This is a genomic window from Streptococcus sp. SN3 (assembly GCF_030439905.1).
Genome location: NZ_JAQFJF010000001.1, coordinates 1 through 115343, shown reverse-complemented (window position 1 = coordinate 115343; position 115343 = coordinate 1). Strand labels below are relative to the sequence as shown.

Below are 115343 nucleotides of genomic sequence, written 5' to 3'. Positions count from 1 at the left end.
TGAATACAGGTTTCTACTTAAACTGCTGAGAAAAACGAATATCTCCTTGGTAGAAGCCACGGATATCGTTGATACCGTAGCGGAGCATAGCTACCCGCTCTTGACCGAGACCAAAGGCAAATCCAGAATATTTCTCTGCATCAATGCCGCTCATTTCCAGTACTCGCGGATGCACCATGCCAGCTCCCATAATCTCAATCCAGCCAGTCTTCTTGCAGACATTACAGCCGGCACCACCACACTTGAAGCAGGAAACATCCACTTCAACAGACGGCTCTGTGAATGGGAAATAAGACGGACGCAGACGGATACTGCGGTCTTGGCCGAACATCTTCTGGACAATTAGCTGCAGTGTTCCTTGCAGGTTGGCCATGGAAATATTTTCTCCAACCACCAAGCCTTCAATCTGATGGAACTGGTGGGAGTGAGTCGCATCATCAGTATCCCGACGGAAGACGCGCCCTGGTGAGATCATCTTGAGTGGCCCTTTAGAAAAGTCATGAGCATCCATAGCTCGCGCCTGTACCGGACTAGTGTGGGTTCTGAGCAGGATCTCCTCTGTAATGTAGAAAGTGTCCTGCATATCCCGTGCTGGGTGATCCTTAGGCAGATTCATCCGCTCAAAGTTGTAATAATCCTTCTCCACTTCAAAGCCGTCCACGACCTGATAGCCCATCCCGATGAAAATATCTTCGATTTCCTCACTAGTCTGACTAAGAATATGACGGTTTCCTACCGGAATTTGACGGCCTGGTAAGGTCACATCCAAGGATTCCTCAGCCAGTTTCAGAGCGACTAATTGCTCTTCCATCTCTTGTGCAGTCTTTTCAAAGGCTGCTGTCAGAATGTCTCGCGCTTCATTGACGTGCTTCCCGATAATCGGCCGCATTTCAGCTGAAATATCCTTCATCCCTTTCAGGACTTCAGTCAGCGAACCCTTTTTACCCAAGACAGCTACACGCAAATCCTGCAGTTCCTTTTGATTCTCAGCCTTGAGCTGCTTGAGAGAAGCTAGAGTCTCTTCGCGCAGGCTTTTCAGTTGTTCTTCAATCGTTTTCGTCATTTTCCCTCCAAAATAAAAAGCGCGCCAATCTCCATAAGCGGAGCGTTGACACGCGGTACCATCCGTTTTTTATCTGGCAAGCCAGACCTTACTTATCAATCCTAGAGCAAGTGAATTCGCCTAGCTTTCATCTAGAGAGCTTTCAGTCGCTGGCTCCCCTCCCTGTTAAACTTCCCCTAGGTTACTGGTCTTGCAGATTGCTATTCAGTTATATTTCATTCTAACAGATTTCTAAACATTTCGCAAGCTAATCCAGCTGAATTCTACATTGAACTAAACATCTACCCTTTCATCCTCTTTTTGAAGATCCAGACAGAAGGGATAAAGAATAGGAAAGCATAGAGCAGAACCCAAAACAGATGAAGCAAAAGTGAATTCAAATCTTGAGCCAATGCCAACTGAACAGCCTTTGCTGCATGGGCAAATGGCAAGGCATTGCAGAATGCTTCAAAACCACCTCCTATCATCTCAATCGGAAGCACTGCTCCACTGAGAAAAACCGTGGCATTGATAAGAATAGTTCCAAAACCACTGACTGCATTACTGCTAGAGAAAGCTGAGCCTAAAAGTAAGCCAAACGAAATAAAGAGCAGAGCTACTGGAATCAAAACCAAGAGGGCGTAAAAAGTTCCCAGATTTAAGGATAAACCAAAAATCATTGCAGTTGCAAAACTAGCTATGCCCTGTAAAAGAGCCAGAGGCAGAACTGGAATCGAATACCCTAAGATATAATCCACGCTTCTAAGCGGTGTAGATAGCAGCCGCATGAGAAAAGAGCTATTGCGGTCTGTGGCCATTAAACTGCCAACAAAAATAGTTAGCCAGGAAGCACCAAACACCATCATACTTGGGGCAAAATTTTCAATGGAAAATATAGCTGGCATCCCTTTGAGGCTCTGTTTCATAAGGGACAGGGCGATAATCAGAAAGACAGGAAAACCAATTCCCATCAGACTGCTGACATAATCACGCATGATTTCTTTGAAATTGCGCTTTGCAAAAATGAAGGCTCTCATGCTAATTCCCCTCCTTCCGTATAGGACAAAAAGGCCTCTTCAAAATCCTTCTTACCGGAAGCTTGGATAATTTCCTCGGCTGTCCCCAAGATCTGCACCACTCCCTTATCCATAATGCAAAGTCGGTCGGCCAAAGCCTCGGCTTCTTCTAGATAATGTGTGGTCAGAATCACTGTAACTTTTCCCTTTAGTTGCTCAATATTCTTCCATAACTCCCTTCTAGCACGTACATCCAGCCCCAAGGTTGGTTCGTCCAGAAACAAAATCTTGGGCTGACTGATTAGAGCCATTGCAATACTGAGCTTGCGCTGCCAGCCACCTGACAGGGACTTGGCCAGATCATGCTGCCTATCCGTCAGGTCAAATGTCTTCATCAGATGCTCTGTCTTTTGCACCGCTTCTTCCTTAGAAAATCCATATAAACGAGCTATCATCTCCAGATTTTCCTTGACTGTCAGCTTGGGAGCAACAGCTGTTTCCTGAGGCGAAACATTAATCATTTCCTTGACAGCATCTTCCTCCTTGCGAATGCTATAGCCTAGCATTAGGGCATCTCCTGCTGTCGGCTCAACTAGACAGGACAGCATCTTAATCGTTGTTGTCTTCCCAGCACCATTAGAGCCCAGCATGGCAAAAAATTCCCCCTCTTCAATTTTTAGATTCAAACCATCAACAACCGTCTTTGAGCCGTATTGCTTGGTCAAATCCTGCATCTCAACTGCATACATAAGGACATCTCCTTTCATCAGATATGAGGAAATAAAAAACGAAATGTTATTTAAAGATATGACTTTGACATCTAAAGCTAGTCAAAACTCTCTCATTTAGCTAAAAAATGAGCTATTTTAACTCAATCTCGAAAGAGATAGGTATAAGTTGTATAACCTCTTATACTTATTATACACCCATTCATTAGTAGTAGCAAATAAAAGCAAAAGAAAAAATCTGCTTAAGCAGATTCCGATTTTATAAATCACTTTTTGAATTCTTATCTCCATTGAAGGTCTGATTAAATAGATCTTCATAGAGCTCGTAACGCTGGATGGCAATGCCTTGCTGGGCATCTGCAAAGAGAACCAGAGCATCCCCAGGTTGAATTCCAAACATATCTCTCACTTCTTTTGGAATGACAATCTGCCCCTTGGGGCCAACCTTGACCGATCCCATATAGCGGTTTTTTTGAATATCTTCTTCCATTCTTTCTTGACTAACTCCCTTTCCGCTTCTATCTCTTCGTAAAATCTATTGGAGCAAACTGCACTTCATTTGCTCTTCTCATTCACTTAACCTAATTCTATTATACAACTGCGAGAAAGGTTTTACAAGAAGAGACGATCGAAAAAAAGAAACCTGTCAAGCAACAGGCTTCCTTCTTTCTATTTAATAACCTGGCCGGCTTCTTTGAGGACATCTTCTGGTACAGTAATGCCCAGTTCTTTGGCATTTTTTGTATTAATGACAGATTTACCTGTATCGAAAATATCTACTGCAGTGTCAGCAGGTTTGGCACCTTTAAGGATTTTAGCTGCCATTTTACCAGTCGCAACACCTAGGTCATACTGGTCTACAACGACAGAGGCAAGACCTCCTTCTTCTACCATGGCTGTTGCACTTGGATAAATCGGTTTCTTAGCTTCTTTATTGCTGGATACAACTGTCGCAAAAGCTGAAGCAATGGTATTGTCAATTGGAATCCAGATAGCATCAACCTTGCCAGTCATGACATTCATGGTTGAAGCAATTTCATTGGTTGAAGGAACAGAGTATTCCTCTACCTTGTAGCCTGCCTCTTCAGCCAATTTTTTGAACTCTTCCACTTGAGTTTTAGAGTTGTCTTCACTGCTAGAGTAGAGAGCACCGATAGTTTTGACATCTGGAGTTAATTTTTTAATCAGCTCTAGCTGTTGCTTAGCTGGATTGCGGTCAGAGACACCAGTGATATTGCCACCTGGCTTGTCCAGATTTTTCACTAGGTTTGCTCCGACTGGATCTGTGATAGCTCCCATGACAATAGGCTTGTCCTTAGTAGCTGCAGCTAGTCCTTGTGCAGACGGAGTCGCAATCCCAATCAGCACATCATTGTCATTGGAGACTAGCTGCTTGCTCATAGTAGAGACCTTACTCTGATCGCCCTCAGCATTCATAAAGTCAATCTTAATCTTGTCGCCTTTATAGCCTTCCTCAGCCAAACCATCCTGAATCCCCTTGTAAATCAAATCCAGCGAAGGGTGGCTGACATACTGCAACACGCCGACCTTGACTGTTTGACTGTCGCTACTAGTCTTAGTGGCGTTACCTTTGCTGTTCAAGCTGGAATAGACAATCCCACCGATTGCCAAAACGGCCAAAAGGCCTAAGATAGTTACTAATCGTTTGTTTTTCATGTTCTTTCTCCATTTCTTTGTTTTATATTTTTTATCAATCCCTAGGGACGCCATCGTTTAAACATAGGCAATTCTCCTTGTTTTTTATAATAAGCAACAAAAAATCCTCACACAGGTACTCTGTGTGAGGGCGAAAATCGCGGTGCCACCTCAATTATGGAAAATAGCTAATATTCCCCATATCTCTATCTTGTCATCAAACAAGCTGCACTGTAAGGTGTGCCCACCGAATTCTTATTGTTTCAAATCCATTTTATCAATTAGCCCAATTTCGTAAAGATTTGCTGCTCATTTCCACCAACCACAAGCTCGCTAAAAACAAATGCATCTACTACTTTTCTAATTTCCTATATTTTAAGTTTTTCCTGAAAGGATGTCAAGACCTTTTTGAAAATTTTTATAAAATATTCGAATTTGGTTTATAGAGGCTGTTATAGGCAAAAATTAAATTGCTTTTTGGCAAGACTTTAGAAGCTTTTAGCTTGGTTTTTTGTTATAATTTTCTGTAGCAACTTTCAAGGAGAAAAACATGTCTTTCGACGGATTTTTTTTACACCACATGACAGAGGAGCTCCGCCGCGAATTGCTGGGCGGCCGTATTCAGAAGATTAATCAGCCCTTTGAACAGGAGCTAGTTTTACAGATTCGCAGCAACCGCCAAAGCCACAAGCTGCTCCTGTCAGCCCACTCGGTCTTTGGGCGCGTCCAGCTGACAGATACCACGTTTGAAAATCCAGCTGTTCCCAATACCTTTATCATGGTGATGCGCAAATACTTGCAGGGCGCTGTCATTGAAGCAATCCAGCAAGTGGAGAATGACCGGATTTTGGAAATCAGTGTTTCCAATAAGAACGAAATCGGCGACAGCGTGGCTGTGACTCTGGTCATCGAAATCATGGGCAAGCACAGCAATATCATTCTCTTGGACAAGGCTAGCAACAAGATTATTGAGGCCATCAAACATGTCGGATTTTCACAAAATAGCTATCGAACGATCCTGCCTGGCTCAACCTATGTCGCACCACCTCAGACTGACAGTCTCAATCCTTTCACTGTGGGTGATGAAAAGCTCTTTGAAATCTTACATACTGAAGACTTAGAGCCCAAACGCCTGCAGCAAATTTTTCAGGGTTTGGGCCGGGATACAGCTACCGAGCTCAGAGGCCGTTTGACAGCTGACAAGCTCAAAACTTTCCGTGCATTTTTTGCCAGTCCAACTCAGCCAAGCCTGACCGAAAAATCCTTCTCTGCTCTGCTATTTTCCGACAGCAAGACCCAAATGTCCACGCTATCCGAGCTTTTGGACACTTTCTATAAGGACAAGGCTGAGCGAGATCGAGTCAACCAGCAGGCCAGCGAGCTCATCCGCCGAGTAGAAAATGAGTTGGAAAAGAACCGGAAAAAGCTGGGCAAGCAAGAGGAAGAGCTCCTAGCAACGGAGAATGCAGAAGAATTCCGCCAAAAAGGGGAGCTCTTAACTACCTTTCTCCATCAGGTACCTAACGATCAGGACCAGGTTGAGTTGGATAATTACTATACAGGTGAGAAGATTATTATCTCGCTTGACAAGGCCCTGACTCCCAACCAAAATGCCCAGCGCTATTTCAAACGTTACCAGAAGCTCAAGGAAGCCGTCAAACACCTGACCAGCTTGATTGAGGAGACACGGACTACGATTCTCTACCTAGAGAGCGTGGAAATAGCTCTTGCTCAGGCCAGCCTGACTGAAATTGCAGAAATACGAGAGGAACTAATCCAGACTGGATTTATCCGCCGACGCCAGAGAGAGAAAATCCAGAAAAGACAGAAACCGGAGAAATATTTGGCAACAGATGGCCAAACTATTATCCTAGTTGGACGCAATAATCTACAAAATGACGAGCTGACGTTTAAGATGGCCAAGAAGGACGAGCTTTGGTTTCACGCCAAGGATATTCCAGGTAGTCATGTGGTGATCACAGGCAATCTTCAGCCCAGCGATGAAGTCAAGACTGACGCTGCCGAGCTAGCGGCCTACTTCTCCAAGGCCAGACTCTCTAATCTGGTCCAAGTAGATATGATTGAGACTAGAAAACTCAACAAACCAACCGGTGGTAAGCCAGGGTTTGTCACCTATACGGGCCAGAAAACCCTGCGCGTCACACCAGACGAAGAGAAAATTAAAAGCATGAAAATGTAGAATTACCCTTTTTAACTATGAAACAGACTTAGGAGCAGGACAGTCATTAGCTAGCTGAAACTTTCTATTATCTCCATCAATCCCAACAATTTTTTGATAAAAAAACAGGTAGAACATAAGTTCTACCTGTTTTTGCGCTCTCCCGAAATTCTTCTAGTTTATTAACGGAATTTCTTCAAGCCTATGTTAGTCTTCAGACTTCTTCTTTCTCTTCTCTAAGCCAAGAAGTCCCAAACCAGACACTCCCGCAAGTAAGCTTGCAGCTAAGTATGAAGTTTCTTCTGTACCGGTCTTAGGAAGAGATTTTGCACCCTCGCTCTTAGAAAGTGATGGAGGGGCAGGTGTAATCGTCCGCTCTGGCTGAACAGGATTTTCTGTCACAGTCGGAACATAAACTGCTGAAATAGTTTGACCATTACGGTCTTTGCGAATCACTGTCACACCATCAGCTTGGCCGACAAAGCCAGTTTCCGGTACAAAGGTCACTGTGCCATCTGGAGCAATCGTGTAAGTACCTTGGCCTGGAATCTTTTTCTCCTTACTTCCATCTTCGAAAGTTGGGTCTACTGAGTCATCAATTGGAACCAGTGGGTCGCCGCCTTGGAAAGTTGGTGTGCCAGTTTGCGCAACACCTTGAGGACCAGTGCTAGTCGCATTGGTACCCGTTGGAGTTATCTTGGTAACAGTCGGCGTATAGCTAGCAGTCACTTCCGTGCCATTTTTATCAACACGTTTCACAGTCACTGGTGTTGGTGTACCTATATACTGTTTCTCTGGAGTAAAGGTGACAGAACCATCTGAGTTGATAGTGTATTCCCCTACTCCCTGAACAGTCTTCTTAGACTGACCGTCTTCGAAGGTCATAGGACTATCCATATCAATTGGAACAGCAGAGTCGCCAGAAGTAAAAGTAGGTGTTCCATTTTGTGGCTGACCTTGAATGCCAGTCGATTCAGCATTGGTGCCAGTAGGAGTTACCTTGGTAACGGTCGGTGTATAAGTCGCAGTTATTTCTGTACCGTTAGCATCGACTCGTTTAACCGTAACAGGAGTCGCCTTGCCAGTAAATTTCTTCTCTGGCTTAAAGGTGATGGAACCATCTGAATTAATGGTATAAGTTCCTTGATTAGCCACTACCAAAGTGTCAGTCCCATTTTCAAAGGTCATTGGCTTGGTCATATCGATTGGAACAGCTTGGTCACCTGGACTGAAAGTTGGCTTGCCACTTTGCGGTTGACCTTGGATACCAGTTGATTCAGCATTGGTACTAGTAGGCGTTACCCGTGTTACCGTTGGCGTATAGGTGGCAGTAACTTCCGTGCCGTTCTTATCTACACGTTTAACAGTAACTGAAGCTGGGGTTCCCACATACTGTTTGTCTGGGGTAAAGGTGATAGTACCATCTGAGTTGATGGTATATTCTCCTACTCCTTGAACTGTCTTCTTAGGTTGACCATCTTCAAAGGTCATTGGAGAATCCATATCAATCGGAACAAGTGGATCACCACCTTGGAAGCTTGGACTACCTGTTTGCGGAACCCCCTGAGGACCTGTGCTAGTCGCGTCAGTTCCTCTTGGAACCACTTCTTTCACTACTGCTTGGTATTTGACTGTAACAGGGGTGCCATTGGCATCAGTGCGAGTCAATTCAAGTTCTGGTGTTTCCCCCTTAAACTGCTTGACTGGAGTGAAGGTAACCTTACCATCAGAGTCCACTTCAAACTTACCGACATTCTGTACTTCTTTCACTGTTGAATGGTTATCAAACAATGGAGTCGAACCAGCTGGGAATGGAACAGAGTCGTGCCCTGGTGTGAAGGTCACTTTACCTTCTTGAACTTGACCTTGCAGACCTTCTGTCTTATTTCCAACACCAGTTGGCTTTACTGCTGTCACCGTTGCTTGATATTTTGCCTTAGCGATGGTACCGTTGACATCTGCACGACTGACTTCAATTTCAGGTGTTTTACCTACAAATGTCTTGACCGGGGTAAAGGTAATATTACCATCAATATCCACTTCAAACTTACCAACATTTTCAATTTCTTTCACATTGGTACCAGTGTCAAAAACTGGGGTACTGTCTGCTGAAAAGCCTACTTCTGGTCTTCCAGCTTCAAAAGTAATCTTACCATTCTGAACCAATCCTTGTGGACCTTCAGTCTGATCGCCAGTTGCGTTTGGAATAACTTCTTCAACAGTAGGTGTGTAAGTGGCCGTTACTTCTGTTCCATTTGTGTCAACTCGTTTAACCTTGACTGGGGTCGCCTTGCCAGTAAATTTCTTCTCTGGCTTAAAGGTGATGGAACCATCTGAATTGATGGTATAAGTTCCTTGATCAGCCACTACTAATGTATCAGTTCCATTTTCAAAGGTCATGGGCTGGGTCATATCTATTGGGACTGCTTGGTCACCTGGACTGAAAGTTGGCTTGCCGCTTTGCGGTTGACCTTGGAGACCGGTTGATTCAGCATTGGTGCTGGTTGGTGTGACACGCGTCACGGTTGGTGTGTAAGTGGCCGTCACTTCGGTACCATTTGTGTCTACGCGTTTGACCGTCACTGGAGCTGGCGTGCCCACATATTGCTTTTCTGGAGTGAAAGTAATCGTACCATCTGACTCAATGACATAAGTCCCGACCTTGTCTACCTTCTTAGTTGTTTGATTATCTTCAAAGGTCATTGGTTGAGCCATATCAATAGGCACAGCTTTGTCACCTGGTGTGAATGTCGGCTTACCACTTTGTGGTTGTCCTTGCAGGCCACTTGAAACGGCATTGGTACTGCTTGGTGTAACCTCCGTCACGGTTGGCGTATAGGTTGCTCTTATTTCGGTGCCATTTTCGTCAACTCGTTTGACCGTCACTGCGGCTGGGGTCCCTACATATTTCTTATCTGGTGTAAAGGTAATGGAACCATCTGAATTAATGGTATATTCCCCTACGCCCGCAACCGTCTTCTTAGGTTGATCATCATCAAAGGTCATTTGCTTGTTATAGTCGATTGGGACCGCTGGATCGCCTTCCTTGAAGACTGGCGTTCCTGTTTGTGGAACCCCTTGAGGACCTGATGAAGTAGCAGGTGTGCTGGTTGGTGTAACCTTGGTCACGTTAGGTGTATAGGTTGCAGTCACTTCGGTGCCATTGGTATCAACACGTTTGACTGTCACTGGAGTCGCCTTGCCAGTGAATTGCTTAAGTGGCTTGAAGGTAATGGTATCATCTGAATTGATAGTATAAGTTCCTTCATTAGCTACTTCCATGGTGTTCGTCCCAGTTTCAAAAGTCATGGCTTTGCTCATGTCAATTGGGATTTGTTGGTCACCTGGGGTGAAGGTCGGCTTACCACTTTGTGCTTGACCTTGGAGGCCAGTTGATTCAACATTGGTGCTTCTTGGTGTTACTTGGGTCACATTAGGTTGGTAGCGTACTCGGTGTGCTTTACCATCGGCATCACTGACTTGAACTACCACTGGGTCTGGCGTACCATAAAAAGTTTTGATAGGTTTGAAGGTCACTTGGCCGGTATTTGGATCTAATTCATAGGTCCCGACTTGCTGGCCATTGGACATGGCTGGCACCGTGTTGCCTGCTACTGTCTGACCGTTAGCATCCACAAAGCTGGCAGGATGAGTAGCGTCTGGCATGACAGGGGTCGTATTCGCATCATCATCGTTAAAGACTAGCGTTTTGTTTTGTTCCAGTCCCTGAAGACCACTTGATTCGTAGTTTGGAATCTTACGAACTGTCGGTACATAACGGCCATCCATTGTAGTCAATTGATCATTTTTATTAGGGTCAGAAGCATCCGTTGAAGTCCATCCAGTTGATGTACCATTGCTGTCAGTCCAACGGATGTTAATTCCATCAGCAATTCCAGAAAATTCCGCATTTGGTGTGAAGACTACTTGAACATCATTGCCATTGACGGTCAAGCGATAGGTCCCTTCTGGACGAATATAGTTGCCATCAACAGGCGTCAGAGCATTGCCTTGTTTATCCAGAACCTGAGGCGCTTGGGTACTCATAACTGCATTGACACTGTCGTCTGAACGATCCGTTCCTTTAGGTGTGAAGTGAAGGACAGCAGTTTGAGTCTCACCTGTAAAGCCGTCCGTAGTCTGCTTTTCACCTTTAGGAGGATAAATGCGGTGTAAGAGCATATCTTCTACTTCACCACTAAAGGCAATACCGGTTGGTTGTTCAATATCACCTTTATTAGTCGCAATTCGGAAACGCATACCCAATTTGTCTACTTGACCGCCAGTAATATTTGGGTTGGCATTGAAGGTCAAGGTATAGTCACCAGCAGCTGTAATCTCTTGTAGGTTGCTACCTTCGCTTTCATTGAAGACTCCATCATTGTTGAAGTCTATCCATGCCTTGACATAGGATTTAGCATTACCATTTGGGTTAGCTTTGATTTTAATCGTATAAGTTCCATTTTTTGCTTTGTCTAAATCAAGCAAATCATTAGAAGCGCTTAATTGATCGTCCGCTAGTAATTGGCTGGCCCCCTCGTCCTTGTGTTCCTTTTTATCATCCAGAACCCAATTATTAGCTGTATCAACATCAATATCAGCTGGCGTTGTTCCCAAATAAGGTTGCTTAATAGGAGCATCAGTCACCGAATCACGACCTGAAATGGTATGGAAGGCTTCGCCATAAGTCGCTGGTGCATCACTGCCATCTACCACTAAGAATCCCATCATCATAGCCTGTTGCCCAGATGATGCTACATAGAAACCTACTTCAGATGCCCCACGCGTCATCACCACAGGAACCGTCCGTTCGTTAGAGCGGTTTGGCCCAAAGACCTGAGTCCCCAAGCCACCTGTCACTGTATCCGGACTGAGGTACTTATACCAGTCTACGCTTGTATCTCTTAAAATTAAGAGACCTCTTCTCTTTACATTTTCATCATCCAACATTTGCTTGGTAATAACGGTGTAGGCTTCTTTGGCAGTACTCTTATTCTTCCATTCACCGAGATATTCCCATCCTTCTCCGTTAGTAGTGAAGATAGCAAATTCACCTGGGTTGGCATCTTCACCATCGGCCATAACCACCGTAGGGGCCACGCGCTTACCGAGATAGGTTGCCTCAATATTGAATTTCACTCCCCAGTTGGTAGAGTTCTCTGGATAGACAAGCTGCGTCTTTCGTCCTTGCGTATTAAAACCTTGATCACGGATAGAAGTCCATTGGTTCTGAATAGCTCCTGTCACCGAAGGAGGGGTTTGACCATACTTTGCTGCAGACTTTAAGTATCCATTCTGAGCATTTGGGTCATAAGTATTTGCTGTCGGTGTTCCTTCAACCCGTTTTCTATAAGTTTCAGTCGAGTTAAAAGGTTTAAGCTCAGTGACCGTCAGGGTTACTTCATAGCCAGGTGAAATTTCCTTCTTGAAGGTCGTTCCTACTTGGAGTCCGCCTCGTGAATCCAATCCTTTCCAACTTGCAGTATCCGAAAAATCAAGCCAAGTAATTTGTTTGGCTAATTGGGTACTATCTTTCTTGACAGATTCCTCCAAGCTTGGTTTAGGTACTCGTGGCGTAGAGGTAGCATCATCTGCCCCAGCTGGTCCAGTACCTATCGGAACTCCTGTTGTTACGCTGTTCTGTTGTCCAGTAGGTGTAGCATCCCGTCTCACACGACGAGAGCGATTAGGCTGAGCTAGATCTGCGGTTGCTTCTGACTTTTCAGCCACGACAGCCGCGTTAGATGTTTCTGGGTGAACAGTGATTGGTTGAGTATTCTCAACTGATTTAGTTGCTGTAGATTCAGTAGATCCTTCAACTTTCTCAGGCTCTGAGCTTCTGGGACTAGGATTATCATCTGATTGAGGAATCTCAGTAGCAAAAGCGAGTGCTGAACTTTCTTTTGCTTGTAAATGTTCAGAAGCCACAGTTTCAGCAGAATTCACTGATGATTCGGCTATTCCTGTTTGCGAAACTTCGTTTTGGGCACCAGAATCACTAGCTTCGTCAGCACTAACTTGTGCCGCTGCTCCCAAAAGAAGCAGGGTTGACAAGAGCACAGAACAAACACCGACGTTTAGTTTTCGAATCGAAAACTTACGCAGGTGAGGATTAAATAAATCTTTTCCCATAATAATCTCCTAAATAATCATCTAGTTACAATAGTTTTATTATACAACATTCCATTTTAGTTAGCTATATATATAACTATAATTATATAAAAAATTTTTAAAAAAATTGACACAAAGCATTTTATAGTCTATTTTTGAAAACAAAAGAAAAAATAGACCATAGAAAAATCCTTATAAATTAAATAAATCTGAGAGTATCTCAGATTCTACTTTAATGTTTAACATTTTAGAAATGCTATCATGAAGTTTTTAAGATCTATTTCTTTGAATATAAAGAAAAAAGATTCACTAATGAATCTTTCCTCTTTTAATTCAGGTGTTAGAACCTAAGTTCTCACCTCTTAGTCTTCAGACTTTTTCTTCCGCTTCTCTAAGCCAATCAGTCCCAAACCTGATACTCCAGCAAGTAAGCTTGCAGCTAAGTATGAAGTTTCTTCTGTACCGGTCTTAGGAAGGGATTTTGCACCCGCACTCTTAGAAAGTGATGGAGGTGCAGGCGTAATCGTCCGCTCTGGCTGAACAGGATTTTCTGTCACAGTCGGAACGTAGACTGCTGAAATAGTTTGACCATTGCGGTCTTTGCGAATCACTGTCACGCCGTCAGCTTGGCCGACAAAGCCAGCTTCCGGTACAAAGGTCACAGTGCCATCTGGAGCAATCGTGTAAGTACCTTGGCCTGGAACAACCTTTTCAGTACTGCCATCCTCGAAAGTTGGAGGAACGGTTGGATCCACGTCTCCTTCAAAGATTGGTTTACCAGTCTGCGGCTGGCCTTTGAGACCGGTGCTGCCGGTATCTTCTGTGGCAGTACTTCCCAAAACAGTTGGGGTATAGGTTGCCGTCACGGCATTGCCATAAATATCTGAACGCTTCACGACAACTCCGCGAGCAGTTCCGACAAAGTCGGCTTCCGGTACAAAGGTTACTGCTCCCAGAACGGTAAAGCTATATGTTCCCTCACCTGGGACAACCATTTCGGTGCTACCATCCGCAAAGGTCGGTGCTACGGCTTGGTCAATCGCCCCTTCAAAGGTTGGCGTGCCCGTTTGAGCTTGACCTTTGCGACCGCTAGATACACTGTCCTGACTGGTTGATGGTTCAACCACGGTCGGAACATAGCGAGCCGTCACTGAGGTGCCATTCTTATCACGACGGACAAGAGTCACACCAGTACCCTGACCAAGGAAATCAGCTTCTGGAGTGAATGTGACTGTTCCATCTGGTGCGATAGTATAAGTTCCCTGACCCGGAATGGTCTTTTCCTTACTTCCATCTTCAAAGGCTGGCTCGACTGACTCATCAATTGGAACCAATGGATCACCTGCTTCGAAGACAGGTGTGCCTGTTTGAACATGGCCCTTGATATTTGTAGATGTGGTATCTTTACCAGTCGGAGTTACCTTAGTATACTCTGGACTGTATGTAGCAGTGACTGGAGTGCCGTTCTTATCGACACGTTTTACAGTAATTGGATCTGGTTTACCTACAAACTGCTTGTCTGGGGTGAAGGTCACTGAGCCATCTAGGGCAATCGTGTAAGTTCCTTGACTTGGAATTACTTTTTCCTTGCTGCCATCGTCGAAGGTTGGCTCGACCGTTTCGTCAATTGAAACCAGTGAATCGCCACCTTGGAAGGTTGGGGTACCTGTTTGAGGGACACCTTGAGGACCTGTGCTAGTTGCACCAGTTCCTGCAGGAGTTACCTTAGTGAATTCTGGGCTGTAAGTTGCCGTTACTGGTGTGCCATTCTTATCCACACGTTTCACAGTGATAGGATCTGGCTTGCCTACAAATTGCTTGTCTGGAGTGAAGGTCACTGCGCCATCTGGAGCAATGGTGTAAGTACCTTGACCTGGAATGTTCTTTTCCTTGCTGCCATCTTCGAAAGTTGGCTCCACGGTTTCGTCAATTGGAACCAGTGGATCGCCACCTTGGAAAGTTGGAGTACCCGTTTGAGGAACACCCTGAGGGCCAGTGCTGGTCGCATTGGCACCTGTAGGAATCGCTTTCGTGAACTCTAGACTGTAGGTCGCAGTCACTGGTGTGCCATTCTTATCAACACGTTTCACAGTGATTGGATCTGGTTTGCCTACAAATTGCTTGTCTGGGGTGAAAGTCACTGCACCATCTGGAGCAATCGTGTAAGTTCCTTGACCTGGAATAGTCTTCTTCTTGCTTCCATCTTCGAAGGTTGGCTCCACTGTGTCATCGATTGGAACAAGTGGATCACCACCTTGGAAAGTTGGAGTGCCTGTTTGCGGAACACCCTGAGGACCTGTGCTAATCGCATTGGTGCTAGTTGGCGTAACCTTAGTAAACTCTAGGCTGTAAGTTGCCATTACTGGAGTGCCATTCTTATCAACACGTTTCACAGTGATTGGATCTGGTTTACCTACAAATTGCTTGTTTGGGGTGAAGGTCACTGCGCCATCTGGGGCAATGGTGTAAGTTCCTTGACCTGGAATAGTCTTCTTCTTGCTGCCATCTTCAAAGGTCGGCTCAACGGTTTCATCAATTGGAACTAGTGGATCACCACCCGCAAAGATCGGGGTGCCAGTTTGAGGGACACCTTGAGGTCCTGTGCTAGTCGCATTAGTACCTACCGGTGTAACCTTAGTAACAGTTGGTGTGTAAGTTGCGGTTACTTCAGTTCCATTCTTATCTACACGTTTTACTGTAACTGGTGTTGGTGTACCAACATACTGTTTCTCAGGTGTAAAGGTGATAGAACCATCTGAGTTGATGGTGTATACCCCTACTCCCTGAACAGTCTTCTTAGGCTGGCCATCTTCGAAGGTCATTGGAGAATCCATATCAATTGGAACAGCTTGGTCACCGCCTGCAAAGGTTGGGGTACCGGTTTGAGGCACACCCTGAGGACCTGTACTAGTCGCATTGGTGCTGGTTGGAATTACTTGAGTCACTGTAGGTTGGTAAACTGCTTCTGCTGTAGATCCGTTCTTATCACTTACACGAAGACGCGCAGGAGTTGGCGTCCCATGGAAATCAGGTGCAGGTTGGAAGCTAATATCTCCATTAGCTTGAACAGTGTAAGTTCCTTGTAGCTTGCCACTTGCATCATGGACAGGCAGACTATTAGCTTGTTGAATTTGCCCATTAACTACAAATTGTGGTCCCTCTGGCGCTAAAGGCACCGTCGCATTCTGTCCATTAATACTTGCTTGACCTGGAGTAAAGTTTAGGTGACTCGTTTGAAGTTTCCCTTGTAAACCAGTAGACTGTGTATCTTGACCTGTTGGGGTTGCGGCCTTAACTTCGGCTTGATAAGCAGCGGTTACTTCTGTCCCGTTCATATCAACACGTTTAACAGATTCAGCACTTGGACGGCCAGTGTAGTTAGGAACCGGTTGGAAGGTTACACGACCTGAGTTATCAACCATATAAGTTCCGACATTCGGAACAACCTTAGTTGTTTGACCGTTATCAAAAGTTGGAGCAACTGCCTCATTAATTGGCACACGATTATCACCTGGCGTAAAAATCAAATTACCAGATTGTTCAGCACCTTGAATACCTTCAGAGTTTGCGCCTTGTGCTGTTGGAACAACACGAGTTACTGTTGGTTGATAGGTTGCACGGTGCTCTGTCCCATCGGTATCATGCAATTGTAGGTTAACAGGGTCAACTGTCCCCACAAATGACTTATTCGGAGTGAAAGTCACACGCCCAGTAGCTGGATCTAACTCAAAGGTTCCCACTTCTTGGCCTTGCGAGGTTGCCTTAGCGCTTGTTCCAACAATACGATTGCCATCAGCATCCAAGAAAAAGACAGGATTCGTTGCAGATGGTTGAACAGGTGTCTTAGCAGGATTGCCATCATTAAAGACAATATTCTGCACTTGAGGCAAACCTTGTGCATCCGTCGAACGATGTTCCGTGAAATTCAAAACAGTCGGAATATAGCGAGCATCCATATTATTCAACTTATCATTGATAACAGGTTCTCCATTATTCTTCGCAATCCAATCTGTACTTGCACTATTAGTATCGACACGGCGGATATTAATTCCTTGAGTAGTACCGATAAAGCCAGTGCTAGGTTCAAATATCACATCCACATTTGCACCCTTGGCTGTTACTTTATATCGTCCCTCAGCAGTACTGTACCAACCGTCTCCATCTGCTGTTAATGTATGGCCAGCATTATCCAAAACGACAGGTGCTACAGTTGTATCAATAGCCGCTTTCTTGCTTTCATCATTTTGATCAATACCTTGAGGTGTAAACTGAAGAGTCGCGGTCTGTCGCTGGCCGATTATTCCCGTACTTTCCTTCTTTTCTCCCTTTGGCGGATAGGTCAAGATGACTTCTAAATCCTCTACTTCACCACTAAAGGCTGTTCCCGTAGGTTTTTCAATATCTCCCTTATTCAGGGCGATGCGGACCCGCATTCCCAGCTTGCTAACTGCAGGATTGGTCATCGCTGGATTATTCTTAAAATTAACAGTATAGTCACCAGCTATTGTTACTTCAGTAAATTCGCTGGCCTCATTTTCATCAAAAACACCGTTTTGATTGAAATCAATCCAAGCACGGACATAGGCCTTGCTATTGCCATTGGCAGAGGCTTGCAGGCGAACTGAGTAGTCACCATTTTGAAGACGATTGACTCGGAAAAGGTTATTCGTCTTACCGGTCAAATCAGAAGGCAAGAGCTGATCAACCCCTTCGTCTGCGTGATCAGTATTGTCATCATGCTTCCAGTCATTACCCGAAGTAGTATCAATATCAGCTTCAACTCGACCCAAGAATGGCTGAGGAGTTCTTGCACCTGTATTGGCATCATAACCAGAAATAGCATGAACAGCATTTCCATAAGAAGCCGGTGCATCTCCCTCATCAACTACCATAAAACCAATCATAGCAGCTTGCTGACCAGAAGAAGCAATATAAATTCCAACTTCTGAAGCACCACGTGTCATCACAATCGGAACAGTGCGATCTTTAGAAGTATTAGGACCAAAGACCTGAGAGCCCAAGCCTCCTGTTTTTTGATCTGGATTAGTAAAAGCAGTCCAGTCGATTACAGGTATAGTCGCATTATCCCCTATATATTGTCCATATCTGTTAGGGTTCATCGGTGCATAAGTGTCGGTAATTACAGACCCATCTGGCCGAACACGTTTCCATTCTGCCAAGTGTTCCCATCCTTGGCCATTAGTCGTGAAGATAGCATACTCCCCTGGGTTGGCCTCTTCTCCATCTGCCATGATAACCGTCGCTTTTACAGGTTTCCCAAGGTAAGTCGCTTCTACCTTGAATTTTATACCGTAGCTAGCACCATTTTTAGGAACTTGTAATTGAGTCTTTCGACCATTGGTGTTAATCCCTTGGTCTCGGACGGCTGTCCATTGATTCTGTTCCGAACCTATAATTTTGGGTCTAGCCGAATCTCCCTCGGCTTCTTGCTTTCTATAGTCTTCGTTTACATATCTGAACCAAGTGTTTTTCGCATTCGGATCATAGCTGTTTTCATACTCAGTACCCTTAACGCGGTCACGATAAACCTCTGTTGAGTGGAAAGGTTTTAATTCCGTCACTGTCAGTTTGATACGATAACCTGGAGAAATTTCTTTCTCATAGACAGTACCAACTTTAAAGGAATCATCCGTATCTAAGTTACTGATGGCGCTTCTATCACCAAGATCCAGCCAGTTGATCTGCTTCATCAACTCCGTTGGGTTCTTTTTTTCAGAGTCAGCCAAAGTAGGCTTCTCAATTGTGTTGTTAGGATCACCATCTCGCAGACCAGTAGGTGCAGCATCCCGTCTTACCCGACGAGAGCGACTAGACTGAGCTGTCTCTGCGACTGCTGCTGGTTGAGCAGGAGCTGGTTGGGTATTCTCCTCAGACTTAACTTCTGTGGGAACACCTGCTTGTGAAGAGGCAGTTTCTGCAGCCGGCTGCTCACTTGTTGACTTGCCATCTGAATCAGGCCTTGTAGTCGTTACAGCAGATGTATCTTCTGCCTGAGCTGAAATAGTGGCAGGATTACTTTCCTCAGCTGGTGAATTTAGCGGCTCTGCAGTACTTACTGAGGAATCAGCTATACCTGTTTGAGAAACGTCGTTTTGAGTCCCAGAAGAAACAGTCTCATCAGCACTAACCTGCGCAGCTGCTCCCAAAAGAAGCAAGGTCGATAAGAGCACAGAACAAACACCGACGTTTAGTTTTCGAATCGAAAACTTACGCAGGTGTGGATTAAACAAATCTTTTCCCATAATAATCTCCTAAATAATCATTTAAATTGCAGATTTTATTATACACTATTCTATTTTAGTTATCCATATATATAACTATAATTGTAAGAAACCAACATTATAATTAGACACTTTATTGAAAACAGTCTATTTTTAACAAAGAAAGAGGAAAGATCCATAAACGAATCTTTCCTCTTTTAATTTAGTATCTGAAACCTAAATTCTTAATTTTTAGTCTTCAGACTTTTTCTTTCTCTTCTCTAAGCCAATCAGACCCAAACCTGATACTCCCGCAAGTAAGCTTGCAGCTAAGTATGAGGTTTCTTCTGTACCTGTCTTAGGAAGGGATTTTGCACCCTCACTCTTAGAAAGAGACGGTGGTGCAGGCGTAATCGTCCGCTCTGGCTGAACAGGATTTTCTGTCACAGTTGGAACGTAAACCGCTGAAATCGTCTGACCATTACGATCTTTGCGAATCACTGTCACACCGTCAGCTTGACCGACAAAGCCCGTTTCCGGTACAAAAGTCACAGTGCCATCTGGCGCAATCGTGTAAGTACCTTGGCCTGGAACAACCTTTTCAGTACTGCCATCCTCGAAAGTTGGAGGAACAGTTGGATCCACGTCGCCTTCAAAGATTGGTTTACCAGTCTGCGGCTGGCCTTTGAGACCCGTGCTGCCGGTATCTTCTGTGGCAGTACTTCCCAAAACAGTTGGGGTATAGGTAGCCGTCACGGCATTGCCATAAATATCTGAACGCTTCACGACGACTCCGCGAGTAGTTCCGACAAAGTCTGCTTCCGGTACGAAAGTCACTGCCCCCAGCATAGTGAAACGATAAGTTCCTTCTCCCGGGACAACCATTTCGGTGCTGCCATCCGCAAAGGTAGGTGCTACTGCCTGGTCAATCGCCCCTTCAAAGGTTGGCGTGCCCGTTTGAGCTTGGCCCTTGCGGCCGCTAGATACACTGTCCTTGCTAGTTGATGGTGCAACTACGGTAGGAACATAACGAGCTGTAACTGTGGTGCCATTCTTATCGCGACGGACAAGGGTCACACCGCTTCCCTGACCAAGGAAATCAGCATCTGGAGTAAAGGTGACTGTGCCATCTGGTGCGATAGTATAAGTTCCCTGACCCGGAATAGTTTTTTCCTTGCTTCCGTCTTCGAAACTTGGTGCAATCGTCTCATCAATTGGAACCAATGGATCACCTGCTTCGAAGATAGGTTTGCCGGTTTGAACATGACCTTTGATATTTGTAGATGTGGTATCTTTACCAGTTGGGACTACTGCTTTCACTATCGCTTGATATTTGACAATAACAGGAGTTCCGTTAGCGTCTAAACGAATCAATCCCAATTCTGATGTTTCACCCTTGAATTGTTTTATTGGAGTGAAAGTCACCTTGTTATCGGCATCCACTTCGAACTTACCAACATTTGGTACTTCTTTAATATTCTTTCCGTTACCAAAAAGTGGAGTCGAACCAGCGGGGAATGGAACTAATTTATGTCCTGGCGTGAAAGTCACTTGACCTTTTTGAACCTGACCTTGCAAACCTTCTGTCTTAGTACCGGTGCCTGTTGGAGTTACCTTGGTAAACTCTGGACTGTAGGTCGCTGTCACTGGTGTGCCGTTCTTATCCACTCGTTTCACAGTGATTGGATCTGGTTTGCCTACAAATTGCTTGTTTGGCGTGAAGGTCACTGCGCCATCCGGAGTGATGGTATACGTTCCTTGACCTGGAATGGTCTTCTTCTTGCTTCCATCTTCAAAGGTTGGCTCAACAGTCTCATCAATCGGAACTAGTGGGTCCGCACCTTTGAAAGTTGGAGTGCCTGTTTGCGGAAGACCTTGTGGGCCAGTGCTCGTCACGGTGGTACTTGTTGGAGTTACCTCTTTCACTACTGCTTGGTACTTAACTGTAACAGGGGTACCATTGACATCAGTGCGAGTCAATTCAAGTTCTGGTGTTTCACCCTTGAATTGTTTGTCTGGAGTGAAAGTAACCTTGCCGTCTGCATCCACTTCGAACTTACCAACATTCGGCACTTCTTTGACAGAAGAACCATTATCAAACAGTGGAGTCGAATCCGTTGGGAATGGAACAGAATCATGGCCCGGAGTGAAGGTGACTTTGCCTTCTTGAACTTGGCCTTGCAAGCCTTCTGTTTTAGTGCCGGTACCTGTTGGAGTCACCTTGGTAAACTCTGGAATGTAAGTCGCAGTTACTGGAGTACCATTCTTATCCACACGTTTCACAGTGATTGGATCAGTTTTGCCTACGAATTGCTTCTCTGGAGTAAAGGTCACTGAGCCATCTGGAGTAATGGTGTAAGTTCCCTGACCTGGAATAGTCTTTTCCTTGCTGCCATCGTCGAAGCTTGGCTCAATTGTTTCATCAATCGGAACTAGTGGGTCACCACCTGTGAAGGTTGGAGTACCCGTTTGAGGAACACCCTGAGGACCAGTGCTGGTTGCGGTAGTTCCTATCGGGGTCACTTTCTCAACTGTAGGTGTGTACTTAGCGGTCACTGGCGTACCATTTTTGTCCACTCGCTTAACAACAACTGGGTCTGGTGTGCCAACAAATTGCTTGTCTGGTGTGAAAGTAACAGAACCATCTGGTGCCACTTCAAAAGTACCGACATTTGGAACTTCCTTGCGTTTGCTTCCATCATCAAAAGTCGCTGGAGCATCATTATCCATTGGTACATCTGGATTGCCACTGACAAAGTTTGGCTTACCTGTCTGTGGACGTCCTTGTTTACCAGTGCTGGTTGAGGTAGTACCTGTCGGAGTGACTTCTTTCACTACTGCTTGGTACTTGACAGTTGCTGGTGTTCCATTAGCATCAGTCCGAGTCAATTCGAATTCAGGTGTTTCACCCTTGAATTGTTTGTCTGGAGTGAAGGTGACCTTGCCATCTGCATCCACTTCGAACTTACCGACATTCGGTACTTCTTTGACAGAAGAACCATTGTCAAATAACGGAGTCGAACCAGCAGGAAATGGAACTGAATCATGGCCAGGTATGAAGGTCACTTTACCTTCTTGGACCTGACCTTGCAAGCCTTCTGTCTTAGTACCGGTTCCTGTCGGAGTTACAGCAGTCACAGTCGCTTGATAGTTAGCCTTAGCTACTGTACCATTGGCATCGGCACGGCTGAGTTCGATTTCTGGTGTCTTACCGACAAAGGTTTTGACTGGAGTAAAGGTAACATTACCCTCCATATCAACCTCGAACTTACCGACTTTGGCAATTTCTTTGACATTCGTGCCAGTATCAAAGACTGGTGTGCTGTCGGTTGGGAAGCCGACTTGCGGACTTCCGGCTTCAAAAGTAACCTTTCCTTTTTGAACTTGGCCTTGAAGCCCCTCTGTCTGAGCACCTGTCGCTCTTGGTGTGACTTTTTCAACAGTAGGCGTGTACTTTGCTGTCACAGGAGTGCCATTCTTGTCCACTCGCTTAACAGTTACCGGATCTGGTGTACCAACATATTGCTTGTCCGGTGTGAAAGTGACAGATCCATCTGGTGCTACTTCAAAGGTACCGACATTTGGTACTTCCTTGCGTTTGCTTCCATCATCGAAAGTCGCTGGTGTATCATTATCCAGTGGTACATTCGGGTCGCCACCAACAAAGTTTGGTTTACCCGTTTGTGGTCGGCCTTGTGGACCAGTGCTAGTTGAGGTAGTACCTGTCGGAGTGACTTCTCTCACTACCGCTTGGTACTTAACTGTAACAGGGGTACCATTGACATCAGTCCGAGTCAATTCAAGTTCCGGTGTTTCCCCCTTGAATTGTTTGTCTGGAGTGAAAGTCACCTTGCCATCCGCATCCACTTCGAACTTACCAACATTCGGTACTTTCTTCACTGTTGAATTGTTATCAAAAAGCGGAGTCGAACCAGCCGGGAATGGAACTGAATCATGACCAGGCGTGAAGGTCACTTTGCCTTCTTGGACTTGGCCTTGAAGACCTTCTGTTTTAGTGCCGGTACCTGTTGGAGTCACCTTGGTAAACTCTGGACTGTAAGTCGCAGTTACTGGAGTACCATTCTTATCCACTCGTTTCACAGTGATTGGATCTGGTCTGCCTACAAACTGCTTCCCTGGCGTGAAGGTCACTGATCCATCTGGAGTAATGGTGTAAGTTCCCTGACCTGGAATCTTCTTCTCCTTACTTCCATCTGCAAAGGTTGGCTCAACTGTTTCATCGATTGGAACCAGTGGATCTCCACCCTCAAAGGTTGGGGTACCAGTTTGTGGACGGCCTTGTGGACCGGTGCTAGTCGCGTCGGTGCCTGTTGGAGTTACTTTAGTGAACTCTGGACTGTAGGTCGCAGTCACTGGTGTGCCGTTCTTGTCCACTCGCTTCACTGTGATTGGGTCCGGTGTGCCTACAAACTGCTTCTCTGGCGTGAAAGTCACTACGCCATCTGGAGTGATGGTGTAAGTTCCCTGACCTGGAATCTTCTTCTCCTTACTTCCATCTGCAAAGGTTGGCTCAACTGTTTCATCAATTGGAACTAGTGGGTCCGCAGCTTTGAAGATTGGAGTTCCTGTTTGCGGGATACCTTGTGGACCGGTGCTCGTAACGGTGGTAGCTGTTGGAGTTACTTCTTTCACTACCGCTTGGTACTTAACTGTTACTGGTGTTCCGTTGGCATCCACACGAATAATTCCTAATTCTGGTGTTTCACCCTTGAACTGTTTGTCTGGAGTAAAAGTTACAGTGCCATCAGCATCCACTTCGAACTTACCGATATTTGGTACTTCTTTAATATTTTTTCCGTTACCAAATAGCGGAGTTGAACCTGATGGGAACGGAACTAATTCATGGCCTGGCGTGAAGGTGACATGACCTTTTTGAACCTGACCTTGCAAGCCCTCTGTCCTGTCACCAGTACCTGTCGGAGTAACAGCTGTCACAGTTGCTTGGTAATTGGCCTTGGCTACTGTACCATTAACATCGGCACGGCTGAGTTCAACTCCTGGTGTCTTACCGACAAACGATTTGACTGGTGTGAAGGTAACATTACCATCCGCATCAACCTCGAACTTACCGACTTTGGCAATTTCTTTGACGTTCGTGCCAGTATCAAATACCGGTGTGCTGTCGGTTGGGAAGCCGACTTGCGGACTTCCTGCTTCAAAAGTAACCTTGCCTTTTTGAACTTGGCCTTGAAGCCCCTCTGTCTGAGCACCTGTCGCTCTTGGAGTCACTTTTTCAACTGTTGGCGTATACTTAGCTGTCACAGGAGTGCCATTTTTGTCCACTCGCTTAACAACAACTGGATCTGGCGTCCCAACATATTGCTTATCTGGGGTAAAAGTAACAGAACCGTCTGGTGCCACTTCAAAGATACCGACATTTGGAACAACCTTGCGCTTGCTTCCGTCATCGAAAGTAGCCGGAGTATCATTATCCAGTGGTACTCCCGGAGTGCCGCTCACGAAGTTTGGCTTGCCTGTTTGTGGACGGCCTTGCTCACCAGTGCTGGTGATATTTGTTCCCGTTGGAACCACTTCTTTCACCACTGCTTGGTATTTGACGGTAACAGGAGTGCCATTCACATCTGCTCGAACTAATGTCAGCTCAGGAGTGGTTCCCTTAAACTGCTTGTCTGGCGTGAAAGTCACCTTGCCATTGGCATCCACTTCAAATTTACCAACGGTTGGAATCTCTTTAACAGTCAAACCATTGTCAAAGAGCGGAGTTGTTTCAGCTGGGAATGGAACTGAGGCATGACCAGGTGTGAAGCTAACATGGCCTTCTTGAACCTGACCTTGCAAGCCCTCTGTCTTGTCACCAGTACCTGTTGGAGTTACCTTGGTAAACTCTGGACTGTAAGTCGCAGTGACTGGTGTACCATTCTTATCGACACGTTTTACAGTGATTGAATCTGGCTTTCCTACAAACTGCTTCTCTGGTGTGAAGGTCACTGTGCCATCTGGTGCAATGGTGTAAGTTCCCTGACCTGGAATAACCTTTTCCTTGCTGCTATCGTCAAAGCTTGGCTCAACTGCTTCATCAATCGGAACCAGTGGATCGCCACCTTGGAAAGTTGGGGTACCCGTTTGCAGAAGACCTTGAGGACCAGTGCTAGTCACATTAGTTCCTGTTGGAGTTACAGATGTAACCGTCGCGATATAAGTGACTTTCGCGGCAATACCATTTGCATCTTTGCGAGAAATGCTAATTTCTGGTGTTTCACCCTTAAACTGTTTGTCTGGCGTGAAGGTGACATTGCCCTCCGAATCTACTTCGAACTTACCAACTTTGGCAATTTCTTTCACATTTGTACCTGTATCAAAGACTGGCGTGCTGCTGGCTGGGAATCCTACTTTAGGATCGCCAGCTTTAAAAGTTACACGTCCCTTTTGAACTTGGCCTTGCGGACCTTCTGTCTGATCTCCAGTTCCCGTCGGAGTCACAGCGGTCACAGTCGCTCGATATTTGGCCTTAGCTACTGTACCGTTGACATCTGTACGGCTGAGTTCAACTTCAGGAGTTTTACCTACAAAGGTTTTGACTGGAGTAAAGGTGACATTACCCTCTCCATCCACTTCGAACTTACCGACTTTGGCAATTTCTTTCATATTCGTGCCGGTGTCAAAGACTGGCGTGCTGTTTTCTGGGAAACCAACTTGAGGACTTCCTGGTTCAAAAGTAACCTTGCCTTTTTGAACTTGACCTTGTGGGCCTTTTGTCTGAGCACCTGTTGCTCTTGGAGTCACTTTCTCAACAGTAGGCGTGTACTCAGCTGTCACAGGAGTGCCATTCTTATCTACACGCTTAACAACAACTGGGTCTGGTGTACCAACATATTGCTTGTCCGGTGTGAAAGTGACAGATCCATCTGGTGCCACTTCAAAGATACCGACATTTGGAACAACCTTGCGCTTGCTTCCATCGTCGAAAGTCGCAGGAGTGTCATTATCCAGTGGTACATCTGGGTTGCCACTGACAAAGTTTGGCTTACCAGTCTGTGGACGGCCTTGTTTACCAGTGCTGGTGATGTTTGTCCCAGTTGGAGTTACAGCAGTGACTGTCGCCTTGTAGATAGCTGTAGCTGTGCTGCCATTCCTATCTGTACGAGTAATCCTAATATCTGGCGTAAGGCCTTTAAATTGTTTCTCTGGAGTAAAGGTTACATTTCCATTCACAGCCACTTCAAACTTACCAACAGTAGGCACTTCTTTAACAGTCGAACCATTGTCGAAGAGTGGAGTGGAGTCAGCTGGAAAGGCCACCGTTTGTTTTTGACCGTTGACTTGCGCAGAACCTTCTGTGAAGCTGACTTTTCCTCGCTGAACTTGACCTTGTATGCCACTGGTTTCAGCATTCGTCGCACTTGGTGCTGCTGCTTTGACATCAGCCTGATAGGTTGCTATTACTTCTGTTCCATTGACATCTACTCGCTTGATAGTCTCTGCCGCTGGACGTCCAGTATAAGTCGGTAGTGGAGTGAAGGTAACTAGGCCTTGATTATCCACCTGATAGGTACCAACACCATCAACTATTTTAGTTTGGCTGTTATTATCAAAGGTTGGCAACTTCTTGCTATCAATAGGCACACGATTATTGCCTGGATTGAAGGTCAATTGCCCTGTCTGAACTGCACCTTGAATGCCCTCGCTGCTGGCACCTTGAGCAGATGGTCTAACAGGAGTCACCTTTGGCTGATAAACAGCTTGGTGCGGAATACCTTTGCCATCAATCATTTGAACAGACACAGGATCTACTGTACCAACAAAGTTTTTGTTTGGTTTGAAAGTAATCTTACCTGTTGCAGGTTGGACTTCAAAACGACCGACTTCCTGACCATTTGATAAAGCTGGAACTCTAGTATCATCTGTAGTCGTTCCATCCGCTTTCACAAATTTTACAGGATTTGCTGCCGTCGGACTTGCCGGAGTTTTGCCAGCATCACCATCATTAAAGACAGGCGTCTTTTCTTGCGTTAATCCTTGAGCATCCGTTGTTTCATACTTAGGAACATTCAGCACAGTTGGCACATAGCGTCCATCCATGGTGTTGAGCTGGTCATTGATGACTGCTTCAGCCTGATTTTTGGCAATCCAATCTGTACTTGCTCCATTAGTATCAAAACGACGGATGTTAATTCCCTGGGCTGTGCCGATAAAGCCAGCTTTAGGCTCATATACCACATCTACATCAGGACCGTTTGCAGTTACTTTATAACGGCCTTCATCAGTGTTATACCAGCCTGCTGCATCAGCTGTCAGGGCATTTCCTCTCGCATCCAATACAATCGGAGCTTTAGTAGTATCAATCGCTACTTTCTTATTCTCAGTATTTTGAGCAATCCCCTGCGGAGTAAAATGAAGAGTGGCTGTCTGTCTCTGATCACGGATTCCAGTACTTTCCTTCTTCTCACCTTTTGGTGGATAGGTCAGTTCAACTTCTAGGTCTTCCACCTCACCACTAAATGCAGTTCCGGTAGGCTTTTCAATATCTCCCTTGTTCAAGGCAATACGAACACGCATTCCCAGTTTGCTAAGTTCAGGATTGGTCATAGCTGGATTCTTCTTAAAGTTGACAGTATAATCTCCCGCAGTTGTTACTTCGGTAAATTCACTGGCTTCGTCTTCGTCAAAGACACCATTATTATTGAAGTCAATCCAGGCACGGACATAGGCTTTTTCATATCCGTTAGCCGAAGCATGGATGCGGAGAGAATAATCTCCGTCACGCAGACGGTTGACTGGAAAGAGACCATTGGTTTTCCCGACTAAATCATCAGACAAGAGCTGATTAATACCTTCATCGGCTAAATCATTCTGATCGTCATGCTTCCAGTTGTTTCCAGATGTGGTATCAATATCAGCCGCAACACGGCCCAAGAATGGCTGTGGATTTTGACCGCCAGTTTCTGCATTGTATCTTGAAATAGCATGGATAGCTTTTCCATAGGAATCCGGTGCATCCCCTTCATCGATTGCCATAAAACCAATCATCGCAGCCTGCTGGCCAGAAGAAGCTATGTAAATACCAACCTCTGATGCACCACGTGTCATGACAAGCGGAATTGTATTGTTTCTAGAAACGTTCGGTCCAAATACTTGACTTCCCAGTCCGCCAGTCTTTTGGTCCGGACTGACATAGGCCTGCCAATGAACCCCAGTACCGTCATTTCCAATAAATTGGCCTTCTGTAGTAGGCTTCATCGGCTTATAGGTTTCTGTAATCTCAGTAGTCACACCATTTGCGTCTGTAACTGTGCGCTTCCACTCAGCCAAATGTTCCCAACCCTTACCATTGGTTGTAAAGATAGCGTACTCACCAGGGTTTGCCTCTTCGCCATCAGCCATGACAACTGTTGCTTTAACTGGCTTCCCACGATATCTAGCTTCAACTTTGAACTTCACACCATAGTTGGCTTCATCTTTAGGAACCTGCAGTTGGGTCTTACGACCTTTAGTATCAATTCCCTCTGACTTAATAGCTGAATATTGATTCTGAGCAGCACCAGTAATTTTAGGACGGTAATCATCACCATACCAATACTGATAAGCATAATTATTGCTATTGTTATATTGAAGCCAAGTATTTTTTGCATTGGGATCATAACTGCTTTCGTACTCAGTTCCCTTAACTCGATCACGATAGATCTCTGTCGCATAGAAAGGTTTCAATTCCGTCACGGTCAGTTTGACCACATAGCCCGGCGAAATTTCCTTTTCATATACTGTTCCAACTTTAAAGGAGCCATCTTTATCTAGATTTCTCAGTGATTTAGTATCACCAAAATCTAGCCAGTTTACCTGCTTCATCAACTCATCAGAGCGTTTTCTTACAGATTCTTCCAGTGTTGGTTTAGAAACTGTAGGATTAGCTGTTGCATCTCTTAAAGCAGAACTAGCTTGATTGCCAGTACGAAATGATGTTCCTGTCTCCATTGGCTGGCCATTACGCTCAGACCTCAGCATAGCTGCAGAACTTGGTTTTGGCGTATATTGTACTGAATAAGAGCGAGTCTGACTAGCTTCAGCAGGTCTTGCTTCATTAGAGGTCTCAGCTGTCTGATTAGCTTCTTGTGCCTTTTCAGGTGTCGCTTGCTCTAGAGCTGCAGCTGGACTTACCAGCTGATTTTGATCAGCACTTGCTTCTAAGTTACCTGTTTCAGAAATAGCAGATGTTGCTGTATTCTCAAGAGCAGGCTGACTGACTGCTGACTCCGTCGGTTTTTCTGGCAGTGAGATATTATCATCCACAGTTCCGCTGGCAATTTCATCAGCATTTACTGTAGCCGCAGTACCTAAAAGGAAAACGGTAGATAATAATACCGAGCAAACTCCAACATTTAATTTTCGAATCGAAAATTTGTTTAAATGGGGGTTAAATAATTCTTTTCCCATAGAATCTCCTATATTAATATTTAATAGCAATAGGTATTATACACCATTTAATTTTAGTTAGCTATGGATATGACTGTAGTTGAGGGGCATAGTGTCCAAAAATAGACACCTGAAAAAAAGACTCCATTTTTAGAGCAAAATAAAGAAGATCCGCAAACGAATCTTCTTACTTTTAACCTTCCAATGATAAAACCTTATCTAATTTTTCTTTCAGGGACGTTAATTCCCAACCGTTGATTTCTTTCAGTTCATGAGTGGTTACTGCCAGCCCCTCATATTTGAGTCCGTAGTTCTGGCAAAAGCGGCTCATCACGTAGTCCAGCATTTCAATTTCTTTGCTAGGCTGAGAACCTTGCAAGAGCAGGAACACCTTTTTGCCCTTGAGTGCTTCCTGCGGCTCATGCACATCAGCCACTCGGTCCAACAGAGTTTTTAGCAGACCCGAAAAAGACCACCAATAGATAGGACTGGTAAACACCAGTACATCGGCTTGGCTCAGCTGCTCATAGACTTGAAAGAACTGATCGTTTTCTGCTGACTGGCCATATTGCTCAATATGATAGTCCACTAATTGAAGAGCCTCATAATCTCTATCTCGCAGAAAAAAGTGCCCCAGCTTAAAACTATTGCCATTCCTATTTGGGCTGGCGTTTACCAAATAAATCATAGCTTCTCTTCTCCTCTGTTCTTTTTCCAATTATATCAAAAAAAGAGGCAGCAAACAATGCTACACCCTGCGATTTACTCCGACTTCTCCATGTCTTTTTTCATCTCATCCATATTAAACTTAGCAAAGAGATACTTGCGATCCTGAACCGGAAAACGCTGATCCAGCTGGTCTACAGCGCCCAACTCGACGACACCTTCCTTGATGACAAAGTCCATGACATGACCGCCAAAAGTCAGATCATCCGATACAAAATGCAAATGATAGCCTGCCAGACTGACCCCGTGGAAAATCTCAGGCGTCCAGATACCGACAATAGTACCTGTGACATTTTCCTTACGATACTCAGGCTGATTGACCGCTACTTCTGCAAACTTTCGCTCCGTTGTAGACTTGGGAATCATCCGAACATGCATGCGGGCGAAATCACCATGAATCTTGATAGAGCGGAAAAGATTTTCCCCATCATAGTATGACTCAATCCGCTTTTCCAGCTCCTTGTCGTTCATCTCAAAGCGCTGACGGAAAATGACCTCCGCTTGGTGAGGAACCACTGCCGCATAAGGTACTGTCATATCCGGTGACACCTCAACCACTTCTGGCACTTCTCCAGATCCCTTTGCCTGATAAGCCTTACCATCGAGAATAATGAGCTCGCCATCAATAGAGTCCAGCGTTCCCAAGCCCAAATCTCCATACTGCAGCAGCTCTCCAACGGTCATACTGCCATCGTAAAGACCAGCCATCAAAGCTCCCAAAGTATTATATTGAAATAATTTGATTGGTTCTGCCATTCTTTTTCCTTAATCTTTCTCTTCCTAAAAATATTATTGCCCATCCAGCTAAGCTTTATTCATCCTTATTACATGTGCTTACTGAGTTTCTACCTCCGATCATTATACCATAAATTGCGGGAAAAGGCTGAGCGAGTGCCTCTTCAGCTCTTATAAGCTTTCATAGAGTTCCAGCATACTAGCATCATCAGGTACTAGTCTCAAGTAAGAAGCTGCAGCCCTTTTAGCTTCTTCGAATCTGCCTAGTTCTCGCAAAAGATAGACATACTGCTCTAGAAACTCTGGATTATCTTGCAATTCGCGAGCCAGTTGATTATAGAGTTCCTCTGCTTTTTCCAGATTTTCCAAAGCGTGATAAGCACGCGCCAGATTCCAGCGGGTCAAGGCATTATCAACTTCTTGCTCTGCAAATTCTAAAATATCCTCATAGCGCTCCTGCTCCAAATAAAGAGTAGTCAGTCGCAAGGCAATCTCTTCCAAATCATCCGCATCTTCCTGAGCCTGCAAGAGATAATGTTCAGCTGCTTCCTCATCATGAAGTTCATAAGAAAGCTGTGAGGCTAAAAGCAAGAGCCGAGTCTCAAAAGGATTCTTAGCCAAGCCCTGCTGGGCAAGAGTCAGGGCTTCAGCTGTTCGATGCTCCGCGTGAAGAGATAGGGCATAGCCATATTCGTAGCCTTCAAAATCCGGCGACAGCGTATCCAGTTGCTTGAAATAAAGATTGGCTTTCTGATATTCTTCCTGGTCCGCTAATATAGTTGCCAGCTCATAAACCGCAGCATCGTCATATTCCAGCTCAACTGCTTTCTCCAAAAACTCAATAGCCGCTGCAAATTTCCCAAGACTGGCATAGCAGACCCCAATCCGCTGATAGGTTGAGACGCCTGTCTGCTCAAAAATTGTACGATTATCTAGCTGGGCGTATTCCTTAATCGCCTGAGAAAAATCCCCCAACTCCAAATCTATCTCAGCCAGACCAAAGGTTACTAAAGCCTCATCAGTCAGCTCTGCTGCCTGAGCCAGTTTTTCTCGAGCTACATCAGGCAGCCCTTCTAGCTGATAGAGGTCAGCCTTAGCCAAGAGAGCAGCGACATACCAGTCACTGCTTGGCTGAATCTCCTCCAGATAGGCAAAAGCCTGCTCCAAGTCCCCATCGTCACTGGCAATAGCTGCCAGACTGACATAAGAAGCTGGATAGTCAGGAGCCAACTTTTCAAAAATACGCTTGGCCTGAGGGAAAAAGCCGATACTCTCTAAGTAATCGGCCAAATCCAATAATTCTTCTTCGCTGTCTGCAGTCAGGGCTTGCTCGAAATAGCGGTCAGCCAGAGCTAGGTTCTGTTCCTGTAAAGCTGCCAACATTTGCTCACTCTTGCTCACTGATTTCTCCTTCTTGTTCAAAATCGGCTTCGTAAAGGCCGCTTACTTTCTGATACCACTTAAAGATGGCTGCAATAGCTACCTTGGCCGAAGCATAGGCAGGAATTCCCAGGAAAACGCCCCAAATGCCAAACATAGTACCGGAAGTCAATAATACGAATAAAATCGTAATCGGATGAATGCTGAGCTGACTGCCCAAGACCAGAGGAGAAACAAAACGCCCCTCGATAGTCTGTTCAATGATGAAAACGACAATGACTTTAGCCAACATCACTGGACCGCCAGCAATCAAACCGATTGCCAGAGCCGGAAGCATGGCCAAAAAGCTGCCCAGATAAGGTACCAGATTGAGAACGCCCGCAATGACTCCAAGAGTGACACCATAGCGCAGGCCAATAATCTTGAAGAAAACAATAAACATCAGAGCTACAATGATAGCAACCGTCACCTGACCACGCACATAGTTAGCTAGCTGGCTGTTGATATCCGTCATCACTTGACCAAAGGATTCTCGGAATTTAGTTGGCAGAAACTGGGTTACATAGCCTTTCAGGTTTTTCCCGTCTCTCAGCAGGTAAAAAAGGATAAACGGCATGATGATAATAGCCACGATAATCTGCGAAGTTGTGCTAATTAAGTTCCCCGCCCAATTGACTGCCCTAGATGAAAAATTGCTGGCCCAATCGGTAATCTGGCTAGATAGATTGCTAGTGTATTCTTCAATCTGCGGCTTGAAATCTGCCGAAATATGCTTGGTCACAACATCGTCGATGAACTTGTCAGCCTGCTTCAGATAAGCCGGAACATTTCTGACAAAGGCCATGACCTGATGCTGCAAGCTAGGAATAGCAACAGCCAAGCCCCAGATAATCAAAAAAGCAATTAAAACAAAGACAATGGTAATAGCAACCAGTCGATTAATCTTGTGCTTTTCCATCCAGTCGACGATGGGATTTAACAAATAATAAAGCAGGCCAGCTAAAATAACCGGCAGCATGATTACTCCCAAAAACTCAATGACTGGGCTAAAAATAAAACTGATTTTACTAAGTATAAAAATATTCAGTCCCATCAAAAGGGTTACTAGAAATACTGTAATGGCCTTGTTATCCAAAAACCATTTAAAAAACCAAGATAGGCTAAAATCTTTTTCTTTGTGCTCCATATTCTCCTCCTTTAACTTGTCATTTCATTGTAACATTTTTCAGAGAAAAATTCTCTGCTCAGCTATAGGGAGACGCAAAAAAAGAGAGGAGCCAGAAGACTTGTATTTTTCACAAAATACAGCTTCTGACTTCTCTCTTCGGCTCCTGCAGGACCAGCTAGAATACAAGGCTATTTTTCGACAGCTGGCAGAGAAATGCTAAAGCGCATCTTCCGCCCATCAACGGCTTCAAACTGATATCGCAGACCATGCTTGTCCAAAATCTGCTGAACGATAAAGAGTCCCAGACCAGTCCCGCCATCCTTGCGATTGCGACTGTAGTCTGGCCGGTAGAAAGGCTGAAAAATCTGCTGGATTTGGTCTTTGTTTAAGACTCGTTCTGCTTCATTTTCGATGACTAGCTTACGCTCTTCCAGCCTAAGTAGAATCTGTCCACCTTCTACTGTATAATGAAAGGCATTGTCCAGAAGATTCTTGATAGCCTTGAGCAGATAGGTGCGGTTCCCCTTGACCTTCGCTTCTGCCAGCTCAACCTGAAAATGGTAGTGTCTGACATCTGCTAAAACTCGATAGGTGCTCAGATTTTCCTCCAAGACCTGCTTGAGTGAAAAGACTTCTTGTTCGGTTTCAGTCTTCATCTCTAGTTTAGAAATGGCTAAGATAGACTGGACTAACTCCGACTGCTCCTCTAGGATTTCTCGGCACTTCTGCAAGTACTTGTCTCGATCCTTGAACTCTCCTACTCCATAAATCATGCCATCGACCATCCCCATCATGCTGGTAATGGGTGTCTTGAGCTCATGCGATGTCATCCGCAAAAACTCAGCTTTTTCCCGCTCGCTTTCTGCTACCTTTTCATTTTCTAGGCGCAGAGCCTCGATACTGGTCAGTAGATTAGCATAGAGATGATTGATATCTTGGGCCAATTCGGCAATCTCATCACGCCCCTTGACCTGACAGGTCACATCTGGAGCCAGACTCGTCATTTGACGGGTGCTCTTAGAGATGGCTTTTATACGCTGACTGGAAGTCCGGCTGTAGAGATAGGCTGCCAGACCACCCAGACTCAGAGACACAAGCAAGACAAATGGATAGAGATTGAGCAAAATCCGACTAGCATCAGAAACAGGCTGTAAGGAATATTCTCCTCTCAGGACAACTTCTTTACCATCTGAAGTTCGAAAGCTTTCTGATAAACTCTTGCTCTCATAGTCGCTGTTAGCAATCGTTGGGACAATGGTCAGCTGCAGAGAACTTTCATCGCCAGCTTCGAGTGAGGGATAGAGAATAGTATTGTCTTTCGCAAGCAAGGTAAACCAAATCAGATTGCTCTTTTTACTATAATCGCTCAACAGCTCGCCGATTTGCTGACTGGACTTTCCTTTAACTTGCTTGGAAACTTGGTCAAATTCCCGCTGAGCTTCTCCACTCTTAACCTGCTGATAATACACAGGCATGGCAAAGTAAAGACTGGCTAGAACGATAGTCACCACCACGAAAATGATGGACGAGGTCAAGAGAAAGTTCTTTTTGACAATTTTCACTTGTCTTCTCCTCCAAGCTGGTAGCCCATACCTGTAATAGTTTTCAGCGGCACACCCGGAATCTTTTTACGGATATTCTTGATATGATTATCCAGTACCCGACTATCCAGCTCACTGTAACCCCAAATGGTATTCATCAGCTGATCACGGGTCACCAAGTGGCCCTTCCTCTTAGCCAGAGTCTGCAAGATTTCATATTCTTTCTTGGTCAGAGGCATCTTCTCACCCTGCCAGTAAACCGTGCAGTCATCAATAGAAACCGTCAGGTCGCCAACAGCAATCTCAGAAGCAACCGTATTTCTGCGCAGAATATTCTCAATCCGTTTGACCAAGATTAGCGGTGAAAAAGGCTTGGTTACATAATCACTGATGAGGTGGTTAAAGCTGACCAGCTGGGTATACTCGTCATCAAGTGCTGTCAAGATCATGACAGGAATCTGAGAAGTCTTGCGGATTTCCTTCAGTACTTCCAGACCGCTCTTGGTAGGAAGCATCATATCTAAGATGACCAGATCAAAGGGCTCTTCTTCAAAAGCCTGCAAAGCATCACCACCATCAAATACTGGCCTTACCTCATACTGACTTTCCTTTAAAAACTCGCAAATCACTTGATTAATCGTCGTGTCATCTTCCACCACTAGAATCTTGTGCATACTTAGATTTTTCTCCTTTACCTATTCAAATCGCAGGGCTTCGATCGGATCCAACTTGGATGCCTTCACAGCTGGCAGGAGCCCAAATACTACTCCTATTATACAACAAAAGAGCAAACTTACAAAGACAGAAAAGAGGGATAGAATATATGGATAGGCTAGAGACTGGGTGATGGCAAAGCCCGAGGCGATACCAGCCACCACGCCAATAATCCCTCCCATCAGAGTCAGGATAACTGCCTCAATCAGGAATTGCTTGAGAATAATCTTCCGCCGAGCTCCCAGAGCCTTTTTAATCCCGATTTCACGAGTCCGCTCTGTCACTGAAACCAGCATGATATTCATAACACCGATACCTCCGACTAGGAGGGATATACTGGCAATACCTGCTAGCAAGACGAAGTTAGACTTGTTGAGATTGTCCAGCTGCCGTTCAAATTCCTGCAGGTTGAGCACACCAAACATATAGTCTGACGGTGGCATTTGCTGATTGAGATAATCACTGACCTTCTTGGCCACCTTCTTCAAATCATCAGCCTTGTGGGTTTGGACAGTCACTTCAGGACTGACATTAATGGTATCAAAAATCCGATGCCACTGCTGCAGGGGAATATAGGCCACCTTTTCCGCACCAGCTGTTAAACCACTCTGCTCAGTCGACTCAAACACGCCAATGACCTTAAAGGGATTGCCCAAGACTTCCACATACTTGCCGATACCATCACCCTTTGGAAAAAGACTGTCATAAAGGGACTTTTCCAGATAGGTCACCTGCTCTTGATTTTTAAAGGCTTCTGAGTCAAATCCCTCACCTTCTAGCAGACGTTGCTGCTTGATGTCAGCGGCTGTCTGCGAAACCGCCTGAATCTTCCCAGATGACTTTTGGCTCAGGTAGTAAATCTTCTCATCTGTACCATAGGTCAGCAGAGCATTCTTGACCCCAGAGATTTCCTTAATCTTACTCAGCACATCCTCTCCCATAAAGGGAATGTAAGAAGGCTTCTGAGCTTGAGATTTCTCTGGAATGGTCGGATCGATGGCGCTTTTCTTATCATAAACGACCTTGATTGTGTTATTGTTCCCGCCAATGAGCTGACGCTTGGTATTTTCCGTATTTCCCTCAATGATAGAAAAGATAGCGATGATAGCGCCTATCCCGATGATAATCCCCAACATGGTCAGCATAGAGCGCATTTTATGCGACAAGATTGAATTCAGAGCTACAAAAATATCTTCCATACAGCTTCCTTTCTATCCTATCGCTTTGCTCTCTATATTACCGTCCCGCAGGATAACCGTCTGCTTGCAGAGTTGGGCTACTTCCGGCTCATGGGTAATGATGACAATGGTCTTGCCCTCATCATTAAATTGCTTGAAAAGGTCCATAATCTGCACACTGGTCTTGGTATCCAGGGCCCCCGTTGGTTCATCACCAAGGATGAAGCTGGGATTGGTTACCAAGGCTCGCGCAATGGCTACCCGCTGCTTCTGACCACCGGACAGCTCCATAGGCTTGAAATCACTTCTTTCTTCCAGCCCGACCAATCGCAACATTTCCAGAGCTCGCTCCCGTCTCTCTTTTTTAGGAATTTTCATGTAAGTCAGAGGCAGTTCCACATTTTGGCAGGCCGTTAGCTTGGGCATGAGATTAAAATTTTGAAAAACAAAGCCAATCTTCTGATTGCGCAAATCGGACAACTGATTGTCAGACAGCTCAGACACATCGGTTCCTTCGATATGATAAGTCCCTGAACTTGCCTTATCCAGACAGCCGATAATGTTCATTAGAGTCGACTTACCAGATCCAGACGGTCCCATGATAGCCAGAAAATCCCCCTCTTTCACATGCAGATCAATTCCTTTTAAAATCGGAAATTCCTGACTGCCCTGCTGATAAGATTTGTGGATATCCTTAAGCTTTAACATGCTGTCCTACCTCCATCCCTTCTTCCATACCTGCTCTCGGTGTTGAAATGGTATCCTGCATAGTCAAACCTTCTGTAATCTCCACCAAACGGTCAGAAACTTTCTTGGTCTTGACTTCATGCATTTTCAGAGTCTTGCCCTCTACTTTCCAGACATAGGTCTTACCATTTTTATTGAAAGTATAGGCCTTATTGACGACTACCTTTCCAGCCTCGGGAGCATTCTCCACGATGTTGACATAGGAATGGGAGCCCACCAGTGGCATTTCACCACCCTGATCCAGCTCAACTGTATAAGGATACTTACCTTGGTTGGGATTTTCCTGTTGCTTATTCCCACCATTATTATTGGAAGTATTTTCTGCTGTCAGGCTGCCGACCTGAGTTACCGTACCACTCCAGCGTTTCTTAGGATCCTTGCGATCCACCACTTCCACTTTCTGGCCAACACTCAGCTTTTCACGGTCAAATTCACTGACAGTCCCTTTGACCAGAGTTTTGGACTTGTCCATAATCTCAATAAAGTTTTCTTCTTCTTTTTTGGCCTTGGACTGATTAGGCAAATCTTCATTCATAGAGGTAATTGTTCCTGCTGTATCGGCAGTCACAGTATCATACTTCATCCGATCTGATTCTGTCTGGGCTGTCACTTGGGCCTTTTCAGCCTCAATCTGAGCTGTCGTCACTTCACTATCCGCAGTCTTAGCATCGCTCAACGCCTGAGCCAGCTCGTCTTCAGCTGACTTAATCTGCTCCAGTAATGACTCATCCTGACTGGAATTGTATTTGTCCTTGAGAGCATTGAGACTGGCTAACTTGCGATTATAGGTTTCCCATTTAATGGCAGCGCTGTTTTGAGCGGCTGTAATGCCATTTGCCTTGGACTGGGCATCATATTGAGCCGACTGGGCTGTCAATTGCTGCTCTGTCGCATAGGAAAAGAGCGGCTGTCCTTGTGTAACAGTATCACCATTTTTGACAAATACTTCCTTGACTTCCCCTTTAGACGGGTCAATCTTGACCTTACTGCTATTGTTGGCAACTACTTCCCCAGATAAAACCAGGCTTGTTTTTTTGCTGTTATTGACAGCTTCTTGGACTGTCAGCGAATCAATCGTCTTATCTACCATTTTCATGGCCTGTTGTTGATTGATCTGTCTAAAATACAGATAGCCTCCCAGCCCAGCACAAGCGAGAATGACCGTGCTGCCCAATAGAATGGTCTTACGATTCATTTTTTTTCTTCGAAACATATTGCCTCCAACCTACGCGTTTTAATCTTTATTCAGCTTCTGAGCTAGATCCTGATCCATCTTCTGGAATTTCCTCACCATCTGCTGGGATTTGGATAACGTTCCCATCAGGCATTGTGTATTCTGTCACTTCTTTGCCATCGACTGTCTTGGTCTTCTTATCAACAGCATCCTTCTGGAAGTCCACTTGTTTCCCATCCTTAATTTCTGAGTTATCAGCTTCTTTATTTCCACATGCGGCTAAAAAGAATCCTGACATTCCGATAAGGGCAACGAGCATAGCAATTTTTTTAACGTTCATTTGATTTCTCCTTTGTTTTAGCAAGCAGGAAGTTTGTTGTTTCCTGACAGTAATTGTTTTTTTGAACAATTCTATTCTAACAAAGCCATCTATCCCCTTCCTACCCACTATCTGTTTTTTATCTATTTTTTCAAAAACAATACTTTTCTGTTGAAAATCAGGCAAATCCTCTGCTCTAAGCCCTATCTTCTGCTTTTATGATATAATAGTAGCAAGTAATCTAAATATATAAGAGGTAATGTCATGACACAAACGGTTTACTTTGGAACCTATACTCGCAGAGATTCCAAGGGAATTTACAAGGCAGATTTTAATTCTAACAAAGGAACTTTAGAAAACTTGTCCTTGCTTGCTGAAGAGCCCAGTCCAACCTATCTATCCTTTGATAAGGCTGGACATTTCTATTCTGTCGGAGCAAAGGATGGACAGGGAGGTATTGCGGCCTTTGACCAGGCAGGTCAGCTCCTCAACCATGTTGTTGAAGAGGGGGCTCCGCTCTGCTATGTCGCAGTCGACGAAGAGCGTAACTTGGTTTACGGTGCCAACTATCATAAGGGACAAGTCTTAGTCTACAAACGCCTAGCTGATGGCAGACTGGAACTGGCTGACTCAGCTAGCCATCAAGGTCAAGGACCACACACCAACCAAGCATCTGCTCATGTCCACTATGCTGACCTTACACCAGATCAATACCTAATCACCTGCGACTTGGGAACTGATGAAGTAACCACTTATGATGTTGCTGAAGATGGAAAGATCGCTCCTCTGAACACCTACAAGTGTGCCGCTGGAGCTGGTGCCCGCCATATCGTTTTCCACCATCATTACAAAATCGCCTATTTAATCTGTGAGCTTAATTCTACTATTGAAGTCCTGATTTACGACGGAGTCGGCCATTTTGAACACCTGCAAACCGTCTCCACCTTGCCAGAGGACTATGAAGATGCAAACGGAACAGCCGCTATCCGTCTGTCTGCTGATGGCAAGTTTCTCTACGGTTCCAACCGCGGCCATGACTCTCTTGCCGTTTACAAAATCTTAGCTGATGGCAGCTTGGACTTAATCCAGATTGCACCTACCAATGGCCAAAATCCGCGGGATTTCAACATCACACCAGATCAAAACCATATCATTGCTGTCCATCAAGACTCTGATAATGCAACCATCTTCAAACGCGATGCAGAGAGTGGAAAATTAACAGAAATCTCCCACGATTTCTACGTTCCCGAAGCTGTTTGTGTGACCTTTAAATAAGCAGAATTCTTGTCTTTCTATTAGAAATTTGATTAAATAATATAAAAAATTACTAAGGAGCAACAACTATGAATCCAGTAGATTTAATTAACCAAGTAAAAGAAATGATTGAAAAAAAAGACTTTGATGGTGCCAAAAAGTTTATCGAAGAAAACAAAGACAAACTCGGCGAATACCTAGATCAAGCTAAAAAACTAGTAGCTGGAAATGAAATGGCCAGCGGTGCTATTGATAAAGTTAAAGGTTTGTTCGACAACTAAGAAAACAAAAACGCTTGAAAAATCAAGCGTTTTTTGTGTATCATTTTTTATACAATCAATGGTAAGAAAATTTGTGCTAAGCCTAGAAAAGCTAGATAACCTAACACATCTGTTGCCGTGGTAATGAAAATGGTTGAGGCTAGAGCCGGATCCTGATTCAGTGTCTTGATAATCAGCGGTACAAAGTAACCAAATAGAGCACCACATGCTAGATTGATCATCATAGCCAATACCACAATAACAGACAGATAGAAATTTTGATAGAAGACAAACATGACAATCGCTGCAATCAAGCCAGTAAAGAAGCCATTAACCAAAGCTAGCACGATTTCTTTGAGTACTAAATTCCGATCTTCTTTCAGATCCAGTTTCCCCAAGGCAATTCCCTGGATAACCAAAGCAAGTGTCTGAGAGGCAGAATTTCCGCCCATCCCCGTGATAATAGGACTAATCGCTGCTAATGCTACAACTTTTGAAATCGTATCATCAAAAAGTGCCACTGTCGCAGAAGCTAGAAAGGCTGTCACTAGGTTAATCATCAACCAGGGTAAGCGTTTTTTGAGTGATTCTTTGAAAGGTCCTCCAATTTCTTCACTTTCTTGGACACCCCCCATCCGCAAGATATCTTCTTGATACTCTTCTTGCAAAACATCGACGATATCGTCAATAGTGATGATTCCTAACAATACCTGCCGATGATTGACGACCGGTACGACAGATAAATTATATTTGGCAGAAAGCTGTGCCACTTCCTCTTGGTCAACCTCTGGCGTTACACTCACTATCTGAGTATTCATAAATTCACTGAGTTTCATCTCCGCATCATGAATAAACAAATCACGAATATCAATCCAGCCAACTAGCGAATGATGCACATTTCTAATAAATAAGGTATCAATAACTTCTGTATTGGGCGAAATCTCCCTCAATTTATTGAGAGTTGCTGAGACGGTCAGGTTTTCATTTAAGGTGATGAATTCTGTCGTCATCAGACCACCAGCTGTCTGAGGATCGTAAGCCAACATAGCTTTCAAATTCTCTTGACTGGTATTTTTCATCATACTTAAGTATTGCTTACGCAAGTCCACACTCAAGTAACCCAAAATATCTACTACATCATCATCTGGCATAAGATGAAAAAGAGTGCTGGTACGTTTGAAAGAAATCGATTGGATAATCTGTCGTTGCAACTCCGGCTCGGCTTCTTTTAAAATCTCTACCAATTGATCATCACTAGCCATTTCCGTAAAGGTTTTGAGGAGATTCCCTTCCTCATCCTCCAAGGCCTCCAAAGAAAGAGCAATATCAATGGGATAGTAATCGTCAAATATCTGATTAAAAACTTCCCTATCCTGTGATAGTAAGACCTGATTTAATAATTCTTCCATTGTGCTCCTCCTTCCACTTTGCTAGTATACCATAAAAGACTGATTTTGATACAAGAAAGCTATAAAATCTTCAGTAAATCACTCACTTTTTCAACCATGTAGTCACAAGGAAACGCAGGGATTACTTGATTATATTTTCCTTAGCAAAAGCTATCATCTTGTCCCCCAATTTTTCAAGGGAAAGAGCATGACCAGCCCTACACAGTACTTCTAGGCAATTTTCTAGGAAAAGATGATAAATCTCCCTCTCATCAATTAGGGTTGATCCTAAATCAAAAATATCCATTGTTATATCTTTACACATCAAAAAAGCTAGGACTAAGTCCTAGCTCCTCTTATATGCTGTTAGATTATTTTTTCAAGTTATAGAAAGCTTGAAGACCTTTGTATTGAGCAACTTCACCAAGTTGATCTTCGATACGAAGCAATTGATTGTATTTAGCAATACGGTCTGTACGTGAAAGTGAACCAGTCTTGATTTGACCTGCGTTAGTTGCAACTGCGATGTCAGCGATTGTTGAATCTTCAGTTTCACCTGAACGGTGTGATACAACTGCAGTGTAACCAGCTTCTTTAGCCATTTCAATAGCTTCAAAAGTTTCAGTAAGAGTACCGATTTGGTTAACTTTGATAAGGATTGAGTTAGCAGCACCTTCTTTGATACCACGTGCAAGGTAGTCAGTGTTTGTTACGAAGAAGTCGTCACCAACAAGTTGTACTTTCTTACCAAGACGTTCAGTAAGAGCTTTCCAACCTTCCCAGTCATTTTCATCCATACCATCTTCGATAGTGATGATTGGGTATTTGTTAACCAACTCTTCAAGGTAGTCGATTTGCTCTGCAGATGTACGAACAGCAGCGCCTTCACCTTCAAATTTAGTGTAGTCGTATACTTTACGTTCTTTATCGTAGAATTCTGATGATGCACAGTCAAATCCGATAAATACATCTTTACCTGGAACATAACCAGCAGCTTCGATAGCAGCGATGATAGTTTCTACACCATCTTCAGTTCCTTCAAAACGAGGAGCGAATCCACCTTCGTCACCAACGGCAGTTTCCAAACCACGAGATTTAAGGATTTTCTTAAGAGCGTGGAAGATTTCAGCACCGTAACGAAGAGCTTCTTTGAATGTTGGAGCACCAACTGGCAAGATCATGAACTCTTGGAATGCGATTGGAGCATCTGAGTGAGATCCACCGTTGATGATGTTCATCATTGGAGTCGGAAGAACTTTAGTGTTGAATCCGCCAAGGTAGCTGTAAAGTGGCACTTCAAGGTAGTCAGCAGCAGCACGAGCTACAGCGATAGACACACCAAGGATTGCGTTCGCACCCAATTTACCTTTGTTAGGAGTACCGTCCAAAGCGATCATTGCACGGTCGATGGCTTGTTGGTCACGAACATCGTAACCGATAATAGCTTCAGCGATAACGTTGTTTACATTATCAACTGCTTTTTGTGTACCAAGACCACCGTAACGAGATTTGTCGCCATCACGAAGTTCAACTGCTTCGTGCTCACCTGTAGAAGCTCCTGAAGGAACCATACCACGTCCGAAAGCACCTGATTCAGTATAAACTTCTACTTCAAGTGTTGGGTTACCGCGTGAGTCTAGGACTTCGCGAGCGTAAACATCAGTAATAATTGACATTTCTTACTCTCCTTATTATTTAAAATTATTTACTAGTCTATGATACCTCAAAAACGCTTTTTTTTCAAGGAAAAATAGAGAATCTAAGCAAATTTGAGAAATTTTGCACAAGAAAACGATTCCAAATTTACTATATAAATGTTTTTCCGGCAAATCAGAAAGAAGATTCGACCTTTTAGAATTTCTCCTTTTATGGTACAATTTTATTATGACTGATATTAATAAAGTAATCATGGAAAAAGCTCAGGGCGGAGTCAAGCTCAACCCTGATGAACAGCGTAGGTTTTTAGGGACTTTTGAGGAGCGAGTGCTGGCTTCCTGCTCCATTGAGCAAGCTAACAGCTCTCTCATTCGCAGTCATTTCAAGGAAATGCTCAATAGCATCATGAAAAACTGCCAACCAGTAATTGTCAAAATTTCCCCAGAAGTCGAGTCTAGCAATCAAATCTTTTATCTAAAAACCTCTAAGGAACTAGGCTGCGAAGCGACTATCGTCTCAAGTGATTACCAGGCTTCTCCTTTTGGCCTGATTGTCCATAGCGACCATCTGGTCCAAGTAGATGACAAGGACATGAGCCAACAGTTTGCTAGTCTCCTTCAGCCAGCAGAAAAACCAGTAAAAGAAAAGCGCTCCCTCTGGAAAAAATGGTTTGGATAGGATGACAAATTTAGAAAAACTTTTTGCCTTTTTTGAAGCTGAAAACAAGCGTGATTGGCAAACCTATCAGACCTTTCTTTCTAATCAAGTTAGCTGGGAATTAGAGGGTGATACAATCGAAATTATCAAAGGAAAAGCGGACTACCTGACTAAGATTCAAAAAGCCTACCATAACAACCCCGTCCAATTTTCTTGTACTTATTATCAGCTTAGTCCTGACCAGAATCGGATTGTAACCCTTTTAGAAAATGATTTTGGTGACCTGTCTTGTGACATCTTTTTCTTTGAAAAAGGATTGATAGTCAAAGAAATTGAATATCTACTAAAAAAAGCGGACTAACCGCTTTTTTTCATTTTTAGTACATTGCCAATATTTCTGGCTGTGCGAATCAAATTTTGCTCCGCCTGCTCTAGAATCCTATCCAAACTATCTGCTCGCGCAATGATCGGAAAAGCTGCCTGGATATTCTCAACTGGGAAATCCGGTAAATCATCAGCCAGGCTACCACAAATCGCCAGTACAGGAATGCCTTCTGGTGTTCGTCTGGCGACCCCAACCGGTGCCTTGCCCGCCAGAGACTGACGGTCCATCCGTCCTTCGCCCACGACGACCAAGTCCGCTTTTTTGACTCTTTCATCAAAATCCAGTAAGTCTAGACAGGTTTCAATACCCGAAACAATTTTTCCTCCGGCAAAAGCAACCAGTCCTGCAGCCATTCCGCCTCCGGCCCCAGCTCCATCCATATCAATCACCTGAGGATTGACCAACTGATAGAAATCAGCCATGGCTTTATCCACTTGAGAGAATAATAAGGGAGCTAGACCTTTCTGTCCTCCGAAAACAGTTGTCGCACCGCGCACTCCGCATAGAGGATTGTCTACATCCGTCAAAATCTCAATCTCAACTTCTTGCAAGTAAGCAGGAACCCGCTCAGCAGATATCCGGGCAACCTTTTCTAAAGACGAACCAATGGGGCGCAATCTATGGTTATCCGCATCGAAAAATTCATAGCCTAGGCCCGCTGCCAATCCAATCCCACCGTCGTTACTGGCCGAACCTCCAACGCCAACTAAAATCTTTCTGACACCGTCTTCAGCCAGGTGCAAAATCAATTCTCCCAATCCTTTGGTCTCTATGGCCAAGGGATTTCGTTTTTCCTGAGGAATAGATGCGAGTCCGACCAAATCAGCCATTTCAAAAAGCGCTTGCTGACCATTTCTGGCGTAGGGCATTTTTACTGGCTGGCCAAAGGGTCCGGTTACGGTGTGGTAAAATTCAGCCCAGCCCAAAGCTGCTGTCAGCGCAGCCATTGTCCCCTCGCCGCCGTCACCAACCGGCAGCAAGTCAAAGCTGGCATCTGGCAAGGCCTGAGAAAATCCTGTCTGCAGAGCTTGAGCAACCTGAGCAGCTGACAAACTTTCCTTGAATGAATCCGGTGCAATTAGAATATGCATGCCTCTCTCCTACTCTTTTCTATTGTCTAAAAGATCAATGACCCGATAGAGATTGCATTCTTGAATCTGGTAAGGAGCTTGCTCGCGCACGATTGGCTTGGCCATAAAGGCAATTCCTATTCCTGCTGCCTGAATCATAGGCAGATCATTGGCGCCGTCTCCCATAGCAATTGTTTGATTTAATTCCAACTTGTTTTCAGCTGCCCATGCTTTTAACATGGCAAGCTTTGTATCCTTAGTGACAATCTCTCCTAAGACTTGGCCTGTTAAAAAGCCCTGCTGGATTTCCAAACGATTTGCCTTGACGTAGTCAATTCCAAGCTGCTCAGCCAGTCTGTCCACGGTCTCATGAAAACCACCTGACACCAAGCCTACTTTATAACCACGTTTATGCAGCTCCTTGACCAAGTCCTCGGCTCCTGGCGTGAAGTGGATCCTTTCAGCAATTCGAGCAAAAATATCCTCCGGCAGGCCTTTTAAAAGTGCAACCCGCTCACGTAAGGCAGCTTCAAAGTCCAATTCACCTCGCATGGCGCGCTCAGTAATGGCCGCAACCTGAGCTCCTACACCAGCCTCCTCTCCTAGCAGGTCAATCCCTTCTTCCATGATTAAGGTGCTATCTACATCCATGACTAAGAGACCTTTAACTTTATCCATCTCTTGACTCCTTTTCTATTGACATCTATAGCAGCAGCAGATAGGACTGCCGACATTTCAACTCGTCGGTTACTTTTTCCAATTGGATTCATAAATTCACTTCCTTTTAACTAAATAAATTGCTGTACTAATTTGTATCACCTTTTGCTTGGATTCAAAATTTAATAAGACATCATATCTATTATAGTATGCATGACTAAGACTAACCGAAAGTTTCGTATCCGATGGTAGATTATATTTTTCCACTATTTTTTTATATAATACTGACTGATTTTCAGCTTTATAAATAATGTCACTCAATTCAGTTTCTGCACTCTTAAAGGTTTCTTTAACCTCAAGCGCTTCGAAATAGTTCCTGTCAATTAAAAGATTGAATATTTCTTCATCAAATAGTGGCTCCAATTCTCCCTCGTATTGCAGTTTCCCATCAGTATAAGTCACACCAACTTCTTGAGCATCTTTTTTATACTTCCCTTTGCTGATGGTATATGTACCTTTACCAGAACCAGCTTGGAGCTTTAAAAAAATGTCATATGTTGTCATTTCACCATTTGAGTCAATTATAGTCAATGATGGAGAGTAAGTTTCAATCTCCGTAAAATCCTTCTTTTCTTGCTCCAAAAATTTAAACATTGGTTCAAATGTGCCTTCAAAATCATACTGTTCTCTTGTTCTGTTTTTTGGAATAGTTTCGCAGCCAAAATCACATCCATGTAGTGATACGACAAAAAATAGGAGAAGCCCTGCTATCACTATCCCTAATAACCAGTTCTGTTTTTTCATTCTTTGCTCTCTACCTAATCAGACATTTCAACTCGTCGGTTACTTTTTTCAATTCCATTCATTGATTATCCCCACCTATTTTTTAAATATAGTTAAATCTATTTGAACAGCTTTATCCTTCGCTTCCATTAGTATTGAAACCCCATAGATTGTTCCGCTAGAGTGATCTAATCTTATTCGACAGGTAGTATCCTCTGGTAGATCATACTTGTTTTTGAGATGTTTAAAGAGTTCAGATTGATTTTCTGGTTGGTAGATGATATCGCGAAGCTCTGTTTCTGCACTCTTAAAAGTCTCTTTCACATCTAAGGATTCAAAATGATTTCTTTGAACAACTAAGTTAAGAATCTCTTCATCAAATAAAGGACTTATCTCCGAGCTGTAATTTAGTTTGCCGTTAGAATAAGTAACGGGAACAGTCTCTTCTTTATCACCGATTGTTATTGTGTAATCACCCTTAATATCAGATTGTATAATATCTAAGTCCACTGAATATTTTTTGACTTCGTCTCCATGTTCTATATAAACACGACTTATGTAACCTTTTAATCCAGTAAAATCCTTTTTCTCTTGTTCTAAAAACTTAAACATTGGTTCAAAAGTGCCTTCAAAATCATACTGTTCTCTTGTTCTGTTTTTTGGGACAGTGTAATCATCCAGACGCCAGCCATTTATCAATGCTATCGATAAAACTGCTACACCTCCAAGAAAAATGAGAGTAATATATTTTTTAATCTTTTTCATTTTTTTAGACTTTCTACTTTAATCTGTCCCTCTATTATAACATAAGACCCTTTTTGCTGAGAATGGAAAAAGAAGCTCCCGAAGGAACTTCTTTTAAAAACGAATATTCTCGCGTGTTTTTTCGTAGGATGTCACAAAGCGCTCTGTCACGCCTGGCTCGACAAGATCCAAAGCTTTTGAAATGATTTCCAATGATTGAGCATAGTCGTAGTCATGTTCAAAGACATACAAGGACTTGTTGAAGGCTGCTTGTACATTATCGTCAAAGGAACGATAGCGGTTTGAATACTGCAGCAGCTGCTCAGTCAAGGTAGCATCTTGGACGATACGATAGGTTTCTTCTTCCAATTGCTCCATATCATTTCCTAGAATTTCCAGCCAACGGTTAACTGATTCGATGTTTACTCGTGTAGCTTCCAATTCCTTCACCAACTCTTCAATATTGTTGCTGGTTGAGAAGAAAATTTCTAAGAAAGAATCTGGAATACCCGGCAAATTGCGTTTTTCCATATATCTCTTAATGGTATGCAATTTGTTAGCATAGATATTGACTTTCTGACGAGCATTGGCATCATCTTTTTCAATCTCTGCCAGTGCTTCGCCAAGAGAAATCTGCTCATCTTCGATTTCTTTCAAACGCTCTTGGATAGCTTCCAACTCTTCCTGAACCACAGAATAAGCTTGCTTGGTTTCAGAAGAATCTTCTACCGCGCTAAGCACCACATCTTCCTGGGCAGAAAGCTCAGCCTGCAACTCCTTGACATGAGAAGTTTCCGTATCAGAGAGAAGGAAGGTTTGAGATAAACGTTCTATCTCTTTTTGGAGTTGCTGATTGTTTTCCTTTGTATGAGCCAGATAGCTAGGCAAGTTTTTAATCAGCTTCTCAACTACTTTGTGGGCTTCAATTTCCCGAGTGAAGATTTCATAGAGAGCGTTAATCTCTTCTTGCGCTTGCTCATTTTCATACTCAGCATTATCCAGCTCTAGGGCTGAAATATTGGCCTCGTTGCGTTTGAGACTTGCATGAAGCTGCTGGAAGCGAGACTCTATATCTGTTTCGATAAAGTGATAACCAGATTCCAAGAGCTTACGGTGACCAGATTCTAAGTCTTCCAACTGATCTGGCAATTTCACAGTCAACTCTTCGACAATAGCAGGAACTTTCTCAACGATATGCGTCAGAGCAAGGATATGATCCTCTGCCTTATCCAAGATTTCAGCCGCCTCAACCGGGTCACCCGAAGAATTAAGAGTTACAAACTGAGAAAACTCTGACTGGATATTTTCCAGCTGTTTTTCAATCTCAGCTAAGGCTTGTCCATACGAGTCCGCATTCTCCGCCACCTGAGTTTGCAGTTTTTCAAACAAATCCAAGGCATGGAGCACACGACCGCTGTTCTTAGACTCTTGCTCTTTAAGATCTTCCAAGGCTGCACGAATCATCTTGATATCTTCGTCAATCAAATCAATCTGACTCTCAATATTGCCGATAGCATGCTTGGCTTTTATGAAACGGAAAGAATTATTGTACCCTTCTGCTTCAAATAGATTATTTTCGATATCAGCAAATGAATTTAAGGACAAGTCTACCCATTTTTGATTCCATTCACGGAAGGCTACCTGACTCTGCCCAATCAAATGCATATTTTTTACTTCTTCAACTTCATCGTTCACAGGGAGATTATAGAGTGCTTCTTTTCTCTCCTCCAAATTTTGAAGTAAAGCTTCATTTCTCTTTCTCATCAGAACTGCAGTACCATAGCCGACAACCAAAAGCAGAGCTACCACAGCAACGAGAATAACTAGTCCAATAGACATATAGAACTCCTTCACATTGTTACTATAAAGCAAACATAATGATTATATCATATTTTTGCCCATAATGGTTGATTTTTCTGATTTTTTTAGACGTCGAGCGTACTGTATACAGCATTTTCTTCGATAAATTCACGACGAGGTTCAACGCGATCCCCCATCAGCATGTCAAAAATCTTGTCAGCTTCCGCTGCATCATCCACTGAAACCCGTGCCATCAAGCGATGTTCAGGATTCATAGTTGTTTCCCACAGCTGATGATCATCCATCTCTCCGAGTCCCTTGTAGCGTTGAATGGTTGGCTTGGAGCGACCTTCACTATAGCGAGCCAAAGCAGCCTGAAGCTCTTCTTCCTGATTAGCACCTGGCTGGATGTATTCTTTGACATCACTTCCTACCTTGACGCCATAGATTGGCGGCTGAGCGATATAGACAAATCCAGCTTCCAGAACCGGCTTCATATAGCGGTAAATCAAAGTCAAGAGCAGGGTTCGAATGTGAGCACCGTCTACATCGGCATCGGTCATGATGACTAATTTTTGGTAGCGGGCCTTGCTGACATCAAAGTCAGCACCGAAACCAGTTCCCATAGCAGTAAAGAGACTGCGGATTTCTTCATTGGCCAATATCTTGTCCATGCTGGCTTTTTCAACGTTGAGAATCTTACCACGAATTGGCAGAATGGCCTGAAATTCACGGTTACGGCCGGACTTAGCTGAACCACCCGCAGAATCCCCCTCCACGATGAAAAGTTCAGTTTCCTGAGGGTCGTTAGACGAACAGTCAGCCAATTTACCAGGCAGATTGGAAATTTCCAAGCCAGACTTCTTGCGAGTTACTTCCCGAGCTCGCTTGGCAGCAATTCTAGCCTTAGAAGCCAAAATTCCTTTTTCAACGATTTTTCGAGCTACCGCAGGATTTTCCAAAAGAAAATCTGAGAAAGCTTCACTAAAGAGGCGATTGGTAATCTTGACCACTTCGCTATTGCCCAGCTTGGTCTTAGTCTGACCTTCAAACTGAGGGTTGGGGTGCTTGACAGAGATGACAGCTGTCAGTCCCTCACGCACATCTTCCCCAGTCAGATTGTCCTCGTTTTCTTTGAGAAGTTTATTTTTCTTAGCGTAGTCATTGATAACCCTTGTCAGGGCGGTCCGGAAACCTTGCTCGTGCGTTCCACCCTCATGGGTGTGGATGTTATTGGCAAAGCTCATGACTGTTTCGTGGTAGCCAGTCGTATACTGCATAGCTACTTCAACCGTAATGTCGTCCATTTCGCCATCGGTATAAATCGGAGTTTCAAAGATTACATCCTTGTTTTCATTGATGTATTGGACATAGCTGGCAATCCCACCCTCATAGTGGTAGTCCTTGACCTGCTCCATTCCGTCTCGCTTATCGGTGATGGAAATTCTGAGGCCACGATTGAGGAAGGCCAGTTCTTGCACCCGCTTATTTAGCTTTTCAAAGTCAAATTCTACTGTTTCAGTAAAAATCTCTGGATCCGGTGTGAAGTGAACTGTCGTTCCTGTACGGTCTGTCTCACCGATGATTTCTAGGTCCGCGACTACATGACCGCGACGGTATTCTTGGTAATGAATCTGACCGTTCTTATAAACGCGGACATCCAGCTGAGTGGACAGGGCATTTACAACGGAAGAACCCACACCGTGCAGACCTCCCGATACCTTGTATCCGCCACCGCCGAATTTTCCTCCGGCATGGAGCACAGTAAAGACGGTTTCCACGGCCGGACGGCCTGTTTTCTCCTGAATATCAACGGGAATTCCCCGACCGTTATCCACTACTGTTATGGAATTGTCTTTTTCGATAAAGACTTGAATGTGACTGGCAAAACCAGCCAGCGCCTCATCAATTGAGTTGTCAACAATTTCCCATACTAAATGGTGCAGACCTTCCTTGGAGGTCGAACCGATATACATCCCTGGACGCATACGAACGGCTTCTAGGCCTTCTAAGACCTGAATCTGACTGGCATCATATTCCTGGGCTTGTATATCTTGCTGCTTTTCTTCTGTCATAGTGTTCCTTTTCTAATCAATATCTATAAATTCCTCAAGATGCTGCATATTATCAAAGAGATAGGTGTCAAAACCAGCTGCCTGCCCTGCTTGAATATCCAACGGACGGTCACCAATGACCAAGCCAGAGGCAATCTGATACTTGTCTTTTAGATAGAGCATGGAGTCTGGAGAGGGTTTCCTTGGAAAACCATTTGCAGCTGTCACCACTTCTGTAAAAGCTGATGAAATGGCAGTTTTCTCCAAGATTTCCAGCACTTGATTGTCCCGGTGGGAGACCAGAAAGTTCCGACCACCCTTGTCCACAATCCGCCTAAGCAAGTCTGCCGCTCCGTCAAATAAGACAGGATGAGTCAACTCTTCTGCTTCATTGGCCTTATAAAACTTCAAAAAGTCTTTTTCTTGGGGAGCAAACTGCTGGACTGCATAGTCCGTAGACACCTTGAGGGCCTTATAAACTTCGTCATGACCAGCTTGCAAACCGTATTCTTTCAAAGTCTGAACAAAAGCTGCAGTCGAAGTTTCATAATTATCCAAGAGTGTTCCACCTAAATCCCAGATGTAATCTTGATAATTCATACCTTTCATTATACCATAATTTTCATGAAAAAGGGGCTAATATTTGCCTGAATCCAGCACTTTTCCGACTTTTTTCAACCCTTTTTCTAAACAAAATATCTCAAAGAATCCAAAATTTAAAAATGGATGATGGTTTCGTCCTTGTCAACAGCTCTAACCCCCTACCAAATAGAGAACGACAAAGATACATAAGGGTTCAAAAAAGCTGGGACATATTTTGAGTCCCAGCCTATTTTTAATTTCCAAATACATCTGTATAAAGCATAGCATCAGCCAACTGGTCAGCGTCTCCGCCCAGCTGACGAACCAGCTCATAGGCGAAAGCCAAGGCAGTCGATGGACCACGGCTAGTAATCAGCTTCCCATCAACAAGAACTGTTTCTTTATGGTAAGTTCCATTTTTAATATTGTCTTGCGCACCATCATAACAAGTAAAATACTTACCAGTCAAGATACCTGCGCGGTCAAGAGCAATGGGAGCGGCACAAATGGCCGCGATGAATTTGTCCCCCTGCTGAAAGTCCTGTAAAAGCTGCATCAGTCGGTCATCATCGCGAAGATTAGCTGATCCCGGCATCCCCCCTGGCAAAATAACCATATCATAGTCATCCAGTCTGCCCTTCCAGACCTGATCCGCCTGAACAGTGATGGCGTGAGAGCCAGTCACTGATTCATCAAAACCAATCATATCACAGACAAGACCTGCACGGCGCAAGACATCCACAACCGTCAGGGCCTCGATTTCTTCAAAGCCGGGAGCTAAGAGTAAAGCTGCTTTTTTCATGAAAATATCCTTTCTGAGATGAGCCAGTCACAAAATAGCATCTGATTTGTGAGTCAAAAACTTGCTACCTGTTTATTTTAATTTCTTTAGTACGACTTTTTTGCGGACAGCAGGAATTCGCTCCTTCTTTTCATCCGTCAGGCTGTTCTGATAGGAGACGGACAGCAGGAGACCGACTCCGATAAGATTACTAATAATGGAAGAGCCCCCCTGTGAGATAAAGGGCAGCGGAATCCCTGTCAGAGGCAGAATTCCTGTCACCGCTCCAATATTTTCAAAGATATGGAAGAGCAGCATCATGATAAAGCCAGTTGAGATGTAGGTATAAAACTGGTTGTTGGATTTAATCGTAATCTTGAGCATGCGATAAATCAGCAGTAAATAGAGCATGATAACCAAGGTCGAGCCCAAAAAGCCAAAATCTTCTGCAATGACGGTGAAAATCATATCGCTTTCCCGAACAGGAACCAAGAGATTTGAAACATTAAAGCCTTGACCAGTCAGACCGCCGCTTCCGACAGCAATTTGTCCCTGTGCTTGCTGGAAGGTAGTCGTCTGAGCGTAGTCAAAAGGATGAAGCCAAGCTAAAATCCGATTGATTTGGTAGGTCGGCATGCCAAGATTGTGCAGAAAGGCACGGCCGCCATCGGAAATAAAGATAAAGAGAAATCCTCCCAACAGCAGGACTCCCGTCAGAAAGACCGGCAGGATAATCTTCCAAGAAACACCTGACAGTAAAACGATGCCGCCGTATATAGCAACAAAAACCAGAGCCGTCCCCAAATCACTCTGAAGGGTTAACAGAACCAGAACAGGCACTGTGTAGAGCCCAAGCTTCAGAATCAGAAAAAAGTCTACAGCCAGGGTTCGCTCATCCTGCTTGTGCTGCTGGAGAAAATGAACCACCAGCCGCGACAGCATGAGAATATATGAAATCTTCATGAACTCCGAGGGCTGAAAGAGGGTCACACCACGAATAGCAATCCAGTTTTTGGCACCAGTGGAGGCTACCAGAGATTCACTGTAAAAAATCAGAGGCAAGACCATGAGGCCAAGACCAAAAACATAGAGATAAGGCGTAATTTTCCAGAGAAACTTGGTGTTAAAAAACATGAGGATAAAGCTGAGCAGGAAGCCCACCGCAATCCAGGCAATCTGCTGTCCAACCATGGGCCAGGCATTGTCAGGATAATCATGACTAACAGCAATGTATATAGCTACAACACCGATTGAGAGCAGCATCAAAACGGGCAAAATTAAACTATAATCAATCCGAGACTCAAACGTCCGTCTTTGATAGGGCATAGTCCCTCCTTTTTAGAAAAAATACTGGATAATCAAGCTTGAAACAGCGACGCAAAACCAAGCAAAGGCACCAGTCAGCAAAGGCGCTGCTCCTGCTTGCTTAAACTGCTTAAAGGAAACCTTTGCGCCAATAGCTGCCAAGGCCATAGCCATCAGCCACTGAGAAATGAATTTTGTATAAGGGATGACAGCAGCCGGCAGAAATCCAAGACTGCTGATAAGTGAAGCTAGGACAAACCAAGCTATAAACCAAGGAAAAATCTGTTTCAAGTTTGTCTTTTGTGACGACTTCTTAGACTTGATATAGCGATAAGCTGCGAAGATCAAGCAGGCCGGTACAATCATCAGAGCCCGACTAAGCTTAACAATGGTCGCCAAGTCGCCAGCTGACGGGCTATATGTATAGCCTGCCGCCACTACTGACGAAGTATCATTGATGGCTGTTCCAGCCCAAGTCCCGAAAAAGGTATCCGACATCTGCAACAAATGCCCTAAAAAAGGGAAAATGAATACTGCTAAAATATTGAAAAAGAAAATAGTGGAGATAGACAGAGCGATTTCCTCTTCATCAGCTTCCAAGATTGGTGAAGCAGCCGCTATGGCAGAGCCACCGCAGATGGCTGTTCCAAAACCAATTAAAATAGTCAAGACACGATTCATCTTAAAGAAACGGCCAGCCAGATAGGCCGCCAGAAAGGCTATCAGAATCGTAATAAGACTGATACGAAGAGAAGAAATCCCTGTCTCAGAAACCTGACCAATGGACATGGAAAATCCCAAAAAGATGATGGAATACTGCAGCAATTTCTTCCCTGAATAGTTGAGTCCTTCCTGAAAAACAGCCGGCAGCTTCATGCTGTTGTTCAAAACAATCCCAAAGACAATAGCCAAAACACTAGAGCCTATCAAGGGAAGCAAGCCGCCTAAAAAGATAGAAACAGCTGCTATGCCAAAGGATAACAGAATTCCTGGTAAATATTTTTTCACGAACACCCCTTCTTTCCTATGCCTCTCATTATAACAAATTTTGTCCCAAAAATCTGAATGAACCTAAAAAATCAGCCAATAAAAATCAGCTGATTTCAGATAGTTTCAGTCAAAAAAGTCTTGTAACTCCTGCATAATGGCTGCCTCTGGCAGAATATCCAAAGAAGCCAATTGTGATAGATGATGCTGAATCTGCTTTCCATAGCGTTTACTAGAAATGCGATTGTCCAAAAGAATAACAGCTGATTTCTGATGCTCATTGCGCCGGGTCCGGCCAATAGCCTGCTTAAGCCGTAAGATGGCAAGAGGCAGTTGATAATCATAAAAGGCATTCTTACCTTCCGCTTTCAAGCGGCTGTTAATCTTCTGCACAAAGAAATCCTTGGGATTGTCAAATGGAATCCGAGTAATCAGCTGAATAATCTGGTCTTGCTCAGCAAAATCCGCCCCCTCCCAGAAGCTGCCAGATCCCAAAAGGATACCTGCCTCTCCTCTATCAAAACGCCGCTTGATATTGCCGGCATCGCCATTTTTATATTGGGCCAAATGCGGCAAAGCCAGCAAGTCCGAAACAGTTAAAAGCAAGTCTTTAGAGGTGAAGAGGACGAAGATAGGCAGACCGAGTTCCGTCACTTCTCGCAAGCAAGCAACAATCTCTCGAGCAAAATCCTCAGTTGATAAATCCACTACTGCTGGAAAATTTTCATCTAAAAAGAGCTTCTGCAGTGGCTTCTTCTTGCTTTTCAGCTTATAAAAGTGATAACTTTCAAAGCCTAGCAACTGCGCCAGATTGACATTAGAGCTGATTTCCAGAGTTGACGAAACCAAGATAACCTTAGCATTTTCAGGCAGGAAGTCAGTGAAATGCAGCAATTCTGAACGGCCAGCATGCAGAGTCATCAAGCGATGGTCTGCCAAAGCTTCATCAACCAACCAATAATACTGGTATTTGCCACTGAACAAGTGCTGCAGCTCAGGCAATGCACTAGTTTTTAACTCGGACACATCCTGAAGCAGCCGGGCAATCTTTTCCGGACTTAGCTCAGATGCTTTCTTGCGATGCTTCTCTGCGGCATCAGCGAGCTCAAACTGAATGCTTTGTAAAAGCCGTTGCTGCAGAAGCTCCCCTTCTTCCTGAAGGAGATGATTTATCTGCTGCAGCGTTTTAGTTAGATTTATATTGGCCTGAGAGAAGCTTTCCAAGGCGAAAAACATCTTCTGAGCTTCATCAACTACCAGAACACGATTGTACAGCAAAGACTGGTCATCCTCTAAACGCGTCAGCAGGTAAGCATGATTAGTAATCACGACTCGACTAGTAGCTGACTTGACTTGTCCCAACCGCCAAAAATCTTCCTCATAAAAAAGAGAATGTTTGCTTAGCTTGCCATCATGACGGATTTCATTGAAGTAGCTTGAGAAGCGATGAGCCTGCCCGATTTCATTCAAATCACCTGTTTTAGTTTCTGTCAGCCAAACCAAGAGTTGCAGCTTGCAGCGATTAACCAGACGGTTGTCATATTCCCTGTCCAGTGTCTGATAGAAATGGTCCAGCTTGAGATAATTCTCCGGACTCTTGAGACTGTGAAAGGAAATACCAAAGACTTCCTCCAACAATCGTCCTTCCTTTTGCAGCAGCTGGTCCTGCAGGATCTTAGTCGGAACCGTGACTAGTACTTTTTCTTGACCTCTAGACAAGATAGGCAGCAAGTAGCCAAAAGTCTTACCCAAGCCTGTCTGCGCTTCTAAAAAACTAGGCTCCTGCTGGTCCAGAGCTTCCTCCATAAAACGAGCAAATTTGAGCTGTTCAGACCGCTCTTCTAAGCCCAGCAGGTATAGATTGGTGAGGAAATCCTGCGACAGCTTCTTTTCCGAAGTCAGCTTTTGGGGACTTCGCAGGAAAATACCATGGCAGGATTGCAGTTCCTTATCTTGCTGATCCGGCATTGTCTGATAAACTTCCTCGATAGCCAGACGCGACTCATAGATAATGCTATCCGCCAAAGTTAGCATTTTCTCAACCAAGGCCTTGGGCAGGCTCTTGATTTTGTCTTGTATTTTTAAAAATAGCTGAGCCGTTGCTTGAGCATCTGCCAGAGCAGTATGGGCGTTTTCCAAAGAAATATCCAGCAGATCGCAGAGATTACCCAAGGAATATTTATCAAAGGTCGGGTAAAAGACCTGAGACAACTCCACCGTGTCCACACGCGGTGTCAGCAAGTCAAACCCTTCCCAGAAAAGGGCCTCCGCTAGTAGATTAGCGTCAAACTTGACATTATGAGCGACAAAAATCGCATCCTGAATCAGCTCATATACCTCCGCTGCTACCTGAGAAAACTCCGGGGCTCGGCCAAGCCGCTCATCATCCAAACCTGTCAACTCTTTGATATGCTCATCCAGTTCCTCATGAGGATTGACATCTGTTTCATAAGTCTTAGTAATGATTCCATTTTCAATCAGAACAATGCCAATCTGGATAATCTTTGCACTGCTGCCCGTTCCTGTAGCCTCCAAGTCCACAACGGCATACTTATAATCATTTTGTGTCATACTGCTATGATTATATCATAAAAGCCATTCTGAGACATCTGAAAATTTTCAGCCATAGTCTATGAAGCAATTCTGTGCAAAAAATTCTCTTTTCTGTTACACTCAATAGCAGAATACATTTTCCGAGGAAATCAAATGAAGATTCATAAAATTACCAACCTTGTTGCATTTGAAAATACCTATATCTTAGAAAATAACCAGGGTCTCCTAGTCGTCGATCCTGGCAGTGACTGGAAAAAGATTGAGCGCAAGCTAGAGGAACTCGCCAAACCTGTGATTGCTATTCTCTTGACCCACACCCATTATGACCATATTATGAGTTTAGAAAAGGTCCGAGAGCACTATGCTGCCCCACCTGTCTATGTGGCTGAGAGTGAAAGCAGCTGGCTCTACACACCGACAGATAACCTATCTGGTCTGGCGCGCCATGCTGATCTGGATGATATTATCTGTCGACCAGCAGAAGAGTTTTTCTCCTACGAAACAGACTATGATCTTGGAGGCTTTCACTTCTATGTGCTTGCAACACCTGGCCACTCCATCGGAGGTGTCTCTCCAGTCTTTCCAGATGACCGCCTTGTTTTGACGGGCGATGCCCTCTTTCGGGAAAGCATCGGACGAACGGATCTTCCTACAGGAAACATGGAGCAATTGCTGACATCCATTCGCGAGAAACTTCTGGTATTACCTAAAGACTACGCTGTTTATCCTGGGCATGGTCATGATACCACTATTTCACATGAAAAAATCTTTAATCCATTTTTAGCTCAGTAGCCATTAAAGCAATTAACTATAACAAAAATAGAGTTTGAAATTCTTCAAACTCTGTTTTTTTATGATTTGTTAAATCTTCAAGAAGCGTCTCATAGAGATGATAGATCCCAATGATCCGATAAGAATTCCCAACACAAAGAGTGCTGCTATCATAATCGGACTAAAGAGTTTTGGATCAATCATAGAAAGTCCTTGACCTACCAAGCTCTTATTCATAGTCTGGTAGGCTATACCATATGTCAAATACACTACAAGTGACGGAACTGTCGCTCCTAACAAGCCAATCCATGCTCCCTCAAACAGAAATGGTCCGCGGATATAGCTATTCTTGGCACCAACCAAGCGCATGATTTGAATCTCGCGACTGCGTGAAATAATGGTAATCCGAATAGTATTGGAAATGAGAAGGATAGCAATGAAAATCAGAAGCGCTGTCCCAATCAATCCCCATGTTTGGATGAAATTAGAAAACGCAAAGAGATTTTTGGTATTGGTACCCCCATTTTGAACCTCTGAAACACCATCAACCTTTCTGGCATCTTTTGTAACAGATTCAACATACTTAGGTGCCTTGGTCTCAACAATATAAGCATCGTAAAGAGGATTATTTTCTTCATCAAAAACATCCCACTCACTACCCATGGTCTCTGTTAGCTTATTATACTGCTCTTGCTTGCTAGAAAAAGTAACCTTCTCTACATTTTTCATAGAAGTCAGAGCATCATAGACCTTATGGTAGTCCTCATTCTGAACTGTTTGACCTTCTTTTACAATCGTTTCGCTATTATCGAAAACATCCTTACGCATGTATACCATGACGCGGACATTATTGGAAATATCATTTGCCAACTTGGCTGTATTTAAAATTACTGAAGCAAAAACAGCCACTAAGCTCAAGGTAATCATAACCGAGCTGACAGCCGCTACAGTCATCCAACCATTCCGCGTAAGACTCTTAAGCGACTCAATCAAATGACGAAAAAATCTTCTAATCATCGTATCCGTATTCTCCTTCCGCTTCATCACGTACCACACGGCCATTTTCAATAGCAATAACGCGGTGACGCAGAGTATTTACAATCTGGCTGTTGTGGGTGGCCATCAGGACAGTTGTTCCCTGAAGGTTAATCCGCTCCAGCAGGTTCATAATCTCCCAAGAATTATCTGGGTCCAAGTTTCCTGTCGGCTCATCCGCAATTAGGACTTTAGGATTGTTAGCAATAGCACGCGCAATGGCAATCCGCTGCTGCTCACCACCGGAAAGCTCGTTAGGGAATGAGCGAACCTTATGCTTAAGGCCAACTAGGTCCAGCACTTCCATAACCCGCTTTTTAATATTGCGGCGGCGCTCACCGATAACTTCCATGGCATAAGCAATATTCTCATACACTGTCTTTTTAGGAAGAAGTTTATAGTCTTGAAAGACGACTCCAACCTGACGGCGCAGCATTGGAACATCACGCTTCTTAATCTTAGCTAAGTCAAAATCAGCTACTTTCAGACTTCCCTTATCCAGCTTTATCTCCCGGTAAAGCAAACGAATAAAGGTTGACTTTCCCGCTCCTGAAGGGCCTACAATATAGGCAAACTCCCCAGGTTCTACGTTAATAGACACACTACGCAGGGCAGTGGTCCCGTTGCCATACTTCTTGACAACATCTTTCATTTCAATTATTGACATCTATTGAAATTTCCTTTCAATCTAATTCTAATCTCTTACACTTCCTAGTTCAAACGCCATTTCAAATAAGCGTCGATGAAACCATCCAAATCTCCATCCATCACCTTGTCCACCTGTGCTACTTCGTAACTGGTCCGATGGTCTTTGACCATAGTATAAGGCGTAAAGACATAAGAGCGGATTTGGCTGCCCCAGGAAATCTCCTTCTTATCTCCCTTGAGTGAATCAACTTCGGCTGCTTGTTTCTCTTGCTCTAGCTGATAAAGCTTAGCCTGCAGCATCTTCATCGCCCGATCACGGTTTCCATACTGGGTCCGGTCAACGGTAGACTGCACCACAATTCCCGTAGGAATATGGGTCAGTCGCACACCGGTAGAGACTTTATTGACGTTCTGCCCGCCGGCTCCTCCCGAGCGGAAAGTGTCCATCTTAATATCGTCATCGCGAATTTCCACCTCAATGGTGTCATCCAGCTCTGGCATGACCTCTACTGAGGTAAAGGAAGTATGGCGACGCTTAGCTGAGTCAAATGGCGAAATCCGGACCAAACGGTGGACTCCCATTTCTGACTTGAGCAAGCCATAAGCGTGCGGCCCTTCAAATGAAAGAGTCACTGACTTGATGCCTGCTTCATCACCAGCTTGATAGTCCAAGACCTCTACTTTGAAGCCCTTGGCATTGCCAAAGCGTGTATACATACGCAGCAGCATATCTCCCCAATCCTGGGCCTCTGTACCACCAGAGCCCGGGTGAATTTCAAGGATAGCATTGTTATTGTCATAAGGCTCAGATAGGAGCAGGGTCATTTCATAGCTGGTCATCATTTTCTCGAGTTCGGCCAGCTTTTCTTCTAACTCACCCTGAACCGACTCATCTTCAGCCAGAAAATCAAGCAAGATTTCCGATTCATCAAAAAGCTCGGTCATCTGATGGAAATTTTCATAGGTTTGCTTGAGTTCATTCAGATCTTGAGATGTCTTTTGGGCTGCAATGTTGTCATCCCAAAAGTCGGGTTCTGTCATCTTATTTTCTAAGATGGCAATTTCTTCTTCCAGACCTTCTAAGTCAAAGAGACCCCCTGAAAGAAGCTAATTTTTCACGATTTGCGTCAATCTTTTGACGAATTTCTGAAATGTCCATAAATACCTCTTTTCACATATCGTTTAATTATAACATAAATTAAACAGTTTGCCTAATCTCACATTCAGCAGCTTACATTTTATCGGATTTTCCCTAGCTAGGCAAGACAAGCGACTCCTTGTCACCCAATTGTTAGAAAAGTAATATAATGACATGGGGTTAGAAGAATTATTTCAAGCCTTCCTAGACTTCGACCATGAATAAACGAAATACATGGTTACGAACATTTATGAGGTATTCAGATAAAAGGGAGGCTCTCCATGGGTGCTTAAGCATTTCCAAGTTTTGAAAAATATGCTAGACTAAAACCATGACAAGAATCGGATTTATGAGCGACCTCCATCTGGACTCCAATCAGTTTGGGGATTTTGAGCGCCAAGCTCTTTGCCAGCTTTTAAAAGAGGAAGGTATTGACCATCTACACATTGCAGGAGATTTGTCCAACGACCTGACCAAGATCAGTTTGCCCTTTCTTGAAACTTTGAACCAAGAGATTCCCCTTTCTTTTAATCTGGGAAACCACGATATGCTGGGACTTTCTGAGCAAGAAATTTCAAACTATGATTTTCAGGTCCAACAGTTCGGCCAGACCACGCTCGTCAGCTTTTCTGGCTGGTACGACTACAGCTTTGTTCCAGAAAAAAGCAAGGAAGAGCATCTGAGAACCAAGACCAATTTCTGGTTTGACCGCAGATTGGAACGTCAACTCGACGATCCCAGTATTACGGCTCAGACACTGCAAGAGTTAGAAAAACTGTTGGCAACTTTAGATGGTCCCATTATTGTTGCTCTGCATTTTGTCCCCCATCAAGACTTTCTATACGATCATCCCTATTTCCAGCGCTTCAACGCTTTCCTTGGAAGCCAAGCTTTTCATCGACTCTTTGTCAAATACAGGGTGAAAGAGGTGGTTTTCGGCCATCTCCATCACCGCCACCAAAGCCGTGTTATCGAAGATGTCCGCTACCATATGCGTCCTCTGGGCTACATCCGTGAATGGGAACTGACTCGGAACTTTTTTAATGACTTTCCTCAGTATAAAATTCCCCAGATGTACCGCCTGCATAAGCGTTATAATGCTGTTAAAGATTTAGTCGAATTTCGAGACTATAAGAAAAAACACCTAGCAGCTGAACTGCGAGATGCTTTAACAGTAATTGAAGTTCAGTAATGGAAATGTTGAATAGCAGTTCTCAGCTCATCTGAGAGCTGTTTTTTGCTGTCCAACTGCACATAGACTTCTAATAAACAGGAACGAAAATTGGAAAAAGCAATGAAATCTTGGTTACTATAAAAAAAGCCATCCGTAGATGACTTTTTGCTGTTAAATAGCATTCTTATCCATACCTAATTTACGTTGGATGAACTTAACAATTTCAACAATGACAATCATGGCAAAGCTACCAATCAGAACAACTGTCCATTGTGATAAGTCCAGCTTGGTCACATGGAAAATCTTTTCCAGTGGATCAATTACAATAGTTGAAATCAATAAGATTAAAGAAACCAGAATAGACCAGTTAAAGGTCTTAGACTTGAATGGACCAACTGTAAAGATAGATTGGTAAACAGATTTTACATTATAAGCATGGAAGAGCTGGATGAGACCAAGCGTTGCAAAAGCCATTGTCAGAGCGTCCGCATGGATAGCCTTGATATCACCGAAATGGACGGGATTAGAGATAGCATAACCATAAACCGCCAGAACCAAAGCCCCTTGCAGGACACCCTGATAGATGATAGAGCTCATAACTCCACCTGAGAAGAAGCTAGACTTACGGCCACGAGGCTTATGACTCATGACACCTGGCTCAGCAGGTTCAACCCCCAGAGCAATGGCAGGGAAGGTATCCGTTACTAGGTTAATCCAAAGCAGATGAACCGGCTGCAGCACATCCCAACCAAAGAGGGTTGCCAAGAAAATAGTCAGTACCTCAGCTGTATTAGCTGAAAGGAGATACTGGATAGTCTTTTGAATATTAGAGAAGACCTTACGTCCTTCTTCCACGGCTACAATGATGGTCGCAAAGTTATCATCTGCCAGAATCATGTCAGAGGCACCCTTAGATACTTCTGTACCTGTAATACCCATACCAATACCGATATCAGCTGTTTTCAAAGCTGGTGCGTCATTGACACCATCACCTGTCATGGCTACGACCTTACCTTGGTTTTGCCACGCTTTGACAATCCGTACCTTATGCTCAGGCGAAACTCGGGCATAGACAGAGTATTGACCAACAACCTTTTCGAATTCTGCATCAGAAAGCTCATTGAGCTCTGCACCAGTCAGGACATGGTCTTCAGTATCTCCCTCTTCGATGATACCCAAGCGCTTAGCGATAGCTTCAGCTGTATCCTGATGGTCACCGGTAATCATAATCGGACGAATACCTGCTTCCTTGGCGACACGAACAGCTTCTGCCGCTTCTGCACGTTCTGGGTCAATCATACCGATTAAACCAGTAAAGATTAAATCATTTTCTAGATTTTCAGATGTCAGGTCAGTCGGAACTGCATCAATAATCTTGTAAGCACCAGCCAGCACGCGCAGAGCTTGGTGAGCCATCTCTGAGTTGTTAGACTTAATCAGCTGTGAAGTAGCATCATCAATCGCTGCAACATCTCCAGCCTTATCACGGGCAACACAGCGTTTCAAGAGTTGATCTGGTGCTCCCTTTACTGCCACAAGGAATTTCCCATCTGGCAATGGATGGACGGTAGACATGAGCTTACGATCTGAATCAAAGGGCAGCTCAGCTACTCGAGGATATTTCTCTAAAAAGGCCTTTACATCATAGCCCTTGTCCAGAGCATATTGGATAAAGGCTGTTTCTGTTGGGTCACCAATCAGTTTTCCTTCTTGGTCAATCTTAGTATCATTGGCTAAGACAACTGAACGTAAGAGAGGCAGCTCCAAGCCAAGTTCAATATCTTGTCCAGCTTCATTCAGGACTCCGTCATAAAAGACTTTTTCGACCGTCATCTTATTCATGGTCAGGGTACCAGTCTTATCTGAAGCGATAATCTCAGTTGATCCCAAAGTCTCAACAGCTGGAAGCTTACGGACAATCGAATTCCGCTTAGCCAGAACCTGAGTTCCCAAAGCCAGCACGATGGTAACGATAGCAGGCAGACCTTCTGGAATAGCGGCAACCGCCAAGGCTACAGAGGTCATCAGCTCATCCAGTGGATTTTTCCCTTGAATGAAGACACCGACTACAAAAGTCACTGCAGCAATCACCAAGATAGCATAGGTCAGAACCTTAGACAAGCTATTAAGATTTTGCTTGAGCGGTGTGTCCGTTTCATCCGCATCCTGCAACATACCTGCGATATGGCCGACTTCCGTATACATCCCTGTATTGACAACCAACCCACCCCCACGACCATAGGTCACATTTGAGTTTTGGAAGGCCATATTGACCCGGTCGCCAATACCAGCATCTGCAGCTACCTCAACAGTCAAATCTTTCTCAACCGGCACAGACTCACCTGTCAGAGCCGCTTCTTCGATTTTCAGTGAATTAGCTTCCAAAAGCCGCATATCTGCTGGGACAACATCACCGGCTTCCAATCTAACGATATCACCAGGTACCAACTCCTTAGAATCTACTTCTGTGACATGGCCATCACGCAGGACACGCGCAGCTGGGCTAGACATAGACTTGAGAGCTGCAATTGCTTCTTCAGCCTTGCCTTCCTGATAGACACCGAAAATGGCATTGATGATTACGACCGCTAAGATGATCAAAGCATCTGCGATGTCTTCACCACCTGATGTGACAACAGACAAGACTGCTGCTACCAACAAGATGATAATCATCAAATCCTTAAACTGCTCCAAAAACTTCATTAAGAGAGATTTTTTCTCCCCTTCATCCAGTTCATTGCGGCCATAATCAGCTAAACGCTTGGCTGCTTCTTGACTGGACAAACCTTGCTCTGAAGCGTCCAAAGTTTTGAAAATTTCCTCAGGACTCTGGGTGTAAAAAGCTTGGCGCTTTTGTTCTTTTGACAATGTATTCCTCCTCTTGGCCTCTTTTATTTCTGAACTTTTCTAACCACTACGACTCATCATCTTGAGCCGCATCAGTCATATCCAAAAAGTCAGAAACAAAAAAGAGACCTGTTTATTAACAAGTCTCGCTATTTCATACAAGGCCGGAAATTTCTTTCGTATTGACGACCTTGTAACGGTTATTCCGTTAGCTACTCCCTTGAGTTAGAAACTATTATACCAAATTTTCAAGCTTTTGCAAGGGGAAACATTATGATTTTCAAGAGATTTCTCAGAGAATTGCAGCTAACCCCAGCTAATCTCCATTTCATAGCTGGCAAAAATCTGCTCTCCGTCAACAGTTTTCAGCTGATAATGAAGTTGCAGAACCTGCTTGGTAAAATCAACCTTATAAAAAGGAGTATCGGTCACAAACTGCTGCAAGCCCACAGGTGTATGGATACCAACCAGCGCCTGCCCTTGACTGATGAAGCGCATGATGGACTTAGGTTCAGAAAAGCGCGTCATAACCAACTCTTTATCGTGGAACTTCAGAACTACTTTCTCTCCTTCTTCATTCTTATATAGCAGATAATGATAGTCTCCTTTTTGCGTCCAGTCCGTATCGTAGACCTGATCGATTAGCTCGGTATGCCCGTCCAGCTGGATGTGATTTTTTATTCTAATTTGCATCTTCATCTCGTTTCTCTTTTTCTTTCCCTATTTTATCAAAAAAAGAACAAAATTGCTCTTCTTTCAGTTGCAGCTTTGATTTTTTTCCTACTCTGATTTGTGGTATAATGATAACATGATTGAAAAAGTATTTCGGGACCCGGTTCATAATTATGTTCATGTGGACCATCAGGTTATCTATGATTTAATCAATACTAAAGAATTTCAACGGCTGCGCCGCATCAAACAGCTGGGTACCTCCGGCTATACTTTCCACGGCGGGGAGCACAGCCGTTTTTCGCATTGTCTGGGAGCTTACGAGATTGCCCGGCGCATCACCAAGATTTTTAATGAAAAATACCAAGCCAACTGGGACAGCCATGAAAGTCTGCTGACCATGACAGCTGCTCTCCTGCATGACTTGGGACACGGAGCTTATTCACATACTTTCGAGCGCCTTTTTGATACCAATCACGAGGATATTACGCGGCAAATCATCACCAGCCCAGAGACAGAGATTCATCAGGTACTGGTTCAGGTTTCACCAGATTTCCCAGAAAAGGTAGCTAGCGTCATCAACCATACCTATCCCAATAAGCAGGTGGTTCAGCTGATTTCCAGCCAAATTGATGTGGATCGAATGGACTATCTCTTACGAGACTCCTTTTTCACCGGCGCTTCCTATGGACAATTTGACTTAACCAGAATTTTACGAGTGATTTGTCCTGTAGAGAACGGCATCGCCTTCAAGCGCAATGGCATGCATGCGGTAGAGGACTATGTAGTCAGCCGCTACCAGATGTACATGCAGGTCTATTTCCACCCGGCCAGCCGTGCTATGGAAGTTCTGCTGCAAAATCTGCTCAAGCGGGCCAAGTATCTCTATCCGGCTCAGAAAGATTATTTTGCGCTGTCATCGCCCAATCTCATTCCATTCTTTGAAAACAGAGTGACCCTGCAGGATTATCTGGCCTTGGATGATGGTGTTATGAATACCTATTTCCAAGTCTGGATGACTAGTCCAGACAAGATTTTATCTGACCTGGCTCAGCGTTTTATCAACCGCAAGGTCTTTAAGTCTATCGTCTTCTCTCAGGAAAACGAAGCGCATTTGGATATCATGCGAGACCTAGTTGGACAGGTTGGTTTCGACCCTGATTACTATACTGCTATCCATCGTAATTTTGATTTACCTTATGATTTCTACCGGCCTGACGTTGAAAAACCCCGGACCCAGATTGAAATTCTGCAAAAAGATGGCAGCCTAGCAGAACTGTCCAGCCTATCTCCTATCGTTCATTCGCTAGCCGGGACCAGACAAGGCGATAATCGCTTCTACTTCCCCAAGGAAATGCTAGCAGAGACCGGACTTTTCAGCGAAAAAAACCAGACCTTTATGCACTATATCAAAAACGACCAATTTACCTACGGAGAATAATATGTCTATCAAATTAGTTGCCGTCGACATTGACGGTACCCTTTTAAATAACCAAAAAGAAATCACTCCTGAAGTCTTCAGCGCTGTTCAGGATGCCAAAGCTGCTGGTATCAAAATCGTTATTGCAACCGGCCGTCCTATTGCTGGTGTTCAAAAGCTTCTCGAGGAGCTAGATCTTAATCAGCCAGGCAACTATGTCGTTACCTTCAACGGCGGACTGGTGCAGGATACTGTCACAGGTCAAGAATTAATCAAAGAAACACTGACCTATGACGACTATCTGGATATCGAACTGCTCGGGCGAAAATTAGGTGTCCACATGCATGCCATCACCAAGGACGGCATTTATACAGCCAATCGCAACATCGGCAAGTACACTGTTTACGAGTCCAATCTGGTCAGCATGCCTATCTTCTACCGCACACCTGAAGAAATGACCAATAAAGAAATCGTCAAGTGCATGTATATTGATGAGCCGGAAATTTTGGATGCGGCCATTGCTAAGCTGCCACCGGAATTAGCTGAAAAATATACACTGGTTAAATCAGCTCCTTTCTATCTGGAAATTGTCAAAAAGACTGTCAATAAAGGGGCTGCTATCCTTCATCTGGCTGAAAAACTTGGCTTAAGCAAGGAGCAGACTATGGCTATCGGTGATGAAGAAAACGACCGCGCCATGCTGGAAGCTGTTGGCTCTCCTGTTGTCATGGAAAACGGCAAGGAAGAACTCAAGAAAATCGCCAAGTATATCACCAAATCGAACGACGAATCCGGCGTAGCATACGCCATTAGAGAGTGGGTTTTAAAATAATGTTTAGCTACAAAATTGGAATTTCAGCTCAGGAACACGACGATTTTGTCACGGCTCATCCGCAGGCTAATCTTCTGCAGAGTTCTGCCTGGGCTCAGATTAAGGATAACTGGGCCAATGAGCGCTTAGGCTTCTATAAAGATGACCACTTGGTTGCCGCAGCCAGTGTCCTGATCAAACCACTGCCCTTAGGGATGACCATGCTTTATATCCCGCGCGGCCCCATCATGGACTATGGTGACAAGGAGCTGCTGGCCTTTGTTTTGGCCTCGCTCAAGAAATTTGCCAAGGAGAAAAAAGCGCTCTTTGTAAAGTTTGACCCTAGCCTCTTTCTGGCAGAAAGCAAAATGGGCGGCGAAATGCAAGACAAGGCAGAAACGATTGAGCTGATTCAACAGTTACAGGAAGCAGGCGCTGTCTGGGTCGGACGGACGGAGTCTCTGGACGAAACCATTCAGCCTCGCTTGCAGGCCAATATTCATAAAGAAGATTTCAGCGAAGAGTTGCTTTCTAAAAGTACTCGCCAGGCTATTCGTACAGCCCGTAACAAAGGCATTCAAATCCAATTTGGTGGAGCAGAATTACTGGACGACTTTTCAGGCCTGATGAAGAAGACAGAAAACAGAAAAAACATCCACCTACGCGGCAAAGACTATTACCAAAAACTCTTGGAAACTTATCCTGAGCACTCCTATGTCACTTTGTCCACTATTGATCTAAAGGCACGATTGGAAGACTTGCAGGCTCAGCTGACTAAGACACTCAAGGAAGCAGAGAAATTTACCGAGAAAACCAAGCCTGGCAAGATTGAGAATAACCAGCAAGAACAGAAACGCCTCCAGGAAGAGATTGACTTCCTACAGGACAAAATCAGCCAAGGTGCTACTGTCGTTCCCCTGTCTGGCACACTGGTCTTGGAATACGGCAAAACCTCTGAAAATATCTATGCCGGAATGGACGAGGAGTACCGTCGTTACCAGCCTGCCATCATCACTTGGTACGAAACGGCCAAACATGCTTTTGAGCGCGGAGCGGATTGGCAAAATATGGGCGGAATCGAAAACGACCTCAAGGGTGGTCTCTATAGCTTTAAATCCAAGTTCAATCCGACCATTGAGGAATTCGCTGGTGAGTTTAACCTGCCAACTAATCCCCTCTACCACCTCTCTAATCTGGCCTACACTCTCAGAAAGAAACTGCGCAGCAAGCATTAACAGAAAGGAAGCCTATGACCTTTAAACTTCTCAACCAAGAAGAATTCATCCAGCATACCTCAGCTAGCTCCCAACGCTCTTTTATGCAGACCGTAGAAATGGCAGAGCTGCTGAGCAAGCGGGGCTTCAGTACCCAGTATGTCGGCTACACTGACCCGCAGGGACAGGTCGTGGTGTCAGCTGTCCTCTATAGTATGCCTATGACTGGCGGCCTCCATATGGAAATCAACTGCGGTCCTGTCTCTACTGATGCTCAATACCTGACTCCTTTCTATCAAGCTTTGCAAGCCTATGCTAAAAAAGAAGGTGCCCTAGAGCTCATCATCAAGCCCTATGAGACTTATCAGGCCTTTGACAGCAATGGCCAGCCCACATCTGATGAAAAAGGCGAGCTTATCCAGCAACTGACTGATTTGGGCTTTGACTTTGACGGCCTACAGACAGGCTATCCAGGCGGGGAGCCTGATTGGCATTATGTCAAAGATTTAGCTGGTCTGACAGAGAAAGACTTGCTCAAGTCCTTCAGTAAAAACGGCAAGGCGACCGTCAAAAAGGCGAATACCTTTGGCATCAAACTAAAAAGGCTGGAACGTAACCAACTCAGCATTTTTAAAGACATCACAGCTGCCACTTCTGACCGGCGAGAATACGATGACAAGCCACTAGACTACTATCAAGATTTTTATGATAGCTTTGATCAGCAAGCAGACTTTATGACAGCCAGTCTCAATTTTCAGGACTACCTTCAGAACTTACAAAAAGACCAAGAGAGACTGGTCCAGAAAATCCAGAAACTGCAGGCTGACTTGGAAAAAAATCCTCAATCTGAAAAGAAACAAAATCATCTGCGAGAACTTTCCAGCCAGTTTGATAGCTTTGAAACCCGCAAAGCTGAAGCCCAAGAACTAATTGATAAGTACGGCGACCAAGACCAAATCCTGGCTGCCAGCCTCTTTATCTATACCCCTCAGGAAGCAACCTATCTTTTCAGTGGCTCCTATCCTGAGTTTAATAAATTCTACGCTCCAGCCCTGCTGCAGGAATACGTTATGACCGAAAGCATCAAGAGAGGCATTCCATTTTACAATTTCCTCGGTATTATGGGAATTTTCGACGGTTCTGACGGTGTTCTGCGCTTCAAACAAAACTTCAACGGCTTCATCATCCGAAAAATGGGAACTTTCCGCTACTACCCTAACCCTCTCAAGTTTAAGCTGCTTCAGCTCATAAAAAAAATTCTAAGACGTTAAAAAACCAAGGGAAACCTTGGTTTTTTGCGTGTTTATTTATAACGAGGTGTCGCAAAACCACGGATATTTCCATGACCGATACGGTAAGTGTTGCGTTTAACTACGTTATTGCTGTTGCCTTCAATCGTGTGAATAATGCCATTTTCGACTTTTTCGACAATACCGATATGATCAGCCCAGCCATCGTTTTGCTGGGTATCTTTGTCCCAGTTAAAGGTGATGATATCGCCTGCGCTAGGAGTCGAATTGCCATCTTCATTCCAGATACCTAGTCTTTGGAAAATATGAATATGGCGCTCAACACCGCACTCGCGGCCGATAAGATCGCTCAAGCCCTCTCTTTGGAAAATAACCGTCGTGAAAATGTCGCACCAGTCATCTGTGTTTTTCACAGCATAACCAACTGGCAGCGGTCTAACACTATTATAATCGTTGACCAAGCGCTGATGCTCAGCACTGCCTCCCCTGACACCTACCATAGCAGCTGCCGCCGCAAGAACACGGTCTCGCTGACTAGCTGACTGAGGACGGTTCACAGAGATAGAGGTCTTTTCTCCACCAGCTCCTTGCAGCTGATTTTGATTATTTAAGTAATACAAGTGAACATTGTACTCGCCTGCATTATTCTTATGGTCACGCGCATATACATGCTTACGATAAGTACCATCAGCCTGACGATCCGCTGTGTACCACTGGACATCATCTTGGCCATTCGCTTCTGACCAAGTCGGCAGGTAAACTGTCTTGAGTCCTTCTGGTGCCACAATGCCTGATACTACAATGTCAAACTCTCCAGTATCGTTGTTCTTATTTTGAATACTGATTTTACCTTGCGGCTTACTGATGGAAACGTTGGTCTTGATGCCACCTGCTCCTACTAGCTTGCCATCATTTTGCACATAGTAGAGATGCACATTATATTCGCCCTGAACGTTATTATGGTCACTCGCACGAACTCGCTTACGATAGGTACCATCCGGCTGACGTTCTGCGTTGTACCACTTGATATCATCCTGACCATTGGCTTCTGACCAGGTTGGCAGGGAAACAGTCTTGAGACCACCTGGCGATACAATATCTGAAACCACAATATCAAAATCGCCATTTTCGCTGTTACGATTCTGGATACTGATTTTGCCCTGTGGTTTAACTGCAGACACATTGGTTGTAGTACCGCCAACACCGACTAACTGCCCGTCGTTACGGACATAGTAAAGATGGATATGATACTTACCAACCGAGTCTTTATGTTTACCAGATTCAACAGTAACTTTATAGGTACCATTAGCCTGCTGAGTAGCTGTATACCAGATAATATCGTCTTGACCGTTAGCTTCAGACCAAACCGGAACACTGACAGCAGACACTTCATAAGGGGCAGAAACGTTTGAAATCACAACATCAAAACTGCCGTTGACATTATTCTTATTTTGGATACTGATGTTGCCCTTTGGCTTACCTAGAGAAACATTAGTTTTTATGCCACCAGCACCAACCAGCTTGCCATCATTTTGCACATAGTAGAGATGAATATTGTACTCGCCCTCAACATTTTTGTGATCACTCACACGGACTCGCTTACGATAGGTACCATCCGGCTGACGTTCTGCGTTGTACCACTTGATATCATCTTGACCGTTGGCCTCTGACCAGGTTGGCAGGGAAACTTCCTTCAGACCGCCTGGAGATACGATACCTGAAACTACAATATCAAAATCGCCGGTTTCGCTGTTGCGATTCTGAATACTGATTTTACCTTGAACTTTTGGTTTTTCTATAGAAATAGTCGTTTTAGTGCCATTTACACCTACCAAGCTGCCATCATTTTGCACATAGTAGAGATGCACATTGTACTCACCCTCAACATTTTTGTGATCGCTCAGACGGACACGCTTACGATAGGTGCCATCAGCTTGACGCTCAGCGTTGTACCACTTGATATCATCTTGGCCGTTAGCCTCAGACCAAGTTGGCAGGGAAACTTCCTTCAGACCGCCCGGAGAGACAATACCTGAAACCACAATATCAAAATCGCCAGTTTCTTTGTTTCGATTTTGAATACTGATAGTGCCCTTAGGCTTGCCAAGAGAAACGGTCGTTTTAGTGCCGCTTACACCAACCAAGCGGCCGTCATTTTGAACATAGTAGAGATGGACATTGTACTCGCCCTGCACATTATTGTGGTCGCTTATGCGTACTCGCTTACGATAAGTGCCGTCAGCCTGACGTTCAGCAGTATACCATTTGATATCATCTTGACCATTAGCTTCTGACCAAGTTGGCAGAGAGACAGTCTTAAGACCACCTGGGGATGAGATACCTGAAACCACAATATCGAAATCACCAGTTTCGCTGTTACGATTCTGAATGCTGATTTTGCCCTGTGGCTTGATGACAGATACATTAGTCGTAGTACCGCCGACACCGACTAATTGACCGTCGTTGCGGACATAGTAGAGATGGACGTTGTACTCGCCCTGCACATTATTGTGGTCGCTTATACGTACTCGCTTACGATAGGTGCCGTCCGGCTGACGTTCCGCGTTGTACCACTTGATATCATCCTGACCGTTGGCCTCTGACCAAGTTGGCAGAGAGACAGTCTTAAGACCACCTGGGGATGAGATACCTGAAACTACAATATCGAAATCTCCAGTTTCGCTGTTGCGATTCTGAATGCTGATTTTGCCCTGTGGCTTGATGACAGATACATTGGTTGTAGTACCACCAACACCGACTAATTGACCGTCGTTGCGGACATAGTAGAGATGGACATTGTACTTGCCAACTGAATCCTTATGTCTGCTAGAATCAACAGAAACTTTATAAGTACCATTGGCCTGCTGAGTGGCTGTGTACCAGATAATATCGTCTTGACCATTAGCTTCAGACCACACTGGAACACTAACGACAGACACTCCATAAGGAGCAGAAACGTTCGAAATCACAACATCAAAGCTGCCGTTGACATTATTCTTATTCTGAATACTGATGTTACCCTTCAAAGGCTGCTTAGCAAGAGCGGACTGCTGGGTAAATCTCCCAGTGTAATCAACGCTATGATCAAATACATGCTTACCAGCTAACAGCTGAGCCTGGGCTGTAAACTGCCATGCTCCAGCGCCACTATTGTATTTGAGAGATTTAGCTCCATCAAGATTTAAATTAGAGGACGGATACTGGGCCACCCAGAAGTTGCTATATCCAAATTGCGACGTATTAACCGGTCCCTTGCTGCGAAGATTATTTTGATCCAGCCAGCTGGCACTGGTATAGTACATCAGGTTTGAATAACCCAGTCTGCGCATCTCATCCGCCCAAGCCTGGGTATGCTGGTTAATCCCATTTTGCATTTTAGGATCTTCCATGTCATTGACCATGACTGTGTTTTTAGGCAGGCCTAGTCTATTAGCAAAGGCAACGTAATAACGAGCTTCTGCTCTCGCTTCTTCATCACTGGTATAGTGCGAGAAGGCATAGGTCGATACTTGTAAACCAGCTCCCTGCGCATTTCTCACCTGAGACTCAGCAAATGGATTAGTGTAATGGGTTCCTTCTGTCAGTTTGACAACGACACCTCCAACCCCTTGCTGGGCTAATTTACGATAGTCGTCTACGCTGATATGGCCATTGTGGCTGCTGACATCTACAAAGGAAGTACCTTTAATCTCTGCTTGGGAATTCCCGCGGGCTGCCTGAGCCTTTGACCCCGCATTATAAAATACAGTTTTTCCAGCACTACTAGCTTTTGGTGCTGATGCTACTGCAGGACTAGCCTTGGGCTCTGAGGCAATAGCAGAATCTGCAACAGAAGAACTTTCTTTTGCTGACTGATCAGCTGCAGTTTCATTCTGATTAGAAGCATTTGCATCTGGCTGACTTTGCCCTTCTGGCTTAGCAGAAGCTACCTGAGTTTCTACAGGAACTGATTGAGCTGCTCCTCCAGACTCAATAGCTGTTCCTGTAGCGTTCGTTGCTTCCTCCTCTTGCTTAACAGCTTGAACTGACTGTTCTGCAGATGATACTGCTACAGTCAGCTGATTAGACGTTTGTGATGCGGCCGCATTCACTGTCTGATTCTCGGAACTAACAGACCTTTCTGTTTTTAAAACTCCTGACTCAGCGACAGTATGTTCCTCGGCTTTTGCAACATTGGCAGTCGCTGCCAACAAAATAGCCGTACTCGCTAAATAAACTAATTCTTTCGATTTCAACTTTTCTCTCCAACTTTTAAAAAACTTGTCACCTTTGGGAGGACAAGTCTTTTTTCAACATTTTTTATTTTACAAAATCAAGCAATGCCAAGAAGCTTTCAGCTTCAAGTGATGCACCACCAACAAGAGCACCGTCAACATCTGGACAAGCCATGTAAGACGCGACATTTTCAGGTTTTACAGAACCGCCGTACTGAACACGAACCTTGTCTGCTACTTCTTGACCAAAGTCAGCTGCGACAACATCACGAACTGCTTTACACATCTTTTGAGCGTCGTCTTGAGTTGCTGACTTACCAGTACCGATAGCCCAGATTGGCTCATAAGCGATAACCAATGATGCAACTTGCTCAGCTGTCAAGTCTTTCAAAGCAGCTGATACTTGAGCACCAACGAAATCTACAGCTTTACCAGCTTCGTAAGTTTCAAGCGACTCACCACAGCAGATGATTGGCACCAAACCATTACGGAAGATAGCGTGCGCTTTTTTATTGATGTCTTGGTCTGTTTCATGGAAATAATCGCGGCGTTCTGAGTGACCGATAACAATGTAGTCAACTCCAACTTCTGCAAGAACTTTAGGGCTGTTTTCACCAGTGAAAGCACCTGCATCTTCAAAGTAAGCATTTTGCGCTGCAACCTTAAGATTGCTTCCTTTAGCTGCTGCCAAAACAGTTGTCAAATCAAGTGCTGGAGCAGCGATACCAGCTTCTACTAAATCTGAAGAAGGTAGCTTAGCAGCAACCGCTTCTACAAAAGCCTTTGCTTCTTCAGGATTTTTGTTCATTTTCCAGTTACCAGCAATAAATGGTTTACGTGACATATTCACACACCTCTTCTATTTTATTTATAGTAACATTGTAACATAGTTGAATGAAATAATAAAGGTTATCCACAGAATTTCATCAAATTGAAACATCTTTATTTTAAGGGGATAACATCTGTGGAAAATTCTTCTCATTATCATTTCCCACCCGCATCTTCAAGCCAAATCTTTCTCCAGCAGAGCACGCGCATGAAAATCGTTTCTTTAGTCTGCTAGAAAAAAAACAGAACCTAGTTTGAAACTAAGTTCTGTCGCTATTATTAACGTCAAAGAAAATCACTGTTTCTTCTCTTGCTTGTAAAACTCTTTTAAGGCATCCTGCCAAGTCGGAATGATAAAGCCTGTAGCCTTGGCCTTGGTCAGGCTCATAGTTGAGTTGAAAGGCCGCTTAGCCTTGGCCGGGAATTTGCTGGAATCAACCGGCTGGACTTCCACATCTGTATCTTTGAGAATTTCCACTGCAAAGTCATACCATGTCGTGTCCTCAGCCGCATCATTAGACAGATGGTAGTAACCAAATTCCTTTTGGTTTTCAGTCAGATGAGTCATAAATTCAGCCAGAGTACGAGTCCATGTCGGACGGCCATGCTGGTCATTGACTACAGTCAGAGTTTTGTGCGTCTTAGCAAGATTTTGCATGGTAAAGACAAAGTTTTTACCGTAGTTACCAAAGACCCAAGCAGTACGGATAATATAGAAACGGCTGGAATATTTCTCAACTAGCTCCTCGCCCATGCGCTTGGTACGGCCATACTCAGTCTGTGGGTCTGGTCGGTCATCTACTTCCCACTCCTCTCCGACAGGCTTTTGTCCATCAAAGACATAGTCTGTTGAGATGTAGACCAAGGTCGCTCCGTGTGCTTCTGCAGCTTTTGCCACATTTTCTGTCCCAGTCACATTGATGGCATAGTCTAGCTCTTTTCCTTCGTCCTCAGCAGCATCAACTGCGGTATAGGCTGCGCAGTGATAGACCAAGCTTGGCTTGACTTCCGCAAAGACCTTGTCCACCATTTGGGCATTGGTAATGTCCATTTCCGCCACATCAACAGCCACATACTCCTCATTGCGCTCATCCAAAAGATAGCGAAGCTCTGTACCCAGCTGTCCATTCGCACCTGTAATTAAAATCATTTGTCTTTCCTTTCACATCATAAACATTTAATGAGTTTATTATAACAAAAAAAGCAGAAAAAATCTGCTTGGTCGAATCATACCTCTAATCATTTTTAGGAAAAAAATCTCATACTTTTTACACTCCATATATAAATGATGCAACATTATGCAAGTGATAATCAGAAAACTTAGCATCATTTCAAATTGACAGTATAAACTTTAACAATGCATAATCATATTAAAATGAATCTTTTCTTTATTTCTCTCTTAGGAAGATTCTACTTCATGATAACAAATAATTCATTTTTTTCAAGATAAATATTATATAACTTTGTTTCTTCAAGTAATGTGTAATTTTCACTACTAAAATCTATATTAGCAATATCGATTAATTTGAAATCGACGTTTAAGTTCGTTATGCTATTAAATCTCAATGTCATATCCCAAGAAACATTTGTATTTGGCATAATCAAACTTTTTAACATTGGATAAACAGAAGCTGTATTGCTAAATACTGGCGAATCAGAAAGAAAGCGATTCACATTAATAACTGTTTTTTCGGGTGTAATGTACTTGTTTAGAGAGGAAGCTAGCAATATGCTCTGTGCTTTGAACATTTCATTTTGTTGTTTTAAACTGCTCACATAAGTAAAAGAGAAAGATAAGAAATAAAAAACTAATAATCCCGAGACGAAGGACTTCCCTCTACGTAGAATTTTACTCTTTTCAACGCACTCTAAGCTAACAATTAAGATTATCGCTAAAAAAATTCCGAAACCATATTCATATCTTGGTCTCATAAGATAATAAGGATTAGACAAAATCAAATAGGTTCCATAGCTAAACACACTTCCTAAACTTAGCCAAATCAACATGTAAACAAAGTTTAAAAGGAATTTAGTTCTGTATAAGCGAATCACACTGATAGTTAAGAGAAATATAGCAATTATCGTTAATAAAACCCAGATAGTTGAACTTTGAAAAAATATATTGTTCAAATATCCTGCAGCATTCACCCCGATTATTTTAATCATCTCTAATCCCTTTGGAATATCAGCTTGATCAGCAAAAATAGGTGGCTTTATAAAAATTTGTATACGATATAAAAGCAAACCGATTACATATGACAACATTGAGATGAAAATTTTAGGAATTTTTTCTTTAAAACAACTTCCTTGCAATAATTCTAAAAATACTAGCGTCATGGTTACAATAATGTACACTCCTGAAGAAGCTTGGTATGAATTGCACATTAAGAATATACCAACAACTGACATAACTCCAAATATTTTTTTATTATCCCAGAAAATAAATGGAATGATGGAAACTAATATACTTAAAGTCATAAAAGGATTGTCAAATCTAAAACTTAATGGCTCTAAAAACCACGGATTAATCCCTATAATAGTTGAAACAGATGCTGTTATAAAAGAAATTTTCTTATTGGGATATAAGACAAACAATAAAATTAAGCTCGCTAAAGTTAAAAAACAAGCTGACAGAATATTTGAAGTCAAGCCTAGTTCTGTCAGATGATCCCCACCTTGTATTAAACGAGCGGAATACTCACTTAAATATCTTGAATAATGTTCAGAGAATTTTGAATAGCCTTGTAATTGTCTTCCAATATCATCAATATAGGGATACTCAGCTAAACCGATATTAATATTGACTACTGAATAAATAATAAAAATAACTAGGGCAGACGATTTATTTAAAAGAAGATAGTTTTTAAAATCAGAAAAACGTTTCTGGAAAATCATTTACTCTTCTCCTTAATCACATAAATCGGCCGATGCTTGGTTTCCATAAAGATTTTGCCAATGTATTTACCCAGTATGCCGATGGTCAGCAGCTGGAAGCCGCCGATAAGGAGAATGACAGTCATAAGGGACGGCCAACCCGATGTCGGGTCACCAAAAACCAAGGTGCGAATAATAATCACTGCCATCAGGATGAAGGCTAAAATCCAAGAGAGGATACCTCCTAAAAAGGCGATGTTGAGCGGCGCATCAGAGAAATTGACAATGCCTTCCAAAGAATAGTTGAAAAGAGACCAGAAATTCCAAGAGGTCTTGCCAGCCACTCGTTCGACATTTTTGTATTCCAAATACTCGGTATTGAAGCCAACCCAGGCAAAAATTCCCTTGGAGAAGCGATTGTACTCTGAAACTTCCAGAATAGCTTCTACCATCTGGCGGCGCATCAGTCGAAAGTCACGCGCACCATCCACCATCTCTACCTGACTAATCTTGTTTATCAACTTGTAAAACAAATTGGCAAAAAAGCTTCGGATAGGCGGCTCTCCCTCTCGGGTAGTACGACGGGTCCCCACACAGTCCAGCTCAGGATTCGAGTCCAGCATAGCCTTCATCTCAACCAGGAGCTCTGGCGGATCCTGCAAATCCACATCCATGACCGTCACAAAATCCCCACTCGCCTCTTGCAAACCAGCATATAGAGCTGCTTCTTTTCCGAAATTGCGAGAAAAGGACAGATAGTGTACATCTGGACAGCGACTGCTGAGCTCACGTAAAACAGGCAAAGTCTGATCCGTCGATCCGTCATTGACAAAAATATATTCAAACTGGTCACGGATTTTATATTTGACCGCTTCCATAGCTTCATGAAACAAAGGAATAGATTCTTCTTCATTGAAACACGGAACAATCACCGAAATTGTCATTTTAATCTCCTACTATTTTATATATTTCATCCTATTATAACAAAAAACTAGGCGAAATGCACTGCACCCCAAAAGTTAGACACAAAAAAAATCTAGCTTTTGGGGTGCAGCTTATTTGCAACCTAGTTTTAATCTTATTTGCTCAGTCTAGAGGTCTTGAAAACTAGATAGATTCCAAAGCTAGTTTGAGATCCTCTATCAAGTCATCCACATTTTCCAAGCCGATAGAGAGACGAATTTGATTTGGTGTAATGCCTGCTGCTAGCTGAGCCTCTGGCGACATCTGACCATGAGTCGTTGTAGCTGGATGGACAACCAGGGACTTAGCATCTGCTACATTGGCCAAGTCAGAGAAAATCTCTAGGCTGTCAATAACCTTACGAGCTTCTTTCTCTCCGCCTTTGACATTAAAGGTGAAGATAGAGCCTATGCCTTTAGGGAAATATTTTTCTGCCAAAGCATGATAAGGACTGTCAGCAAGTTTGGGATAATTGACCTGCTCGACCTTAGGATGCCCTGCTAGGAAATCAACAATCTTCTCGGCATTGGACACATGTCGCTCTACACGCAAAGAGAGAGTTTCCAATCCTTGCAGGAAGAGAAAGGCATTGAAGGGAGACATGGCTGCGCCCGTATCGCGCAAGAGCTGGGTCCGGACAGCAGTAACAAAGGCTGCTGCTCCGACATCTCGCGTATAACTGATATCATGATAGCTTGGATCTGGATCCACAAACTGCGGAAACTTGCCAGAAGCTTCCCAGTCAAAACGACCGCTGTCCACAATCACACCTCCGATGCTGGTTCCGTGACCACCGATAAACTTAGTCGCAGAATGTACCGCGATGTCCACTCCATGAGAAAAGACAGTGATCAGATAAGGCGTGGCAAAGGTATTGTCAGAAATCAGCGGAATCTTGTGAGCATGAACCAGCTCTGCCAAAGCATCAAAGTCAGGAATATTTATCAAAGGATTGCCCAAACTTTCAATCAGAACCAACTTTGTATTGTCCTGAATAGCTTCTTCTACTTCAGCTAGATTTTCAATATCCACAAAAGTCGTGGTAATGCCATAGCGAGGCAGGGTTTCCTTGAGCAGATTAAAGGTGCCACCGTAGATGGTAGAGGCTGCTACTACATGGTCGCCAGCATGGGCCAAAGCTAGAATGGTGTAGGTAACAGCTGCCATACCAGAAGCTGTCGCTAGAGCTCCAACTCCACCTTCCAAAGCCGCAATCCGCTCCTCAAAAGCAGACAGGGTCGGATTGGTAATCCGAGTGTAGATATTTCCCGGTTTGCGCAGGGCAAAGAGATCTTCTCCCTCTTGAGTATCGTCAAACACATAGGAAGTTGTCTGGTAAATAGGCAGAGCGCGCGACTTTGTTGTCGGGTCCACTGTTTGTCCGGCATGAAGTTGCAGGGTTTCAAATTTAAATTCACGTGTCATAAGGTCACCTCACTATAGTTATGTGATAAGTCTACCACTAAACGCCCCGCTTGACTAATAGAATTTCCTTATCAAAAGAAATAAAGAGAAGCTATATCTTATAGCTTCTCAGATATCATCTCAAAAGTCGCTTGATTGCTGGGCCAGTACAACTGCGACGAAACTTTGTCTAAAGCTACCCACTGAGCTCCTACATGCTCATCAGAAATCTGGATTTCTTTCTGTTCAGTCAGAACTAGAAAGAGATTTTTGTGGATGGACAGATTTTCATCAATCTTTACCGTAAAATCTCCAAGACTAGTCAAATTTGGACAAGCTAAGAGCAAGCCGGTCTCTTCCTTTATTTCACGAAGACAAGCCTCTTCTGGGCTCTCGCCACTCTCAATCCCACCAGTAATGGGCTGCCAAAAGGAAACTTTCTCATTCTCCACTTTCAAGAGCAAGATTTCCCTATCCTCTGGATGATAGATCCAGGCTTCAATTGACTGCCTCATCATGATTTTTTCTCAATCGGTGCTATGCTGGCCAGCACTTTCTTCAGACCGACTTCTGGGAAATTAATCTTGAGCTCTTGGCTGTTGCCGCTGCCAGAGACTGCTAGAACTGTCCCATCGCCCCATTTCTTATGGTGGGCAATATCTCCGATAGCCCAAGCAACTTCTGGCTTAGATGGCTGGCTCTGACTGCTCTTTCCAAAAGGCAGACTGCCTGTAGAAATCGAACTTGGTGCCGCCTGACGCTTCCGCTCTTGTAGAGCCTGTGCTAGACTCATGCCTTGACCGAATTGACTGGTATCACTATTGGTATAACTGACCTTAAAGGAGCTATTTGCCGGTCGAGCCAGGCCTTGATAGTCTAGCAAGTCTGAGCTGATTTCTCTCAAGAAACGAGTAGGTTGATTATAGTTGGTTTTACCATAAAGCATACGGGAATTAGCGTTGGTTAGATAGAGAATCTTCTCTGCTCGGGTGATACCGACATAGGCCAGGCGCCGCTCCTCTTCCAACTCATCTTCATCTTCAGATGCCCGGCTAAGAGGAAAGACATTTTCCTCCATTCCAACCAGAAAGACGACCGGAAATTCCAATCCCTTGGCTGCGTGGAGGGTCATTAGAGTCACTTCGGAACTCTCCGTATCTCCGTCATCTGTGTCTGCGATCAAGGCTAAGTCATTGAGAAAACGGCTGAGCTTATCAAGACCAGACTCATCACTAGGATTGTCTGGACTTTCGTCAAAATTCTTGGTTACAGACAGGAATTCTTCGATGTTTTCAATCCTTGCTTGGCTTTCCAAGGTTGCCTGGGCAGCCAAGGCTGCAGCATAGCCTGTCTTTTCTAAAACGGCTTCTACCAGCTCCGTCACTGTAAAGTCGTCCAAGCGCTCCCGCAAATCCAGAAGCATATTAGCAAAATCATAGACTGCCTGAGCCGCCTTACCCTTGACTGGCGAAAGCAGGATATTGGCTGACGCATCCAGTAAAGAGATTTCCTGACTGGACGCAAAATTCCGAATTTTCTCCACCGTTCCTGGTCCTACACCACGCTTGGGCTCATTGACCACGCGCTCATAGCTGATATTATCGCTAGGATTGGCGATGAGATTGAGATAAGAAATAACATCGCGTATTTCTTTACGGCTGTAGAACTTAGTTCCACCGACCATGGTATAGGGAATATTGGATTTGAGCAGGGCTTCCTCCACCGTCCGTGACTGGGCATTGGTTCGGTAAAGAACTGCAAAATCCTTATGACTGTATCCTTCTCGGCTCAGCTGATCAATAGTTCGGGCGACAAAAAGAGCCTCATCCTGCTCGTCATTAGCCCGATAGTAGACAATTTCCTCACCGTCTTCGTTTTGAGTCCAGAGATTTTTAGGACGGCGGTTGCGGTTGTTTCGGATGACTTCATTAGCCGCCTGAAGAATGGTCTTGGTTGAGCGATAATTTTCCTCTAGCAGGACTACCTTAGCTTCTGGATAATCCTTTTCAAAGTCTAGGATATTCTGCATATCAGCTCCCCGCCAGCCATAGATAGACTGGTCAGCATCTCCGACCACGCAGATATTCTTAAAGCGGGAAGCCAAGAGCTTGACCAGCTGGTACTGGGCATGGTTGGTATCCTGATACTCGTCCACATGGATATACTGGTAGCGTTGCTGGTAGTAGGTCAGGACGTCAGGATTTTGATCAAAAAGGCGCAGGGTCAGCATAATCAAATCGTCAAAGTCCATGGCCTCAGACTGGCGCAATTCCTTTTGATAGGCCGTGTAGCACTTGGCCACAATCTCTGTGTACATATCACCAGCTAGATTTGCATAGGCCACCTCGTCAATCAGGTCGTTCTTGGCATTGGAAATGGTCCCCAGAATGGCGCGCTCATTCCACTTTTTAGGGTCCAGATTGAGATTTTTGAGAATCCGTTTCATCAGGGTTCGCTGTTCGCCTGGATCAACGATCGTAAAGTTGCGGTTGTAGCCAATATGGTCTGCTTCTCGCCGCAAAATGCGCACACACATGGAGTGGAAGGTAGCGATTAAGCAATCTTGGGCCTCCGTTTTAAGTTTTTCAGCCCTTTCTCTCATCTCCCGCGCCGCCTTATTAGTAAAGGTAATAGCAAGGATATTCCAAGGATTGACCATCTTTTCATCAATCAAATAGGCGATGCGGTGGGTCAGGACACGGGTCTTACCAGAACCAGCTCCCGCCATAATCAGCAAAGGCCCTTCTGTTGTTTGAACCGCCTCAGCCTGACGGTCATTCATACCGTTTAATAAAGGATGCATTTTTCTTCCTCTTTCAAAGTCAATGCTACTATTATAACAAAAATCCTGATGAAGCTAAACCAGAAAGAAGAGGAATTTCTGATTTTAGATTAGATTTTCGGCAAAGTCATCTAAGGCACCCTAAGCCCAATGCAAATTGAAAATCAGGCCTATTTTTGCTATAATATGCCCATATGAGACTTAGAGTAATTGTCCAGAGATGACATTTTTTCGCAAGTCTCTTTTCCATTCTGCTGCCCCACTCAGAAAGAAAGGCTGTCATGAAAAATCCTAGTAACAATCTGAAACTAGCGGAGAGAGGAGCCATCCTGTCCATCGCTACCTATCTGATTCTCTCCGCGGTCAAGATTATCGCAGGCTCGACCCTCCAGTCCTCCAGTCTAACGGCCGATGGCTTCAACAATGTCTCTGATATCGTGGCTAATATCGCCGTTTTAATTGGCCTGCGTATGGCCAGAAAACCAGCCGACCGTGACCATCGCTTCGGCCACTGGAAGATAGAAGATCTGGCCAGTCTCATCACATCTTTTATCATGTTTTTCGTTGGATTTGATGTCCTGATTGAGACCATTCAGAAAATCATCTCCAATCAAGAAACCAAGCTTGACCCTGTTGGTGCCGTGGTCGGGATTATCTCGTCAATCATTATGTTGGGTGTTTATTTTTACAATAAAACGCTAGCTAAAAAAGCTCACTCCAAGGCTCTGGATGCCGCAGCCAAGGATAACCTATCAGACGCTGTCACTTCTATCGGCACTTCAGTTGCTATCATTGCCAGCGCCTTTAACTTTCCAATAGTTGATAAGCTGGCAGCCATTGTCATTACCTTCTTCATTCTCAAGACGGCCTATGATATCTTTATGGAATCTTCCTTCAGCCTGTCCGACGGATTTGATGAAAGTCTGCTCCAAGACTATAAGCAAGCTATCCTGGAAATTCCTAAAATCACTCAGGTCAAGTCACAGCGCGGCCGGACCTATGGCAGCAATATCTATCTAGATATTATCTTGGAAATGAATCCTGATTTGTCTGTTTTTGAAAGCCATGAGATTGCGGACCAAGTTGAGGATATGCTTATGGAGCGCTTCGGGGTCTTTGACATTGACATTCATATCGAGCCCGCTCCCATTCCTGAAGATGAATCGTTGGACAATCTTTACCCAAACCTGCTCATGCGTGAGCAGCTCGTGGAGCAAGGCAGCCAACTGGATACGCTTCTATCCGCTGAATTTCTCTATATTTCCCAAGATGGCCGACAGCTAAACAAGGCTGAATTTCAGGCAGAAAGAGCCTCAAAAACACCTATCAAAAACTTTGAACTGCTCTCTGTCAGCCAGAAAACCAAGCTCATCCGCTATGAAATGGACGGTGTTATCCATACCAGCCTCTGGCGCCGCCACGAAGTATGGCAAAATATCTTTCACCAAGAGACACGAAAAAACCAGTCTGATGATTAAGTCAGTCTGGCTTTTTCTTTGCAAAATATCATTCATTTCCCTGTATAATAGATAACAGCAATACTATCTAGACTTTGCAAATTTGTTGGATTCTCTTTAGTTTTCAGGCCGTCTTTTTCAGGATTGTCAGACAAATGATAGTTGTCATAGCTATCATCTAGGTAGGTATAAATCTTTATATTATCATTAACAAGTAACGTAGCTTCTCTTTCCTGTCCAAAAGGCTTTCTTGAAATCTTTGTAAATTCAATTTTTTCAACATTTTCATAGTGATTCAGTAAAAATAAAGCCATACCCTCTTCCTGGTTGCGTACCTTTACTTTTTCCTCAGTCGTCAGCCAAGCATTTTCTCCAGAGTAAATAACATCCGTCTCACCCGTATCTTTAAAATTTGTGACCTTTTCTTTCTTTTTCAGACGAAAAGTCAATTCTGTCAAATTAGTGTGAGAGCTATCATTTATATTATAGTTTTCATCTTTTGAGTCCAAAGAAACATGTGGGATATAACTAGTGTCATTTACTATGAGACTAACGGAATCCTCTTTCCATAAATTTCCCTTGGAAAATTCATCAAATTCAATTTTTTGAACATCTTCATAATGATTAATGATATAAAGTGCAAGCTTTTGCTCTTTCTTATGAAGCTCCGTCATTTCTGTATCTGACATCCATATTTTTTCACCATCTCTATTTACTATACTGCTACATGCTGTCAAAAAACTTAGAGCCAGTATAGCAAAAAATAATAATTTTTTCTTTCTTGACTTCAAGAGCAGTCTCCTTTAACAGTCTTTTGATATTAGTATACCACATCAGGACAAGTATATTCTCATAATTTTATATTGAAAGAAAGCATTTACTATTTATCCGCCAAATTATAAATAGCTATTAGTATCTTTATGTTTACTTGTAACTTTAAAGTTGAATTTCAAAGAAAAAAACCAAGGCTTACCCTGCCTTGGTAAAATAGACTTTAATTTACTTATTCTTAATAAAACCAAATTCATTAAGCGGTGAAAGTCGGAACTCCACCACTCCCTTGATTTGACTGGCTTTGATGAGTCCAAATTCTCGGCTGTCCTTCGTATTTTCCCGTCGATCATTAAGAATCAAATAAGAATCTTTAGTAATTTTATCAGACTTTGAGCCCTTCAAATCCATAACAGAGAAATCATGAGTATAGTAACCCGAACTTCCTGCTGAAGCTAGATATTTCTCGCGCATTTTCTCAATGTATTCTTCCGACATGACCTGACCGTTCAGGTAAAGAAGATCATCCATATAGGTTACTTGATCCTTTTCCTGGGCAATGACCCGGCCGACATAGTCTTTGCCGTCCACTTCATAGAGGACAAAATCCCCACGCTTGATGTCTTGCTTTCTCGTCGCCAAGACCAAGTCATTCTTTGCCAAATAAGCATTGCTGTCTTGCTCAGTCACCCGATAAGGCGTATAAATAAAAACTCTCAGCCCTATAATAATAGCTGCCAGTACTGAAAAAATAATAATATTTCTTAATAAATCTCTCTTTAACATTCGTCTCCCCCATCTCTTTTATACCATTATATCATTTTTAGACAAAATAGACAAAGGTACAATTTTATTTCAAAAATCAATTCTCAAACTTGTTCTTCTCTCAAGTAAGATAAGTGGTATCGCATAGACAAGAAAAAAACCGATGATTTTCCAATCAACGGTTCTTTTTTGTTGTCTTAGATTAACGTACTGTACGGATGCGCATTGTGTTGGTACGAACTGCTTCACCAAGTGGCACACCAGCAACAATAACGATATCATCGCCAGATTCAACCAAGCCTTGCTCAACTGCAATCTTTTCAGCGATTTCAAACATATCATCTGTGTTAGATGGAGTTTCAGTAGTCACTGGAATAACACCCCAGTTCAGCATAAGACCACGTTGAGTCAATTCGTCAAAAGTGATAGCCAAGATATCAGCGTTTGGACGGTACTTAGAAATCAAGCGAGCTGTGTGACCTGTCTTAGTAAGGGTAACTACCAACTTGATATCCATTGAGTTTGTAGCATCTTTAACTGCTGAAGCCATAACTTCAGTCTTAGAGTTGCGCTCAAAGTTATCAGTTGTCAAACGGCCATATTCGTTAAGAAGGGTTTGAGCGTTCTTATCGATAGTCGCCATTGTTGTTACTGACTCAAGTGGGTATTTACCATTTGCAGACTCACCTGAAAGCATAGTTGCGTCAGTTCCATCGATAACAGCGTTAAATACGTCTGATACTTCTGAACGAGTTGCACGTGGTTTTTCTGTCATGGTTTCAAGCATGTTAGTTGCTGTGATAACCACTTTACCAGCTGCATTTACCTTAGTGATGATCATTTTTTGGTAAACTGGAACCATTTCGAATGGTACTTCGATACCCATGTCACCACGGGCAATCATGATACCGTCAGCAGCTTCAATGATTTCGTCCAAGTTATCGATACCTTGTTGGTTTTCGATTTTCGCGAACAGTTGAACGTGTCCATTACCAGTTTCTTCACAGATTGCACGAACTTCGTTGACGTCTTTTGCAGTACGTACAAATGAAATCGCGATGAAGTTGATTCCTTGCTCAAGACCAAAGCGGATATCGTCATTGTCACGCTCAGCAAGTGCTGGGAAAGGAATCTTAGTGTTAGGGATGTTCACACCTTTTTGCTTAGCAATGATACCGTCATTTTCAACTTCTACTTCAAATTCACGAGTAGCATCGTCTTTTGCGACAACACGAAGACCAAGTTTACCATCGTCAACCAATACTTGACGGCCAACTTCAACATCATCATAGATGTCCAATCCACCAGCAACGTTTAAAGCAATTACTTCACGAGTAGATTTGATACCTTGCTTAGTAGCAACACGGATTTTTTCACCAGTTTTGTATGAATACTCTTTTGCATCGCCTTCGAACAATTCTGTACGAATTTCTGGTCCTTTTGTATCAAGAAGGAAACCAACTTTTTGACCGGCAATTTCTTCTGCACGCTTAACAGTTGCCATGCGCTCTCCTTGCTCAGCATGGTCACCGTGTGAGAAGTTGAAACGGAATGTGTTTGCGCCAGCTTCAATCAGCTTAGCAATGTTTTGAGCTGATGCTTCAACATCCAGCTTTTCTCCCCAATATCCGTCATCACCGAATTTTTTTCCACCGCGGATTTCTACCGCAGGACCTAATGTTGCAACGATTTTTACACGTTTATTCATGATTGTATGAAACTCCTTCTTCTATTTGGCCTCTTGGCCTGAATAACAAATAATAATTAAATATTGATGCTGCGGTTCAAATCAGCCAAGTCCAGATCAGCCTTGTGCGGATTATTGACAACAATCTTGCCTTCAGCAGTCAAGCTAAAGAGTGCTCCTTCTTCAGCAGTTCCCAAAATTGGGCTTTCAACCATCTGCTCATTGCGGATTCCAACAGCAACTCCGCCGATACCTTCTTTAAGCAGTTTAACAGCATGTGCTCCCATACGAGATGCAAGAACACGGTCACGCGCAGTCGGTGAGCCTCCACGCTGGATATGTCCGAGCTCTGTGACACGCAAATCGCTCATATCTCCAGCTTCTTTCAGCTTTTCAGCAAATTCATCCGCTGACATGACACCCTCAGCCAAGACGATGATGTTGTGCTTCTTACCCTTGGCATAGCCATTCTTAATGCTTTCAACAACTTCTTCGATCTTGAAACCTTCTTCAGGAACGATGATTTCGTCCGCACCAGATGCAATACCTGCCCAAAGAGCAATATCACCAGCATTACGTCCCATTACTTCGATAACGAAAGTACGACGGTGACTGGATGAGGTATCCCGAATCTTGTCAATCGCATCCATGGCTGTAGTAACAGCAGTATCAAAACCGATAGTGAAGTCTGTTCCGACGATATCATTATCAATGGTTCCTGGAACACCGACAGCTGGGAAGCCGTGCTCTGTCAAGCGCATCGCACCATGGTAAGATCCATCTCCACCGATAACAACGACACCTTCGATTCCATGTTTTTTAAGTTGCTCAATCCCTTTCAGCTGCCCTTCAACTTGGGCAAACTCAGGGTAACGAGCAGAGTGAAGGAAAGTTCCACCGCGAGAAATAATGTCACCAACTGATGTCGCATCAAGTGGGTAAATCTCGCCAGCTACCATTCCAGCGTAACCATCATAAATACCGTAAACTTCCATTCCTTCGGAAATTGCTTTACGAACAACCGCACGGATGGCAGCATTCATACCAGGGGCATCACCACCACTAGTCAAAACAGCAATACGTTTCATTTCGCTTTTTGCTCCTTTTTCTTTTTAACATTCTTATAGATTATACCACAATCATCATGAAAATTCTCTTATTTTCCATATTTTTTAACGAAAAATCGTTTTCATAGTATAATTCTTTAATTCCTCTTGCAGCTGCTCCGATTTCTCCACTCGAAAATGCGGTGCATACATGGTTCGCTTCTCATCTTCATAACGCAGGACAACCGGAATATTACCGGGGTATTTCTGCAAAATCTGAGATATTTCCCGATCATGTTCATGGCCCGCAAGCTTTATCCAGAAGCGTTCTGTAGTGGTTTCTTCGATATCTGACAAGACCAACTGTAAGCGTCCATCCCGTTCCTGCACCTTGCCGGTCAAGTAGTAAATCCCCTTCTCCTTAATACGTTCGGCCAACTGACGATAGGTATCAGGAAAAAGGGTAACATCCAGTTTTTTCTTCGTATCTGAAACCTGCAAGAAAGCCATATTCTCGCCCTTTTTGGTCCGGATAGTCTTAATAGACTGGACTTCAGCCAGAATCCTAGCTCTGCTATTTTCCGTCAAATCACTAATCCAGCTAAAGGGCTGGTCCGCTTCTTTGGCCAGTTTAACCAAGGGGTGATCGCTAAGCCCCACACCGATAATGCTCTGTTCCAGCTCAAACTTTTCAGCATCACTGAAATCCTGAGCCTCTGTCCAAGAATAGGTCGTATCAGCAAAGAGGCTGCCCAGCTCATCTGCAAATACAAATAGATTAGGCAGGTTGGCTAGAATTTTTTGGCGATTTTTCTCAAAACTGTCAAAGAGCCCCAGCTGGATCAGAGGAGTCAGTAGCGGAATCTTATGGTAATTCTGAGGCAGGCGCAGAATAAAGTCTTCCACTCCAGTAAAGGTAGCATTTTGTCGCTCTTCGATAATCCAGTAAGCCAAATCCCTAGGCAGGCCTTTGATATTTTTCAGACCCAAAAAAATCTTTTTATCCTGAAACTTATCATGGTAGGGAATATTATTGATGCTGAGGGGTGCTGTTTCAAAGTCAAAACTCAGGGCATCGGTGATATAGTCACTGCTTGAATAATTGAGCATGACATCAAAGAAAACATCTGGATAGTGAGCCTTGAAGTAAGCCAACTGAAAGGCCAGAGCTGAGTAGGCATAGGCGTGGCTGCGGTTAAAGCCATAGCCAGCAAACTTCTCCATAATAGCAAAGACTTCCTTGGCTTTGGTTTCCGAGTGACCTAGCTTGAGAGCACCTGCAACAAAATCCTCTTGCATGCGGTGCATTTCAGCAGCACTTTTCTTACCCATTGCCCTTCGTAAAATATCGGCTTTCCCCAGACTAAAGCCACCAAAACGCTGGGCTACCTGCATAACCTGCTCTTGGTAGAGCATGATACCGTAAGTCGGAGCTAGAATATCAGCCAAACTGTCATCAATCAGCTCCACCTGCTCCAGTCCATGCTTTCTCTTTACAAAATTGTCAATATAATCGCTAGCTCCAGGACGATTGAGAGAAGTTGTGGCCACTACTTCCTCAAAGCAAACTGGCTGAACCCGCTTGAGCAGACTGATAGCGCCCGGCTGCTCAAACTGGAAAATCCCCTTTGTCTGGCCCGCCGCAAAGAGTTTAAGAGTGTCTGCATCCTCCAAGTCAATCTCTGCAATTTCAATATCTACCTCATACTTTTTCAGGGTTGCTTCTTTCATCCGCTGGACAAAGGTCAGATTGCGCAAGCCCAGAAAGTCCATCTTGAGCAGACCGTTACTCTCCACACCGTGGGCATCATATTGGGTGATATACATGTCCTCACCGTATTTGAGCGGTATCTGGTCTGTCAGGTCATTGTCACTCATCACAACGCCGGCTGCATGGATAGAAGTCTGACGGGGATGACCTTCAATTTTTTTAGCAATATCAAAGGCCTTTTGATATTCTAGCTTACTGTTGATAATCTGACGAAAGCCCATATTTTTCTCATAAGCAGAGGTCAGACTATCCCCGAAGCGGATTTTCTTGGTGATATTGGTCAGCTCATACTCTGGCAGACCGAAGCGCTTGAAAACATCGCGAATGGCCTGCTTGGCTCCAAAGGTCGAATAGGTCACAATTTGAGCCGCATGCATACTGCCATAGCGGTCACGAACATAGCGGATAAACTCTGGCCGGTAAACATCAGGAATATCGATATCAATATCGGGCATGGTATAGCGCTCTAGATTGAGAAAGCGCTCAAAGAGCAGGTTATTCTTGACTGGGTCAATCCCAGTAATCTCCAAAGCATAGGCCACCAGACTACCGACAGCAGATCCTCGGCCCATGCCCATATAGTAGCCCTGACTGCGACCAAAGCGCAGCAAATCCCAGACAATGAGAAAATAATCATCAAAGCCCATCTGATGAATGACAGCCAGCTCCTGGTCCAGCCGTTCCTGATAAAGTTTACCTGTTAAACCGCGTTTTTTTAAGCCCGCTTCTGATCGCTCCTGCAGCTCTTCCACGGCAGGACGTTCCCGATTAAAGCGGGGCAGTTTCAGCTCCCTATTGATATCATAGTGAACATCACGGACTAGCTTCTCAAGATTAGCCAGACTCTCTGGGAAAGTTTCCTTAAAAGCTCCTGCCAGAGCATCTGGTGCCAGCAAAAACTCATGATTGGGAAGGCTGCCAATCTCCCGCAGGCTGGCATTTTCTCGAATAGCCCGGAGCATCTGCAAGGTTTCCAAATCCCCCGTGTCAAAATATCGGACGGTATGCAGGGGCAGGGTTGGCCGACCGAACTCCTGCTTAGGCGTTGCTGGAAAGACACCAACATAAAAATCCAACCCCAAATCCAGATCTGCTACTCCATCAAAAGCAGGAACAATCACAGCAAATCCCTTAAAGAGATGCTGGAAATCCTCCCAGTTTTTTTGTCCCATCATCTTGAGAGTCGAGACTTTCATCAGATTGCGATAGCCCTGACTGTCTAAGGCCAGCAGACGGAGATGAAGCTCCTGCTCTGCCTTGATCAGACTCAGATCCAAGCCTAAAAGCGGCTGCAGTCCCGCAGATTCGGCTTCCTCTAAGAAATGATAGGCTCCATAGAGATTGTCCACATCCATCATGCCCAGATGACTGTATCCTAACTCCTTAGCTTTTTGCACATATTTCTTTATCGGGATCAAGCTATCCATAAAACTGTAAACAGTCTTGGTATCAAGTTGTATCACCACATTTTTCTCCTTGAACATGCTTTGCTTCTTCTTATAACTATTATACCGCAATTCACTGAATGAGGGAAATAGGAGTTTGACTGAACAGAAAGATTCCATTCACCCTTTCCGGCTTTCTTTGCCATTTTCCTAAGGAAAAGGTATAATAATTGTAAATTGAAGAAAATAAAGGAGACATGTATGAATCAGTATCCTCTGGTCTATCTTGACCATGTCCATAAAAATTATGGCGACGCACCCGCCCTGTATGATGTGAGCTTAAACATCCAACCTGGCAGAATTATCGGACTTCTAGGTCCTAATGGAAGCGGCAAGACAACTATTATCAAGCTTATCAATGGTCTCTTGCAGCCTACCTCTGGTCATATCTATCTAAAAGGAGTTAAACCTTCTCCTGATACCAAAAGAATCGTTTCCTATCTGCCAGATACGACTTATCTAAGCGACAGCTCTAAAGTAATCGAAGCTGTAAAATATTTCCAAGATTTTTATGATAATTTTGACATCGCGAAAGCCATGCAGCTTCTAAAGGATCTTCATATCGATCCTCAAGCGCGCATCGGAAGCCTTTCAAAAGGAAACAAGGAAAAAATGCAGCTCATTCTGGTCATGAGCCGCCATGCGGAACTGTATATCCTAGACGAGCCTATCGGTGGTGTTGATCCGGCTGCTCGCGACTATATCCTGCAGACCATCATTCAAAACCGCACACCTCAGTCTTCTGTCATCATTTCCACCCACTTGATTGCAGATATCGAGCCAATCTTGGATGAAGTAATCCTGATTAACCAAGGTCAGATTCTTCTGCATGAAAATACTAATCAGCTTCGTCAACAGTATAATCAATCCATTGATAATCTCTTCCGCAGCCAGTTTCGCTTTTATTAGGAGGACTTCACTATATGTTTGGAAAATTATTTAAATACGATTTTAAGTCTAATTACAAATGGTACTGTATCACTTTTGCAATCTTCTTAAGTCTCTCGATTGTCATGGGGATATTTGCCGGCAGTGTTCTGAAACCTGAACAGCTGAATTTTCTGAGTGATTATCCATCGTCTACTTTAGGATTTCTAGTTTTTTTCTACTTGCTCTTCTTACTGATATTTTCAGCAGCCTGCGCTGTCTTTCTGTCTAATACTATCATTATTATCCGGCGTTTTTATAAAAATGTATTTGGACGTGAAGGCTATCTGACTTGGACTCTTCCGGTCACACCACATCAGATTCTCCTATCCAAGCTCCTCTCAGCAATTTTATGGAGTCTCTTGTGTACACTAACCATGTTTGTTGGCAGTCTCCTAATTTTTGGAATCGCCCTACCTATCGCGGGTCATTCCTTAGGAGAACTGTTTAGTTACCTTAGTTACATACCAGATATCTGGATCTGGCTTATCAAATATGGATTCCTTAATCTTTTACAAATTATCTCTGGCATTCTCTTCTTTTATTTGGTCATATCTATTGGGCAGCTCTTTAAGAAAAATCGGATTATGATGGCTGTACTCTTTGGATTTTTGATTTGGACTGTTTTGACGGTCTTATCCATATTCCTGCCTACTCCATATTCCGCAACAAACTTCCTAAATCTGTATGATTATAGTTATGATAACTTCTATACAAATCTTAGCCAGGTACTGGATTTTTCACTGGTTATCCGAATCGTCTTTGAACTGGTCAAAATTTTCGGTTTCTATTTTACAATCCATACCATCGTAAAAAACAAACTAAATCTGCAATAAGCAAAACAAGGTTGAAACAAAACGTTTCAACCTTGTTTATTTTTACTTCAGAATAATGGCTGCCACGATGGGGCTGACCAGAACGTACATGAGGCCGGTCACGCCAATCGCAAGTCCTGCCATAGCTCCTGCGACCTGACCGTATTTAAAGGCGGTCCCCGTTCCTACCGCATGGCCTGTTCCCCCTAAAGCTAGACCAATAGCTACCGGGTCTGTGATTTTTAAGAGCTTAAGAAGCGTTGGTCCTAAGACACTGGTCAGAATGCCCGTCGCAACCACCACCACTAAGGTCACTGTAGCAAGACCTTGCAGCTTGTCTGTGATACCGACAGCCATGGCCGTTGTGACAGATTTCGGAAAAAGAGAAACAGCCAGAAAGAAATCCATGCCGAAAAACTTAGCCAGCAGAGCCGTAAAGCTGGTATTGACTACAACCGCCGCAAAGGTCCCAATCAAAATACTGCGCGCATGGTGCTTCATCAAATGAAAAGTCTTGTAAAGCGGAATCCCCAAAGCAACCGTAGATGGCACAATTAGGTTGTTTAAATAGGAGCCGCCGACATAGTAATCCTTGTAGGAAATACCGGTTAATTTTAAAAATGCAATAACCAAAACTGCTGCAATCAGCAAAGGAGTTGTCATGGGATGAGGAAATCTTCGAAAAATCAATAGGCCGAACAGATAGGCCAAGATAGACAAGGCAAGGCCAAAGAGAGGGTTGCTCCATAAATCAGACATTGCTGGCGTCTCCTTCCTCATAATCTCCTTCAAAACGAGTCTTAATCAGCTGCACCACAACTGCAATCACACAGACATTGAGCACAATCGCTCCTAAAACAATCAAAATAATCGGCAGCAGATAAGGTGCAATGACCTGAAATTTATCCATGATACCAACTGCTGGAGGCAGAAAAAGAATGGTCATATTCGCCAAGAGAAAATTGCCAACCATACTGATATGGCGTAAGCGCAAGATCTTGAACTGCAGAGCTAAAAACAGCAAAACCAGACCTATGATACTGCCTGGAACAGGTAGGTGGAAAACACTTGAAATTCCTTCTCCAACGAGGGAAATCATAAAAATAATCATCAACTGAACGTATAATTTCATACCAAACCTCCATCACTTGTATATCCAGTTTACTCCTTTTCAGAAAAATATCAAGGTGCTTTCAGAAATTAAAGCCTTTACACCCAAAATTTGCTTATAAAAATTCCCTCTATTGTCTGCAATAGAGGGTCTTTCTTATTTAGCAGTCGTCTGAGTAACTTCCTAAACAGATGCTAGATAGATTGAATCATAAAGAAAATCATGAGCACAATCAAGGCAAGGCTTGCCAAAAGAACTAGGATTTTCTTTGCGAGGTGGGTTTCCCAGTAGCCTGACTTGCCGATTGATGTATTGGTGTCTCTGTAAAATTGCTGGTTTTCTCTGGGAAGAAGACTAACCAGCAAAATCAAGACAAGGGCTGCTACAATGGTAAGTGTAATCAATATTGTTTGCATTTTATTTCCTCAAGGCTCCAATCAATGTAAAAATCAAGCCAATCAAGATCATCAAGCCCAAGGCGATGACAAAGGCCTTGTTGATATTTTCTCCCAAGCTGGCCTTTTCTTTCTTGGGCTGGCCATGCTTGAGCTCATCCAACCGCCCCTCAATATCCTTATGAAATAAATCTTTTTTAGGCATGCTGACCTCCTAATAAAGTTTGGAGAGTCTCCTGATAAAGACTGACGGGTACATCATTGGCATGTCGGCCTTGAGCTTGCAAGGCTGACCGCATCTGCTCAACACCAGATAAGGCTTCTTCCAAAGTTGATGCCAGTTGAGCTGGCTGGCTGCTGTCGAAAATATGCTGTTGGGCAATGTAGTGCCTATCATGCAGGGTCTGCTCAAAGCCTAGAATCAAGAGATTGTTCTCAAAAGCCTTGCGCACTGCCTGCAGGACCTGACCGCCGTGATTGATGTCCAGATAAATGTCTGATTCCAAGTAGAGCTGCTCGATCTGCTTGAGACTGGCATTTTGATAAAGGACGACATTCTTATAGGACAGCATAGACAAGAGCTTAGGCGACATTTCCGTAAGTGCTGCAATGCGAAAGACTAGCTGCGGCAAGGCCTGAACCAAGGTCTCTAAGCCTTCAATCTGATCCGAATGGGTCAGAATCAAGGCATCTTTTCGTAGGTAGTTGTCCCGCTTGAAGTCATAATGATAGCCCAGATGCAGGAACTTCTGCTGCTGGTCAGTCGCTGCCAGACTCTTGGCCTTTTCATAAGTTGCTAAATCTGGAATGACAATGGTCTGCGTCCGCAGCTGGCTATTTTCCAGAATCAGCTGCATATTGCCCGGAAGCTCATCATACAGAGGTTCCTGCCAAAAGAGAATATCCTGCCCAGCTCGACCTGTCAAGCTGTGGGAAACTAGGAAAGAATAAGCCAGCGAATTAAAGAGAATGTGATCCAAGTCAAAGTCTAGCCGCTCTAAAAAGAAATGGATAAAATCTACTCGACTTTTGAACATCCGCATCGGCTCTTGGTCCAGAGTCAGGATGATGTCACCAGTGGCATGATTTTCCACGATGCGCTCCTGACCGTCTGTGCTATAGTAGGTTGTGTTGAAAGCTTCCTGGCCTGATTTATAGGCTGTTTTGGCAAAGCAGCGACCTTGCTTATTATAGCGCTCACTCAGTCGTAGCTGGCCTTTTTTATCCAGCCAGTCCACCTGCTTGACCAAGCGGCCCTTGGCCTGACTTGCATAGTGAATCCGTGCTCTTTCTTCTCCCATGTCACTGACACGCGCCGCCTGGTGGTCGCCTGTGATTTCCCAGAAAGGTGGCACTGGTACTTGATTGAAAAAGAGCGGGTGGTCTACTCCCTCTTCATCCCCTAAAAAATAAGTATAGGGGGAAATCATATCGTCCGGGAGAAAGCCATTGGCCTCAATGACAATGGTCGGACAGTCATAGCCAGCTGCAAGGAGGGAATCATGCAGATCCTGGGTTTCCTGATTGTAATAATCAAAGAGCTGAATCATCTCTGACCTCCTTTAAAAGCTGGGACCAAGCCGCTTCAACCCGGCTGGTCAAATAATTCTCGGCCACTTGATAAGAGTGTTGGCTCATCTCCTGCTGGCGTCCTTGGCTAAAGAGAGCTACTATTTTCTCCACAAAAGCAGCAATAATTTGGTCCTCGACCTGATTGGAACTGACCGGTATCAGATAACCATTTTTACCATCATCGATAAAAGTCTGATTGCCATAACGGACATCAAAGCCGATGAGGGGCAGACCTGATCCAACTGCTTCCATGAGCGTTAGACCAAAGCCTTCACTGGTTGAAGCCGTCAGATAAAGCTCATAGCCTGCATAAATCTGGCTTAAATCTGCATGCCCTTTGAGTCGAATGTAGTCCTGAGCTCCTGCTTCCTCAATCCTACGGCGTAGCTTCTCCTCTTCGCCCCCCTTACCGTAAATATCAAGAGTCAGCTCAGGCAGCTGGGCATGAGCTTGGACAGTCGCTGCCACTAGCCAATCGATATGCTTTTCCGTAGCGAGACGCGAAGCCGTGATCATGGAGTAAGGCTTGCGAGGCTCTTTGGGATAAGTCAACTGGTCAAGACTCCCCACCGGTATGGTGACAATCTTGGGCTGCTTGTCCGAGTAATGCTGGAACTGCTTCTCTAGAATAGTTTTCTGAGCCTCTGTTGCCACGATGAAAAAGTCCACCTTGTCTGCATTGGTAAACTGGTAGTCATAGAAATTGTTCCAGAGAATGTAGTCATCGCTGCTGGCATTTTCACTAAAATGCTCCGCATGGACCACTACTCCCAGCTTAGCCTTCTGACTCTCCTCAAAGACAACCTGACCAATCCCAGTCTCCCTATCCAAGATGACCACATCATCTGCCTGCAGCTGCAAACACTGAAGAAAATAACGGACCAGCTCAGCCTTGGAATAGAAAATCCGATCTGGAAAGCGATAGAGCTCTTCCTGACCATCCTCTATCAGCATGTCATAGGCCACACTGCCGTCTTCGTGGTAAAAACGGCGCTGGTAGAGGGTTGCAGCGTCATTATGGGGTGCAAAGTACTCGCTAGCATAGCGGACATAGGAGAAATAATCCTTGCGAATCAATCTCCCCCGCGAGACATACTCCACATGCTCCACAAAGTCTTGGTCTTCCTGCCGCAGATAGCAAGTGATAAACTGATCATCTTGCGGATAGAAATAGCGGACAATCTTGCCCTCTCTCTCTGAGCGCTCCGGCTGACCAGCGACTTGAGCCAGCACCTGGTCCAGCGTCACCGTCGTTGGTGCAATCTTGATATCAGTAAAATAGTTATAAAGCCAGATAACTTCCTCATCCAGAAAACCAATATTTTCCGTCAGATGCTGGATATTATCCGCTAAAATCATATCCATAAAGATAAACTTAGCCGGCTGCTGGATCCTGCGCAGAAGCTGGGCCCGATAAGCTTGGGCGTATTCTACACCGCTGCTGGCCCAGCCAATGCCTAAGTTGATGTTATATACTGTCATATTCTCCTCGTCTTACGGGAAGTACATGATGACTTCTCCTTTAGGGTTGAGTGCCAATTCACTCATCAAAAGATTCTTGACAATCTGCTGTTTCATGCGCTCCTTCATATATTCAAAGCCATCGTAAGCCTCTTGATAATATTCTACCAGAGGATTTTTCATAGAGAAATGCTGACCGCTCAAGGCCGTCTTGAGTTGCTGCAGATAGTCCACCTGCTCGACCCAGTTCTCATCAATAGCCTTGAGAACGGACACCCGCTGAAAATGGGTGAATAGCTTGTCAGACTTGAGATAGGCTTTCTTTGCCTGCAATTCCTGCTCGGCAATATCCTGCAAGAGCTCTGCAATTTTCTCCGGCGAATAAATATCAAAATCATAAGGAATACGCTCAGCATGATAGCTGAAATGGTCTAAAATAAAGCGATAGAGGTCAGCTCGCGTCTCATAGGACTGCTCATAGGCCGCCTGATGAATGACCTGACTGAGGACACGGCTGATTTCTTCATCAATCCGCTCTTCAGCTTGAATCAGACGATTGCGCTCAGCATAGGTAATCTCCCGCTGAATCTTCATACACTGGGCATATTCCAACGTCATCCGACGGGACATCTTGGCACTGCTTTCGCTGGCTCTCTGGGCCTTAGCTACTAAGCGTCTAAAGCGGCGCTGTCCCAGCTGGACTGGATGCTGCTGAACTTCTTCAGTTGAATAGTCCTTGTAGAGCTTCTTGAGCCAATCTGGCCCCCACTTCCTGAGCAGATCATCCTCTAGCGAGACGAAAAACTTACTAATCCCCGGATCACCTTGGCGGCCTGAACGGCCACGAATCTGTAGGTCAATCCGCTGGTTCTCCATCCGCTCAGTACCAATCACCACGAGACCACCCAAATCAGCGACACCCGGTCCCAACTTTATATCCGTACCGCGGCCGGCCATGGATGTAGCCACCGTCACAGCACCTTTCTGCCCAGACTCTGCGATGATCTGCGCCTCACGCGCCGCATTGTTGGCATTGAGCAGATTGTGGGCGATGCCTTCTCTCAGCAGTAGGGAAGAGTAAATCTCTGACATCTCTACTGAGCCGGTGAAAATCAAGAGTGGATTGCCTTGAGCATGGTAGTGCTTGACCTCGTCTAGTGAAGCAAAGACTTTTTCTGGCAGAGTCTGATAAAGCTGGTCTGGCAAATCCTGTCGAATAACTGGCTGGTTGGTCGGGATCTTGATGACAGACATGGAGTAAGTCTCCATAAACTCGCTCTCCACCACCTTGCCGGTTCCAGTCATACCAGAGATTTTCCGGAAGAGCCGGAAGAGATTCTGATAGGTGATGGAAGCCATGGCCCGCGTTTCCTCCGTCAGCTTGACATGCTCCTTGGCCTCAATGGCCTGGTGCTGGCCTCCCTGAAGCCGGGTCATTTCCAGCAGACGGCCGGTTGCGCGGTCCAGAAGTACAACTTCTGCTTCTTTGTCACCCTGGCGGACAACATAGTCCTTATCCTTCTTGTAGAGCTTGTGGGCCCGCAAGGCTAGATTGAGGTGGCGGACCAACTCTTGATTTTCCTTGGAGAAAAGATGCTCCAAGTCAAGAAAAGACTCTGCCGCTAAAATACCTTTTGATGTCAGCCAGACTTCATTTTTCTCGTCATCGTAGTGGTAGTCCTCTTCTTCTTTCAAAGTCGTAATGAAGGTATCCATGATACTATAGAAGTTTGACTGAACCCGAGGAGCACCAGAGATAACCAAAGGTACCTGAGCGCTATCCAAGAGAATGGAGTCAATCTCGTCTATGATGACATAGTTGAAAGGACTAAGATATTGGCTATCCTTATTCTCTGCGAGATTCTCAATCAAATAGTCAAAGCCCAAGGCACTATTGGTCGTATAGACAATATCCGCTTGGTAAATCAGCCGCTTCTGCTTGGGCGTCAGCTTTTCAGTCTCATCAGCTAGCACCGCTGCCTCGATAGTCAACCCCAGAAAACGATAGACCTGCCCCATTTCCTGAGCGTCCCGCAGAGCCAGATAGGTATTGGTGGTCACCAGCATAGCTCCTTGACCAGATAAGGCATTAAGATAGAGCGGCATGGTAGCCGTCAGAGTCTTGCCCTCCCCTGTAGCCATCTCAGCGACATTGCCCTCATGGAGAACAATCGCCCCCATGACCTGCACATCGTAGGGAAACATGCCCAGCACCCGCTTGTCCGCTTCCCGCACCACAGCATAAGCCTCCGGCAGTAAGTCGTCTAAAGTCTCACCTGCGGTCAGTCTCTCCTTAAATTCCTGAGTTTTCTTCCGCAGCTCAGCATCTGACAAGCCAGCCATTTCTGACTCAAAGCTTTTGACTTTGGCTAAGATTTTCTTTAAGCGCTGAATTTGAAAATGATTTTTAATCATCAGACTCCTCTATGATTTGGTCAATGTTTAGGCAATGAAACTCTAAAGACTCAACTCCTGCACTCAGCAGCTGAATCTTATAGCTATAGGCTTCGTTTGGGTAGGTAAAGATCATACTCTCCGAACGCTCCACTTGATTGCTGATTTCTTTCTCATAGCGGTCAAAGAAGATGATTTTCAGAAAGACGCTGGATTCAGGATAGGTGGTCATATCTCTAGACAGGCAATAGCGAGCTCCCTTTTTGAGCAAGGGGAGAGCAGGCACCTGCCGGTCTCGCTGATAATTCCATTTGGAAGACCATTCATGGATGGTCTGGCCGGAGGCCATTAGTTTATTTTCAAAAAATATATGTGAAGGGGAATGAATAATAAGGGTAGTGCCATAAAGATAGGTAAAGTCAGTCATTTTACCAGCTGCCGAAACCCCTCTCAGCTCTCCCCAGTATATGCCCTTTCTTTTTTGAATCTTCATTTCTTTCTCCCAAATTCCTTTTCCAATATCATTCGATAATAATTCATAAACCAAGATATAGCTATAGTAGAGTCATCATTATGCCGACCAGGGACACCTCTGCTAATCAGCTTGGCCTCAGTCAGATGAAGAGCTGCCACCAGATTCTCATAGGCCGTCGGATCATAGTCTTCTTCTTTCATATAGGCGATACCAAAGATCGTCCGGCTGAAATCAGCCTTCTCAAACTTACGCCAGTAGCGGCGATTCAGCTCCTCTACATGCTCCTTATCTTTGCCACCCGTGTGACGGTGAAGGACATCTAGAGCCGTCGGAAAGACCTCGGGCAGGCGTAAACGGCCACGTTGGGCAATAGTTCCTAGATTTCCCAAGGGCTTGGACAAAACGATAGCCCGCGGACGAAACTCCGAACCGTAATAAACCGCACCATAGGTCCCCATCGACATGCCCGACAGGATTAGATCCCGCTCGGTAAAGCCCAGAAAGTCCAAATGCTCTTGGATAATCTTATGAATACTGCTCTCCAGCTCCTGACTGCCCAGATAGAACATACCGCCATCCACGCGCGGATCAGAAAACAAGAGAAAAGGACAGCCCAGACTCCGCATCATTCCGAAGCCCTCGAAGCCTTCCGCCCGACGGTAACCAGAGAAATAAACAGCCAAAGGCGGCTTCAAATCTCCCGGATAAAAGAAATAATTGATTTCCTGACGGTGGCTATCGCGAAAAATCTTCCCACCCAGAACATACTTGCCAAACTCAAAGCGGGTCAGGCGCTGATGCAGAGCGCCAACCTGAATCCGTCCCTCGCCTCTAGCCTCCAAACTGACTCCCAGATAGGAAGTAAAGTCATTGTCCAGAACCATGGATTCCCTCATGTCCTCTTCTGCGAAAACAGTCTCGCGAGCGATGTCCGCAGTCGAGCCTTCCTGGATATTATAGAGCCGCAACCTCAGCTCACAGCTGCCTGACTTTTCATATTCAAGCCAGAGTTCAACTGGATTGAACTTGTTGGCAATAATATTGTATTTCCATGACAGGATTGGCTGAAAGTCCTGACCAAAGTCCCCTTCCAGCTCTAGATTTTCATAGCCATTGTAGCAAATCTTGCCCCGAAATCCGGGGCTGACCACCATATCAAGCGGGGTCATCTTATCCCCATACTGGCCGGAAAAGAGAGCCTTTGACAGCTTGCGGAGCAGGTCAGCTCGATCGCTCATATCCGTTGGCTGAGCGCAGTGACGCTTGAGGAAGTACTCAATATCCGCTTCCTGGGTTTCCTGTTCCTGATCATAGAAAACAGTATAAGGAATAATCTTGGCCTCAATCATAAACAAATCTGGGATCCGACGCAAATCGTCTACCAGAATCGCATCAAACTTGCCAATCTTATCCATCTCCATGACCTTTTTGATAGCTAGATTGGAGTTGGGAAAGAAATAATACCAGTTCATATTGTCTGGAATAGCAAGCTCCTTGCTCCAGTCGCTTGAGCCAATCTGTAAGATTTTCAGCTTATTTTGCATTCTCAGCCTCCTTGAGCCACTGCTCCCACCGGCCAATCAGCTCCAGACCAGTATTATGATGGATTTTTTCAATAGAATAAATCAGGGCCTGATTCCAATTTTTCAAACCTTCCAAGTAATAGTCTGCAGCAGTAGGTAGATCAGAGATAGAGTCCAAGATATAGCCATTTTGCAGATGGGTCACATAGTCCGAGCCCACCATATTGATCTGCGGAATCCCGGCAGAAATCCCAGCAATCTGCGTATAGAGATTGGGCTGCTCACTCAGGTCGATGATTAACCGCGTATCATCCAGCTCCTGAATCAAGCTGAGCTCGTCTGTGATATTTTTAATGGTGAAACGGAGGTCCTGCTCCTGATTTTCCAGCAGGGCATTCTCAGCCTGCTCACTGCGCCGGTAGTTCTTGACAAATTCATATTGATTCAGATACTCATCAATAACCTCCTGCACCTTGGTCTCCACCTTTTGGATTCCTTCCTGCCAAGCATTGTAAACACCGATAGTCAGCTCCGTATCCGGATGCTTGGCCACATAGTGGAGAACCTTGAAGATAGCATAGTCATTAAGCCCTTCTTCCAGATTAATCTGATAAAAAATCTTGGATTCACGACGGCGTTGGCTCTTGCCCAGCTGCAGACGGGTATCAAAAGGCGACAGGTAATGCACCTTCTGAGCTTGTCCAGGCAGGTAGCGCTGAATAGCCTTCTTGAAGTCCATACGATCAGTCAAGACTAAATCCGCCTGCTGCAAATCTGCTTCTAAAGCCGGCCAATCCACTGTATGATTGCGCTCGTGGAAAAAGCTGAGAATGATTTGAACATTCTTGGGCAATAAGTTTAGAATAGCTTGAGTGTATAAAGGATGCGCTGCCAGCACAAACCGGCTGTCCGCTCCTGCATTGCACTCGATATAGTGGCCTAATTTCTCCAAGATCAAGTCCGGCATCCGCTCATACTCCAGCTTATCAAAGTCCAGTAAGTAAGCAGGGTTGACCTCTACCCGACCGTCGTCAGGCTTGAGATGCTCACGAATCCGCCAGTCACCATCCGGCTGCAGGTAGTCCTGATAAAGAGGCTGACCTGCTTCATAATAGGTGATACTGGAGACAAAGCCCCGATCATCAAAGATATAAAACTTCTCCAGCTGGTCATCCTTGAAAAACTTGATGAAGCTGATAAAGCCTTCTACTCCAAACTCGACATGGGCATAGAGCTGTCCCTGCCTGCGGACCATGATTAGAAAGGGCGTATAGACAAACTCGCAGTCTGGCTCCCAGTCCAGATCCTTGATTTGCAGTACTTGCATTTCTTTAGACTGGATTCCCTGAATCTCATCAAAGACCGAGTAATAGTCCGTCTCAAAAATATCCTGCCGATGCAAGAGGTAGCGGGCATGCGGCATATAGGCTGGCAAAAGCAGCTGGACTGGCAGATTTTCACTTTGGAAAATCCGAATCTGATGAATCGAGTCATCAAACTCCAATCGCTGCATAGAGCGGTACCAAGGGACAATATCCCGGTGCCAAACCCGATTCCCACTGCCACTCCATGAAGGAATAAAGTAATACATAGTTTCTCCTACAACAATGAACGATAGCGGTCATTAAGAGTCAAGGCCTCCACCTCGTCCTTAATAGAAAAGACCATCCCGATAAAAATCATAAAAATCCCCGGAATCATACTGAGCCGCAGATAGCGAATGTCCAGAAGGACCACCATCATAGGCAGGCCAGAGATCAGGATAAGATAGAAAGCCCCCACAATAGCAAAATAAGTCACCAAACCATTGATATAATGGCGGGTCGCTGCTCCGGGATAAACATTTTCGATATACTCTCCGCTCTTTTGCATCCGCTCAGCAATCTGGTCGCCACTGATATTGATAAAGGCGAAGGCCAGTGCCAAGATGAAAATAGTCAGCAGATAGAGGATAAACCAAGCTGGACTTCCCATAGACAACGCTTCTATCCACTGCTCAATCAACTGGTTTTCCGGCTGGAGAAAGTGGATAATCAAAAGGAAATACTGGGGAATGCTGACCAAGGTCATAGCGTACATAATCGGCATCCCACCAGCAGGATTCAGACGAATATCCAGATAAGAGTATTTCTTGAAACGGTTATGGATATTGATCTTATTGACTGGAATTCGGTACTTAGACCGTTCAACTGTAACAGCCAGATAGAGAAAGACTAGGCTGAAAACCAGCATCAAGGCCAGCCAAAGTGAAGAAATCTTCAGCTCCTGAATGGAGTTCCAAATATCCTGCGGAATGTAGGCAATCATGCTGGCCATGACAATCATGATGGAGCCGCCAAGTCCCATGGCAGCATTCAAATCCGTCAGCCAGATGAGAAAGTAAGTCCCAGCCATCAAGACCAAGGTATCTAAGACCATAATCGTAGTCATATCCACCCCACCTGCTTCTTGCAGTGGCAGGTTTAGAACCAGTGCTACTGACTGAATCAAGGCAATGACCAAGGTCAGCAGCATCCGCCGCCTTTCCTGCACTTCCAGAGGGAGCTTACTCAATCCTAGGCGCTTGGACACAGCAAACATCTGCCAGATCAGCATAGAGGACATCCAAGGAGACAGGCCGACAGAAAAGAGCGACATACTGCGCAGATTTCCCCCCATCAGGGCTGTCGCATAGTTCAAGGTCGTAGAGGTTCCGTCCATGGCAGCTGCCTTACTCATATCGATGAAAGGCAGGGTCAGCTTGGTTCCCAAGACATAGATAAATAAGAAAAATAAGGTCCACAGAAACTTCTTGATAATGACCGGTTTTAAAAATGACTTCACACTGACTCCTCATGACGATGGCTGGAAAGGCTCTAAGATAAGACTTCCATCACCGCATCTACTAAGACTTTTTTGCTAAAATAACCTTCCTTGAGCAGGAAAGAGAACTTTCTAACCCTCTCGACCATAGCCTGATACTCCTCGGCAGTCAGACTTTCAACGATCCGACTGGCCTCTTCCAGACTGTCTACGACAAGGCCCAGACCGCGCTCGCGAATCAGCTCTGCATTGGACAGGTAAGAAGGGACGATGACCGGAATCCCAGCTGCCAGATAGGTGGCAGATTTATGAGAGATATTGAGGCCGTAGTATTCCGGCTCGTCTGCTGGATTTTCCTCAACACCCCAGACCAGACCTAGACCGCCCTTGGACAGCTCCAAGAGCAACTCTGGACGGCTGACCCAGCCACGATAGCTGACATTGGCATCTGGATTTGATTCTTCCTCAGGCGAAAAAATCTCCAGCGGCGTAGCATAAGACCAGTTGCTCAGATGCGGAAAACGCTCCACACTTCCTGCAAAATACAGCTTAGGCGCAAACTGAGGCTGGTGCAGGGGCAAATCATAGGGATGATCCCACATGCGCTGAACTAAAATCTTGTCCACAGTCAGCCCCTCTGCCAGAAGTTTGTCCCGCATCTGCTCAGAAGGAACGATGACTACATCTGACTGATTGTACATGTCGATATACTCCGGCATCAGATAGTAGTTTGACGGGAACATCAGCGGCGGTACATCGTGGATAAAGGTCACCAGCTTGGCCTGCAAAATCTTCAGTTTGCTGATAAAGGCCTGGTCAAACTCCCGGCCATTCCAAGTCGGCGACTGATAGATAACCACATCGCCATAGCCCACACTAGCCATGATACCGTCCAGACGACGACTGAGCTCCGACTGGCTATCGCTGTAAATATCGTAAAAATAAAAACTCAGTTCATTGAAGCCCAGCTGCTTGGCTAGCTTGGTCACATCATTCTGGGCAATCAAAGCCGTACTCTGGCCAGACATACCGTATAGATTGGTAATATTAACTTTCATATTCATATTCTTTTTCTAATCTTCATTCCTGAGCCAGATTGGCAACAATCTGACTGTCATAAGCTTGGTCGTCTCTAAACTCAATATCTTGATCAAAGTTGTGCTCAGCTGTATGCTTGTGTGACAGCTTGACCTTGTGGCTAGCTCCCATCTGGAACCATTCATACTCTGAGTCAATATGCCCAATATCCAACGCTCTATAGCCTTCTTGAACCAGTTCATAGACCAAGACCTTAGCCGTCGGACCCAGCATGGTCAAAATCAGACGATTATCCGCATGCTCTCGAACTGCTTGCTTAATCGCCTCCAGTTTGCTGTAGGCATTGCGCGAAGGACAGATAATCCGCTTGATGGATTTAGCCCCGTCAAAGAGGTCATTGCCCACACCAGAGCGAGAAGTCAAGCCCTCTACGATCAAGAGGTCTTTGTCCTGCCAAAGCTGCTTAAGCTTTGCAAAATAGCCCGCAGACGGCGTCTTATCTTCCAAGTCAATATAAGGACGGGAAATAAAGGTCGATCCATACCAAGGTGCTCGGCAAATATTTTTATATTTCTCAAGAAAATGTGGCAAATGATTTAGACTCCAAAAATTTTGGGCATCAATGGAATAGCGCTCTAACCCTGTAAAGACATCGGGCAGACAAATCATCAAACGCTCATCGCTTTCCATAGACATAATCTCTCTCAAGCGCGCTGACAGTTCTGGATCAAAGTCCTGATAGACGATACTACGGCCCGCAACCAAATCCATCTCCCCATCTCCAAAACGAACCACTGAAGCACCTTTCTCCAAGAGATAATCCAGCGACTGGTTGATAGAGAGTACAGAAATCTGCCGCTCCTCAGGCTCGGCTAAGCCCAGCTTCTCAATAGCCTGCACCATGACTTCAGGGTTATCAGCTGGAAAGACTTCCTGCCCCTGCTGATCATGGGCTGTACTATCAAAGGCAAAGACTGGCTTGCCAGCAGACTTAAAGCGAGCAATAATGTCCCCTACCTCATCACCAGCATTGATATCCAGCAACAGCTGAGACTTGGTTTCCAGCGACTCCAAGAGAGCCGGAATGCCCGCTATATCTGAACTGACGCTGACATTAGGATACTGGAGCAGACGCGTGATTGGCTCTGCCACCATTACCGGTGCCGCGATGTAGAAATGACAGGCTGGCAGGGCTTGAATCAGATAGTTGATATGCATCAGGTCACAAGAGTAGGTGTAGACTAGGCAGGACAGACTTGAGCCCTCTTCCCCTTCCACCATCTTTTGAGTCAGGGCTCCGACTGGCTCCTGCATATCCGACCAATCCAGCCCCTGATAGAACCACCAAACCTCACGATAGATGGACTGGGTATACTCTTTCCAAGGCTTGCGCTCGGTCAGATAATGAATCACCGGCGGATAGAGACCTTTTTCAGGCTCATAGTCCGAAAAGGTCGTGTGCAGCGTAATGCAGTTATAAGCAAAAGGCAGCTCCAGCCAGCGGTTTTCAAAAAGCATATTGAGAATGCTTTGGTCATCCTGACTGACTTTATCATGTAGGTTATCAGTCATCTCAATCAATTGACCCGCAATATCATTTTCTCTCCAGTAGTTCACATTAATTAGTAAAACACCTGAATTAAAAATCTGCTCTCCAAAGTATACTTCTCCACCCAGATCTCTTACCGCTCCAAGCGGATAGGAACCTAAATCAACTGCAAAAATTTCTGATAAGTCACGTGTAACTACAATATCGCAATCCAAATAAAGAGCTTGATCTTCCTCTACAAAAGTAGCCGTAAAATATCTCAAAAAAACTGAATAATGGATATTTGTCTTATATTGACTAATATGACTGCCATCCACCCGAGCATTGACGATTTGGCAGTCCAGCTTGGCCAGCTTTTTCCGCATGCTGACAAACCACTCTGTCGGAAAATCACTGTTGATGACATAAAACTTGATAAAGCGATTGTGGCAGACGATGGACTTAATGGTGGTTAAGACCTGCTCACTATAGGCAGCATTAGCCGCCAGCACCACAGCCCGAAAGGCTTGCGGCTTCTCTTTTTTCATCAGACTGCGCAGCTTTCTCACCATCTCCTGAGGGTGCTCATGGGGATAGACCAGTTCTTCCTTTTCATTTTTCTTAGTATTGTCAAAAGCCAGAACTGGCTTGTCAAGCGCCTTGAAACGACTGCTCAGTTCATACTGCTCGTTCCCATGGTGAATATCCAAATAGACCTGGCACTTATCAATGAGCTCATCCAGCACTGCATGGATAACCTGCGGATAGAGATGGATATTTTCATAGCGATCCAAAGAACGCAGATAATCTCCCATATCTGTGTAACAGGCTATATAAAAATGAACGCTAGGCAGGGACTGGGCTAAAAACTCAATCTGCTCTAGCTCTTGCACATCTGTCAGGAGCATGCAGTTCAGAGCGACCTTCTCCAAACGGTCCTGCATCTCAAACTCTCCCCGATGATGGGCTAAAACATCCTCCAGACTCAAAGCCTGAAAGTCCCACCAAAGCTGACGGTACCGATAACTAATTTCCGAGTTCCAAGGCTTGCGGAAGGTGGTATAGTGGATAATCAGAGGTTCCTGGTCCAGCTCAAAATGACCATTCCAGCCGCTGTAAAAGGCCACCAAATCATGGCCTACCTGCAAATTGTAAATCTTATCCAAGGGCAGCCAATCCTGATCCAGCACATGATTTAGCACTGTCTGATCACCATTGAAATCCTCCATCTGGCCAGACTGGACCAAGCCCATGATGAGGTCCGTTTCCTTGATAAAGGTCTCCTGCAGCTGCCTTTCTTTCCATGCTCGATTATCAATTAGCAGAACTCCAGCATTAAAGCCATAACCTCCGGCATCTCCAACCGCTGCAACAAGCTTGCCTTCTAGAAAAATATCAAATAAAGGCTGCAAATCTCTATTGACCACCAGATCGCTGTCCAGATAAAGGACGCGCTCCTCTGCTACAAACTGCGGAATGAAATAGCGTGCATAGGCTGCTGAGCTGATATGGTTCTGAGTCAGCCACTCTGGACTTATAGTCACTTGGTCCAAGCTGATATTGACTAATTCACTGTCCAGCTGCTCGGCCAGCTCATTAAAATCACGAAACCATTCGTCACTCAATCCCTCATTGAAAACATAGATTTTTACATTTTTATTGTAATACAAAATCGACTTAATTGTAGTCGAAACTTGCTCCTGATAGGCCTGATCCCAAACCAAAACAATCGTTTTCATTTCTTCCCTTACTCTTTCATTTCATAAACTCTAAAACATCATTTCTATACTTGATATTATATAAAATATTGTCCAAAAAATCTATATTCTCAAGGATTTTCCTGCACAATAAAGAACACTTTTTTCTACTGAATTGTCAAAAAAACAGGAAGTTGTCAAAACTTCCTGTTTCTATTGCCTCTCGGTTTCTTTTTACTAGTTCCTAGTCTAGTATTTTAGTAAGCAAGCACCAGAAATCATGACATGATTTCCTTAATGGCTTGCGCTATTCATCACTTCCTCAACTCACTAACTGAGTGAAATTTCGACGGACTAAAAGATAAACTGATCGGCACTATTTACTGCTACTCCTCAGAGTCGCTTTTCTTTTTACGTCTCTTGAAGGCCAAGCCCAACGCTCCTAAGCCTAAAGCTAGGATGGAAGCCTTGCTCTCCGTCTCCCCTGTCTGAGGCAGACGACCTCTGGAAATCAGATCCAACTCAGACTGTCTTGCTGAAGCGGACAGACTTTCAGATATGCTCTGACTAGCTGATAGGCTCGTAGACAGGCTTTCCGATACAGACTGACTGACACGGGCAAGCTCGCTGAGGCTGACTACCGCTGACAGTGACTCACTTGTAGAAAGGCTTAATGAGTAGAATTCCTTCTCATGAACCAGATCCAGCTGACTATGCAATACTGAGGTGCTAGTGCTCAGTGAGGTAGACTCACTGATTGACTGAGAATCGCTAACCGAAGCACTTTCTGAACCAGACAGGCTAGCCGAAGTGCTTGCGGACTCACTCGCACTTACTGAAGCAGATATACTTGCCATCGCCAAGGCAGATGCACTTACTGAAGTGGATTCGCTGATTGATGCTGATTCGCTTGCACTTGCAGATACTGATGCACTCGTTGAGGCTGATTCACTTGCACTTACGGACGCACTTGTCGATGCGGACGTACTTGCAGATACAGAGGCACTCGTTGAGGCTGAGGTGCTTGCACTTAGGGACGCACTCGTTGAGGCTGAGGTGCTGGCGCTTACTGAAGCACTGGTCGACGCGGACGTACTTGCTGAAACTGACGCGCTAGTTGAGGCAGACTCGCTCGCTTTCGCAGATGAGCTAGTTGAAGCTGATTCACTTGCTGATACAGAGGCACTCGTTGAGGCTGATTCACTTGCTGATACAGAGGCACTCGTTGAGGCCGACGTACTTGCTGAAACTGACGCGCTAGTTGAGGCAGACTCGCTCGCTTTCGCAGATGAGCTAGTTGAAGCTGATTCACTTGCTGATACAGAGGCACTCGTTGAGGCTGATTCACTTGCACTCACGGATGCACTGGTTGAGGCCGACGTACTTGCAGACACTGACGCACTAGTAGACGCGGATTCACTTGCACTTACGGATGCGCTGGTCGACGCAGACGTGCTTGCGGATACTGATGCACTCGTTGAAGCTGAAGTACTTGCGCTTACTGAGGCGCTGGTTGAGGCCGACGTACTTGCAGATATTGACGCGCTTGTGGACGCTGAAGTACTTGCGCTTACAGACGCACTCGTCGACGCAGATGTACTTGCGGATACTGATGCACTGGTTGAGGCAGACGTACTTGCACTCACTGACGCACTCGTTGAGGCAGACGTGCTGGCACTTACTGATGCACTCGTGGAGGCAGACGTGCTTGCGGATACGGATGCGCTGGTTGAAGCGGACGTACTTGCACTTACTGACGCACTTGTTGAGGCAGACGTGCTGGCACTCACGGACGCACTCGTCGATGCGGACGTGCTTGCTGAAACGGACGCGCTGGTTGACGCAGATGTGCTGGCACTTACTGATGCGCTCGTCGATGCAGATTCACTCGCAGACACAGACGCGCTCGTTGAAGCCGACGTACTTGCACTCACTGACGCGCTAGCAGATGCTGACGTGCTGGCGCTCATTGACGCGCTCGTCGATGCCGATGTGCTGGCACTTACTGACGCACTGGTTGACGCGGACGTACTTGCAGATACAGATGCACTCGTGGAGGCTGATGTGCTGGCGCTCACTGACGCACTCGTGGAGGCTGAGGTACTTGCAGATACTGACGCACTGGTCGATGCTGACGTGCTGGCACTCATTGACGCGCTCGTCGATGCCGATGTGCTGGCACTTACTGACGCACTGGTTGACGCGGACGTGCTGGCACTTACTGACGCACTCGTGGAAGCAGACGTACTTGCGCTCACTGATGCGCTCGTCGATGCAGATGTGCTTGCAGATACTGACGCACTCGTGGAGGCTGAGGTACTTGCACTTACTGACGCACTCGTTGAAGCAGACGTGCTTGCAGATACTGACGCACTCGTGGAGGCTGACGTGCTGGCACTCACGGATGCACTCGTCGACGCGGACGTACTTGCGCTCACGGATGCGCTCGTTGAAGCAGACGTACTTGCGCTCACGGATGCACTGGTTGATGCGGATGTGCTTGCTGATACAGATGCACTCGTTGAAGCAGACGCACTTGCGCTCACTGAAGCACTCGTCGATGCGGACGTACTTGCTGATACTGAAGCACTCGTGGACGCAGACGTGCTGGCTGATACAGATGCACTGGTTGAGGCTGATTCACTTGCGCTCACTGATGCACTCGTGGATGCCGACGTGCTGGCGCTTACTGACGCACTCGTCGATGCGGACGTGCTGGCACTTACGGATGCACTTGTTGATGCAGACGTACTTGCGCTTACTGACGCACTCGTCGATGCGGACGTGCTGGCACTCACTGACGCACTTGTTGAAGCGGACGTACTTGCTGAAACTGACGCGCTGGTTGACGCGGATGTACTTGCGCTCACTGACGCACTTGTCGATGCTGAAGTGCTTGCACTTACGGATGCACTCGTTGAAGCAGAGGTACTTGCACTTACGGACGCACTCGTCGACGCGGACGTACTTGCAGATACAGATGCACTTGTCGATGCTGAAGTACTTGCAGATACAGATGCGCTCGTTGACGCAGAGGTACTTGCACTTACGGACGCACTCGTCGACGCTGAGGTACTTGCACTTACAGAAGCACTCGTCGATGCAGACGTACTTGCTGAAACTGATGCACTCGTCGATGCGGACGTACTTGCGGATACTGATGCACTGGTTGATGCGGATGTGCTTGCTGATACAGATGCACTCGTTGAAGCTGACGCACTTGCGCTCACTGACGCGCTAGTGGACGCTGACTCACTTGCTGAAACGGACGCACTTGTCGACGCTGAAGTACTTGCACTCACTGACGCGCTGGTTGAGGCAGATGTGCTGGCACTCACTGACGCACTCGTGGAGGCCGATGTACTTGCGCTTACTGACGCGCTCGTCAATGCTGAGGTACTTGCACTTACTGATGCGCTGGTTGACGCAGATGTACTTGCGGATACGGATGCGCTCGTTGAAGCCGATGTACTTGCACTCACTGACGCACTCGTTGATGCGGACGTACTTGCGCTTACTGATGCACTCGTTGAAGCAGACGTACTTGCGCTTACTGATGCACTCGTTGAAGCAGACGTACTTGCTGATACGGACGCACTTGTCGACGCGGATGTACTTGCTGAAACTGAGGCACTCGTTGAGGCTGAAGTACTTGCACTCACTGAGGCACTCGTTGAAGCAGACGTACTTGCACTTACTGACGCGCTCGTGGACGCTGAAGTACTTGCTGAAACTGATGCACTCGTTGAGGCTGAAGTACTTGCACTCACTGAGGCACTCGTCGACGCGGACGTGCTTGCTGAAACAGAGGCACTTGTTGATGCTGAGGTACTTGCGGATACGGATGCGCTCGTTGAAGCCGATGTACTTGCACTCACTGACGCACTCGTTGATGCGGATGTACTTGCGCTCACTGACGCGCTAGTAGATGCTGACGTGCTAGCAGATACAGACGCACTTGTCGATGCTGAGGTGCTTGCGCTCACTGACGCACTCGTGGAGGCCGATGTACTTGCGCTTACTGAGGCACTCGTTGACGCTGAGGTACTTGCAGATACGGATGCACTGGTTGAGGCGGACGTACTTGCAGATACGGATGCACTTGTTGACGCTGAGGTACTTGCACTCACTGACGCGCTAGTAGACGCAGACGTACTTGCACTTACAGACGCACTCGTGGACGCAGACGTACTTGCTGACACAGATGCACTTGTTGATGCTGACGTGCTGGCGCTCACTGACGCACTTGTTGATGCTGACGTGCTGGCGCTCACTGACGCACTTGTCGATGCTGAGGTACTTGCACTTACTGATGCGCTCGTTGACGCTGAGGTGCTTGCGCTTACTGAGGCACTCGTCGATGCGGACGTACTTGCGCTGACTGAAGCACTCGTCGACGCTGAGGTGCTTGCTGATACTGACGCACTCGTTGAAGCGGACGTACTTGCACTTGTTGAGGTGCTGGTTGAAGCTGAGGTACTTGCTGAGACAGACGCACTCGTCGATGCGGACGTGCTGGCGCTTACTGAGGCACTTACTGACGCGCTCGTTGAAGCGGACGTACTTGCACTTACTGACGCACTCGTGGAAGCCGATGTACTTGCGCTTACTGATGCGCTGGTTGACGCAGATGTGCTTGCTGAAACTGAGGCACTCGTCGACGCAGATGTGCTTGCACTCA

78 protein-coding genes and 1 pseudogene are annotated in these 115343 nt (G+C 44.7%); 14 read left to right on the top strand and 65 right to left on the bottom strand.

Annotation, left to right across the window (positions count from 1 at the left end; all coding sequences use genetic code 11):
* Positions 1-13 precede the first annotated feature (13 nt).
* The 5 genes from pheS to trpX all read right to left on the bottom strand — a co-directional run bounded on the left by pheS (position 14) and on the right by trpX (position 4463).
* Complete coding sequence (gene pheS / locus PCY71_RS00390) at positions 14-1063, bottom strand: phenylalanine--tRNA ligase subunit alpha (RefSeq protein WP_002904274.1); 1050 nt, start codon at positions 1061-1063, stop codon at positions 14-16.
* Positions 1064-1344: 281 nt separating this feature from the next.
* Positions 1345-2079: an ABC transporter permease gene (locus PCY71_RS00385; RefSeq protein WP_048774336.1), complete on the bottom strand. Its 735-nt coding sequence runs from the start codon at positions 2077-2079 to the stop codon at positions 1345-1347.
* Positions 2076-2825, bottom strand: coding sequence for an ABC transporter ATP-binding protein (locus tag PCY71_RS00380; protein ID WP_048774335.1), 750 nt, complete (start codon positions 2823-2825; stop codon positions 2076-2078). Before PCY71_RS00380 ends, PCY71_RS00385 begins: the two co-directional genes overlap by 4 nt.
* Positions 2826-3045: 220 nt before the next feature.
* A complete protein-coding gene (locus tag PCY71_RS00375; RefSeq protein ID WP_023916089.1) occupies positions 3046-3276 on the bottom strand; it encodes an AbrB/MazE/SpoVT family DNA-binding domain-containing protein in 231 nt (76 codons plus the stop codon).
* A gap of 179 nt (positions 3277-3455) precedes the next feature.
* Complete coding sequence (gene trpX, locus PCY71_RS00370) at positions 3456-4463, bottom strand: tryptophan ABC transporter substrate-binding protein (RefSeq protein ID WP_048774333.1); 1008 nt, start codon at positions 4461-4463, stop codon at positions 3456-3458.
* A gap of 529 nt (positions 4464-4992) precedes the next feature.
* Between trpX and fbpA the strand changes: the two genes are divergently transcribed.
* Positions 4993-6642, top strand: a complete 1650-nt coding sequence (gene fbpA / locus PCY71_RS00365; protein WP_048774332.1) for an Rqc2 family fibronectin-binding protein FbpA — start codon at positions 4993-4995, stop codon at positions 6640-6642.
* 186 nt (positions 6643-6828) lie between these two features.
* On the opposite strand, the gene PCY71_RS00360 is transcribed toward fbpA, so the two are convergent.
* The 14 genes and pseudogenes from PCY71_RS00360 to PCY71_RS14940 all read right to left on the bottom strand — a co-directional run bounded on the left by PCY71_RS00360 (position 6829) and on the right by PCY71_RS14940 (position 39210).
* Positions 6829-12753, bottom strand: a complete 5925-nt coding sequence (locus tag PCY71_RS00360) for a CshA/CshB family fibrillar adhesin-related protein (protein ID WP_301412361.1) — start codon at positions 12751-12753, stop codon at positions 6829-6831.
* 341 nt (positions 12754-13094) lie between these two features.
* On the bottom strand, positions 13095-18995 hold the full coding sequence (locus PCY71_RS00355) for a CshA/CshB family fibrillar adhesin-related protein (protein WP_301412360.1): 5901 nt from the start codon (positions 18993-18995) through the stop codon (positions 13095-13097).
* Positions 18996-19205: 210 nt separating this feature from the next.
* Entirely contained in the window at positions 19206-29363 is a 10158-nt protein-coding gene (locus PCY71_RS00350; protein WP_301412359.1) for a CshA/CshB family fibrillar adhesin-related protein, read from the bottom strand.
* A 172-nt stretch (positions 29364-29535) separates the two neighbouring features.
* A complete protein-coding gene (locus tag PCY71_RS00345; protein ID WP_032913558.1) occupies positions 29536-30030 on the bottom strand; it encodes a flavodoxin family protein in 495 nt (164 codons plus the stop codon).
* Between the two features lie 74 nt (positions 30031-30104).
* Complete coding sequence (budA, locus tag PCY71_RS00340) at positions 30105-30824, bottom strand: acetolactate decarboxylase (protein WP_002904263.1); 720 nt, start codon at positions 30822-30824, stop codon at positions 30105-30107.
* Positions 30825-30974: 150 nt separating this feature from the next.
* Positions 30975-32204: a tetratricopeptide repeat protein gene (locus tag PCY71_RS00335; protein WP_002904262.1), complete on the bottom strand. Its 1230-nt coding sequence runs from the start codon at positions 32202-32204 to the stop codon at positions 30975-30977.
* Positions 32191-33369 carry an AI-2E family transporter gene (locus tag PCY71_RS00330; protein WP_002904261.1) on the bottom strand — a complete coding sequence of 393 codons (1179 nt, stop codon included), beginning with the start codon at positions 33367-33369 and terminating at the stop codon, positions 32191-32193. The genes PCY71_RS00335 and PCY71_RS00330 overlap by 14 nt, the downstream gene beginning before the upstream one ends.
* Positions 33370-33539: 170 nt before the next feature.
* Positions 33540-34913 carry a cell wall metabolism sensor histidine kinase WalK gene (locus PCY71_RS00325; protein WP_048774436.1) on the bottom strand — a complete coding sequence of 458 codons (1374 nt, stop codon included), beginning with the start codon at positions 34911-34913 and terminating at the stop codon, positions 33540-33542.
* The gene (locus PCY71_RS00320; RefSeq protein ID WP_002897805.1) at positions 34910-35566 is read right to left on the bottom strand and encodes a response regulator transcription factor; all 657 of its coding nucleotides are present in this window, start codon (positions 35564-35566) and stop codon (positions 34910-34912) included. The genes PCY71_RS00325 and PCY71_RS00320 overlap by 4 nt, the downstream gene beginning before the upstream one ends.
* A 21-nt stretch (positions 35567-35587) precedes the next feature.
* On the bottom strand, positions 35588-36805 hold the full coding sequence (locus PCY71_RS00315; RefSeq protein ID WP_002897806.1) for an ABC transporter permease: 1218 nt from the start codon (positions 36803-36805) through the stop codon (positions 35588-35590).
* 12 nt (positions 36806-36817) lie between these two features.
* Complete coding sequence (locus PCY71_RS00310) at positions 36818-37492, bottom strand: ABC transporter ATP-binding protein (RefSeq protein ID WP_002895848.1); 675 nt, start codon at positions 37490-37492, stop codon at positions 36818-36820.
* A complete protein-coding gene (locus tag PCY71_RS00305) occupies positions 37479-38744 on the bottom strand; it encodes an efflux RND transporter periplasmic adaptor subunit (protein ID WP_048774437.1) in 1266 nt (421 codons plus the stop codon). Before PCY71_RS00305 ends, PCY71_RS00310 begins: the two co-directional genes overlap by 14 nt.
* A gap of 28 nt (positions 38745-38772) precedes the next feature.
* Entirely contained in the window at positions 38773-39045 is a 273-nt protein-coding gene (locus PCY71_RS00300) for a hypothetical protein (RefSeq protein ID WP_002895853.1), read from the bottom strand.
* Positions 39042-39210, bottom strand: a pseudogene (locus tag PCY71_RS14940) (preprotein translocase). Before PCY71_RS14940 ends, PCY71_RS00300 begins: the two are co-directional and overlap by 4 nt.
* Positions 39211-39288: 78 nt before the next feature.
* Between PCY71_RS14940 and PCY71_RS00295 the strand changes: the two are divergent.
* Together PCY71_RS00295 and PCY71_RS00290 are read left to right on the top strand one after the other, a co-directional pair.
* The gene (locus PCY71_RS00295) at positions 39289-40299 is read left to right on the top strand and encodes a lactonase family protein (RefSeq protein ID WP_048774438.1); all 1011 of its coding nucleotides are present in this window, start codon (positions 39289-39291) and stop codon (positions 40297-40299) included.
* A gap of 68 nt (positions 40300-40367) precedes the next feature.
* Positions 40368-40559, top strand: coding sequence for a hypothetical protein (locus PCY71_RS00290; protein ID WP_048774439.1), 192 nt, complete (start codon positions 40368-40370; stop codon positions 40557-40559).
* 47 nt (positions 40560-40606) lie between these two features.
* On the opposite strand, the gene mgtE is transcribed toward PCY71_RS00290, so the two are convergent.
* The 3 genes from mgtE to eno form a co-directional block, all read right to left on the bottom strand.
* Positions 40607-41947 (bottom strand): magnesium transporter, encoded by a 1341-nt coding sequence (gene mgtE / locus PCY71_RS00285; protein WP_048774440.1) that lies wholly within the window; start codon positions 41945-41947, stop codon positions 40607-40609.
* Between the two features lie 121 nt (positions 41948-42068).
* Positions 42069-42233 (bottom strand): hypothetical protein, encoded by a 165-nt coding sequence (locus PCY71_RS00280; protein WP_239683272.1) that lies wholly within the window; start codon positions 42231-42233, stop codon positions 42069-42071.
* A 64-nt stretch (positions 42234-42297) separates the two neighbouring features.
* On the bottom strand, positions 42298-43602 hold the full coding sequence (eno, locus tag PCY71_RS00275; protein ID WP_048774442.1) for a surface-displayed alpha-enolase: 1305 nt from the start codon (positions 43600-43602) through the stop codon (positions 42298-42300).
* A gap of 208 nt (positions 43603-43810) precedes the next feature.
* Between eno and PCY71_RS00270 the strand changes: the two genes are divergently transcribed.
* Entirely contained in the window at positions 43811-44260 is a 450-nt protein-coding gene (locus PCY71_RS00270) for a DUF1694 domain-containing protein (RefSeq protein ID WP_011836775.1), read from the top strand.
* A gap of 1 nt (position 44261) precedes the next feature.
* Positions 44262-44600, top strand: a complete 339-nt coding sequence (locus PCY71_RS00265; RefSeq protein ID WP_011836774.1) for a hypothetical protein — start codon at positions 44262-44264, stop codon at positions 44598-44600.
* On the opposite strand, the gene PCY71_RS00260 is transcribed toward PCY71_RS00265, so the two are convergent.
* The 11 genes from PCY71_RS00260 to PCY71_RS00210 form a co-directional block, all read right to left on the bottom strand.
* The gene (locus PCY71_RS00260) at positions 44597-45715 is read right to left on the bottom strand and encodes a glycerate kinase (protein ID WP_048774443.1); all 1119 of its coding nucleotides are present in this window, start codon (positions 45713-45715) and stop codon (positions 44597-44599) included. The two genes, PCY71_RS00265 and PCY71_RS00260, sit on opposite strands and share 4 nt — an antisense overlap.
* Before the next feature lie 9 nt (positions 45716-45724).
* Positions 45725-46372: a phosphoserine phosphatase SerB gene (gene serB / locus PCY71_RS00255; RefSeq protein WP_002915488.1), complete on the bottom strand. Its 648-nt coding sequence runs from the start codon at positions 46370-46372 to the stop codon at positions 45725-45727.
* A 96-nt stretch (positions 46373-46468) separates the two neighbouring features.
* On the bottom strand, positions 46469-47155 hold the full coding sequence (locus tag PCY71_RS00250) for a hypothetical protein (protein ID WP_002912175.1): 687 nt from the start codon (positions 47153-47155) through the stop codon (positions 46469-46471).
* A 75-nt stretch (positions 47156-47230) separates the two neighbouring features.
* Positions 47231-47899, bottom strand: a complete 669-nt coding sequence (locus PCY71_RS00245; protein ID WP_048774444.1) for a hypothetical protein — start codon at positions 47897-47899, stop codon at positions 47231-47233.
* A gap of 93 nt (positions 47900-47992) precedes the next feature.
* A complete protein-coding gene (ezrA, locus tag PCY71_RS00240; protein WP_002912173.1) occupies positions 47993-49717 on the bottom strand; it encodes a septation ring formation regulator EzrA in 1725 nt (574 codons plus the stop codon).
* 86 nt (positions 49718-49803) lie between these two features.
* Complete coding sequence (gyrB, locus tag PCY71_RS00235; protein WP_048774445.1) at positions 49804-51753, bottom strand: DNA topoisomerase (ATP-hydrolyzing) subunit B; 1950 nt, start codon at positions 51751-51753, stop codon at positions 49804-49806.
* A gap of 12 nt (positions 51754-51765) precedes the next feature.
* Complete coding sequence (locus tag PCY71_RS00230; protein WP_048774464.1) at positions 51766-52332, bottom strand: HAD-IA family hydrolase; 567 nt, start codon at positions 52330-52332, stop codon at positions 51766-51768.
* 235 nt (positions 52333-52567) lie between these two features.
* Positions 52568-53116: a DJ-1 family glyoxalase III gene (locus tag PCY71_RS00225; RefSeq protein ID WP_048774446.1), complete on the bottom strand. Its 549-nt coding sequence runs from the start codon at positions 53114-53116 to the stop codon at positions 52568-52570.
* 72 nt (positions 53117-53188) lie between these two features.
* Complete coding sequence (locus PCY71_RS00220; protein WP_048774447.1) at positions 53189-54421, bottom strand: FtsW/RodA/SpoVE family cell cycle protein; 1233 nt, start codon at positions 54419-54421, stop codon at positions 53189-53191.
* 12 nt (positions 54422-54433) lie between these two features.
* Positions 54434-55414, bottom strand: a complete 981-nt coding sequence (locus tag PCY71_RS00215) for a YeiH family protein (RefSeq protein ID WP_075202759.1) — start codon at positions 55412-55414, stop codon at positions 54434-54436.
* 99 nt (positions 55415-55513) lie between these two features.
* Positions 55514-57958, bottom strand: coding sequence for a bifunctional DnaQ family exonuclease/ATP-dependent helicase (locus PCY71_RS00210; protein ID WP_048774448.1), 2445 nt, complete (start codon positions 57956-57958; stop codon positions 55514-55516).
* A gap of 135 nt (positions 57959-58093) precedes the next feature.
* Between PCY71_RS00210 and PCY71_RS00205 the strand changes: the two genes are divergently transcribed.
* A complete protein-coding gene (locus PCY71_RS00205; protein WP_048774449.1) occupies positions 58094-58732 on the top strand; it encodes an MBL fold metallo-hydrolase in 639 nt (212 codons plus the stop codon).
* Between the two features lie 69 nt (positions 58733-58801).
* Here the strand turns inward: PCY71_RS00205 and ftsX are convergent, their stop codons facing one another.
* From ftsX to prfB, 3 genes are all read right to left on the bottom strand, one after another.
* Complete coding sequence (gene ftsX, locus PCY71_RS00200; protein WP_002910064.1) at positions 58802-59728, bottom strand: permease-like cell division protein FtsX; 927 nt, start codon at positions 59726-59728, stop codon at positions 58802-58804.
* Positions 59721-60413: a cell division ATP-binding protein FtsE gene (ftsE, locus tag PCY71_RS00195; protein WP_002895890.1), complete on the bottom strand. Its 693-nt coding sequence runs from the start codon at positions 60411-60413 to the stop codon at positions 59721-59723. Before ftsE ends, ftsX begins: the two co-directional genes overlap by 8 nt.
* A gap of 44 nt (positions 60414-60457) precedes the next feature.
* Positions 60458-61553 (bottom strand): peptide chain release factor 2 gene (gene prfB, locus PCY71_RS00190; protein ID WP_125342290.1). Its coding sequence is split into 2 segments (ribosomal slippage): positions 60458-61480 and positions 61482-61553, totalling 1095 coding nucleotides; the frame shifts between segments, so codons are not numbered across the junction.
* A gap of 310 nt (positions 61554-61863) precedes the next feature.
* On the opposite strand from prfB, the gene PCY71_RS00185 reads away from it, so the two are divergent.
* A complete protein-coding gene (locus tag PCY71_RS00185; protein ID WP_002910066.1) occupies positions 61864-62724 on the top strand; it encodes a metallophosphoesterase in 861 nt (286 codons plus the stop codon).
* Between the two features lie 153 nt (positions 62725-62877).
* On the opposite strand, the gene PCY71_RS00180 is transcribed toward PCY71_RS00185, so the two are convergent.
* Both PCY71_RS00180 and PCY71_RS00175 read right to left on the bottom strand, forming a co-directional pair.
* Positions 62878-65574: a cation-translocating P-type ATPase gene (locus tag PCY71_RS00180; RefSeq protein ID WP_002910070.1), complete on the bottom strand. Its 2697-nt coding sequence runs from the start codon at positions 65572-65574 to the stop codon at positions 62878-62880.
* 285 nt (positions 65575-65859) lie between these two features.
* Positions 65860-66246 (bottom strand): DUF1934 domain-containing protein, encoded by a 387-nt coding sequence (locus PCY71_RS00175; protein ID WP_032905849.1) that lies wholly within the window; start codon positions 66244-66246, stop codon positions 65860-65862.
* A 115-nt stretch (positions 66247-66361) separates the two neighbouring features.
* On the opposite strand from PCY71_RS00175, the gene PCY71_RS00170 reads away from it, so the two are divergent.
* The 4 genes from PCY71_RS00170 to PCY71_RS00155 are packed head-to-tail and all read left to right on the top strand — an operon-like array spanning position 66362 to position 70938.
* Positions 66362-67663, top strand: coding sequence for an HD domain-containing protein (locus tag PCY71_RS00170; RefSeq protein ID WP_002910076.1), 1302 nt, complete (start codon positions 66362-66364; stop codon positions 67661-67663).
* Position 67664: 1 nt separating this feature from the next.
* Entirely contained in the window at positions 67665-68474 is an 810-nt protein-coding gene (gene yidA / locus PCY71_RS00165; RefSeq protein ID WP_002910078.1) for a sugar-phosphatase, read from the top strand.
* Positions 68474-69688: an aminoacyltransferase gene (locus PCY71_RS00160; RefSeq protein WP_048774450.1), complete on the top strand. Its 1215-nt coding sequence runs from the start codon at positions 68474-68476 to the stop codon at positions 69686-69688. Before yidA ends, PCY71_RS00160 begins: the two co-directional genes overlap by 1 nt.
* A 14-nt stretch (positions 69689-69702) precedes the next feature.
* Complete coding sequence (locus PCY71_RS00155) at positions 69703-70938, top strand: aminoacyltransferase (RefSeq protein ID WP_002910085.1); 1236 nt, start codon at positions 69703-69705, stop codon at positions 70936-70938.
* Positions 70939-70970: 32 nt separating this feature from the next.
* Here the strand turns inward: PCY71_RS00155 and PCY71_RS00150 are convergent, their stop codons facing one another.
* The 8 genes from PCY71_RS00150 to pcrA form a co-directional block, all read right to left on the bottom strand.
* A complete protein-coding gene (locus PCY71_RS00150; protein WP_048774451.1) occupies positions 70971-75152 on the bottom strand; it encodes a GBS Bsp-like repeat-containing protein in 4182 nt (1393 codons plus the stop codon).
* 64 nt (positions 75153-75216) lie between these two features.
* Positions 75217-75975 carry a triose-phosphate isomerase gene (gene tpiA, locus PCY71_RS00145; protein ID WP_002900651.1) on the bottom strand — a complete coding sequence of 253 codons (759 nt, stop codon included), beginning with the start codon at positions 75973-75975 and terminating at the stop codon, positions 75217-75219.
* 279 nt (positions 75976-76254) lie between these two features.
* Positions 76255-77109 carry a dTDP-4-dehydrorhamnose reductase gene (rfbD, locus tag PCY71_RS00140; protein WP_002910090.1) on the bottom strand — a complete coding sequence of 285 codons (855 nt, stop codon included), beginning with the start codon at positions 77107-77109 and terminating at the stop codon, positions 76255-76257.
* A 260-nt stretch (positions 77110-77369) separates the two neighbouring features.
* Positions 77370-78854 carry a glucosyltransferase domain-containing protein gene (locus tag PCY71_RS00135; protein WP_048774452.1) on the bottom strand — a complete coding sequence of 495 codons (1485 nt, stop codon included), beginning with the start codon at positions 78852-78854 and terminating at the stop codon, positions 77370-77372.
* Positions 78851-79777, bottom strand: a complete 927-nt coding sequence (locus PCY71_RS00130; RefSeq protein ID WP_002910092.1) for a glycosyltransferase family 2 protein — start codon at positions 79775-79777, stop codon at positions 78851-78853. Before PCY71_RS00130 ends, PCY71_RS00135 begins: the two co-directional genes overlap by 4 nt.
* A gap of 163 nt (positions 79778-79940) precedes the next feature.
* On the bottom strand, positions 79941-81221 hold the full coding sequence (locus tag PCY71_RS00125; protein ID WP_048774453.1) for an O-acetylhomoserine aminocarboxypropyltransferase/cysteine synthase family protein: 1281 nt from the start codon (positions 81219-81221) through the stop codon (positions 79941-79943).
* A gap of 98 nt (positions 81222-81319) precedes the next feature.
* Entirely contained in the window at positions 81320-81718 is a 399-nt protein-coding gene (locus PCY71_RS00120) for an NUDIX pyrophosphatase (protein WP_002910096.1), read from the bottom strand.
* Positions 81715-84003, bottom strand: coding sequence for a DNA helicase PcrA (pcrA, locus tag PCY71_RS00115; RefSeq protein WP_048774454.1), 2289 nt, complete (start codon positions 84001-84003; stop codon positions 81715-81717). Before pcrA ends, PCY71_RS00120 begins: the two co-directional genes overlap by 4 nt.
* Positions 84004-84263: 260 nt before the next feature.
* Here pcrA and PCY71_RS00110 point away from each other — a divergent pair, with 260 nt between their 5' ends.
* A complete protein-coding gene (locus tag PCY71_RS00110; protein ID WP_048774455.1) occupies positions 84264-85460 on the top strand; it encodes a cation diffusion facilitator family transporter in 1197 nt (398 codons plus the stop codon).
* Positions 85461-85492: 32 nt separating this feature from the next.
* Here the strand turns inward: PCY71_RS00110 and PCY71_RS00105 are convergent, their stop codons facing one another.
* From PCY71_RS00105 to PCY71_RS00085, 5 genes are all read right to left on the bottom strand, one after another.
* Positions 85493-86230 carry a hypothetical protein gene (locus PCY71_RS00105; protein WP_002910104.1) on the bottom strand — a complete coding sequence of 246 codons (738 nt, stop codon included), beginning with the start codon at positions 86228-86230 and terminating at the stop codon, positions 85493-85495.
* Positions 86231-86438: 208 nt separating this feature from the next.
* Complete coding sequence (gene lepB, locus PCY71_RS00100) at positions 86439-86996, bottom strand: signal peptidase I (RefSeq protein WP_011836753.1); 558 nt, start codon at positions 86994-86996, stop codon at positions 86439-86441.
* Between the two features lie 181 nt (positions 86997-87177).
* Positions 87178-88683 carry a pyruvate kinase gene (gene pyk, locus PCY71_RS00095; RefSeq protein WP_002897851.1) on the bottom strand — a complete coding sequence of 502 codons (1506 nt, stop codon included), beginning with the start codon at positions 88681-88683 and terminating at the stop codon, positions 87178-87180.
* Between the two features lie 56 nt (positions 88684-88739).
* On the bottom strand, positions 88740-89750 hold the full coding sequence (gene pfkA / locus PCY71_RS00090; protein ID WP_002895919.1) for a 6-phosphofructokinase: 1011 nt from the start codon (positions 89748-89750) through the stop codon (positions 88740-88742).
* Between the two features lie 84 nt (positions 89751-89834).
* Positions 89835-92945 (bottom strand): DNA polymerase III subunit alpha, encoded by a 3111-nt coding sequence (locus PCY71_RS00085; protein ID WP_032913713.1) that lies wholly within the window; start codon positions 92943-92945, stop codon positions 89835-89837.
* A 180-nt stretch (positions 92946-93125) separates the two neighbouring features.
* On the opposite strand from PCY71_RS00085, the gene PCY71_RS00080 reads away from it, so the two are divergent.
* Positions 93126-93833 carry an ABC transporter ATP-binding protein gene (locus tag PCY71_RS00080; RefSeq protein WP_002904198.1) on the top strand — a complete coding sequence of 236 codons (708 nt, stop codon included), beginning with the start codon at positions 93126-93128 and terminating at the stop codon, positions 93831-93833.
* A 14-nt stretch (positions 93834-93847) separates the two neighbouring features.
* A complete protein-coding gene (locus PCY71_RS00075; RefSeq protein ID WP_002904197.1) occupies positions 93848-94687 on the top strand; it encodes a hypothetical protein in 840 nt (279 codons plus the stop codon).
* Between the two features lie 42 nt (positions 94688-94729).
* On the opposite strand, the gene PCY71_RS00070 is transcribed toward PCY71_RS00075, so the two are convergent.
* The 14 genes from PCY71_RS00070 to PCY71_RS00005 all read right to left on the bottom strand — a co-directional run.
* Positions 94730-95425: an LrgB family protein gene (locus tag PCY71_RS00070; protein ID WP_023916063.1), complete on the bottom strand. Its 696-nt coding sequence runs from the start codon at positions 95423-95425 to the stop codon at positions 94730-94732.
* Positions 95418-95798, bottom strand: a complete 381-nt coding sequence (locus tag PCY71_RS00065; protein WP_023916062.1) for a CidA/LrgA family protein — start codon at positions 95796-95798, stop codon at positions 95418-95420. The genes PCY71_RS00070 and PCY71_RS00065 overlap by 8 nt, the downstream gene beginning before the upstream one ends.
* Before the next feature lie 173 nt (positions 95799-95971).
* A complete protein-coding gene (locus tag PCY71_RS00060; RefSeq protein ID WP_048774456.1) occupies positions 95972-96193 on the bottom strand; it encodes an accessory secretory protein Asp5 in 222 nt (73 codons plus the stop codon).
* Between the two features lies 1 nt (position 96194).
* Positions 96195-96377, bottom strand: a complete 183-nt coding sequence (gene asp4, locus PCY71_RS00055) for an accessory secretory system protein Asp4 (RefSeq protein WP_023916061.1) — start codon at positions 96375-96377, stop codon at positions 96195-96197.
* Entirely contained in the window at positions 96370-97722 is a 1353-nt protein-coding gene (gene gtfB, locus PCY71_RS00050; protein ID WP_048774457.1) for an accessory Sec system glycosylation chaperone GtfB, read from the bottom strand. Before gtfB ends, asp4 begins: the two co-directional genes overlap by 8 nt.
* A complete protein-coding gene (gtfA, locus tag PCY71_RS00045) occupies positions 97706-99226 on the bottom strand; it encodes an accessory Sec system glycosyltransferase GtfA (RefSeq protein ID WP_048774458.1) in 1521 nt (506 codons plus the stop codon). The genes gtfB and gtfA overlap by 17 nt, the downstream gene beginning before the upstream one ends.
* A 12-nt stretch (positions 99227-99238) precedes the next feature.
* On the bottom strand, positions 99239-101620 hold the full coding sequence (gene secA2 / locus PCY71_RS00040; protein WP_048774459.1) for an accessory Sec system translocase SecA2: 2382 nt from the start codon (positions 101618-101620) through the stop codon (positions 99239-99241).
* A complete protein-coding gene (gene asp3, locus PCY71_RS00035; protein WP_048774460.1) occupies positions 101613-102092 on the bottom strand; it encodes an accessory Sec system protein Asp3 in 480 nt (159 codons plus the stop codon). Before asp3 ends, secA2 begins: the two co-directional genes overlap by 8 nt.
* On the bottom strand, positions 102089-103618 hold the full coding sequence (gene asp2, locus PCY71_RS00030; protein WP_048774461.1) for an accessory Sec system protein Asp2: 1530 nt from the start codon (positions 103616-103618) through the stop codon (positions 102089-102091). The genes asp3 and asp2 overlap by 4 nt, the downstream gene beginning before the upstream one ends.
* Positions 103608-105188 carry an accessory Sec system protein Asp1 gene (gene asp1, locus PCY71_RS00025; RefSeq protein WP_048774462.1) on the bottom strand — a complete coding sequence of 527 codons (1581 nt, stop codon included), beginning with the start codon at positions 105186-105188 and terminating at the stop codon, positions 103608-103610. Before asp1 ends, asp2 begins: the two co-directional genes overlap by 11 nt.
* Before the next feature lie 8 nt (positions 105189-105196).
* A complete protein-coding gene (secY2, locus tag PCY71_RS00020) occupies positions 105197-106420 on the bottom strand; it encodes an accessory Sec system protein translocase subunit SecY2 (protein WP_002904185.1) in 1224 nt (407 codons plus the stop codon).
* Between the two features lie 32 nt (positions 106421-106452).
* Positions 106453-107457, bottom strand: coding sequence for a sugar transferase (locus PCY71_RS00015; RefSeq protein ID WP_032913545.1), 1005 nt, complete (start codon positions 107455-107457; stop codon positions 106453-106455).
* A 22-nt stretch (positions 107458-107479) separates the two neighbouring features.
* Positions 107480-110704, bottom strand: a complete 3225-nt coding sequence (locus PCY71_RS00010; protein WP_301412358.1) for an SP_1767 family glycosyltransferase — start codon at positions 110702-110704, stop codon at positions 107480-107482.
* A 344-nt stretch (positions 110705-111048) separates the two neighbouring features.
* Positions 111049-115343: LPXTG cell wall anchor domain-containing protein (locus PCY71_RS00005; RefSeq protein WP_301412449.1), on the bottom strand; the 4295-nt coding region annotated here is incomplete at its 5' end.

What these genes read in the sequence shown, in the direction of transcription:
- pheS (WP_002904274.1), bottom strand. Translation starts at nt 1,063, where the DNA reads ATGACGAAAACGATTGAAGAACAACTGAAAAGCCTGCGCGAAGAGACT.
- PCY71_RS00385 (WP_048774336.1), bottom strand. Translation starts at nt 2,079, where the DNA reads ATGAGAGCCTTCATTTTTGCAAAGCGCAATTTCAAAGAAATCATGCGT.
- PCY71_RS00380 (WP_048774335.1), bottom strand. Translation starts at nt 2,825, where the DNA reads ATGAAAGGAGATGTCCTTATGTATGCAGTTGAGATGCAGGATTTGACC.
- PCY71_RS00375 (WP_023916089.1), bottom strand. Translation starts at nt 3,276, where the DNA reads ATGGAAGAAGATATTCAAAAAAACCGCTATATGGGATCGGTCAAGGTT.
- trpX (WP_048774333.1), bottom strand. Translation starts at nt 4,463, where the DNA reads ATGAAAAACAAACGATTAGTAACTATCTTAGGCCTTTTGGCCGTTTTG.
- fbpA (WP_048774332.1), top strand. Translation starts at nt 4,993, where the DNA reads ATGTCTTTCGACGGATTTTTTTTACACCACATGACAGAGGAGCTCCGC.
- PCY71_RS00360 (WP_301412361.1), bottom strand. Translation starts at nt 12,753, where the DNA reads ATGGGAAAAGATTTATTTAATCCTCACCTGCGTAAGTTTTCGATTCGA.
- PCY71_RS00355 (WP_301412360.1), bottom strand. Translation starts at nt 18,995, where the DNA reads ATGGGAAAAGATTTGTTTAATCCACACCTGCGTAAGTTTTCGATTCGA.
- PCY71_RS00350 (WP_301412359.1), bottom strand. Translation starts at nt 29,363, where the DNA reads ATGGGAAAAGAATTATTTAACCCCCATTTAAACAAATTTTCGATTCGA.
- PCY71_RS00345 (WP_032913558.1), bottom strand. Translation starts at nt 30,030, where the DNA reads ATGATTTATTTGGTAAACGCCAGCCCAAATAGGAATGGCAATAGTTTT.
- budA (WP_002904263.1), bottom strand. Translation starts at nt 30,824, where the DNA reads ATGGCAGAACCAATCAAATTATTTCAATATAATACTTTGGGAGCTTTG.
- PCY71_RS00330 (WP_002904261.1), bottom strand. Translation starts at nt 33,369, where the DNA reads ATGGAGCACAAAGAAAAAGATTTTAGCCTATCTTGGTTTTTTAAATGG.
- PCY71_RS00320 (WP_002897805.1), bottom strand. Translation starts at nt 35,566, where the DNA reads ATGCACAAGATTCTAGTGGTGGAAGATGACACGACGATTAATCAAGTG.
- PCY71_RS00315 (WP_002897806.1), bottom strand. Translation starts at nt 36,805, where the DNA reads ATGGAAGATATTTTTGTAGCTCTGAATTCAATCTTGTCGCATAAAATG.
- PCY71_RS00310 (WP_002895848.1), bottom strand. Translation starts at nt 37,492, where the DNA reads ATGTTAAAGCTTAAGGATATCCACAAATCTTATCAGCAGGGCAGTCAG.
- PCY71_RS00305 (WP_048774437.1), bottom strand. Translation starts at nt 38,744, where the DNA reads ATGTTTCGAAGAAAAAAAATGAATCGTAAGACCATTCTATTGGGCAGC.
- PCY71_RS00300 (WP_002895853.1), bottom strand. Translation starts at nt 39,045, where the DNA reads ATGAACGTTAAAAAAATTGCTATGCTCGTTGCCCTTATCGGAATGTCA.
- PCY71_RS00295 (WP_048774438.1), top strand. Translation starts at nt 39,289, where the DNA reads ATGACACAAACGGTTTACTTTGGAACCTATACTCGCAGAGATTCCAAG.
- PCY71_RS00290 (WP_048774439.1), top strand. Translation starts at nt 40,368, where the DNA reads ATGAATCCAGTAGATTTAATTAACCAAGTAAAAGAAATGATTGAAAAA.
- mgtE (WP_048774440.1), bottom strand. Translation starts at nt 41,947, where the DNA reads ATGGAAGAATTATTAAATCAGGTCTTACTATCACAGGATAGGGAAGTT.
- PCY71_RS00280 (WP_239683272.1), bottom strand. Translation starts at nt 42,233, where the DNA reads ATGGATATTTTTGATTTAGGATCAACCCTAATTGATGAGAGGGAGATT.
- eno (WP_048774442.1), bottom strand. Translation starts at nt 43,602, where the DNA reads ATGTCAATTATTACTGATGTTTACGCTCGCGAAGTCCTAGACTCACGC.
- PCY71_RS00270 (WP_011836775.1), top strand. Translation starts at nt 43,811, where the DNA reads ATGACTGATATTAATAAAGTAATCATGGAAAAAGCTCAGGGCGGAGTC.
- PCY71_RS00265 (WP_011836774.1), top strand. Translation starts at nt 44,262, where the DNA reads ATGACAAATTTAGAAAAACTTTTTGCCTTTTTTGAAGCTGAAAACAAG.
- PCY71_RS00260 (WP_048774443.1), bottom strand. Translation starts at nt 45,715, where the DNA reads ATGCATATTCTAATTGCACCGGATTCATTCAAGGAAAGTTTGTCAGCT.
- serB (WP_002915488.1), bottom strand. Translation starts at nt 46,372, where the DNA reads ATGGATAAAGTTAAAGGTCTCTTAGTCATGGATGTAGATAGCACCTTA.
- PCY71_RS00250 (WP_002912175.1), bottom strand. Translation starts at nt 47,155, where the DNA reads ATGAAAAAACAGAACTGGTTATTAGGGATAGTGATAGCAGGGCTTCTC.
- PCY71_RS00245 (WP_048774444.1), bottom strand. Translation starts at nt 47,899, where the DNA reads ATGAAAAAGATTAAAAAATATATTACTCTCATTTTTCTTGGAGGTGTA.
- ezrA (WP_002912173.1), bottom strand. Translation starts at nt 49,717, where the DNA reads ATGTCTATTGGACTAGTTATTCTCGTTGCTGTGGTAGCTCTGCTTTTG.
- gyrB (WP_048774445.1), bottom strand. Translation starts at nt 51,753, where the DNA reads ATGACAGAAGAAAAGCAGCAAGATATACAAGCCCAGGAATATGATGCC.
- PCY71_RS00230 (WP_048774464.1), bottom strand. Translation starts at nt 52,332, where the DNA reads ATGAATTATCAAGATTACATCTGGGATTTAGGTGGAACACTCTTGGAT.
- PCY71_RS00225 (WP_048774446.1), bottom strand. Translation starts at nt 53,116, where the DNA reads ATGAAAAAAGCAGCTTTACTCTTAGCTCCCGGCTTTGAAGAAATCGAG.
- PCY71_RS00220 (WP_048774447.1), bottom strand. Translation starts at nt 54,421, where the DNA reads ATGCCCTATCAAAGACGGACGTTTGAGTCTCGGATTGATTATAGTTTA.
- PCY71_RS00210 (WP_048774448.1), bottom strand. Translation starts at nt 57,958, where the DNA reads ATGACACAAAATGATTATAAGTATGCCGTTGTGGACTTGGAGGCTACA.
- PCY71_RS00205 (WP_048774449.1), top strand. Translation starts at nt 58,094, where the DNA reads ATGAAGATTCATAAAATTACCAACCTTGTTGCATTTGAAAATACCTAT.
- ftsX (WP_002910064.1), bottom strand. Translation starts at nt 59,728, where the DNA reads ATGATTAGAAGATTTTTTCGTCATTTGATTGAGTCGCTTAAGAGTCTT.
- ftsE (WP_002895890.1), bottom strand. Translation starts at nt 60,413, where the DNA reads ATGTCAATAATTGAAATGAAAGATGTTGTCAAGAAGTATGGCAACGGG.
- PCY71_RS00185 (WP_002910066.1), top strand. Translation starts at nt 61,864, where the DNA reads ATGACAAGAATCGGATTTATGAGCGACCTCCATCTGGACTCCAATCAG.
- PCY71_RS00175 (WP_032905849.1), bottom strand. Translation starts at nt 66,246, where the DNA reads ATGCAAATTAGAATAAAAAATCACATCCAGCTGGACGGGCATACCGAG.
- PCY71_RS00170 (WP_002910076.1), top strand. Translation starts at nt 66,362, where the DNA reads ATGATTGAAAAAGTATTTCGGGACCCGGTTCATAATTATGTTCATGTG.
- yidA (WP_002910078.1), top strand. Translation starts at nt 67,665, where the DNA reads ATGTCTATCAAATTAGTTGCCGTCGACATTGACGGTACCCTTTTAAAT.
- PCY71_RS00160 (WP_048774450.1), top strand. Translation starts at nt 68,474, where the DNA reads ATGTTTAGCTACAAAATTGGAATTTCAGCTCAGGAACACGACGATTTT.
- PCY71_RS00155 (WP_002910085.1), top strand. Translation starts at nt 69,703, where the DNA reads ATGACCTTTAAACTTCTCAACCAAGAAGAATTCATCCAGCATACCTCA.
- tpiA (WP_002900651.1), bottom strand. Translation starts at nt 75,975, where the DNA reads ATGTCACGTAAACCATTTATTGCTGGTAACTGGAAAATGAACAAAAAT.
- rfbD (WP_002910090.1), bottom strand. Translation starts at nt 77,109, where the DNA reads ATGATTTTAATTACAGGTGCGAATGGACAGCTGGGTACAGAGCTTCGC.
- PCY71_RS00135 (WP_048774452.1), bottom strand. Translation starts at nt 78,854, where the DNA reads ATGATTTTCCAGAAACGTTTTTCTGATTTTAAAAACTATCTTCTTTTA.
- PCY71_RS00130 (WP_002910092.1), bottom strand. Translation starts at nt 79,777, where the DNA reads ATGACAATTTCGGTGATTGTTCCGTGTTTCAATGAAGAAGAATCTATT.
- PCY71_RS00125 (WP_048774453.1), bottom strand. Translation starts at nt 81,221, where the DNA reads ATGACACGTGAATTTAAATTTGAAACCCTGCAACTTCATGCCGGACAA.
- PCY71_RS00120 (WP_002910096.1), bottom strand. Translation starts at nt 81,718, where the DNA reads ATGATGAGGCAGTCAATTGAAGCCTGGATCTATCATCCAGAGGATAGG.
- pcrA (WP_048774454.1), bottom strand. Translation starts at nt 84,003, where the DNA reads ATGCATCCTTTATTAAACGGTATGAATGACCGTCAGGCTGAGGCGGTT.
- PCY71_RS00110 (WP_048774455.1), top strand. Translation starts at nt 84,264, where the DNA reads ATGAAAAATCCTAGTAACAATCTGAAACTAGCGGAGAGAGGAGCCATC.
- lepB (WP_011836753.1), bottom strand. Translation starts at nt 86,996, where the DNA reads ATGTTAAAGAGAGATTTATTAAGAAATATTATTATTTTTTCAGTACTG.
- pyk (WP_002897851.1), bottom strand. Translation starts at nt 88,683, where the DNA reads ATGAATAAACGTGTAAAAATCGTTGCAACATTAGGTCCTGCGGTAGAA.
- pfkA (WP_002895919.1), bottom strand. Translation starts at nt 89,750, where the DNA reads ATGAAACGTATTGCTGTTTTGACTAGTGGTGGTGATGCCCCTGGTATG.
- PCY71_RS00080 (WP_002904198.1), top strand. Translation starts at nt 93,126, where the DNA reads ATGAATCAGTATCCTCTGGTCTATCTTGACCATGTCCATAAAAATTAT.
- PCY71_RS00075 (WP_002904197.1), top strand. Translation starts at nt 93,848, where the DNA reads ATGTTTGGAAAATTATTTAAATACGATTTTAAGTCTAATTACAAATGG.
- PCY71_RS00070 (WP_023916063.1), bottom strand. Translation starts at nt 95,425, where the DNA reads ATGTCTGATTTATGGAGCAACCCTCTCTTTGGCCTTGCCTTGTCTATC.
- PCY71_RS00065 (WP_023916062.1), bottom strand. Translation starts at nt 95,798, where the DNA reads ATGAAATTATACGTTCAGTTGATGATTATTTTTATGATTTCCCTCGTT.
- PCY71_RS00060 (WP_048774456.1), bottom strand. Translation starts at nt 96,193, where the DNA reads ATGCAAACAATATTGATTACACTTACCATTGTAGCAGCCCTTGTCTTG.
- asp4 (WP_023916061.1), bottom strand. Translation starts at nt 96,377, where the DNA reads ATGCCTAAAAAAGATTTATTTCATAAGGATATTGAGGGGCGGTTGGAT.
- gtfB (WP_048774457.1), bottom strand. Translation starts at nt 97,722, where the DNA reads ATGATTCAGCTCTTTGATTATTACAATCAGGAAACCCAGGATCTGCAT.
- gtfA (WP_048774458.1), bottom strand. Translation starts at nt 99,226, where the DNA reads ATGACAGTATATAACATCAACTTAGGCATTGGCTGGGCCAGCAGCGGT.
- secA2 (WP_048774459.1), bottom strand. Translation starts at nt 101,620, where the DNA reads ATGATTAAAAATCATTTTCAAATTCAGCGCTTAAAGAAAATCTTAGCC.
- asp3 (WP_048774460.1), bottom strand. Translation starts at nt 102,092, where the DNA reads ATGAAGATTCAAAAAAGAAAGGGCATATACTGGGGAGAGCTGAGAGGG.
- asp2 (WP_048774461.1), bottom strand. Translation starts at nt 103,618, where the DNA reads ATGCAAAATAAGCTGAAAATCTTACAGATTGGCTCAAGCGACTGGAGC.
- asp1 (WP_048774462.1), bottom strand. Translation starts at nt 105,188, where the DNA reads ATGTATTACTTTATTCCTTCATGGAGTGGCAGTGGGAATCGGGTTTGG.
- PCY71_RS00015 (WP_032913545.1), bottom strand. Translation starts at nt 107,457, where the DNA reads ATGAAAGTTAATATTACCAATCTATACGGTATGTCTGGCCAGAGTACG.
- PCY71_RS00010 (WP_301412358.1), bottom strand. Translation starts at nt 110,704, where the DNA reads ATGAAAACGATTGTTTTGGTTTGGGATCAGGCCTATCAGGAGCAAGTT.